At 61.8% G+C, this 115,343-nt stretch carries 103 protein-coding genes and 6 pseudogenes (1 of these 109 only partly in view); 45 read left to right on the top strand and 64 right to left on the bottom strand.

The annotated features are described in order from the left end of the window. Positions 1-144: 144 nt before the first annotated feature. The 22 genes and pseudogenes from ABIE00_RS25535 to ABIE00_RS25430 all read right to left on the bottom strand — a co-directional run bounded on the left by ABIE00_RS25535 (position 145) and on the right by ABIE00_RS25430 (position 24,503). Positions 145-426 (bottom strand): helix-turn-helix domain-containing protein, encoded by a 282-nt coding sequence (locus ABIE00_RS25535; RefSeq protein WP_354263728.1) that lies wholly within the window; start codon positions 424-426, stop codon positions 145-147. A gap of 2 nt (positions 427-428) precedes the next feature. Further along, on the bottom strand, positions 429-701 hold the full coding sequence (locus ABIE00_RS25530; protein WP_354263726.1) for a ParB family protein: 273 nt from the start codon (positions 699-701) through the stop codon (positions 429-431). Beyond that, complete coding sequence (locus tag ABIE00_RS25525) at positions 694-1,287, bottom strand: DNA-binding protein (RefSeq protein WP_354263761.1); 594 nt, start codon at positions 1,285-1,287, stop codon at positions 694-696. The genes ABIE00_RS25530 and ABIE00_RS25525 overlap by 8 nt, the downstream gene beginning before the upstream one ends. 167 nt (positions 1,288-1,454) lie before the next feature. Further along, positions 1,455-1,997 (bottom strand): single-stranded DNA-binding protein, encoded by a 543-nt coding sequence (ssb, locus tag ABIE00_RS25520; protein WP_354263724.1) that lies wholly within the window; start codon positions 1,995-1,997, stop codon positions 1,455-1,457. 54 nt (positions 1,998-2,051) lie between these two features. After that, positions 2,052-2,327, bottom strand: coding sequence for a glutaredoxin family protein (locus ABIE00_RS25515; protein WP_354263723.1), 276 nt, complete (start codon positions 2,325-2,327; stop codon positions 2,052-2,054). A 933-nt stretch (positions 2,328-3,260) separates the two neighbouring features. Beyond that, positions 3,261-3,668: pseudogene (locus tag ABIE00_RS25510) on the bottom strand (ParB/RepB/Spo0J family partition protein); the annotation flags it as partial. Between the two features lie 63 nt (positions 3,669-3,731). After that, entirely contained in the window at positions 3,732-4,829 is a 1,098-nt protein-coding gene (locus tag ABIE00_RS25505; RefSeq protein WP_354263722.1) for a threonine aldolase family protein, read from the bottom strand. A gap of 19 nt (positions 4,830-4,848) precedes the next feature. Then, entirely contained in the window at positions 4,849-5,424 is a 576-nt protein-coding gene (locus ABIE00_RS25500) for a helix-turn-helix domain-containing protein (RefSeq protein ID WP_354263721.1), read from the bottom strand. Beyond that, on the bottom strand, positions 5,424-6,146 hold the full coding sequence (locus tag ABIE00_RS25495) for an alanyl-tRNA editing protein (protein WP_354263720.1): 723 nt from the start codon (positions 6,144-6,146) through the stop codon (positions 5,424-5,426). Before ABIE00_RS25495 ends, ABIE00_RS25500 begins: the two co-directional genes overlap by 1 nt. A 97-nt stretch (positions 6,147-6,243) precedes the next feature. Then, entirely contained in the window at positions 6,244-8,484 is a 2,241-nt protein-coding gene (locus ABIE00_RS25490) for a tyrosine-type recombinase/integrase (RefSeq protein ID WP_354263719.1), read from the bottom strand. 157 nt (positions 8,485-8,641) lie between these two features. Further along, complete coding sequence (locus ABIE00_RS25485) at positions 8,642-9,277, bottom strand: tyrosine-type recombinase/integrase (RefSeq protein ID WP_354263718.1); 636 nt, start codon at positions 9,275-9,277, stop codon at positions 8,642-8,644. Positions 9,278-9,581: 304 nt separating this feature from the next. After that, a complete protein-coding gene (locus ABIE00_RS25480) occupies positions 9,582-10,829 on the bottom strand; it encodes a ParB/RepB/Spo0J family partition protein (protein WP_354263717.1) in 1,248 nt (415 codons plus the stop codon). A 1,111-nt stretch (positions 10,830-11,940) separates the two neighbouring features. Beyond that, positions 11,941-12,093 (bottom strand): hypothetical protein, encoded by a 153-nt coding sequence (locus ABIE00_RS25475; protein ID WP_174182301.1) that lies wholly within the window; start codon positions 12,091-12,093, stop codon positions 11,941-11,943. A gap of 183 nt (positions 12,094-12,276) precedes the next feature. Continuing rightward, the gene (locus tag ABIE00_RS25470; RefSeq protein WP_354263716.1) at positions 12,277-13,302 is read right to left on the bottom strand and encodes a DUF4192 domain-containing protein; all 1,026 of its coding nucleotides are present in this window, start codon (positions 13,300-13,302) and stop codon (positions 12,277-12,279) included. A gap of 569 nt (positions 13,303-13,871) precedes the next feature. Further along, complete coding sequence (gene dprA, locus ABIE00_RS25465) at positions 13,872-14,780, bottom strand: DNA-processing protein DprA (protein WP_354263715.1); 909 nt, start codon at positions 14,778-14,780, stop codon at positions 13,872-13,874. 374 nt (positions 14,781-15,154) lie between these two features. After that, positions 15,155-15,751 (bottom strand): recombinase family protein, encoded by a 597-nt coding sequence (locus tag ABIE00_RS25460; RefSeq protein WP_354263713.1) that lies wholly within the window; start codon positions 15,749-15,751, stop codon positions 15,155-15,157. A 386-nt stretch (positions 15,752-16,137) separates the two neighbouring features. Beyond that, the gene (gene pyk / locus ABIE00_RS25455) at positions 16,138-17,634 is read right to left on the bottom strand and encodes a pyruvate kinase (RefSeq protein WP_354263712.1); all 1,497 of its coding nucleotides are present in this window, start codon (positions 17,632-17,634) and stop codon (positions 16,138-16,140) included. A 164-nt stretch (positions 17,635-17,798) separates the two neighbouring features. Beyond that, complete coding sequence (locus tag ABIE00_RS25450) at positions 17,799-18,974, bottom strand: glycerate kinase (RefSeq protein ID WP_354263711.1); 1,176 nt, start codon at positions 18,972-18,974, stop codon at positions 17,799-17,801. A 1-nt stretch (position 18,975) separates the two neighbouring features. After that, positions 18,976-20,457, bottom strand: a complete 1,482-nt coding sequence (gene dctA, locus ABIE00_RS25445) for a C4-dicarboxylate transporter DctA (protein WP_354263710.1) — start codon at positions 20,455-20,457, stop codon at positions 18,976-18,978. A gap of 137 nt (positions 20,458-20,594) precedes the next feature. Further along, entirely contained in the window at positions 20,595-21,692 is a 1,098-nt protein-coding gene (locus ABIE00_RS25440) for a tartrate dehydrogenase (protein WP_354263709.1), read from the bottom strand. 133 nt (positions 21,693-21,825) lie between these two features. Beyond that, positions 21,826-22,740, bottom strand: coding sequence for a LysR family transcriptional regulator (locus ABIE00_RS25435; RefSeq protein WP_354263707.1), 915 nt, complete (start codon positions 22,738-22,740; stop codon positions 21,826-21,828). Positions 22,741-23,411: 671 nt separating this feature from the next. Continuing rightward, the gene (locus tag ABIE00_RS25430) at positions 23,412-24,503 is read right to left on the bottom strand and encodes an IS110 family RNA-guided transposase (RefSeq protein WP_354263706.1); all 1,092 of its coding nucleotides are present in this window, start codon (positions 24,501-24,503) and stop codon (positions 23,412-23,414) included. A gap of 873 nt (positions 24,504-25,376) precedes the next feature. On the opposite strand from ABIE00_RS25430, the gene ABIE00_RS25425 reads away from it, so the two are divergent. The 8 genes and pseudogenes from ABIE00_RS25425 (at position 25,377) to ABIE00_RS25390 (ending at position 30,359) form a co-directional block, all read left to right on the top strand. After that, positions 25,377-26,042, top strand: coding sequence for a helicase associated domain-containing protein (locus ABIE00_RS25425; RefSeq protein ID WP_354263704.1), 666 nt, complete (start codon positions 25,377-25,379; stop codon positions 26,040-26,042). Between the two features lie 235 nt (positions 26,043-26,277). Beyond that, the gene (locus ABIE00_RS25420; protein ID WP_354263703.1) at positions 26,278-26,709 is read left to right on the top strand and encodes a LexA family protein; all 432 of its coding nucleotides are present in this window, start codon (positions 26,278-26,280) and stop codon (positions 26,707-26,709) included. 41 nt (positions 26,710-26,750) lie between these two features. Beyond that, positions 26,751-27,987: pseudogene (locus ABIE00_RS25415) on the top strand (Y-family DNA polymerase). Positions 27,988-28,028: 41 nt separating this feature from the next. Then, entirely contained in the window at positions 28,029-28,394 is a 366-nt protein-coding gene (locus ABIE00_RS25410; RefSeq protein ID WP_354263702.1) for a hypothetical protein, read from the top strand. Positions 28,395-28,525: 131 nt separating this feature from the next. Further along, positions 28,526-28,771, top strand: a complete 246-nt coding sequence (locus ABIE00_RS25405) for a hypothetical protein (protein ID WP_354263701.1) — start codon at positions 28,526-28,528, stop codon at positions 28,769-28,771. Then, positions 28,731-29,000 (top strand): hypothetical protein, encoded by a 270-nt coding sequence (locus tag ABIE00_RS25400; protein WP_354263700.1) that lies wholly within the window; start codon positions 28,731-28,733, stop codon positions 28,998-29,000. Before ABIE00_RS25405 ends, ABIE00_RS25400 begins: the two co-directional genes overlap by 41 nt. A gap of 59 nt (positions 29,001-29,059) precedes the next feature. Further along, positions 29,060-29,344 (top strand): hypothetical protein, encoded by a 285-nt coding sequence (locus tag ABIE00_RS25395; RefSeq protein ID WP_354263699.1) that lies wholly within the window; start codon positions 29,060-29,062, stop codon positions 29,342-29,344. After that, entirely contained in the window at positions 29,331-30,359 is a 1,029-nt protein-coding gene (locus ABIE00_RS25390) for an ATP-dependent DNA ligase (protein WP_354263698.1), read from the top strand. The genes ABIE00_RS25395 and ABIE00_RS25390 overlap by 14 nt, the downstream gene beginning before the upstream one ends. Here the strand turns inward: ABIE00_RS25390 and ABIE00_RS25385 are convergent. From ABIE00_RS25385 to ABIE00_RS25375, 3 genes are read right to left on the bottom strand one after another with little or no spacing between them, the layout of a single operon-like run. Beyond that, positions 30,356-30,502, bottom strand: coding sequence for a hypothetical protein (locus ABIE00_RS25385; RefSeq protein WP_354263697.1), 147 nt, complete (start codon positions 30,500-30,502; stop codon positions 30,356-30,358). The two genes, ABIE00_RS25390 and ABIE00_RS25385, sit on opposite strands and share 4 nt — an antisense overlap. A 9-nt stretch (positions 30,503-30,511) precedes the next feature. Then, positions 30,512-31,228 carry an SOS response-associated peptidase gene (locus tag ABIE00_RS25380; protein ID WP_354263695.1) on the bottom strand — a complete coding sequence of 239 codons (717 nt, stop codon included), beginning with the start codon at positions 31,226-31,228 and terminating at the stop codon, positions 30,512-30,514. Between the two features lie 28 nt (positions 31,229-31,256). Further along, positions 31,257-31,400, bottom strand: coding sequence for a hypothetical protein (locus ABIE00_RS25375; protein WP_354263694.1), 144 nt, complete (start codon positions 31,398-31,400; stop codon positions 31,257-31,259). 80 nt (positions 31,401-31,480) lie between these two features. On the opposite strand from ABIE00_RS25375, the gene ABIE00_RS25370 reads away from it, so the two are divergent. From ABIE00_RS25370 to ABIE00_RS25350, 5 genes are all read left to right on the top strand, one after another. Further along, the gene (locus ABIE00_RS25370) at positions 31,481-31,639 is read left to right on the top strand and encodes a hypothetical protein (protein ID WP_354263692.1); all 159 of its coding nucleotides are present in this window, start codon (positions 31,481-31,483) and stop codon (positions 31,637-31,639) included. A gap of 5 nt (positions 31,640-31,644) precedes the next feature. Next, positions 31,645-32,526: a TIR domain-containing protein gene (locus tag ABIE00_RS25365; protein WP_354263691.1), complete on the top strand. Its 882-nt coding sequence runs from the start codon at positions 31,645-31,647 to the stop codon at positions 32,524-32,526. Between the two features lie 259 nt (positions 32,527-32,785). Next, positions 32,786-33,631: a hypothetical protein gene (locus tag ABIE00_RS25360; RefSeq protein WP_354263690.1), complete on the top strand. Its 846-nt coding sequence runs from the start codon at positions 32,786-32,788 to the stop codon at positions 33,629-33,631. A 119-nt stretch (positions 33,632-33,750) separates the two neighbouring features. Next, the gene (locus ABIE00_RS25355) at positions 33,751-35,415 is read left to right on the top strand and encodes an N-6 DNA methylase (protein ID WP_354263688.1); all 1,665 of its coding nucleotides are present in this window, start codon (positions 33,751-33,753) and stop codon (positions 35,413-35,415) included. Further along, a complete protein-coding gene (locus ABIE00_RS25350; RefSeq protein ID WP_354263687.1) occupies positions 35,405-36,442 on the top strand; it encodes a hypothetical protein in 1,038 nt (345 codons plus the stop codon). Before ABIE00_RS25355 ends, ABIE00_RS25350 begins: the two co-directional genes overlap by 11 nt. A gap of 69 nt (positions 36,443-36,511) precedes the next feature. Here the strand turns inward: ABIE00_RS25350 and ABIE00_RS25345 are convergent, their stop codons facing one another. The 3 genes from ABIE00_RS25345 to ABIE00_RS25335 form a co-directional block, all read right to left on the bottom strand. After that, complete coding sequence (locus ABIE00_RS25345) at positions 36,512-36,733, bottom strand: hypothetical protein (protein WP_354263686.1); 222 nt, start codon at positions 36,731-36,733, stop codon at positions 36,512-36,514. A gap of 279 nt (positions 36,734-37,012) precedes the next feature. Then, on the bottom strand, positions 37,013-38,026 hold the full coding sequence (locus ABIE00_RS25340) for a hypothetical protein (protein WP_354263685.1): 1,014 nt from the start codon (positions 38,024-38,026) through the stop codon (positions 37,013-37,015). 386 nt (positions 38,027-38,412) lie between these two features. After that, positions 38,413-39,003, bottom strand: coding sequence for a recombinase family protein (locus ABIE00_RS25335; protein ID WP_354263760.1), 591 nt, complete (start codon positions 39,001-39,003; stop codon positions 38,413-38,415). Between the two features lie 1,105 nt (positions 39,004-40,108). On the opposite strand from ABIE00_RS25335, the gene ABIE00_RS25330 reads away from it, so the two are divergent. Next, on the top strand, positions 40,109-41,050 hold the full coding sequence (locus ABIE00_RS25330; protein WP_354263684.1) for a ParA family protein: 942 nt from the start codon (positions 40,109-40,111) through the stop codon (positions 41,048-41,050). Positions 41,051-41,193: 143 nt separating this feature from the next. Further along, a complete protein-coding gene (locus ABIE00_RS25325; RefSeq protein WP_354263683.1) occupies positions 41,194-41,796 on the top strand; it encodes a hypothetical protein in 603 nt (200 codons plus the stop codon). A gap of 190 nt (positions 41,797-41,986) precedes the next feature. On the opposite strand, the pseudogene ABIE00_RS25320 reads toward ABIE00_RS25325, so the two are convergent. The 6 genes and pseudogenes from ABIE00_RS25320 to ABIE00_RS25295 form a co-directional block, all read right to left on the bottom strand. Then, positions 41,987-43,829: pseudogene (locus ABIE00_RS25320) on the bottom strand (MarR family transcriptional regulator). A 203-nt stretch (positions 43,830-44,032) separates the two neighbouring features. Continuing rightward, the gene (locus ABIE00_RS25315) at positions 44,033-44,269 is read right to left on the bottom strand and encodes a hypothetical protein (protein ID WP_087874225.1); all 237 of its coding nucleotides are present in this window, start codon (positions 44,267-44,269) and stop codon (positions 44,033-44,035) included. Between the two features lie 194 nt (positions 44,270-44,463). After that, positions 44,464-45,909 carry a MinD/ParA family ATP-binding protein gene (locus tag ABIE00_RS25310; protein WP_354263682.1) on the bottom strand — a complete coding sequence of 482 codons (1,446 nt, stop codon included), beginning with the start codon at positions 45,907-45,909 and terminating at the stop codon, positions 44,464-44,466. A 6-nt stretch (positions 45,910-45,915) separates the two neighbouring features. After that, positions 45,916-46,431, bottom strand: coding sequence for a hypothetical protein (locus ABIE00_RS25305; RefSeq protein ID WP_354263681.1), 516 nt, complete (start codon positions 46,429-46,431; stop codon positions 45,916-45,918). After that, the gene (locus ABIE00_RS25300; RefSeq protein ID WP_354263680.1) at positions 46,428-47,510 is read right to left on the bottom strand and encodes a CHAP domain-containing protein; all 1,083 of its coding nucleotides are present in this window, start codon (positions 47,508-47,510) and stop codon (positions 46,428-46,430) included. Before ABIE00_RS25300 ends, ABIE00_RS25305 begins: the two co-directional genes overlap by 4 nt. 33 nt (positions 47,511-47,543) lie before the next feature. Continuing rightward, the gene (locus ABIE00_RS25295) at positions 47,544-47,813 is read right to left on the bottom strand and encodes a helix-turn-helix domain-containing protein (RefSeq protein ID WP_087874229.1); all 270 of its coding nucleotides are present in this window, start codon (positions 47,811-47,813) and stop codon (positions 47,544-47,546) included. A 167-nt stretch (positions 47,814-47,980) separates the two neighbouring features. On the opposite strand from ABIE00_RS25295, the gene ABIE00_RS25290 reads away from it, so the two are divergent. The 12 genes from ABIE00_RS25290 to ABIE00_RS25235 all read left to right on the top strand — a co-directional run bounded on the left by ABIE00_RS25290 (position 47,981) and on the right by ABIE00_RS25235 (position 61,582). Then, positions 47,981-48,574: a DUF6668 family protein gene (locus ABIE00_RS25290; protein WP_354263678.1), complete on the top strand. Its 594-nt coding sequence runs from the start codon at positions 47,981-47,983 to the stop codon at positions 48,572-48,574. A 14-nt stretch (positions 48,575-48,588) separates the two neighbouring features. After that, positions 48,589-48,876, top strand: coding sequence for a hypothetical protein (locus ABIE00_RS25285; protein WP_009358107.1), 288 nt, complete (start codon positions 48,589-48,591; stop codon positions 48,874-48,876). An 11-nt stretch (positions 48,877-48,887) separates the two neighbouring features. Further along, positions 48,888-49,613: a DUF8175 domain-containg protein gene (locus ABIE00_RS25280; protein WP_354263677.1), complete on the top strand. Its 726-nt coding sequence runs from the start codon at positions 48,888-48,890 to the stop codon at positions 49,611-49,613. Continuing rightward, positions 49,613-50,986, top strand: coding sequence for a TrbL/VirB6 family protein (locus ABIE00_RS25275; protein ID WP_502914306.1), 1,374 nt, complete (start codon positions 49,613-49,615; stop codon positions 50,984-50,986). Before ABIE00_RS25280 ends, ABIE00_RS25275 begins: the two co-directional genes overlap by 1 nt. 1 nt (position 50,987) lies before the next feature. Further along, a complete protein-coding gene (locus ABIE00_RS25270) occupies positions 50,988-52,499 on the top strand; it encodes an SCO6880 family protein (protein WP_354263759.1) in 1,512 nt (503 codons plus the stop codon). After that, entirely contained in the window at positions 52,499-54,118 is a 1,620-nt protein-coding gene (locus ABIE00_RS25265; RefSeq protein ID WP_354263675.1) for a putative type IV secretion/conjugal transfer ATPase, read from the top strand. The genes ABIE00_RS25270 and ABIE00_RS25265 overlap by 1 nt, the downstream gene beginning before the upstream one ends. Next, positions 54,118-55,887, top strand: coding sequence for a type IV secretory system conjugative DNA transfer family protein (locus tag ABIE00_RS25260; RefSeq protein ID WP_354263674.1), 1,770 nt, complete (start codon positions 54,118-54,120; stop codon positions 55,885-55,887). Before ABIE00_RS25265 ends, ABIE00_RS25260 begins: the two co-directional genes overlap by 1 nt. Continuing rightward, on the top strand, positions 55,880-56,302 hold the full coding sequence (locus tag ABIE00_RS25255; protein ID WP_354263673.1) for a DUF4913 domain-containing protein: 423 nt from the start codon (positions 55,880-55,882) through the stop codon (positions 56,300-56,302). Before ABIE00_RS25260 ends, ABIE00_RS25255 begins: the two co-directional genes overlap by 8 nt. Positions 56,303-56,720: 418 nt before the next feature. Then, complete coding sequence (locus ABIE00_RS25250; protein ID WP_354263672.1) at positions 56,721-57,026, top strand: type 2 periplasmic-binding domain-containing protein; 306 nt, start codon at positions 56,721-56,723, stop codon at positions 57,024-57,026. Positions 57,027-57,257: 231 nt separating this feature from the next. After that, complete coding sequence (locus ABIE00_RS25245) at positions 57,258-59,054, top strand: ATP-binding protein (RefSeq protein WP_354263671.1); 1,797 nt, start codon at positions 57,258-57,260, stop codon at positions 59,052-59,054. Between the two features lie 19 nt (positions 59,055-59,073). Continuing rightward, entirely contained in the window at positions 59,074-59,403 is a 330-nt protein-coding gene (locus tag ABIE00_RS25240) for a hypothetical protein (protein WP_354263670.1), read from the top strand. 67 nt (positions 59,404-59,470) lie between these two features. Next, on the top strand, positions 59,471-61,582 hold the full coding sequence (locus tag ABIE00_RS25235; protein WP_354263669.1) for a hypothetical protein: 2,112 nt from the start codon (positions 59,471-59,473) through the stop codon (positions 61,580-61,582). Between the two features lie 343 nt (positions 61,583-61,925). Here the strand turns inward: ABIE00_RS25235 and ABIE00_RS25230 are convergent, their stop codons facing one another. After that, positions 61,926-62,087 carry a substrate-binding domain-containing protein gene (locus ABIE00_RS25230; protein ID WP_354263758.1) on the bottom strand — a complete coding sequence of 54 codons (162 nt, stop codon included), beginning with the start codon at positions 62,085-62,087 and terminating at the stop codon, positions 61,926-61,928. Between the two features lie 119 nt (positions 62,088-62,206). Between ABIE00_RS25230 and ABIE00_RS25225 the strand changes: the two genes are divergently transcribed. Beyond that, on the top strand, positions 62,207-62,533 hold the full coding sequence (locus ABIE00_RS25225) for a lyase family protein (RefSeq protein WP_354263668.1): 327 nt from the start codon (positions 62,207-62,209) through the stop codon (positions 62,531-62,533). Here the strand turns inward: ABIE00_RS25225 and ABIE00_RS25220 are convergent. From ABIE00_RS25220 to ABIE00_RS25175, 10 genes and pseudogenes are all read right to left on the bottom strand, one after another. Further along, on the bottom strand, positions 62,509-63,288 hold the full coding sequence (locus tag ABIE00_RS25220; protein WP_354263667.1) for a ThuA domain-containing protein: 780 nt from the start codon (positions 63,286-63,288) through the stop codon (positions 62,509-62,511). The two genes, ABIE00_RS25225 and ABIE00_RS25220, sit on opposite strands and share 25 nt — an antisense overlap. Further along, a complete protein-coding gene (locus tag ABIE00_RS25215; protein WP_354263666.1) occupies positions 63,288-64,409 on the bottom strand; it encodes a Gfo/Idh/MocA family protein in 1,122 nt (373 codons plus the stop codon). The genes ABIE00_RS25220 and ABIE00_RS25215 overlap by 1 nt, the downstream gene beginning before the upstream one ends. A gap of 505 nt (positions 64,410-64,914) precedes the next feature. After that, a complete protein-coding gene (gene ppgK, locus ABIE00_RS25210; protein WP_354263665.1) occupies positions 64,915-65,712 on the bottom strand; it encodes a polyphosphate--glucose phosphotransferase in 798 nt (265 codons plus the stop codon). Positions 65,713-65,851: 139 nt separating this feature from the next. Further along, a pseudogene (locus tag ABIE00_RS25205) lies at positions 65,852-67,571 on the bottom strand (glycoside hydrolase family 13 protein). A gap of 214 nt (positions 67,572-67,785) precedes the next feature. Next, positions 67,786-67,977: pseudogene (locus ABIE00_RS25200) on the bottom strand (pullulanase X25 domain-containing protein); the annotation flags it as partial. Between the two features lie 61 nt (positions 67,978-68,038). Next, on the bottom strand, positions 68,039-68,266 hold the full coding sequence (locus tag ABIE00_RS25195) for a hypothetical protein (RefSeq protein ID WP_354263664.1): 228 nt from the start codon (positions 68,264-68,266) through the stop codon (positions 68,039-68,041). A 103-nt stretch (positions 68,267-68,369) separates the two neighbouring features. Beyond that, positions 68,370-70,793 carry a glycoside hydrolase family 31 protein gene (locus ABIE00_RS25190; RefSeq protein ID WP_354263663.1) on the bottom strand — a complete coding sequence of 808 codons (2,424 nt, stop codon included), beginning with the start codon at positions 70,791-70,793 and terminating at the stop codon, positions 68,370-68,372. 84 nt (positions 70,794-70,877) lie between these two features. Next, the gene (locus tag ABIE00_RS25185; protein WP_354263662.1) at positions 70,878-71,807 is read right to left on the bottom strand and encodes a sugar ABC transporter permease; all 930 of its coding nucleotides are present in this window, start codon (positions 71,805-71,807) and stop codon (positions 70,878-70,880) included. Continuing rightward, complete coding sequence (locus ABIE00_RS25180) at positions 71,804-73,426, bottom strand: ABC transporter permease subunit (protein WP_354263661.1); 1,623 nt, start codon at positions 73,424-73,426, stop codon at positions 71,804-71,806. The genes ABIE00_RS25185 and ABIE00_RS25180 overlap by 4 nt, the downstream gene beginning before the upstream one ends. A gap of 71 nt (positions 73,427-73,497) precedes the next feature. After that, positions 73,498-74,805: a sugar ABC transporter substrate-binding protein gene (locus ABIE00_RS25175; protein ID WP_354263660.1), complete on the bottom strand. Its 1,308-nt coding sequence runs from the start codon at positions 74,803-74,805 to the stop codon at positions 73,498-73,500. Positions 74,806-75,054: 249 nt separating this feature from the next. Between ABIE00_RS25175 and ABIE00_RS25170 the strand changes: the two genes are divergently transcribed. The 4 genes from ABIE00_RS25170 (at position 75,055) to ABIE00_RS25155 (ending at position 81,087) form a co-directional block, all read left to right on the top strand. Beyond that, positions 75,055-76,077: a LacI family DNA-binding transcriptional regulator gene (locus ABIE00_RS25170; protein ID WP_354263659.1), complete on the top strand. Its 1,023-nt coding sequence runs from the start codon at positions 75,055-75,057 to the stop codon at positions 76,075-76,077. Between the two features lie 473 nt (positions 76,078-76,550). Further along, positions 76,551-78,179: an alpha-amylase gene (locus tag ABIE00_RS25165; protein WP_354263658.1), complete on the top strand. Its 1,629-nt coding sequence runs from the start codon at positions 76,551-76,553 to the stop codon at positions 78,177-78,179. A gap of 544 nt (positions 78,180-78,723) precedes the next feature. Next, on the top strand, positions 78,724-80,319 hold the full coding sequence (locus ABIE00_RS25160) for an ATP-dependent nuclease (RefSeq protein ID WP_354263657.1): 1,596 nt from the start codon (positions 78,724-78,726) through the stop codon (positions 80,317-80,319). 375 nt (positions 80,320-80,694) lie between these two features. After that, on the top strand, positions 80,695-81,087 hold the full coding sequence (locus ABIE00_RS25155) for a hypothetical protein (RefSeq protein WP_354263656.1): 393 nt from the start codon (positions 80,695-80,697) through the stop codon (positions 81,085-81,087). 278 nt (positions 81,088-81,365) lie between these two features. On the opposite strand, the gene ABIE00_RS25150 is transcribed toward ABIE00_RS25155, so the two are convergent. Both ABIE00_RS25150 and ABIE00_RS25145 read right to left on the bottom strand, forming a co-directional pair. After that, the gene (locus ABIE00_RS25150; protein ID WP_354263655.1) at positions 81,366-81,575 is read right to left on the bottom strand and encodes a hypothetical protein; all 210 of its coding nucleotides are present in this window, start codon (positions 81,573-81,575) and stop codon (positions 81,366-81,368) included. Between the two features lie 272 nt (positions 81,576-81,847). Continuing rightward, positions 81,848-83,512 (bottom strand): ThiF family adenylyltransferase, encoded by a 1,665-nt coding sequence (locus ABIE00_RS25145; protein WP_354263654.1) that lies wholly within the window; start codon positions 83,510-83,512, stop codon positions 81,848-81,850. 572 nt (positions 83,513-84,084) lie between these two features. On the opposite strand from ABIE00_RS25145, the gene ABIE00_RS25140 reads away from it, so the two are divergent. Continuing rightward, positions 84,085-84,390, top strand: a complete 306-nt coding sequence (locus tag ABIE00_RS25140; protein ID WP_354263652.1) for a hypothetical protein — start codon at positions 84,085-84,087, stop codon at positions 84,388-84,390. Positions 84,391-84,883: 493 nt separating this feature from the next. On the opposite strand, the gene ABIE00_RS25135 is transcribed toward ABIE00_RS25140, so the two are convergent. Beyond that, positions 84,884-86,209: an AAA family ATPase gene (locus ABIE00_RS25135; RefSeq protein ID WP_354263650.1), complete on the bottom strand. Its 1,326-nt coding sequence runs from the start codon at positions 86,207-86,209 to the stop codon at positions 84,884-84,886. A 556-nt stretch (positions 86,210-86,765) separates the two neighbouring features. Here ABIE00_RS25135 and ABIE00_RS25130 point away from each other — a divergent pair. Next, the gene (locus tag ABIE00_RS25130; protein WP_354263649.1) at positions 86,766-87,068 is read left to right on the top strand and encodes a hypothetical protein; all 303 of its coding nucleotides are present in this window, start codon (positions 86,766-86,768) and stop codon (positions 87,066-87,068) included. Between the two features lie 93 nt (positions 87,069-87,161). On the opposite strand, the gene ABIE00_RS25125 is transcribed toward ABIE00_RS25130, so the two are convergent. After that, positions 87,162-87,569, bottom strand: a complete 408-nt coding sequence (locus ABIE00_RS25125; RefSeq protein WP_354263648.1) for a hypothetical protein — start codon at positions 87,567-87,569, stop codon at positions 87,162-87,164. 156 nt (positions 87,570-87,725) lie between these two features. Between ABIE00_RS25125 and ABIE00_RS25120 the strand changes: the two genes are divergently transcribed. Beyond that, a complete protein-coding gene (locus ABIE00_RS25120; protein WP_354263645.1) occupies positions 87,726-88,019 on the top strand; it encodes a ribbon-helix-helix protein, CopG family in 294 nt (97 codons plus the stop codon). A 283-nt stretch (positions 88,020-88,302) separates the two neighbouring features. Continuing rightward, positions 88,303-89,733 (top strand): ROK family protein, encoded by a 1,431-nt coding sequence (locus ABIE00_RS25115; RefSeq protein ID WP_354263644.1) that lies wholly within the window; start codon positions 88,303-88,305, stop codon positions 89,731-89,733. 147 nt (positions 89,734-89,880) lie between these two features. Here ABIE00_RS25115 and ABIE00_RS25110 read toward each other — a convergent pair whose 3' ends face one another. The 7 genes from ABIE00_RS25110 to ABIE00_RS25080 all read right to left on the bottom strand — a co-directional run bounded on the left by ABIE00_RS25110 (position 89,881) and on the right by ABIE00_RS25080 (position 96,002). Beyond that, the gene (locus ABIE00_RS25110; RefSeq protein WP_354263643.1) at positions 89,881-90,654 is read right to left on the bottom strand and encodes a hypothetical protein; all 774 of its coding nucleotides are present in this window, start codon (positions 90,652-90,654) and stop codon (positions 89,881-89,883) included. 75 nt (positions 90,655-90,729) lie between these two features. After that, positions 90,730-90,990: a DUF4913 domain-containing protein gene (locus ABIE00_RS25105; protein WP_354263642.1), complete on the bottom strand. Its 261-nt coding sequence runs from the start codon at positions 90,988-90,990 to the stop codon at positions 90,730-90,732. 190 nt (positions 90,991-91,180) lie between these two features. Further along, entirely contained in the window at positions 91,181-91,459 is a 279-nt protein-coding gene (locus ABIE00_RS25100; RefSeq protein ID WP_354263641.1) for a hypothetical protein, read from the bottom strand. Positions 91,460-91,502: 43 nt separating this feature from the next. Beyond that, the gene (locus ABIE00_RS25095; protein WP_354263640.1) at positions 91,503-92,807 is read right to left on the bottom strand and encodes a site-specific integrase; all 1,305 of its coding nucleotides are present in this window, start codon (positions 92,805-92,807) and stop codon (positions 91,503-91,505) included. 181 nt (positions 92,808-92,988) lie between these two features. Further along, the gene (locus ABIE00_RS25090) at positions 92,989-93,321 is read right to left on the bottom strand and encodes a helix-turn-helix domain-containing protein (RefSeq protein ID WP_354263638.1); all 333 of its coding nucleotides are present in this window, start codon (positions 93,319-93,321) and stop codon (positions 92,989-92,991) included. A gap of 5 nt (positions 93,322-93,326) precedes the next feature. After that, positions 93,327-94,424: a tyrosine-type recombinase/integrase gene (locus ABIE00_RS25085; protein WP_354263636.1), complete on the bottom strand. Its 1,098-nt coding sequence runs from the start codon at positions 94,422-94,424 to the stop codon at positions 93,327-93,329. Positions 94,425-95,582: 1,158 nt separating this feature from the next. Continuing rightward, positions 95,583-96,002 (bottom strand): VOC family protein, encoded by a 420-nt coding sequence (locus ABIE00_RS25080; protein WP_354263635.1) that lies wholly within the window; start codon positions 96,000-96,002, stop codon positions 95,583-95,585. A 626-nt stretch (positions 96,003-96,628) separates the two neighbouring features. Here ABIE00_RS25080 and ABIE00_RS25075 point away from each other — a divergent pair. Next, entirely contained in the window at positions 96,629-96,883 is a 255-nt protein-coding gene (locus ABIE00_RS25075) for a YegP family protein (protein WP_354263634.1), read from the top strand. A gap of 164 nt (positions 96,884-97,047) precedes the next feature. Continuing rightward, the gene (locus ABIE00_RS25070) at positions 97,048-97,296 is read left to right on the top strand and encodes a hypothetical protein (protein WP_354263633.1); all 249 of its coding nucleotides are present in this window, start codon (positions 97,048-97,050) and stop codon (positions 97,294-97,296) included. Positions 97,297-97,803: 507 nt separating this feature from the next. On the opposite strand, the gene ABIE00_RS25065 is transcribed toward ABIE00_RS25070, so the two are convergent. Further along, positions 97,804-98,166: an SPW repeat protein gene (locus tag ABIE00_RS25065; RefSeq protein ID WP_354263632.1), complete on the bottom strand. Its 363-nt coding sequence runs from the start codon at positions 98,164-98,166 to the stop codon at positions 97,804-97,806. 499 nt (positions 98,167-98,665) lie between these two features. Between ABIE00_RS25065 and ABIE00_RS25060 the strand changes: the two are divergent. Then, positions 98,666-99,233, top strand: a pseudogene (locus tag ABIE00_RS25060) (recombinase family protein). A gap of 112 nt (positions 99,234-99,345) precedes the next feature. Here ABIE00_RS25060 and ABIE00_RS25055 read toward each other — a convergent pair. Then, on the bottom strand, positions 99,346-100,056 hold the full coding sequence (locus tag ABIE00_RS25055; protein WP_354263631.1) for a hypothetical protein: 711 nt from the start codon (positions 100,054-100,056) through the stop codon (positions 99,346-99,348). Between the two features lie 106 nt (positions 100,057-100,162). On the opposite strand from ABIE00_RS25055, the gene ABIE00_RS25050 reads away from it, so the two are divergent. Beyond that, on the top strand, positions 100,163-100,585 hold the full coding sequence (locus tag ABIE00_RS25050) for a hypothetical protein (RefSeq protein WP_354263630.1): 423 nt from the start codon (positions 100,163-100,165) through the stop codon (positions 100,583-100,585). A 338-nt stretch (positions 100,586-100,923) separates the two neighbouring features. Here ABIE00_RS25050 and ABIE00_RS25045 read toward each other — a convergent pair whose 3' ends face one another. The 5 genes from ABIE00_RS25045 to ABIE00_RS25025 form a co-directional block, all read right to left on the bottom strand. After that, positions 100,924-102,315 (bottom strand): class I adenylate-forming enzyme family protein, encoded by a 1,392-nt coding sequence (locus ABIE00_RS25045; protein ID WP_354263629.1) that lies wholly within the window; start codon positions 102,313-102,315, stop codon positions 100,924-100,926. 87 nt (positions 102,316-102,402) lie between these two features. Next, positions 102,403-102,531: a hypothetical protein gene (locus tag ABIE00_RS25040; protein ID WP_354263628.1), complete on the bottom strand. Its 129-nt coding sequence runs from the start codon at positions 102,529-102,531 to the stop codon at positions 102,403-102,405. After that, the gene (locus tag ABIE00_RS25035) at positions 102,532-103,746 is read right to left on the bottom strand and encodes an acyl-CoA dehydrogenase family protein (protein ID WP_354263626.1); all 1,215 of its coding nucleotides are present in this window, start codon (positions 103,744-103,746) and stop codon (positions 102,532-102,534) included. A gap of 304 nt (positions 103,747-104,050) precedes the next feature. Beyond that, positions 104,051-105,484 carry an ethanolamine permease gene (gene eat / locus ABIE00_RS25030; RefSeq protein WP_354263625.1) on the bottom strand — a complete coding sequence of 478 codons (1,434 nt, stop codon included), beginning with the start codon at positions 105,482-105,484 and terminating at the stop codon, positions 104,051-104,053. Between the two features lie 931 nt (positions 105,485-106,415). After that, positions 106,416-107,693 (bottom strand): purine-cytosine permease family protein, encoded by a 1,278-nt coding sequence (locus ABIE00_RS25025; protein WP_502914307.1) that lies wholly within the window; start codon positions 107,691-107,693, stop codon positions 106,416-106,418. Between the two features lie 873 nt (positions 107,694-108,566). On the opposite strand from ABIE00_RS25025, the gene ABIE00_RS25020 reads away from it, so the two are divergent. The 5 genes from ABIE00_RS25020 (at position 108,567) to ABIE00_RS25000 (ending at position 113,275) form a co-directional block, all read left to right on the top strand. Beyond that, the gene (locus tag ABIE00_RS25020; RefSeq protein WP_354263623.1) at positions 108,567-109,334 is read left to right on the top strand and encodes a LamB/YcsF family protein; all 768 of its coding nucleotides are present in this window, start codon (positions 108,567-108,569) and stop codon (positions 109,332-109,334) included. A 388-nt stretch (positions 109,335-109,722) separates the two neighbouring features. Then, positions 109,723-110,628, top strand: coding sequence for a 5-oxoprolinase subunit B family protein (locus ABIE00_RS25015; protein WP_354263622.1), 906 nt, complete (start codon positions 109,723-109,725; stop codon positions 110,626-110,628). After that, positions 110,621-111,598 carry a 5-oxoprolinase subunit C family protein gene (locus ABIE00_RS25010; protein WP_354263621.1) on the top strand — a complete coding sequence of 326 codons (978 nt, stop codon included), beginning with the start codon at positions 110,621-110,623 and terminating at the stop codon, positions 111,596-111,598. Before ABIE00_RS25015 ends, ABIE00_RS25010 begins: the two co-directional genes overlap by 8 nt. 53 nt (positions 111,599-111,651) lie before the next feature. Then, the gene (locus ABIE00_RS25005; protein ID WP_354263620.1) at positions 111,652-111,903 is read left to right on the top strand and encodes an acetyl-CoA carboxylase; all 252 of its coding nucleotides are present in this window, start codon (positions 111,652-111,654) and stop codon (positions 111,901-111,903) included. A gap of 4 nt (positions 111,904-111,907) precedes the next feature. After that, positions 111,908-113,275 carry an acetyl-CoA carboxylase biotin carboxylase subunit gene (locus ABIE00_RS25000; RefSeq protein ID WP_354263619.1) on the top strand — a complete coding sequence of 456 codons (1,368 nt, stop codon included), beginning with the start codon at positions 111,908-111,910 and terminating at the stop codon, positions 113,273-113,275. A 1,375-nt stretch (positions 113,276-114,650) separates the two neighbouring features. Here ABIE00_RS25000 and ABIE00_RS24995 read toward each other — a convergent pair. Next, on the bottom strand, positions 114,651-115,343 hold the 3' portion of the coding sequence (locus ABIE00_RS24995; RefSeq protein WP_354263618.1) for a putative manganese transporter. 516 nt of this gene lie beyond the right edge of the window; the window shows 693 of its 1,209 coding nt (coding positions 517-1,209); its start codon lies off the right edge, out of view — the gene reads right to left on this strand; the stop codon is at positions 114,651-114,653.

Genomic DNA, 115,343 nt, shown 5'->3' with positions numbered 1-115,343 from the left:
GGCAACCGGTCAGAAAAGCCCCCGGCACCTGCCGGTCCGCGCGGTGCAGACGCAACCAGATTCCGGGCAGCAAAGGCATGCCCTGGGGACCGCCCGCCCCGCCATCCAATGACGGCCGCTGGCGTTGCCGTGAGTGTTTCTCTTTTAGCCGTCCGCGGCATCCTCATCCGGGGTGATCTGACCCGAGTCGATCCGTGCTCTGGTCTGCTCGTAGGCGAGATCCAGGTACGCTGCGAGGTCGTCCTCGCTGACCCTCCACATGCGCTTTCCACCGAGCTGCACGGCACGCAACTCACCCGAGGCCACCAGTGCCCGCAGTGCGGGCATGCCAATGTTCAGGATCTCCTGGACCTGGACCAAAGTGAGCATCTTCGGGAAGCGGCTCGGCGACGGCGCCGCGGTGTTCGTCTCTGCCCGTCCGGCCATTCTCAGCTGTCCTCGTTCCGGTGCTGGAGTTCGTCCCTGGTGCGCTGCCCGCGGCGCAGCGCCCCGGCGGGAACCGGGTCGAGTTTTTTCCCGCCGTTGTATTTGCGCTGGATCCGTTTGACGTCCCTCATGGTGGCACGGACGATGAAGTCCGATGCGCTGGCCACGCCGCCTTCGTGTTCCTTCGCCACCAGATAGGCGGCCCGTACCTGCTCGGCTTCCTCTTCCGTGAAGTACGGCGTGAACGCGGCAATCCTCGCCGGCTTCCTAGGCACCGGACTGACCTTCCGTTCCGGTCTCCGGCGGCGCCTCCGGAGTGATGCGCTGCAGCAACGCGTCGTGTGCCTCCTGCAGGACCGCGGCGCGTGCCTCGGCCGCCGCCGCCCTGGTCGCCGCCGCGGCCGCCGTTCCGGTCGCTTCGCGCTCTGCCGCCCGCGCGCGTTTCAACTGCTCAGCCGCGGCGGCGGCCTCGCGTTCGAGGGCAGTGATCCTTGCCGTGAGCTCGGTGACCGCAGCGTCCTTCTCGGCGACCGCCTTGTCCAGGTCGGCAACGAGCTCGGCGACCTCCTGGTTCAGGTCCTTTTTCTCCTGCGCCCAGACCGCTTCAGCGGCCGCATGCCGCTCGTTGGCCAGCGCGGAGGCCTCGACCCAGCACGCCCCCGCCAAGCGGGCGGCCTGTTCCAGCAGGGCTGCCGGCGTCGCGGCGACCTGTCCCCCGGCAGCCTGTTTCTCCTCGGTCCATTCCTTCAGGTACCGGGTCGCGTCAGCGTTGCTCACCCCCGCGGCCGCGCGGACCGTGGACACCGTCGGGCGCCGCTCGGCGCTGATCTGCTCAGCGGCAGCAAAAACCCGGTCTTTCACACTCAAGCCCACGGCGGAAACCCTTCCAAAAACAAAAAAGTAGTAGGAGTAGTAGTAAAACTACTCCTACTACTACGCACTTCTCAAGCTTTTCCGCCGCGCCTTGCCACTGCCATGGGTTTTGGGAGCGTCGCGCCGACGCGTCTCCCGGCCGCCCAGAACGCCGGCTAATCGTTCTTGTACACGGGTGTCTCGGTGATGACCGGAGGGGCGATAACGCCGCCCGGGTTGGCCCGAAGGCCGAACCAGGCATCGTCGTCGGCGTACTGGCGTGGGCTGATCGTGAAGGTGTCGGCCGGGTGGGCGCCGTTCGGCCCCGCGTCCTTCAGGGCTGGTTCGGCCTTGGATGGCCGGGCAGCGGGTGTGGCGGCCGTGTAGCGCAGGGACAGGCCGATCTCTTCGACCTCGAGCTCCAGGACGGTGCGCTTCTCCCCTGCCTTCGTCTCATAGGTGCGGGGCTTCAGGACTCCGGAGGCCACCACCCTGGAGCCCTTGGCCAGGGACGCTGCGGCGTTCTCGGCCGCCTCACGCCAGATACTGGCCCGCAGGAACAGGGTGTCGCCGTCCTTCCACTCCTTGGAGGCCGGGTCGAAGGTCCTGGGCGTGGAGGCGATGGTGAAGTTCGCGACCGCCGCCCCGCCCGGGGAGTGACGGAGTTCCGGGTCGCTGGTGAGGTTGCCGATGACGGTGATGGTGGTTTCGCCTGACATTGGTTTCGTATCCTTCTCTGCTGGTTGCGTATTGGCGGTGCTATTAGGGGGTGTCTAGGCTTCGCGGACGCGGCCGGGGGCTGCTTCGATGGCGATGACCTGGTCGATCTTGCCGGGGTTGAGTCCGGACCAGTGGTTTTCGGTGCCGTCTTTGTCGTAGACGACGACGGGGACCTGGGAGTAGCCGAGTTCATCCGTGATGTACTCGAAAGCGGCCTGGTTCGTGGTGACGTCCACTTCATGGAAGGGCAGGCCGGCCTCAACGAATTTCTGCTTGGTCTTGGTGCATCCGAAGCATCCGGAGGGCTTGGTGTAGATGGTGACAGTCATTTTTCAGTCCTTGGTTTCGTATCACTTTGGTTAGGTTCGTCTGTTCTGTACTGCTGCTTCTATTCTAGCAATCATTCAACTGAATGACTAGCTGTTTTACCGCTATTTCTAGAGGTTTTTCGGTCCAGAGAACTGGAGTTTACGGGAGGTGGGTCCGTCAGCTGTCGGCGAATATGTCATTTTCAGAAGTCGTCTGCACTGAATGTCAGAAGTCCTCTGCACTAAGCCATGGGCCGGCGGAGTGCTAAGCAGAAGTGACCTCAGTGCAGAGGAGTAGCCAGCAGAAGCGAGGTTAGTGCAGAGGAGTAGAGAGCAGCCAGGATTCACAAGTCGTCTGCACTACCCCCGAAATCACGGGAAAGTCAGTGCAGTCAGCTCCTGAAAATGACATAGCGACCGCGTGAGGTGGGTCCGTCAGCAGTCGGCGAATAGCCACCCGGCACCTGGTCCTCGGAATAGAGCCGCAGTGGAAGTCACCACGTGTGCCACGGGAGGGTCGCTGCTGACGGAGCCGGCCGCTTCATGTGTCGTCCATGGCCTGTTTTTCGTTCACCTAGCCCCGGCCGATCCAAGGGCGGGGACACAGCATTCCCGGGGGCAGTGGCCGGGCTTAACCCGGAAGGGAGCCGACGCGTGGCCGGCTCCCTTCGGGTTCCTCTGCAAAAGAAATCTGTGACCAGTCTAGCCCGGACCGTCAGTGAAGTTCGGCGTTTGCGTGTGTGGCGGCGCGGCACCCGGGCGGGTCCCGGGCGTCGTGCGGGGACCGGCGGTCCGCCGCTGGTGATCGCTGCATTTGGTTCGCACCGGTGGCGGACCGCCACGATTTTGGGAGGTGACGTGCCCGTCCTGCCTTGGGTGCTGCCCTGGGTGCTCGTCCTGTGCTGGGGTGGCCGGGCGGTATGGGGTGCGCCGCCCGGCCCGCTTAGCTCCCCTCTACTCCGTGGTGGTGGTTTCTTTGCCGCTGTCGAGGATGATCTGTTCGACTTCGCTGGCGGTGTAGCCCCACGTGAGGAGCTGGGTCAGGTAGTCGCGGTGGATCTGGCTCGGGGACCGCCATGAGTCCTTGGCGATCGTCTTCTCGTATCCTGCGCAAACGAGGGCGATCAGGGCGGCCTCGGGCCGTGCCGTGGTCTTCCCGACGTGGTCCCGCAGGGGGTTCCAGCCCCACCGGTCGCTCTCTTCGACCTTCGCGCCGACCATGTCGGCGGCGACCTTGCCGTCGTAGCCGCTGGCCGTTTCCGGGTGGTGGGTGATGGCGTGCACGGTGAAGTACTGCCAGCCCTTGGGTGCCTGCTTCCTTGCCAGCAGGGTCTTCACGAAGTCGCGGCGGACTGTCGTGGCTTCTCTGCACTTTGCAAGCGGCCGCGCATGACGGGAGAGGGTGCTGCTGCGCACCAGGCCGTGCTACGCGCTTTGAGGTGCCCCATTTGTTCTGCCGTGCGATGCGAACATTTGTCGGCGTACGGCGTCGAGGAGGTGGTCGATGTCGTCGGGGGTGTGGGAGAACGAGGTGACGAACCGGAGGGTGCCGGGTTCCCAGCGGTCGTGGTAGAAGGTATAGCCCTCGGCCAGAAGGGCGTTGGTGACTGGTCGGGGCAGGCGGCAGAACAGGATGTTTGCCTGAGGGCTGCCCAGCAGCTCGGTGTCGGCTATTTCTCTGAGGCCGTCCTCGAGCCGGGTGGCCATCGCGTTGGCCTGGTGTGCGTTCCGCAGCCAGAGATCGTCGGTAAGGTAGGCATCGAGTTGGGCGGCGTGGAAGCGCATTTTGGAGGCGAGCTGGCCCGCACGCTTGGCACGAAAGGCGAGCTCGGTGGCCAGTTCGGGGTCGAAGGTAACGATGGCGTCGGCGGTCATGGCGCCGTTCTTGGTTGCGCCGAAGGACAGGATGTCGATGCCGGCCTTCCAGGTCATCTCGGCCGGGGTTGTTTCAAGATGAACGAGGGAGTTGGCGAAGCGTGCTCCGTCCATGTGAACGCGCAGCCCTGCGTCTTTGGCTATGCTGCCGAGCTGGCGGATCTCATCAAGGGAGTAGACGCTGCCGCTTTCGGTGGCTTGGCTGATGCTCAGCACGGAGGGCTGGACGCTGTGGACGTCACCGGCTTTGCGGCGTGCGGCGGCGTGCAGGGCGCCGGGGTCGATCTTGCTGTCGTTGCCGGGGACGGTGACGAGCTTGGCGCCGTTGGTGAAGAATTCCGGTGCGCCGCATTCGTCGTTGTTGATGTGGCTGTCGGGGTGGCATAGCACGCTCCCCCAGGACGGGGTGAGGGCTGCCAGGGCCAGGCAGTTCGCGGCTGTCCCGGTGGAGACCGGGAAGATGGCGACGTCCCGTTCGAAAATTTCGCTTAGTTTGTGGCGTGCGCTGTCGGTGAAGGGGTCATTGCCGTAGGGCGCGGCGTTCCCGGCAGCCGCCGCGGCGACTGCTTGCACGATTTCGGGTGATGCCCCTGCCATGTTGTCGCTCATGAAAGCGAGGCCGGAAGGGGTGACGGTGGTGGTGCTCATGGCAGTGGTTCCCTGGATGTCAGACGGTGATCGGGGAGGCGAGGACGACGGTGATGTCGGCCGGTCCGGTGTCGGTGCGGTAGAAGTGTGGGGCGTCGCCGGCGAAGGCGAGCATGTCTCCCGGACCCAGATCCCGTGGGGCTTGGACCGGGCCGGCGGTCACGTATCCGCTGGAGACCAGCAGGTGTTCGATGGTGCCGGTGGCGTGGGGCACCCCGGCCAGCTCAGTTCCGGGCGGCATGCGCAGGCGCCAGAGTTCAAGGCTGTTGCCGCTGCTGATGCGGCGCAGCAGCTCTCTGGAGACTTCGTCCGGCTCGGCAGCGGTGCTCGGGCGGTAGACGGGTCCCGTGTCGGCTTCGCTGGCCAGCAGGTCAGCGATCGGGATGCTCAGCGCAATCGCAATGGCGTCCAGTGTGTCGATGGTCGGGTTGCCTTTGCCTGCTTCCAGCTGGGACAGCGTCGCCTTTCCCAGTCCGCCCCGGCGTGCGAGCTCAGCTGCGCTCATGCCGCGCTGCTGGCGGCGGAGTCGGATCTTTGCGCCGACCGCGGCCGCGGTGCTGCTGACCGGCTGGCGGCCGGACGGGGTGATCGTCATCAAAGGCTCCTGTGGGCTGCAATGTAGGAGACGCGGATGCGGCCCTTCTTGACCTTGAGCGCCGGCAGAATCACATTGGTCAGATCGCCGAGGCTGCGCACGTGAGTTCCTCCGCAGGGTGCAGCGTGCAGTTCATGGAGGTGGACGATGCGCAGGCCCTCACCCTCATACCGGGTAGAGACGGGCAAATCCTCGGCGATGGCTCGGTCCACCGAAGCCTGCAGGGCGGCCGTCACCTCTTCCCGTCCCTGTGGATCCGCGAGCCGTGCCTCCGTTTCCGGCAGCTGGAACTCAATCCGGGCCTGGCCAGGAAAGTGGTTGTTGCTCACCATTTCCCAGCCCTGCATCCGGCCCACGGCTTCGACAAGGTGCCCGGCGGTGTGCAGCGCGGCATGCGCCAGCCGAGCCTGAAGGTCGATCCGGGCCTGAACCGGCTGTCCGGCAGCAAAGCCCGAAACGCTGGTCCCGCCTGCTCCCATTGCGACGATCAACCCTGACTCGCGATCCCTGACGGGGACAATCTCCATATCCTCCAGCCAGCCCCGGTCCGCGGGCTGGCCCCCGCCTTGCGGGTGGAACAGGCACTGTTCAACGGCCGCCCACGCGACCCCGTCCTGCTGGCCGACCGCAAGAACCCGCGTCTGGGTCTGCTCGAGGTAGGTGTCTTCGAGATAGGCACTGACTTGAGCTTCAACCACAGGAGCTTCGCTTTGATGAATCATACGTTCACTATATCAAACTATTCATTGCCGGTGAACCATACGTTCATTTTATCGAACGATGAGAGTTGACAGATCAATGGCTCGTCGCTGCGGGTCATCATGTGCGCATTGATGGCATCCCCAGGTTGGTCAGGCTGACCGAGACGTTTCTTTGCGCCTCGGCGCGTTTGTCGTTGAGGAATTGAAGCGTGAGGGCGATGCCCTCGAGCTCCCCAAGCCAGCCCTTCGTTTGGGCGAGCTCGCGGCGGGCTATGAGATCTGTGCTGATTTCGTCGAGCCGGGCGATCATGCCAGGGTCCACGTGGAGCATGGGGCAGCGGATGCAGGCGTGCTCGTGTTCGCATGGGGTGGCGTACGGTCGGGCGCAGTTGCCGAGCTCGACCTTGCGTTTGTCGAAGTGTTCTTCGAATTCGGCCCATTCGGTCTCCGTTGGGGCTTTGTATTCTCGTGCTGGGCGGGCGGCGCGGCGGTCGGCGAGGTGTTTTTGGTAGTGCCGGACGACGTCTTCGCGGAAGACGGTGACGTAGCCGTGAGTTGTTTGGATATCGAGGTGTCCCAGGAGTGCGGCGCCGATGGGGATGGGCAGGCCGCTATTGACCAGGTCTGTGGCCAGAAGGCGGCGGAAGTCGTGCGGTGTGAAGCGGCAACCGCCCAGCTCTGGATGATCGATGGCGACGGCGTCGCTGAGTTTGGCGAGCTCATCACGAAGCGAGCCGGCGTTGATCACTTCGGTGCGTTGTCCGATGGTGCGCTGGAAGAGGAACGGCAGCGGCTCGCTGGTCACTCTTTCCGATGGGTTGAAGCGAGTCGCCAGTGGAACGCTCGCCCTGTTCCTGGTCAGGCGCCGGATGATCGTGGCGATGACGTGGAACAGGTCGGGGCTCATAGGGATAACTCGTTCCCGATCATTTTTTGAGGGAGCGACGACCAGCAGAGCGACGATTTCGCCATTGGGTCTGATGTATTGCCGGATGCTCAGCTGGGACAGTTCCAGCAGTTCATCGCATCGAAGACCGGTATGCCTTAAGGTCTCCACGGCCGCCCACTGCCAAAACACGGCATCCTCTGTGAAGGTCACATTGATCTTGCGGTGGCTGGACAGATCCAGCACGCGGACGTTGGCTTGGCCGTGGCGCCGACGATGGCTGGCGTCGCCCTCGGTGTAGAGCCGTTGATACTGCTTCCCGCCGACGGTGATGACCTCGTCTTTGCGGGCGTCGGCGGCCACTTTCAGAAGTTCTTGGAAGTGGTCTTTCCGTTCTGTGGCAGCGGCGATGAATGCCGGCAGCACCGGCTGGAGGAGGCGGATTCTGGAATCCATGCGTTCTTTTACCCGGCGGGCCGCTTTGCCCAGCGTCCGGGTCTCTCTGCCAGCGATCGGGCAAGGCGCTACCCAACGGGCCCAGCGTTCTGGCTCTTCGGCCGCCCAGCCCTGCAGGTCAAGATAGAAGGCCCTGATGTTCGTCATGACGGCTTCGAGCTGAAGGCGTGGCTTCCCATCACGGCGGAGGGCAACCACGGCCCGCCAGCTTTCGTAGTGCTCTTGCGAGATAACGAAATTCGGCTGGCCGGGATTGATCTGTTGAAGGCCGCTCCAGAACTTCCCACAAATGTCTTCTGCCAGGTCCCGCAAGGTGGCGTAGTCGATGTCGTGGCTGCGCCGGGTCAGGTAGGCAACGAAGACGTCGCGGATGTCCGGGTGGGTGATGTTGTGTTTGTCGACCAGTTCAGCCGGCGTCTGAGCCGGTAGTCGCATCGCCGCGCGGAGAGTTGGCGGGACCTGGGTGGGAAAGTGCCCGGATTCGGACATCACGCGCCAGGCAAGGTAACCGACGTGCGTCTCATAACCGCCGCCCCATCCGCCCTCGCGCGTGGCTATGGCGTAGTGCAGCAACGCCTCAGCGCTCAGATCAGCGAACCGGATTCCCTGCGTCGTCAGTGCTGATGCCACATCCATCCGCGCGCAGCGTTTGAAGTGATTGGATGTGTCCTGTTGTTCCACGAGGGCCAGGAACCGGTCGAGATCAGGATCGTTTTGTGCTTGCTCAAAATGCTCGTGGTACCGGTAGAACGAGTTGATCTTGAAGGCTTCCAACGAAGGGCGAATGACACGTAGACAGCACAGCAGCATCAGCGAATGCCCGAGTTCACCGTCCAGACGGAAGTTTCCCGTGGTCAGCTCACGTATTTTGCGATGACCGTCATTGAACCCCGACGAGATCCATTTCTCCTGCCAGGTCCGTCCGGAATGCCTCACGAGATACAACAGCAGCCATTTCAGCCCGTGATGGCGCAGTGATTCACGCGGCTGCTTGCGGGGCCATATCGTGTCGGTCAACGCGATGAGACTCTCAGGGCTTGCCGTGTCCAGATCACCGCGAGGCCATGGCGGAGTTTCCGGTCTGGGCGCTGGAGCAGCGATGATGACGGTTTGGTTCCGGGTTCTGCCGGGAACAGCTGCGTTCACTGGCCGCTGTTGTGGTCGTTTAAGAGCCTTAGCCACCGAACACCACAGAAAAATCGTCGGGGTCATAGCCCGGGGTCAGCGTTGGTTGGGGCCGTGGAGATGCCATGTGCTCTTGTACTTTTTGGAAGACCTCATCGACCCGAGGCCGTAGATAGGGAGCCATCGAAGAGACTTGTCGGTGCCGGCTCACGGCCATGATTTCAGGCAAGGTCAGATTCGGGTCTGAGACCATGCGGTTGATGGTTGTGTGCCTGAAGTCATGCAGCGACCAGTCCGTGCCCAGCACGGCGTTCACCCGTTGCAGCATTCGGCGGGCAGCGTGATACGTCAGCGGCCGCGGTTTGCCATGGAGTGCACGCCAGATCAATTCATCTGGTCGGGGACTTCCGTGCTCGTGGAAGTACATAGTCAGATACTGCAGGGATTCCGGTGAGACAGGCACCGGTTCCAGGACACGGGATCCTTTCGATACGACCCATACGCGTTGCCCGGGCCAGTCGATCTGATCGCCGTGGACGCCGAGCAGCTCACTCGCGCGGGCCCCGGAGGACACATACATACTCACCAGGGCACGATCACGGTTGGTCCGCAAAGCCTTCATCAAATCATCGAATAGGTCATCAGGGATGGAACGGGGCAGCCATTCGGACTTCTTCTGCCGCAAAGGAGCCCGGTTTGCCCGTGGCGCTGTTTCGGGGCGGCCTCGATGAACTAGGCGTCGTCGCCCTGCAGCCTCAGGGACCGGGTTTATCAACGGTCCACGACCGAAGCGTGCGTGGTAGGAGTAAAACGACGAAATCACCGAGAGGGCGTGATTGATCGTTGCCGGTGCATAGCCCCCGGCCAAGGGACGCTTACCGGTGCGCGGATTCCTGCCCGGGTGACCGGTCCCCCGCCGCTGAGGATTCACCGCGGACCGCATCCACCCCACGAGAACCTCGACCTCCGCACGAGTCGCCTGCTCCCATTCACTGCCGAGCAGACCAAGAATGCGCCACCATCTGAGCAGGTCGTTGCCGTAAGAGCGGACGGTCAAAGGGCTCATATCGCTCAGAACGAGATCTCGGAGGAACAATGAGAAGTCTTCGATCTCTTGCCCCTTGTCGTCGCTGACGACGTAGGGCAAGAGGCCCTCCGTTCTTGGGACTACCGCGCCTATCGCCAGCAGCCCGATCTGTCCCTCGAGCAGTTTGAGCCGCACTTCGTCCACGAGAACCACCTCTCCGGAGAACCCTGATCCAGACTCTACGACGAAGTTCAGTTAACAGGACTGACTGCATCAGCTTGTTGTTCTCGATCAGGGTCTTCCGCTCCGCTTTCTGTTCCTCGGTCATCGGACCCTTGGCCGGAGAGGGGGTGGCGTAGCCGCTGTAGCGGAGGGTGTATCCGAGGTCTTTCCACCCGGCGATGACGGGGACGGTGGAGTGGTTGCCGTTGTAGGCGGTGGTGATGGCTACGGCGTTGGCGTCCTCCTCGGTGGCCGGTTCCCCGTCGGGCCGGTTCAGTGAGGACACCCTGACGTTCTCGCTGTCCCCGTCATATCCTGCCGTGTCGACGACGGTGGTTCCGGCCGCTTCCAGTTCTGCCCGCAGGGCGGCGAGGGCGGCGGCCCGGTCGCGGCGGTCGCGCAGCTGCTGGGTGACGTGGGCGAGCATGTCGGGTTCGTCCCGGATGACCGATTCGAGTTCTTCGGTCGCGTCCTGGTCGTTCTCGAATTCGGCGAGGATGAGGGCTTCGTCGATGGTGTAGCCCTTGCCAAGTGCGGCATTCCCGGTGTCGGTGGACTTGGCTTTCAGGGCGGATTCCACGGTGGTCCTGGCCCGGCCGGTTTTCTTCGCGATCGCGGCGGCGGAGACGCCGATCAGGGAGAGCTGGTGGTAGGCCTCGGCCTCGTCCGCTTCGGTCAGTTCGGCGCGCTGGATGTTCTCCACCACCTGGGTCACGATCCGCTCTGCCTCTTCCGGGGAACCGATGATCATCACCGGGATCAGCGGGCGTTCGGCTTCGACAGCGGCGCGGGTGCGGCGCTGGCCCATCAGAACGTGCACGGTGCCGTCGTCGCGACGGTGGGCGATGACCGGTTCCATCACGCCGTGTTCCCTGATGCTGTCCACGAAGTCGCCGGTCAAGGCGGCGTCCCTGCGGACGTTGACATCGACGGTGAGCGTTGCCGGGTCGAGCATTTCCAGTACGGGTGCTGTGGTGGTTGCGTTCATGGTTCGTGTGTCCTTTGCAGAGGATTGGTGGGTGGGGCGGTGCGTGGTGACCGGCCAGCTCCCCTGTCCCTCCCGACGCTTCTATGTCTGTCAAGCGGGTGGAATGGGTGCGGGCGTGGACCCTGTTGTCGCCTGGGGCGGCTTTGGTGACCGGCCAGCTTCCCTTCCCCCACCGTTGTTTTGGCTGCTGGCGAAGCTTGCGGAGCTGTGGCCGACGGAGGCCTGTCTACCCGCAGGGCAAGGGGTGGGAAATTCCCGGAGGAAATCAGCGACGAAGGAGCGCCGCAGGGACATTTCATTCCCCGCAGGCCCCGACGAAGGAGGGGCTAGACGGGCCGGAGCGGACACGTACAATCCGTCAGGACAGCAGCCAAAATGTCGAAGACAAGACAGGGTCAGGGGCGGCGGAGCCCTGCGGAGCCGGCACTGGCCCCACAGCCGGCCGCGCCAGCGGACGCCCGTTCTGATCTTTGGTCCCTTAGGCTGGGGCCATGAACAACACCAGAAGAGCAACGCTCATTTGGTCGCTGGGGGCAGTTGTTTTCTCTCTCATCGGCGTATACATCGCACTGAGTTCCAACGGGGCTTGGTACTCCGTCGTTTCGGCAGTCATCCTGCTTCTCGCGGGAGTCACTTTTGCGGCTCGTGCGGTTTTGTCCCTCCGCGCATCTGGTATGTAGCCCAACACGGGACACCGGCTTTAGCAGTAGACGCGAACTGATGACAGCTAAACAAGCCACCATTCACGGGCGGAGGCCGCCGACCGGGAGGTCCATGAAGATCGTGGCGGTGGTGTTCAGTGTTGCAGCGGGCACCTCAGTGGTGTTGGTGGCCGTGGACCTGATCATTGGTCGGCCTGCTGCCGGCGATATCTATATTGCGGTGCTTAACAGTGCTGTGGCCGCCGTTTGCTGGTGGATGGCTTCTGCAAGTCGGCGACGCGCCTAAGGAATCCGTCAGGACAGCAGCAAAACAGAAAAGCGCTTCTGCAGCCCGAGCGGAGCGAGGTCCTTTAGCGGTTAAAGGGGCTGAGGCCGGCCCCTTGGGGCCGGCCTCAGTTTTTCCCTCAGCAAAAGGAAAACCAGTGCTGCAGCGTCATTGCTGCATGAAGTTATAGGTCCAGCGGGGATTTCTCCCAGGAGATATCAACGATGGGGGCGCCTGGCTGCGGCATGGTCAACATCGAGAGCTCAAGAACGTCCTGGGCGTGGGTGGCATCGGCGGGTGCGGCGTCGTCGTCCGTGAGGATGTACTCGTGGCTCATGTGCTGCCCCCGGGCTGTTAGTGGATTTGTGTTCCTTTTCCACTGTAGCCCGGCGTCCGTCCGTTGCTGGGCTTCTGGGGCTGCGCCCGCGGCAGCGTGATCGGCGGCCGGAGGAGCGCACGCGGGGGAGGCCGCCCCCGCACCCCAGGGGGCCGGACCCTTCCCCGGCCCGGCCCCACCCGTTTAGCGGTGCCGCTTGTAGGCGGTTGCCTGGTTCTTTGCGACGGGGGCGATGGTTCCCCGGCTCACCAGCTGGTCCATGAGTTCCGCGAGCCGGTAGCCCGGCGTGTCAGTCAGGGCGAGCTTGAAGTGGTCTCCGGCTACTGATGATTGGCCTTTGAGGTACGCCAGCCAGCCGATCAGGGTCAGCAGGGGCGCCCGGTACCCTTCGGGTGCGGCGTCGATGAGGTCGCGGGCGGTTTCCTGCGCCCGGTCCACGCGGTCCCAGTCCGGGGCGATCCCCTCCCCCACGAGCAGATTCCCGCTTCCCTCGGCGTCTGGGGCCTCCGGGTCGATCACGTTGCAGAACAATGTGTCGCGCAGGTCCGGACGCTGGAAGCACGCCAGCAGCTCCACCGCGGTCTGCGGGTCCAACCAGCCGCCCCGGGTCAGGGTCTGGGCCCACAGTTCCCGGCCCGGAGTCAGCTCTGCGCCGAGCACTCCCGGGAGCGCGTGACGGATCTGCTCCTCCCTGTCTGCCGGGCCTGCGAACGGTGCGTAGCTGGTGCCGGGCGTCTTCTGGTAGCTGCTGCCACGGAACACCAGTTCCGCATTCAGTTGTCCGTCGGTGATGGATTCGAGCGGTTCGGGCGGGCAGCACCCGGCTTCGCTGTCACACAGCAGGTTTTGCCAGTGCGACGGTGTGACCAGCCAGGCGTCCTGCAGCGGGGTACCTGCGCTGTCCAGCGCCTCGATGACGGCCTCGACGTGGTCGTGGAAGGGGCGCTCCTTCCCGGGCTCGGGGGTGGTGGCCGTGTAGATTGCCAGCAGCACCGCCGTGGCCTGCGTGTCCAGTGCGAGGTACTCCGTCATGGAGGCGGCGAACCCGGCAGGTTCCGCGGACGCGGGGGCGTCGACGCGCAGTGTCGCGCCCAGCGTCTTGCCCCGCATGGTCAGGAACACGAAGGATTCACGCGGTACGAACCCGAGGGAGTGCGGGATGAAACCGAGGATGTCGGCGGGGCTGGAAATGCGGATTGCATCAGTCATGGTTTTGAGAGTCCTTTGCTGAGGATGATGGTGGGTGGGGCGGCTTTGGTGACCGGCCAGCTTCCCTTCCCCCACCGTTGTTTTGGCTGCTGGCGAAGCTTGCGGAGCTGTGGCCGACGGAGGCCTGTCTACCCGCAGGGCAAGGGGTGGGAAATTCCCGGAGGAAATCAGCGACGAAGGAGCGCCGCAGGGACATTTCCTGCACCGCAGGCCCCGACGAAGGAGGGGCTAGACGGGCCGGAGCGGACACGTACAATCCGTCAGGACAGCAGCCAAAATGTCGAAGACAAGACAGGGCCAGGGGCGGCGGAGCCCTGCGGAGCCGGCACTGGCCCCACAGCCGGCCGCGCCAGCGGACGCCCTTTCCTGTGAGCCCTGCGAACCCTTCCTCAGCACCCCGGATCTGCTAACCGGTGTCCCAGACTTCGCCGGCCGCGCGCCCCCGGGCCGCCGGCACTACGTGTGCGAAACGGCGGTCCGGCGGCGCCAACCCACGGCGCAACCCGGCCACGACGGCGGACCGCCCGCGGTGACCGCCCCCTTAAAGGGGACGGCCACCTTCAAAGGAACTAGCCTGCGAGGAGTTCGGCCAGTTCGGCCGCATCGGCCACCAGCACCGCCGCCCCTTCTCTCAGGAGCCGGTGGCATCCTGCCGAGTTGGCGCTGTGCACGCTCCCGGGGACTGCCGCGACATGCCGGGCGATAGTCTCCGCGTGATGGGCCGTGTTCAGCGCCCCTGAGCGCCAGCGGGCTTCCACGAGACAGGTCACCCCGGCGAGGGCGGCAATGATGCGGTTCCGCTGCAGGAACCTGTACCGGGTGGGGGCGGAACCGGGCGGCAGTTCTGAGAGCGTCAGGCCGTTGCCGCGGATCGCGGCCGCGAGGTCAGCGTTGCCGGACGGGTAGTCCCGGTCAAGGCCTCCGGCCAGCACCGCAAGCGTCGCAGGTCCGTCTCCCTGACCTCCGGCCAAAGCGGCCCGGTGCGCGTTCGCATCGATGCCGTAGGCAAGGCCCGAGACGATGCAGATTCCACGCTGCGCCAACCCGTATGCCATGTCCCCTGTCACGGAGGCGCCGTAGCTGGTGGAGTCCCGGGACCCGGTCAGGGCCACACACTTCGAAGGTGCTGGGATGCCGTTGTCGATGTTGCCCCTGTACCAGAGCCCGTATGGGGCGTCGGGCAGGTCGTCCAGGCCTTCCGGCCAGTGTTCATCCCCCGGGATAAGGAACCCTCCGCCCAGCCGTTCGATGGTGGCCAGGTCCTTCTCCGGGTCCAGGTCAGGCACGCGGGGCGCACAGCGCTTCAACGCACCTGACAGTTCTTCGGCCGAGATGTCCGGGAGGGTGTGGGCGGGTTGGGCGCCGGTGGCAAGCCGCAGTGCGGCGTACGCGCCGAGCCTGCCCACGAGGGCAAGACCGACACGGTCGCCGGGTTCGAAGAGGCGGGTCAGGGCGGCGCGTGCGATGCGATCGTTCATGGTTTCTCTTGTCCTTTGCTGAGGATCCGGTGAGCGGGCGGCCTTGGTGACCGGCCAGCGTCCCCTCTCCCCGGGCGTTTTTTGCCTGCTGGCGAAGCATCGCGTAGCTGTGCCCGACGGAGCCGGGGCAACCCGAAGGGCAAGCAGCGGATGGATTGTGGGAGGAAATAAGCGAAGCGCCGACACAAGGCATCGGCTGCGCAGCCGTCCGCAGGACGGTTGAGCCGGTGGAGCGGGCACGTACGATCCGCAGGACAGCAGCAAAAAACAGAAAAGCGCTTCTACAGCCCGAGCGAAGCGAGGTCCGTGCGGTAGATCTGGGCGCTGGCTAAGTGAAGCCGGAAACCCAAGTTAGGCCGCGCGTAGTTTCCGGGCTAAGTCATGGTGCTTTCGCCTGCAGCATGGGCTTGCTGGTGGCGGTAGAGCGTTGCGCGGCTCCAGCCAACGAGACGAGCAGCGTCCTCGGCGGTACGGCCCTTGGCGCGGGCGTCTTGGGCGATTGCGAGTTTGTCCGCGATGACGGCCGGGTCAGACAGCGGGCGGCCGAAGCGTGTGCCGTTCTGGCGTGCTGCCGCGATGCCGGCATTGACGCGCTCGACGATGAGCTCGCGTTCATACTCCGCAAGAGTTGCGAGCATGTTCAACATCAACCGGCCGGTGGAGGTTGCCGGGTCGATGCCATCGGAGATAGACCGGACCTGGACACCGCGGCCGCGCAGCAGGGCCACCGTGTTCAGCACGTCGATCAGCGACCGGCCCAGCCGGTCGACCCGCCACACGACAATGATGTCGCCTTCCTCGGCGTACTCGAGGAGTCTTTTCATGCCGGGCCGTTCGATCGCCGTCTTGCTGCCGGAGGTGACGTCGGCGAAGACGTCACGCTTTTGCACACCGGCGGCAACCAGTGCATCCAGCTGCAGCTGGGCGTCCTGGCTGGAAGTACTGACGCGGGTGTAACCCAGTAGCCTCACGAGGCAATTTTGACTCGAAAAGCCCCCGATGCACCCGCGGCGAGACGATTTACTGCGAGACGCCTTTATGAAACGTCGAGTGGCAGGCTGTTCCGCCCGTTCGCGCGGCCGCCTTTGTCTCTACTGAGGCCCGCGTCACTGTCTTGAAAAGCTGTTACTTTTCGAGACACTGTCTCTGGTCTTGGTGAGACGTCTTAGAAGTCAAGGGTTTTGAGACGATCTCTTATGTAGCTTTCACAAGCTCACCCAGAACCCGGGAAGATGCACGATCGGGATCCATTTCCGTTCATCCACCGCTTCCTCAGTCGGGAGTTATGGGGTAGCTCTCTGTTGCGCAGTGGCGGCGCACAAGAATTCCTCCCCGGCGATGTAAGACAGTTCTTCTTTCAGTTCAAACGAGGATTTGTGGTCTCCGACCAGGGGCCGAGCTTTTCGCGGTTGCTGCCACTCACTCCTCCGGGGGTGGAGTCGGCGAGGTCGCCAACCTTGTGCACCTTCAGCGAGTTGGTGGAGCCGGCCTTTCCGGGAGGCGAACCGGCGGCGATGACTACCAGGTCACCGTCCTGCACCAGGCCCATCTCCATGAGGCTGCGGTCAACCTGTGCGGTCATGGCATCGGTGTGGTCCACCATCTGGACCAGCACCGGCTGGATGCCCCACGTCAGTGCAAGCTGGTTCCACACGTGCTCCACCGGGGTGAAGGCGAAGACCGGCTTGATGGGACGCAGGCGGGACAGGCGCCGGGCTGAGTCACCGGACTGGGTGAAGGTACAAATGTACTTGGCGTCCAGCTGGTCGGCGATTTCGACGGCGGCACGGGTGATGGCGCCGCCGCGGGTCTTTGGCTTGGTTCCCAGCGGGGGGACGCGCTCCAGGCCATGGACCTCGGTGGACTCGATGATCCGGGCCATGACCTTCACAGTTTCGATCGGGTACTTGCCCACGCTGGTCTCGCCGGAGAGCATGACCGCGTCAGCACCGTCCAGGACGGCGTTGGCGCAGTCGGATGCCTCTGCACGGGTGGGGCGCGGGTTGTCGATCATGGATTCGAGGACCTGGGTGGCCACGATGACCGGCTTGGCCCAGCGGCGGGCCAGTTCAATGGCGCGCTTCTGGACGATCGGCACTTCCTCCAGTGGCAGCTCCACACCGAGGTCGCCACGGGCCACCATGATGGCGTCGAACGCGTCGATGATTTCGGGCAGCTGTTCAACGGCCTGCGGCTTTTCGATCTTGGCGATGACCGGCACGCGGCGGCCTTCCTCGTCCATGATCTCGTGCACGCGGGTGATGTCGGAGGCGTCGCGGACGAAGGAGAGGGCCACCAGGTCAACGCCGCGGCGCATGGCCCAGCGGAGGTCGTCCTCGTCTTTTTCGCTCAGCGCGGGAACGTTGACGGCCACGCCCGGAAGGTTGATGCCCTTGTTGTTGGACACCATTCCGCCGACGGTCACCTCGGCGACCACCTTGACGTCGTCGACCTCGATGGCGCGCAGTGCCACCTTGCCGTCGTCGATCAGCAGGGCGTCGCCCACCTTGACGTCCTCGGTGAGGCTCTTCAGCGTGGTGGAGCAAATGTCCTTGGTGCCGGGAACATCCTCGGTGGTGATGGTGAAGATGTCACCCACGGCCAGCGCGTGCGGGCCATCGACGAAGCGGCCCAGGCGGATCTTGGGACCCTGCAGGTCGGCCATGATCGCCACGGCCTTGCCCAACTCTTCTGCTGCTTTGCGGACGTTTTCGTAGGTGTTATCGTGCACGGTGTAGTGGCCGTGGCTCATGTTCATGCGGGCGACGTCAACGCCGGCTTCCAGCACCGCCAGGGTGTTTTCGTAGCTGGCAATTGCCGGGCCAAACGTAGCCACAATTTTTGCGCGTCTCATATACCTACCATTGGTTCTCTTGCGGATTTGATGTTGAGCCTGAATTTGGGTCTGTGGTGCTTCGAATGCCCTTGGGTAGTGGGTGTCGGGTCAGGCGCCGTGGGGCTTGCCACAAAAAAGCACCCGCCCGTGTGACCCTCGGGCGGGTGCCTTGGTTTCCCGCGCTAAGTGAAGCTGAGCTGCAGGAGGCTTGTTCCGATGTCTTTGCCGATTTTTTGCAGCAGCGCAGCGGAAAGTTGGGGGTCTTTGGATGAGTCCCGGTCGGTGTACTCGGCCAAGGTGAATACACGGGTCAGATCCATTTCTGACCACCGCTCCTTGGGAAGCAGGGAGCGTCCGGCAACGGCGATGATGGGGCGGTTGCCTGAGCGCCGGGCCACCGCAGCAGGGAGTTTCCCGGCGAGGGTTTGTTCGTCGATGCTGCCTTCCCCGGTGATCACTACATCGCAGTGGTCCTTGCGCCCGTTGAAGTCCAGCAGATCAAGGAAGTAGTCAGCCCCCGAGACCTGTTTCGCCCCCAGCAGCAGGCAGGCGTAGCCAAGCCCTCCGGCGCTCCCTGCGCCTTCGTGTGCTGCCAGCGCCTCTGCGTCGGCGAATCCTGCTTCTGCCATTTTGATCACGAAGTGGCCCAGGCTTTCATCCAGGAACGCCACTTGCTCTGGTGTGGCGCCTTTTTGGGGCCCGAAGACTGCGGGTGCCCCGTTGGGGCCGCGGAGGGGGTTGTGGACATCGCTGGCGACGATCAGTTCTGTATCGACAAGTTCGGGCAACGGGGTTCGGTGGATGGATTCTATTTGTCCCAGCGCTGTTCCGCTTCCATCGAGCTGGTGACCTTGCCCGTCGTAGAAGGTGAAGCCGAGGGCGGACAGCATGCCCATGCCGCCGTCGGTGCTGGCGCTGCCGCCCAAAGCCAGGACAATTCTGGCAGGGCGGAGGCTGAGCGCGAACAGAACCGCGTCTCCGAACCCACGGCTGGAGGATTTCAAGGCCTCCAACGTGCCGCCCGGCAACAAAGCGAGACCGCAGGTGTTGGCGACTTCGACAACGGCGGTGGTGCCGTCGAAGGCGATGCTGGTCTGAACGGGGTCGCCGGTCGGACCAGCGACGGTGTAGCTGCGGCGGGTGAAGCCCGCGGCGACGGCGGCTTCGACGCTGCCGTCGCCGCCGTCGGCCAGGGGTAGCAGTTCGCACTGGACCGCTCCCGTTGTGCCGGCTTCATCAGCCGCGGAGCGAAGCCCCGCTGCCAGGGCCTGTGCGACCTCATTGGCGGTGAGACTGCCTTTGAACTTGTCGGGGGCGATGAGGGTCCGCACGGTTTTCAGGGCGGTAGTGCTGGTCATGTCAGACTTTTTCCGAGTAGGCGGGACGGGGGTCAGCAGATGGTGCTACAACGTCGACAGCGTGTTTAGGGGCCGCACCCGCGGATTCCTGCTGCCTGGGAGAGTGGTGGCCGTATTCGACGAGGTCATCATCGATGTCTGTAACGTCACCGACATGCGCGGGGTCTTCGTTCGGCATCGGTTCGACGGTTTCGCCGGCAAAGACGCGGCGGACGCGGTCAGCGTCCAGGGTACGGTCCCACCAGGCGATGAACAGGGTGGCCACCGCGTTGCCGGTGAAGTTCACCAGGGCGCGGCATTCGGACATGAACTTGTCGATGCCGAAGATGAGCATGATGCCGGCGGCCGGGATCGTGCCGATGGTGGCCAGGGTGGCCGTCAGGGCGATGAAGCCGCCGCCGGCGACGCCTGCTGCGCCCTTGGAGGTCAAGAGCATGACGGCGAGCAGGCCCAGTTGCTGGCCGATAGTCAGGTGGGTATTGGTGGCCTGGGCGATGTAAAGGGCGGCCAGGGACAAGTAGATGGCCGCACCGTCCAAGTTGAAGCTGTAGCCGGTGGGAACCACCAGGCCGACCGTTTCCTTCTTGACGCCGGCATGCTCGAGCTTGCGCATCAGGCCGGGCAGGGCGGGTTCGGCCGTGGAGGTGCCCAGGATGAGCATGTATTCCTCTTTGAGGTGCCGGATCATGCTGAAGATGTTCAGCTTAAGGAACGCCATGACCGAGCCCAGGACCACCACCACGAACAGGATCGACGTGGCGTAGAACAGTGCGATCAGGCCACCCATGCTGGTCAGGGACGAGACGCCGTACTTGCCGACAGCGAATGCCATGGCGCCGAAAGCGCCAAGCGGTGCCGCTTTCATGATGAAGCTCAGGATCTTGAACATGACCCCGGTGAGGCGCTGCACACCGTCCAGGACCGGGGCGCCCACCTTACCCATGGCATTCAGGGCGATGCCAAAGACCACGGCGATGAAGATGATCTGCAGGATGTCACCCGCCACGAAAGGCTGCACGATGCTGGTGGGGATGATGTGGGTGATGAATTCCCACCATTCCTGGTGCTGGCCGGCGTCGATCAGCTTCGCGGCCGAGTCAGAGGTTTTAATGCTGCCCGGGTCGGCGTTCACGCCTTCGCCAAGGCGGAATACGTTAATGGCCACCAGCCCGAAGGCCAGGGCGCAGATGGTGCCGACCTGGAAGTAGGTCAGCGCCTTCAGCCCGGTCATGCCGACCTTCTTCAGGTCAGCGACACTGGCGATGCCACCCACGATCGTGAGGAAGACGATGGGGCCGATGAGCATCTTCATCGCGTTCACGAAGGTAGTGCCGATGGGTTCCATGGCGATACCGGTGGACGGGGCGAGCCAGCCGACCAGGATGCCGATGACGATCGCGGTCAATACCCAGAAGTACAACTGCTTGTACCAGCGGGGTTTGTTGGCCGGTTTAGCGTTACCGGCGGTGGTGATGTGGTCCATGATTCCTACCTCATTGTGGAATGTCGCTGGAGGATGTTCTGAAGAAAGATTGGTGCGGGGCGGGCGGCGGTACTGCTTCACCACCCGCCCCGTGCTTGGCACCGGCACCCAATGTCGGTGCCGGGGGTACTGCTTGCTTAGACTGCTGCCGGGGCGAGCGTCAGGGCCTTGATGATGGCTTCGGTGACGTCCTCGGTGTTGGCGTCGCCTCCGACGTCGCGGGTCAGGTGGCCGGCGCCGGTGGCTGCTTCGATGGCGGCTTCGACCCGGCGGGCTTCCTCGTGCAGGCCGAAGTGGTCCAGCATCAGGGCAGCGGAGGCGATGGCGCCGATCGGGTTGCTGATGCCCTTGCCGGCGATGTCCGGGGCAGAGCCATGGACCGGCTCGAACATGGACGGGAAGCGGCGCTCCGGGTTCAGGTTGGCGCTGGCGGCCAGACCCAGGCTTCCGGCCAGGGCGGAGCCGAGGTCGGAGAGGATGTCCGCGTTCAGGTTAGACGCCACCACCACGGAGAGGTCCTCGGGCTTGAGGATGAACTTGGCGCTCATTGCATCCACCAGGACGCTTTCGGTCTGGACGTCCGGGTAGTCCTTAGCCACGCGGTTGAAGACTTCATCCCAGAGGACCATGCCGTACTGCTGGGCGTTGGACTTGGTCACCGAGGACACCTTCTTGACCGTGCGAGTCCGGGCCAGGTCGAAGGCGAAGCGCATGATGCGTTCGCAGCCCTTTTCGGTGAACAGGGCGGTCTGCAGGGCCACCTCGTTGCCGGGGCCGCGGCCGCTGAGGTTGCGGCCACCCAGGCCTGCGTATTCACCTTCGCTGTTTTCGCGGACCACCACCCAGTCGAGCTCGGTGTTATCGGCCTTGCGCAGCGGGGACTGGACACCGGGGAGGAACTTCACGGGGCGGATGTTGGCCCACTGGTCAAAGTTCTGGGTGATGTTCAGGCGCAGGCCCCAGAGGCTGATGTGGTCCGGGACGTTTTCCCAGCCGACGGCTCCGAAGTAGATGGCGTCGAAGTCCTTGAGGGCATCCAGGCCCTTGGGGTCCATCATCTGCCCGGTCTGTGCGTAGTACTCAGAACCCCAAGGGAACTCGGTCCAGTCGAAGGCGAACTTGCCGCTGGAGTTTTCGGCCAGGGCGTCCAGGACGCGGCGGCCTGCTGCAACAACTTCCTTGCCCACGCCGTCTGCGGGGATCGAAGCAATGTTGAACTTCTGGGTGGTGCTCATGGTGATGTGTCTCCTCGTTGAGTATTGGGTGCTTGCCTGTTAGCAGGGTCACACCGTTCTTTCCTCTTCAAGTAGACGGGCGCCCACCGACCCGCGTCCAAGACTAAGATTCAATCCGCTAAATAGGATCGGCCTATGAATGCTGATGAGCCGGATCTTCTGGCCTTGTTACATGCAGCTCGGCAATTTTCAGGAAAGCCTTTGCGGCTGGGGTGAGGTCCTGTTTTCGGCTCAGGATCGCCACGTCGAGGTGGGACACCGGCTCGATGAGAAGGGTGCGAAGCCCGGACTTGTGCGCCAGCGGGGCCCAGGATGATGGCATGACGGCGTGCCCGACGCCGGCCAATACCAACGGCAGGATAGAGGTCCGGTGCGCCACCTCAACGACGATCTCCAGATCGACACCGCCGGCCAGAGCATCATCGACAAGCCAGCGCATCAAAGACCCGCGCTGACTCGCGATCAATCGGTGGCCTGCCAGATCTTCCCGCTGGATAGCAGTTCCAGGCCGAAAAGTATCGGCCTGCGGATTCACAATCAGGATCAGCGGCTGGCGCTCCAGCTCCAGCACCTGCACTCCGGGGACCCGGATGGGGTTTGGTGATCCAGCGAGCCCTACCTCGGTGCTGCCGCTGCGGACCGATTCGATGACTTCCTCCGGGGTAAACGCGGCTACCACGTTCAGTCGAACCGACGGGTGCGAACGCGTGAATCCGGCGATCATGGAGGTCAAGGGTTCAATCCCAGGGGACGGCATCGTAATGATGTCCAGCCGGCCGCTCCGGATACCTCGAAGTGCTTGAACCGCGGACTGAGCCGCGTCCAAATCCCGCATCACTAACCTGGCCGGACCCACAAGTTCCTGCCCCGCTTCGCTGAGAACAGCCCGCCGACCGATTCTATGGAACAGCGGAACCCCCAAATCCCTCTCCAAACTTGCAATCGTCTGCGAAAGAGACGGTTGCGCAATCAGCAGATGTTCCGCGGCCCGATTAAAGCCATCGTGATCCACAACGGCCAGAAAGTACTTTAGTTTCCGGGTATCCACTCAAACTCCTCAACCAGCGGGGCCCTGCAAGCGGCAAGGGAGCGGCCTGGCCCGTGCTGCAGGGAAAGCACTAATAGCCTAGGCCTATCAGCTTCATTGCAAGTAGGTCTTGGACGCGCGGCAGGAACAGCGGCTCTAATGGGAGCGACGAGGCCGTTCTGATCGCACTCGACGTCCCGGGTTCATGTCACCGGTCCGAGGCAGAACGGGTCGGCTACATCCTCCGCTTCACCTGATCCACTCACCATCACCAGCAAACTCCCGGAGGTGCAACCCCCATGGACCCTGCCCAACCCGAGACCACTTCCTACCCTGTGGACTGGCACTCGCCCCGCAAGGAGATTACGACTTGGCGTGACTTGGCTCCGGGCGACGCCGTCGTACTTCTAACTTCAGACCGGCGGAATGCCAGGATCTCAGGGAGGGTGGACGACCTATCCACCGACGGATCCTTCCTATGGCTAGTTCAAGACAATGGTGCCGGTCGGCGGCTCTTCCACCGCCCCGAAGGGTACACAACTCTGCTGGACTCTACCGCCTCCTGATACGGGTTTGACCCGTACGGTCACGCGAATGAAAGCAGATAGAAGAAGCGCCCCCTTCTGGTGCAGATCCATGAGTTTGGCAGGAGCGCCGTGTCATGTGTCTCGAAACCTCAGCGTCTCAGAACCCTAGGGATTTGAGATGGGCACTAAGGCCGGTTCCGCCGTGGCATAGAGGGTATTAAGTTGGCGGTAGAGGGTTCGGGCGATGTAACGCTTGAGGGATCTGCGGATTTCCCGGTAGCTACGACCTTCTTGGGTGCGTTTGGCGACGTAGTCCCGTGTTCCGGGGTCGTGGACCATCCGGGTCATGGTGATGGTGTGCAAGGCTCGGTTGAGGCGCCTGTCACCGCCCCGGTTGAGCCTGTGCCGGACGGTATTACCGCTTGAGGCAGGCAAGGGACTCACCCCTGCCAGTGAGGCGAAGGCAGCTTCGCTGCGAACCCTTCCTGGATGCGACCATGCTGTCAGGACAGTGGCGACTGTGACAGCCCCTGCGCCCACCATTTCCAACAGCGGTGCAGCGGGGCTTTGCTGGATCAGCTCTGTCATGCGCTTCTGGTTCGCAGCCAGTTGGGTGGTGACTTCGAGGACGCGGCGGGCCAACCTGACGGCTTCTTCGCGCGCGATTGATAGTTCGATCTGTTCCTGTCGTTCCCGCCACCTGGTGATCGTGGCGATCTGGGAGGGAATCAGCGGTTTACGAGCGTCGATTCCCAGATCATGTGCCCGGAGCAAGGCAAGTAGTGCGTTGGCATTCAATGTTCGGTCCCGGGTCAACTGGTCCCGGGCGGCGCTCAGGATCCTGAGCCCGGCACGGGTTCCTTCATCCCGGCGCGGGGCTCGGAGCTGAGACTCCTCCAGGCCAAGGACAGCGGTTCCAATGGCAGCCGCGTCCAGCGGATCGGATTTGCCGATCCCCCGGCGACCCCGGGCGTTCATCCGTGGAGCTTCGGCGACCTCGTAGCCAGCATGGCTTACTGCCCTGGCCAGGCGTGCACCATAAGTGCCGACACCCTCAATTGCCCATAGACACGTCATATCGCCATCCGTCCTCCGGCCTACCCAGGCAAGTGCGCGGGAAATCCCTGCCGGCGTGGTCGGGAACTGCTCGCTCGCGACTTGTCGCTTGGTGCTGGCCTCAATGACTGCGTAAGTGTGGGTGCGGGCGTGACAGTCCACGCCGATGACGAACGGGCGGGTCTGAGCAACGATAGTCAACGCTGCAACCCTCCTTCCTTTCGAACGGACAAGAACGGCCGCATGACGGCCGACATTGAACCTGAGAAGAGTCACCTCGAGGCAAAACTGTGATGAGCCACAACCTGCAAAGGCTGGGCAAGCTTCTAATCAAGCCACCGACGTGGGACAGGCAACACCGGCCGCTCCACCCAGCGCAGACAAGTCGGGGGAAACGCACCCACAAGGGGCAAGTTGTTTTTCGAGTCACGTACCAGGCAGAACGACCGGCATCAACACTGCCAGCTAGTCCCAGACCAACCACTGCAAGACTCACAGTTGTTTTTTGGCTGCTGGCGGAGCACCGCGGAGCTGTGCCCGTGGAGTCCCGTCTACCCGGCAGGGCAAGGGCCGGGGAATCTGCGAAGGAAATAAGCGACGCAGGAGCGCCGCAGCCGATTCCCCGGGCCGCGGGCCCCTTGAGGAACGAAAGGGGCTAGACGGGGTGGAGCGGGCACGTACAATCCGAAGGACAGCAGCCAAAAAACGTCGAAGACGTAGACAACGGGTTCAGGGGGTGACGGAGCTCTGCGACGGCGCACCCTGGACCCCGACAGTCGGCCGCGCCAGCGGACGCCCTCATGGGTGCGAGCCCTGCGAGCATGTCCTTGCTCCCAGCCGACGGCCAATGGACCCCCAAGGCGGTCCGTGCTTTCCCCAAGGTTGGCGAGACAGAGTTGTCTCATCCCCACCGGGCCGCAGTCACGGGCAAAGCCTGCCGGCCCTGACGCCGGGGGCCGGGCTGTCCCCCATGCACCCCGGCCCCGGCGGAAAGGGCAGCCCCAGGCGCGTGCACGCCATGCAGGATGGACTTCGCGGCAGGTCGTTGAGCGGTGCGGGTGGCAGGATAGTGCCGTGACGACCAGGCGGCGTACTGCGGCTCCAAACGCGGAGTGGGTGCTGATGTACCGGGGCGGGCTGACCCGCTCCCGGATCGCCGCGCTCACCCGGGCCCCGGCCGCGACGATCGGTTACCACCTGTCCGTGGCACTTCGAACGGACCCGGGGCTGCAGGCTGAGCACGAGAAAGCCGCCGGCCCACCGCCAGTGCAGGTGAGCGGGCAGGGGCTGGCGCGCATGCACCAGCTCGTGGCCCTGGTCCAGGAAACCAGCCGGTATCCCTCGCGCACCGCCGCCGACGCGGACGAGCGGACGTTGGCGTCCTGGTTGGAGCGGCGCCGCCGCGACGCCGCAGCCGGGACACTCGCACCCGCCTACCGTGACGGGCTCGCCGCCCTCCCGGACTGGCAACGGCCGCCGCGGTCCGTGGCCGATGAGACCAGGTGGCAGGACCGGCTCGCCGCCCTGCTGCGGTACCGGGCGGCCGGGCACGACTGGCCCCGGCACAAGGCCGTTCTGAGTGGGGAAGAACACGACCTCGGCGTCTGGCTACACGCCCAGCGCCAAAAGGCACGCCGCGGCGAACTCGAACCCGCCAAGGCAGGCGCGCTGGATGAGATGCTGCCGGGCTGGCGCTCCGGCCGGCAACGCGGCCGCAAACCCCGCACCGGCACCGTGTAACCCCGCCCCCCGGACAGCGGAGGCAGACCACCAGACCGGGTGAACGGATTGTGCCCACTGGGGGCAGGTGGAGCCCTACGCACAGCTCAAAGCTGTCCCCATTGGCGTGCAACCCGTAGCGTCCAAGCGCCGGGGCAAGGGCCTCGTGTGCCCGATGCACCTGGGGGATTCTTTACTGTCCGACCCCGGGTCTACACTAGAAACCTATCGAACATATATTCGAAAAAGGTGTGTTGTGGGCGTCATTGTTGGTCCCCGTGTGCTAGATGCGGGCGTGTCGTTGTTGTCGGTGCTGGTCTCCCCGGTGCCGGTCGCGGCGGGGTACCCGTCGCCGGCGCAGGACTACTTCGACGGCCGGATCGACCTGAACGAGCACCTGATCAAGGACATCACCAGCACCTACGTGGTGCGGGTGACCGGAGACTCGATGGAAGGCGCCGGCATCAGCGACGGGGACGAGCTCATCGTGAATCGGGCCCTGGAACCCACCGACGGGTCGGTCGTGGTCGCGGTCCTGGACGGGGAGCTGACCATCAAGCGGCTGCGCATCACCGCCACCGGCGTGGTGCTGCAGGCGGAGAACCCCAAGTACCCGGACATCCGCGTCCCCGCCCTGTCCGAGCTGAGCGTGTGGGGCGTCGCAACAAGGTGCCTGCACCATGTCTGAGGAAGCCATGCCTGGCGGGCGCTTTTGTCCTGGGGAATCCGATGTCTAGGCCGGCGGTGATGCGGCGGATGCCGCAGATCGCGCATGTGGACGTGAACTGCTTCTACGCCTCGGCCGAGCGTGCCTTCGACCCGTCCCTGGAAGGCCGGCCGGTGGTGGTGCTGTCCAACAACGACGGCTGCGCCGTCACCCGCTCCCCTGAAGCGAAGGCCCTGGGCATCCCGATGGGCGAGCCTTGGTTCAAACTCGCCCCGCGGGCGAAGGAATGGGGACTGGTCGCGCTCTCGTCCAACTACGAGCTCTACGGGGACATCAGCGCCCGGGTGATGGAGCTGCTGGGCCGGTACTCGGCCTGGCTCGAGGTCTACAGCATCGATGAGGCCTTCCTCGGCGTCAAAGGCTCCCCCGAAGAGCTCCTCGCCTTGGGACGGACGATGAAAGCGGCAGTCCGGCTGCACGTCGGGGTAACACAACCCCGCCTTCGACGGGGTCTGCCACTGGGAGTCCGTCCCGGAACCAGTACGGAAGGCACTGTTGGGGCGGTTGTCCGTGGAGGAAATCTGGGGCGTCGCCGGCCGGCTGACCAAACGCCTGAACGCCATCGGCATCCACACGATCGCCGACCTCACCGCCGCGGACCCGGTCGCGATCCGGGACAAGTTCTCCGTGGTCATGATGCGCACCGTCCTGGAACTGCAGAGCACCCCCTGCATCCCGATGGAGGAAGAACGCATCAGCCGGGACCAGCTGATCTTCTCCCGCTCCTTCGCCACCCCTGTCACCACGCGGGCCGGGCTCCGGCAGGTCCTCTCCGTCTACGGCCAACAGGCCTCAGCCCGGCTGGGCAAGCACGGGCTGCAGGCCAAGGTCCTCACCGCGTTCGCCGGCACCTCCCACTACAACCAGTACGAGAAGTCCTACCCGTCGGTGTGCGTGGCACTGCCGATGCCGACCGCGGACCCGGTCCTGCTCACCCGCGCCGCGCACGCGCTGCTGCCCACCATCCAGGAAGGCCTCAAATACGCCCGCGCCGGGATCATGGTCACCGACCTGCGCCCCACCGGCAACCAATCCCCCCTCGAGCCCTTCGAGAACCCGCACGAGGAACGCCACATCGGCACCCTCCTGGAGGACGTCACCCGCCGGTACGGGCGCGGCGCCATCGGCCTGGGCCACGCCGGCATCAAAACCGGCCTGGACTGGACCATGAAACGCGACATGCTCTCCCCCCGTTACACCACCCACTGGGACGAACTCCCCCTCGTCAAAGCCGCCTAACAAACACCCCCACGACCAGCACCAACACGGAAGACCAACGAATGACCATCACCCACGAACCCCGCACCATCAACCCTGCGGGGCCCACGCTCAAGACCGCGCCCGCAACAGCAACGGCGAAGCCCGGCGTGCCGGTACAGGTGCGGTTCAACGCCGCCGGAACTCCCCTGGCCGTCCGCCACGACGGACAGATCTGGGCGGTCGCAGCCGAACCGGTGCACTGGTTCGAACGCTGCGACTGGTGGCACACCGGCACACGGGCGGCCATCGGCTCCGGGGACCTGGTCAGCGTCGAACACTGGCGCGTCCAGGTCCGCGATAGCGCCTCCGCGCCGTTGCGGACCTTCGAGCTGCGCCGCGACCCGTTGTCGGAGCAGTGGCTCCTGGTTTCCATCACCGACGGGTAAGGGGGCAATCGTGAGTAAGTTCTCCGGGCCGGTGCCGGACCAGATGTGGGCGGCGCTGCGCCGTGAGTTCGGACTGCCCTCCCTGCAGCACGTGCACGCCCGGCTCAGCGCGCTGCCCGGACGCGGAACCGGTGCTGCGCAGCCTGGTCCGGGTGTTCATCGACGACGGGACCTTCTGCCCCGGCTTCCAGTTCACCGCCGGCGGCCAGCTCGATCCCCGGGTGACAGCGCTGTTCCGGGCGGCGCTGGAGGCGAAAGTGCCGCACAACTACTTCGCCCTGTGGATGATGACCCCCGCCCGGGAGCTGTCCTGGACCCGCCCGGTGGACCGCCTGGATGAAACCAGCCGCCTCGTCCGGGTCCTGCAGGCCCCGTGAAAAGTCAGCCCATGCCCCGGAACCGGTCGATGATGCCATCGGCGATGAATGGCTCGAACACGTCGCGCCCCTGGGTGTGGTGGCCGCGGCACGCAACTACACCCAGGCCGAAAGGCGGCTGGACAAAACCCTCGCGGCCGCCAAAGCCGCCGGGGCGACCTGGGCGGACATCTGTCGTGCCGCAGGGATCACCTGCCAGGCCGCGCACGAACGCTGGGCAGACAAATAGGCAGCACCCGGGCGGACGACCGGGCCCGCACGGCCGGTGCCTGGCGTAGCCTTTGGGCCATGGGACTGATGTACGACGATCCGCGGCTGGCCGCGCTGACCCTGCTGCGCATGGCCGCCGTGGAAGCCGAGGGCCCCTCTGGGATGACCGGCCGCATGCACGCGGTCATGGACGACCTCGTGCAGCGCAACGGGGCCGGGTATTTGGCGGAGCTGGCCATCGCCCTGGCCCGGACCGGGTTCATCGCCGTCGATGAACTGGCCAGAAGGACCGGGAACAGCACCGCCGAACTGCTGGACGCCGTCGAGGTCGATACGCTCGAAGGCCTCGATGGGGACTGCTGAGCACTCTGCCGGGACCGGCCTGCCGGCGGGGCTTGCCCCGCCGGTGAAGGTCGCCCTCGCCCGGGCCGTCACGAAGATGCCCCGCGCCCGGGCCGGGAACCTGCTGTTTGAGGCCAAGTGGGACGGCTACCGCTGTATCGTCGTCCGGGACAATGACCGGGCCACGCTCTGGTCACGGCAGGGCAAAGACCTAAGCAGATACCTGCCCGAGCTGATTCAGGTCTTGGAGGCTGCTGTCCCTCCCGGGTGCGTGATTGATGGGGAGGCCGTGATCTGGGCCAACGGCCGGCTCAACTTCACCGCCCTGCAACAGCGCCTCAGCGCCGGCCCGAAAACCCTCCCCGGACTGGTCCGGCAGACCCCGGCCAACTACGTCGCGTTCGATGTCCTCGCCGTAGCCGGACACGACTCCCGCGACCTGCCGCTGCACCAGCGAAGGGCCCTCCTGGAAGAGCTCGCCACCGGCTGGGAGCCGCCACTGTCCCTCTCCCCCACCACAACTGACCCCGAAGTGGCCGCCCGCTGGTTCGAAGAACTGCCCCACACCGGAGTCGAAGGGCTCATCATCAAAAACACCAACGAGCCGTACACGCCGGGCGTCCGGTCCTGGTTGAAGCTGAAACACCGGGAATCCATAGACGTCATCTGCGGGGCAGTAATCGGGCCGATCACCCAACCCTCTGAGGTAGTGGCGGGTCTGGTCCTGGAGGGTGAATTGCGGATCGTGGGCCGGTCCACCCCTCTGAAGACCGCGGACGCCCGGGATCTGGCCCGGTGGCTGAAACCGCCCAAGGGTCAGCACCCCTGGCCCACCACTGTGAAGGGCACGACTCTGGACAGGTTCAACCGGGACAAGGAACCCGTCACGCTCACCCTGGTGGAGCCGGTGGTCGTGGAAGTCTCCGCCGATACCGCCTGGTCGGGCCGGTCCTTCCGGCATCCCCTCCGCCTGCTCCGGGCCAGACCGGAGCTGTCCCCTGCCGAGGTGATCCTGCCCGAACTTCATACGGGTTAGCGGTCGGTGCGGATGGTGATGAGCTTTTGTCCTTCTCCCAGACGCGCGTAGAGGTTGTCCCGCGCCTCGTCGTAGGTGTCGCCTTCGACGTCGATGTATCCGTAGCTGCCGTCGGGGTTGGTGATGGTGCCGGTGAGTTTCACGGCATGAGTCTATTTGGCTAAAGGCTCAGCGGGCTCGATGAGCTCGGGCCCGTCGTTCCGCACACTGTTCACGCGTGGGCTGACGATCCGAGGTGTGAGGGTTGGTTCCGGCAGGGAGTCCAACAGGTGCTGGACTTCGTCCTTGTCGGTCAGGTCCGGGTCCAGCCATTCCGCGAACCGATCCCGCGGGATGATGACCGGGGAACGGTCATGGACGTGCCCCAGCGCGTCCTGCGTCGTGGTGGTGAGCACTGTGCAGCTGAGCAGCCACCTTTCCGGGTCATCCTCTGGCAGGGACGGATCAGCCCACCACTCGTACAAGCCGGCGAACCCCAGCAACGGCTCTTTTTCGGAGTACAGGTAGTTCGGGATCTTCTTACCATGCTCAGTCTTCTGCCACTCGTAATAACCCTCAGCCGGCACGATTGCACGCCGCTTAACCGCAGCTTTCCGGAAAGACGGCTTCTCCAGGATTGACTCACTGCGGGCGTTGATTAGCTTGGAGCCGATCTTGATGTCCTTGGCCCAGGACGGGACCAGACCCCACCGGGCGATAAGCAGATGCCGGTCAATCGTGCCCTCATCCAAACGCTCAGCCACGATGGGCACACTCTGGGTGGGCGCCACATTCCAACTCGGCGGCGGCGGGCTTCCCTCAACCTCTTTAGCCTCAAAGTGGTTCAGTAGGTCACCGGTGGCTTTGGACATCACGTATCTGCCGCACATGAGGCCATTCTGCCTGACGCGGCTCCAACTAATGGCTGTCGGTGGGGATGACGATGACGTTTTGTCCTTCTTCCAGAAGCGCGAACAGGTTCTCGCGAGCCTCCTCGTAGGTATCGCTTTCGGCCTCGATGTGGCTGGAGCGGCCGTCCGGATTGGAATGGGACCGGCCCATTCAGCCGTATGCCTCAACAGGAACCTCTGGGCACATGTTCGCTTCGCGATTGACGCAGAGGTGTCGCGTAATCTGCCTATATGGCCCAGACAAAAAACCAATACGATGACCTGCACGCCACCGTTGTGGATGCGCTCAGATACCAACTCCAAGGCAATGACTTGGACCATGCTGCCCATGAGGTGTTGGACAGGCTGCGCGACCGCGGCCTGGATATCCCGCCCAGGGAAATGGCGTAGGACGAGTGGCTGCACTGGCGAACTTGTTTATAGGTTCATCTAGTGAAGGGAAGGACGTCGCCGAACGGTTGCATGCTGGGCTGGACCGCCACGGGCTGACTGAATCCACAGTATGGACTCACGGGGTGTTCCGTCCGAGCCAACACCCCCTGGCCGCCCTTGTTGGCAGCGCACAGGCCTCAGACTTCGCGGTTATGGTCCTTAGCCCCGACGACGACGTAGAGAGCCGGGAATCCAAGACTCAAGCACCCCGGGACAACGTGATTTTCGAGCTGGGCTTGTTCATGGGAGCGTTGGGACCGGAACGAACCTATATGGTTCTGCCGAAGGGTGTGGACCTCAAGCTTCCTACAGACTTAGCCGGCATCACATACCTTCCTTATCCGATCCGACAGGATGGGAACATGGCAGCGGCGCTGAATGGAGTCGTGCTGGACATTATTGACGAGGTCAGGAGACTTGGACCCCGGATAGCTCGGGACGGCCCAACATCCCAAACCGAGTCTGAAACGATTCGTGACGTGGAAGCCCTGGCGAAAAAAGCACTCTCCGAGGTCGCAAGAGAACCGCAAACACGACGAGAGACTGCTCAGAATGCAGTCCCGGGTCTCCTCGCAGCAAGCCATGCAGAGCAGACACTCAAGGCTCTGGAAGAAGAGATCAACTGGCTCTGCAGCAACGCAACGAGCCAAGGATGGTCCGTGGTCAAGAACAACCCGACGACGCTTCGCCTGAGATCGCCTAAGGGTAAGGAATTCACGCTTCCCCGCAGACGCCCAGCTGGCACCCGTGCTGAGCTGAGAACGTTCGTTGCCGAACTACGAGCCAACGGGCTGCGAGTCAACCGCGCACTCCAGGACGCCGTCGAGAACTCCCCCTTCGGCTAGGAAGGTGAGGCTCCCCCCGCGCTTTCTGCCAACTCAATGACACAGTCCCCGCGAGGGGAACAGCGCTCAAACCCGGCCACATACCGGGAGCACCCTACGGGCCGCTGCACCTTGACTTCGTCCCTGAGCTGTTTGGGAAGGCATCGCGCCAAAGCACCACCCGGGTGCCCCCGTACAACTTGTAACTCAGCCCTAGAAGGATACGTGATCCATTGAGAATCCTCGCAAACACAAACCACGGCGGCAGCACCCTTCCTTGGTGGAACAAATGACTCTCATACGTGAGCTCGACATGTCGAGGGCCCGTATCAAACGCGCCCACGACAACATCAAGGAATTTGCTGAAGTAGTTGATGAATACATTGGAAGACGTCCTGCCGACCTCGCAGCGGACCTAAAGGACCTAAACGAGCTAGGGCAAGGCAGCCTACGCGCAGTCCGTCGCGAACCTATCCCCATCGAGCTACCGATTCTTCTCGGGGAGGCGCTTCAAAATCTCCGCGCCGGCCTGGACAACTGTTTATACGCTGTTGCGATCATCGATTCAGGTATGAATCCACCCCCAGGCGGAACGAAGCTTCAGTGGCCAATAGCCCTCACGCCCAATGAATGGAGGGACAACAAGAAGCGTCGAGAGCACTTGTCGCCGCACCTAATCGCGGCACTTCACCGGATCCAGCCATTCCAAGCAGAATGGCCCGAGTGGAACTGTCTGCGTATCCTGCACGACCTCGCGCGACTGGACCGCCACCGTTCCCCGCATGAACTGTGCATGTGGCTGGAGGAGGTAAAAGGCACCTACGACAAGGAAGCGATTCACAATTTGGCGGTGAAGGAAGGGCCGGTGGGCGAAGACGGCGTTGTCGTGACCTTCACCAAAGTCAGCCCAGAAGAGTTGAGCCCGCAGATGCTCAGCTTGAACATCGTATTAGGGATCGACGTTCAAGGACTCGAACTGTCTCCTCACCCCAGCACAGGGCAACCTTCTCGACCGTGGGGGCCTCTCGACAACCGCCTGAAAGCCATGTGCAAGGCCGCGGAAGAATACGCCGAAGGCTTGGTAGACATGGCTCAGAACCCTGAGGCATGGCTAGGCGACGAGTAAACAAAAGCCGTCCGTTTTGGACTGTCCCACTTCCTTAGAAGCGGGAAGCTTTCGGTGGGACACTGCCATCCGGCCAACCATGAACCGGGATGTCGGTCGGATGCACCAGAATGGAGGGCATGTCTTCCCTCTTGTCTGCCGACTTGGACACCGCCGAGGTCCGTAAAGCGCGTGGGGCTTTCTTCACCCCTGAAGCGATCACTCGTTTCATTTCTGATTGGGCAATCCGCAGCTCGGATGACTTGGTCTTGGAGCCCTCGACCGGCGACGCAGCATTCCTGGTCAGCGCAGTGGAACGCCTTCGTAGCCTTGGTGGAGAGGCGGCCGAGCCTCCCCGAGTGGACGGCGTGGAAATTCACGCTGGCAGCGCCCACACGGCTCGCTCACGGATCGAGGAAGCGGGCGGAATACCGCGCATAACTATCAGCGACTTCTTCCGGGTAGAGCCACAGCCTCTCTATTCCGCTGTCATCGGAAACCCACCGTACATTCGCTATCAAGACTTCACAGGGGAATCCCGCACCCGCTCCCGCGAAGCCGCCTTGAAAGTTGGAGTTTCACTGACCGCACTGGCATCGAGTTGGGCCGCTTTCACTGTCCACTCTGCCTTGTTCCTGAAGCCAGGCGGCAGGATGGGGCTCGTACTGCCTGCCGAGCTTCTGAGCGTTAACTATGCTGCGGCTGTCAGGCAGTTTCTCTTCGACAAATTCCGGAGCATTGAACTGGTCCTCTTCACAGAGCAAGTTTTTCCTGATGCCGAAGCTGACGTCGTATTGCTTCTGGCTGACGGATTCGATGACGGGCCAACTGACCACGCCGTAATCCACCAGGCCAAAGATGCCTCCGCCCTCGCCACAATGGATCTCCCCCTTCGATGGACACCGCCGGACCCTGCGGGGAAATGGACCGGATTGCTCGTCAACGCTGACGCCATCGAACCATTGCGGAGCCTGAAAGAGGCCGGTCAATTCACCGATCTTGAGGTCTGGGGCGACACTACCCTGGGCATGGTCACCGGAAACAACAAATTCTTTGCCCTTTCCCCAGCCCGTGTGGCCGAACTCGGGCTCACCCGCAGGGACCTCATTAAACTGTCGCCCCCAGGAAGTGCCCACCTACGAGGCCTCGAGCTCTCCAACACACAGATGGCCAGTCTTGGCCATGAGGGCCGGTCCACCTGGCTCTTCCGCCCCAGTGAATCGCTGTCTCCTGCTGCCCAGGCGTACGTTGAAACTGGCCACAGGGCCGGGGTGGACCAAGCGTACAAATGCCGGGTTCGGAAGCCCTGGTACCGCGTACCGCTTCTACCTGCTGCTGACTTACTACTGACGTGCATGAATGCCGACACTCCGCGGCTGACCACGAACAGTGCCGGCGCGCACCACCTGAATTCCGTTCACGGTGTTTACCTCCGAGAGGAGAACAAGGCGTTGGGGCGGGAGCTGTTGCCGCTTGCGAGCCTAAATTCAATCACCCTCCTCAATGCGGAAATGGTCGGGCGGTCCTACGGCGGAGGCATCCTGAAACTCGAACCACGAGAAGCGGACGTGTGGGCGATGCCATCACCCCACCTGATCCGTGAGCGTGAAACCCAACTCCGTGCCATCAAAACCAAAGTGGGCAGGCTGCTGCAGCAAGGCAAGCTCACCGATGCCGTGTACCTCGTGGATAAGGCCCTCGTCCTGGATTCGGGCGTCATCACAGAAGATGCGATAAAGACGGTCCGAGACGCGCAGAAGAACATGACCGCCCGCAGGGTAACAAGGGGACGAAGTGGCCGCTGAACCATCAACAAAGGCCAAAGCATGGGCAATCTTTGACCGCATCGTGTCCGACGCGGCACCAGAGGGTGTACACACCAACCCCTGGACTAAAGACGACAGCGGTGCCCTGAAGTACGAGCCCGATTACGAGACTCTGACCCGCTTGCTTGGGGTCCCCCTCTATCTCAAGGCCGAGACCACAACAGGGGTCCCGGCCCTTGCGCTGGACGTCTGGGTTTCCTACGAGCTGCGTCGGGCCGGGTTCGATGCTGATGCAGTGTGGCCCCGACCCACGGCGCCCCGCATCTTGCCCGGGCCAATAGTGAGCCTGCTCGAGAAGGTCACTGCTAAGGAGCGTGAGACCCTGTGGAAGCGACTCCGCGCCGCCACTCCCCCGGCCGGCGCCGCAGCATCCAGCGCCAACATATTAGGGAAGAACTACGTCAAGCAGGTAGATGTCGTGATGGCGAACTGGGCGGCCGGACCTGAACTCCTCGTAAGCACCAAGCGGATGGATTCAAGTTTCGGAAAGAATGCAGCCAACAGGGTTGAAGAGTCCTATGGCGATGCTAAGAACCTGCGCTTGCGCCATCCTTTGGCTGCCCTGGGATTCATGTACGGTCTCCGCTCCACCATCTTCGAAGAAGCACCAGACAAAGCTGAATGGCTAATCGACCTGCTTCAAAAACTTGGCAGGGAAGACGACGCCTACCACGCTGTCTCACTCATCATCATCGAGTACGGGGATCATCTTGCCGGCACCAACGATACGGATGATCCCGGAGATGGCGAGGACCCCCTTGCAGATGCGGGCCTTACTCCGCCTGCTGAGGAACCGGAGGCTGTGGCTGACCTCGTTGAAGAATCCGAAGTTGATGCGGCGTTAGCGAATCTGCCGGCCGTCATCATTCAGAGAGCGCGGGTTCCAGAAGATCTGCAACCCGGGTACTTCATTGGAGAAATGGCAAGGCGCGTTATTGACGCCACGCCCGTCACCCACCATCGCGAAGCCCGATTCCGTAGGGCTAACCCGACTTCCCCGGCGTAGCCACGCAAGCATTCGAGCTCGTCCATAGAGATTGCGGTCTCCGCATACGAGGGCGGGGGAACTTGGAACTTACAACAGGCCGTCGGACTTAGAGGAAGTCCTTTTATCAATAGCCTCCAACACGCCCATCAATATCCGCTCAGGCGTGTTCCTGAGTCCGCGAATGAAGCCGCTCAAAAGCTTGGGGATGCTTCGCAGAGTACCCAACACAAGAGCCGTGAGAACTGCGATACCGAGTGGGGAATTTCCCCACTCGGCGAGGAAGCCAACAACTGCTGAATCAATGGTCATGATCCGAAGAGTAGTTGCCGGGTCTGACATTTCGCCCCTACTGCGACATTCCCAACACTGGAATACGGCATTCGCTTTGAGTACAGTGCGACCCTTGTGTGTCTCGAAACCTTGGGATACGAGACGTCTCATCGCGAACAAACACCCACGTCGGAAGGATCCTGGTTCCGTCAACGCCCCGGCGTTGCGGCTTTGCTGTGAACTGGGAGGGTCGGGGGATTCCCCTTATACGAGATGGAAGAAAGGCCCAGCAGTATCTTGCTGCTCGGACCTCACACTTTACTGTGGCTTCCCCATGCTGCGAGACAGGATGTCGAAAATTTTATCGTGGACTGAGGAGGAGTCCTCCGATGAAGCATCACCACGCAGGACAGGGGGCTCCCCGAAGACACGCGCGGCAAACTGGGCACGCAGAGCCTCCTTTGCGTCGTTCGAGTCGAGCGGGGCCATGAAGGCGTCGAAGGTCTTCAACTGGACGGAAAGCGTCTTAGCCCAGTTGGCCAACGTTCGGTGCTGGTGGGATTGCCGAGCCAGGTAGGCAGCCAAGGCGAAGACCGCGGCCGTGACTATGATCCTCTGTGCGAGATGGACGTAGTCCCCAGCTTCCAAGGCGAGTGCCTCGACCCCAAAAGCCGGTAGCAAAAGGAAGACTGCGGCGAGGCCACCGCCGATCGCAAGAAGGCGGATGGTCCACACGCGATATCTGGTTGCCGACTCCCACTCATCTTTAGTGAAAGCCTCGAAGTATGAGGCCAAGGTGCTTTCGCCGGCAGTGCCGGCTGCCTCAGAAGCTGACGTGGCAGCTTCTGAGGCCTTGGAAGCCGACTTCTCGGTGCTGGCCACTAGCTCTTCTGCCTGCTGTCGCAGAACTCGCGTGGCCCTCATTTCGGCCATGAAGTCATAGCGGGCCAACAGCTGCTCTAAGGTGGCGGAGACCGGGACCTTAGCCTGTTTCCGCAAGCGACGCGCTACTTCAGCGAATAGGTCAAAGAGCTGCGCGGCAACTCCCATCACGTCCTGAGATTCACTATCAGTCAGGCCGCGGCGGAGCAGGTTTACATAGCTTTCGACGCCAAACAGCACTGCTGGGGAGATGTTTTGGACGGTTCCCTTCGATGAAAACTCCGGGGGCTTCTCGTCCGCGTATAGCTCTTGAACGTGGGTGTCTGACAGCAGCCGCGCCCAGGTGTCCAGAGTGAACTCCAAGAAGTCGAAGTCCACTTCGCTGCGTCGTCCGAGGTGGCGTAAATCTGAAATTTCACTCGCCAGCGCGGCGACCTTCGCTGCAAGCATTCGGATTTCCTGCAGTGCGGGGTCATTCCCAGCCATCGAGCTCCAGTCCTGTCGGTCGGTCTTCTTACGTCACGACAGCCTATCCCGGTAGATCCGCGGTATCGGTTAGCTCAGGATGTGGCAGCCATGCAGGGCAACCTCAACGACGTCTATGTCTGATGAAAGGGAATAAGGGTGGCAAACACCTTTGTAGGCATCGGTGTCTCATCTATGGATCCATTATCAGGACGGGACAGCCAGCTGCCAGCGTCGTTAGCGACCAACCATTCAGCGGGCTACCTTTGTCTCAACAATGTGTCCCACGTGTTCCTTTCTCAACAAAAGAGAAACGCTCCTTTGATGAGGTCGCTACGGTAACCCGATCACCGGCTAGCCTGCAGGGCCCGCTAGTCGAGTTCGGATGCGACGTCTGGAACGTCGTTCCTGCTAAGAGCCCGAGTCAGTGATGAAACGCTCACGCTAAGCCGGTCCGCCGTTTCTTTCAAAGTTTTTCCTTCGTTACGCAGCTGCCGGGCAGTTTCCAGTTTCCCTGGCGTCATCGATCGCGGACGGCCGCCGAGCCGGCCTCGCGCTTTCGCTGCGGCCAGCCCGGCCTTTGTTCTTTCCGATAGCCGTGATCGTTCGTATTCCGCGATGGAAGCGAACATGTCAAAGATGAGCTTGCCGTGGGCGCTGGTCGTATCCAGCCAAGGCTCAGCCAAGGAACGGAAGCCTATCCCCCGTTGACCCAGCACTGTGACGATGTCCGCGAGGTCGGAGGTACTACGGCCTAGCCGGGTCAGGTCCGCGACCAATAGCACGTTGCCCGGCTGCAGGTAATCCAAGCAGTCCTTCCACCGCGCCCTTGCCTGGGTAGCACCGGAGGCGTACTCCTGAAAGACGCGGACCGCCCCGGCCGCTACCAACGCGTCCACCTGCGAATCGAGCGATTGACCACGAGTACTGACCCTCGCATAGCCGACTACGTTCCTGGACACGTCAAAAACCATCCTCTCCGCCGTTTGACCGTCTTTCTTTTCGGCAACCAGTTCTGACCAACGATAGGAGCACTTTTTCGACTTCTCCCGGAGGCCCGCCGAGGGTAGGTCAGAAACGGTCGTTATTGACCAGCACGGCTCAATGTCGGGCAGCTGCACGTCAGGGCCGTCAGTCCACTACTCCCCTATTGCGTCCCAGCGCGCACCCCTTTCCCGACAGGGTCGGTCTTCCGCGGCGGTAGCCCCATGAACTCACGGGATGGCTACCGATGTGCTGCCGTGGGATAGCCAAGGCTCTACGGCCCCGTCCTGTTGCTCACGTCGACCAGCCCGAGAGCAACAGGCGTCTCGTTTAGCGCCGTTGAGAAGTGCTACTCCGCCCGTTCCCATATTCTCCCTCCACAAGCGGACTCGCCGGCTACTTCACACGCGCTGGCCAATAGATGCAGGAGCACTTGGGATTCGTCCTGATGGGCGACCGCCGGATGAACCATCCATGAAGCGATGTGGCGTAATCGCGGGTAGCTGTCCGCTTGGCCAGCGGGGAACGTTCTGGCGCGCCCCTCGCTAGCATGAGAGGTCGGGACGACGGCGCAACTGCACTCTTTGTTGCTCGACAACATTTCCACAGTGGGGGTTCATGCCATAAGGCTTGCCATATCTCCTATAGGAAGGACAGGGGGAAAACGAGCGAGAAAAGTGGCCATAGAACTCACGGGAGAAGCGGCAGCAGGTCTCATTTGTGTGCACGCCAGATACCTCATAAGAACACCCACCCGACGACTAATGAGCAGGGCAACAAGACGCTCTATGGCAGACCCCGCTTCCAATCCGGTTGAAGCTCCCGCTACTCATCAGACGGGAGACCGTGCATCCTTTCAGGTAGGAACCCAAATTGAAGTATCAGTCCGACCGCCAGCGTGAATCCACATGAGGGAGCAGATACGATGGCCAACCTTCATAACAACGTGGGGCTCCATGAAGGGAATCATTTAACGCCCTGCATTACTTCGCATGCGTGTCACTACGAGCATTTCGGGAGGACTGCACATAGCGTTGACAGCAGGACAACATGCAACCCACCAAGTAGGAGAGTCGCCGGCCGATGGCACGATCACTGCAAACCCCTGCACCCCCGAAATCCCGGGCAACACGGGCCATTGACCGTGTCATCTCCCTGGCCAACGGCAAAGGCGGAGTCGGCAAGACGACCACCGCAGCCAATGTTGGCGGGTACGTCGCGCTGGCTGGCTCCCGTGTGCTGCTGATCGACCTTGACCCGCAGGGCGACCTGGCCCGCGACCTTGGATACGACCGGCAGACAGGGAGGGAATTCTTCCAGGCCCTGATCGCCGGCACGCCCCCGATGATCCTGCGCGACGTCCGGGAAAACCTTGACGTCATCCCAGGCGGCCAGGACCTCGAAGACATCCAAGGCCTAATGGTGTCCCGCTCAAGCCGCTCCGACGCCGGCGACTTCGGCGACATGCTCTACGCCGTCCTGGCCCCGCTGGCAGACGATTACGACTTGATCCTGATCGACACCCCTCCGGGGGAGCGGATCCTCGTAGAAGGCGCCTTCGCGATCTCCAGTGCAGTCGTCATTCCTACCCGTTCCGATGATGCGAGCATCGACGGTGTCGAACGCATTGCACGTCGCTTCATGGCTGTACGTGACCGGAACCCGTCCCTGCAGTTGGCAGGTATCGTCCTGTTCGGTGTCGGCCCGCGCTCCATGCGCCTCGAACGCAGCGTCCGAGACACCTTGGAAGAAATGCTCGGCACCGTCGCCCCAGTCTTCGCAACCCGGATCAGGAACCTGGAGAGCGCAAGCGCGGACGCCCGCCGCAAAGGCCTGCTCTTCCACGAACTTGAAGGTGCCGTTACCGACGCTCAGAAGAACCGCCTAAAGGCGCTTCGGGCGGGGGAGAAGCCCGCGGACGGCTTCTTCTCGCGCAACGCCGGGGGACTCGCTGAAGAGTACGAGCAGCTGACCGGCGAGATCCTCGCCCGACTGAACGAGATCGAAAGCGGGAACGAAGCATGAGCGGCCGACAGAGCCTTGCGGGGGCATTCGCACCTGTAGCGCCTGCCCGCGGTGCAGCACTGCAAGGGTTGCTGGCTCCAAAGCGGGGGAGGGGCACGCCTGCACCGGAACCCAAAACCGGAGAGTCCGTGGAGGCGCCGGCCGTGGAACTTGTCCAGGTGCCTCCAACAGCAGCACCCGAGCCCGCTGACACGCAGGTACCTACCGAGCAGCCGCAGGCGGACAAGCGGCCGGCTGAGCAGGCACCTGTTGAGGAGGCGCACCTTGAGGCAGCAGGAGAGCGAGCGGAACCCACGCCTACATCAGTCAAGGCCCTAAAGGCCACCACGCGGCAGCAACCTGCTCCCAAGAAAGCTACTAACGCGACCAAAGCCTCCGAGCTGGTTCCCGGGGCGCTGCGAAACGTCGGGGTGTACCTGCCGCCGGCGCTCCTGGCACAGGTCAAGGATGCCGTCTACCAGGAACGGACCACGTACGCAGACCTGTTAATTGACGCCTTCGAAGCCGTTGACGACGAGCAGATCACCAAGGAGTTCACTCCCGAGACCACGCTGACGAGCTCCGGCATGCCCCGCCGCGCACCGCGTAAACGGGGAGAGGCCGGCATCCAGATCCAGCTGCGTCTCGATGGGCTGCAGGTTGCCTGGCTGGATGAAAAGGTCACCGAGTTCGACGCACCGTCACGCAGCGCGCTCGTCTCGGTCGTCTTCAAACTTCATCTCCAAGCGGGACAGCCTGCGGGGTAGTGATGATGGACCTCCTGAGACAAGCATGGCTTGCCTTCCTGTAGTGCTTATGGCATGAGTTATGGCACCAAATGGAGAGCGCAAAGTTACACCAAGGAAGTGGATGCGGCGGCCGGCCGCATCCACCCGTCAAGGGGCGCAGACCGGGGGAATGAGCACACGACTCGCAGGCACCCTTTGGCACTGACCCTCATCCAGTTCTGTTGAAGGCCATGGCAGACAGTGACCATTCATCGGGTGGCTCCTCGAACATCTCCCAAGGATAGTCTTCGTCGGGGGAGAGCAGCTCTGGCACGGTGTTGACGTTTTTGGCAAGCCATTCCCGCCAGATAATCCGGTCGTTGCGGTAGCGCTGTAACTGCAGGGCAACCGCTTCGAAGACCCCGAATTGTTCGGCGAGCTGTCTCAGTGATGTCCCGGCTACGATTGACCAGGCCCGGCTGGGACTGCGTACGACCAAGTTCCAGGCGGCGAGGACTTCCAGAGCTTCGTGAACCGCAGAACGAGACAGCCGCGTGATCCGCACAATCTCAGCTGTCGGCATCGCGGGGGAGTGCTCTAGCGCCTCGTAGACGAACGCGGCCGGCAGCCCCAGCTCACGGAAAACCGGGCGGAGCGAGTGGATTTTCCCCTTCTGCCAGCTAGCATCCTCGGCCGCTGTCTTCAACTCTTCGGGCACGGTGAGCATGTATAGATCGCCCTTCGTCCCCCTGGCCCTCTTCAACCAAGGTAACCAAGGGATCCTTCTCCGCACGCAGCTCCCTCAGATGCAGCGCAACGGTCGTGTGGTCAAGACCAGTGGCCACGGCAATGGACCGGACGCCGAATTCAACAAAACGAGATGCCGACATGTGCGCTGCTTCCCCCAGAGCCCTCAGCACCATTCTCCGGGCCATGCCAAACCTGGGGAGCTGGTAGTTCACCTCCTTGATCCTTAGAGCACTTCGCCAGGTCCGGATAAACCGATGCTCCGCATCGGGGTTTGAAATTGGGTTTGAACCCTTTATCCATACCGCCTGTGTATTTGGCTGGCTTGTGGGGGATCTGCGGACATTGTCATTCCGGTCGGTTTGGACCGTCTTTTTGTTCAGGTAGCTGAGTGCGCTCATCCAGTCGCGGCGCAGTGAGGTGAATCGGTGGCGGGCTGCATAGCGGGCATAGAAGGAGGCCAACCCGGGCCAGGTTCCCTGCAGCATTCGGCGTTCCACATCCACGAGCTCGAGACCGGCGGCCGCGGCACTGAGGATGACCGCCTGGCGCGCCTCGGAGTCAGAGGCATATCTGTTGGTGTCGTACAGGCCGGTCTGGGCGAGCACCTGCATGGGGCGGGACATCCGCCCCCCAGGCTGGTCGATGACGGGCGCTTCGGCGGTGGCCAGGCTGAAGGACTCTTCCTGGCGGAGGGCGCGGACAGCCTTTATCTCGGCGGCCAGATCTTTGGTCATGGCGGCCCATACCGAGGTGTTGTTAGGACGTCGGGCAATGTCGTAGGCCATGGACAGACTCATGGCCAGTTCCTGGTGGCCGCCACGCTTGTGCGGTGACCCGGGGGTTCGCATGCACCCGTGAAGAAGGTTCTGGTGCGGGGTCTTATCCAGGGTCCGGTACCGGGTCCCCAGCGCCTCGACAAGATCACGCGCCTCGGAGAAGGTGACCCGCTGCGCCAGCGGGACGTAAACATGGCGGCCACCGTTCGGTGAGAAGTCCTCAATCCACCGGGCTCCAACCAAATGCAACCATGCCTGAACGGCGCGGACGTCGGCATGGACCTGGTCGGTGCCTGCTACCGAGGAGTCGAAGTCGAGGAAGATCGCCGCGCAGGTGCCGTCCTTCCCGAAAATTCGTACTGCAGCAGGCAATGAAGGAAGGGATTCGGTGAGGTTCCGTTCGTGTTTCTGCGGGTAGGTCTTCCCTGCGTCACGAGACAATCGGACACGAGGCTGGCCAGCGAGCAGCGGAGCTAGCGCAGCCCAAACGGTTGCTGGGTCGTCTGGCTGCCATGACACGCCCAAATTTGGGCGCGCTGGAAGCACGGAGACGTGCTGATGTACGATGTGGGTAATCCTTTCGGGGATTGAGGTACGAAAAGGGGCCGATCCTGCCAGATCGGTTTTATAGCAACACAAGGGATGGCCTTTTCAGGCTCTCCACGACTTACAATCTGATCCGCCGGCAAGCAATCCAGAGGGTAAGTCTCAAGCTTCGAAGGCCCGCCTTGTGCGGGCCTTCTTTTTTGTTAAGAGGCGATGCGGATCGGCAGCTCCTGCTGGTAGTCATCCTGGTCGAGCGCAGCAAGGTCCTCTTTAAGCTTTGGCTCTACAACGGACAGAACGTATTCGGTGACGGTCAGGCCCCTGTGGGCTGCCACTTTGGCGATACCGTCAGCAGTGTGTTCCGGTGTGCGGAAACCAATGAACTTACGCAGGCCTTTGCTGGGGCGCCCGCCGCCTCGATTTACTGCTACTGCCGTCATGTGCTTGTCCTTTGAATTTTGCATCCGCCGCAGCGAACACAGCTTCATCGTTGTATGGCCAGCCGCTAGCACTGACTTCGATGCCGTTGCGACTGCTCCGAAACTACCACCGTGTAATTGCCCTCCGGGGGATTTGTTTTCAGAAAACGGCCGCGTGTCGCATTTGTGACGGAGAGCTCGGCGGTTGTTCATGGTCAGAAGCCCCGAGCTACGGCTGCAGCGGCGGAGAGCCAAGCGCGCTGGGTGGCGGGTTGGAGGGCGTCGTAGCGGATGGGGCCGTTGACCAGGGCGGGGTCGTAGGGGATCCGGACGACGGCTCGTACATGGGGGGTGAAGCCGTCTGCGATCCTTTGGGCTTCGTCTTTGGCGCGTTTGAGTGCGTCGCCGCTCATGCTGCGCTTGGCGTCGGTGGATTCGGAGACGATGACGACGGCGTTGCGGGCCAGTTCGGCGTCGTGGCCGCCACGGGATTCGAGGGTTTGGAGGGTCAGTCGGGCGGCTTCGGCGCGGTCTTCGATTGCTGTCACTGGGACGACGAGCTGGTTGGTGTGGTGGATCATGCGGCGCCAGTTAGCCGCGCGCGCGGTGTTGCCTGAGTCCATCACGATGAGCCGGTAGTAGCGGGTGAGTACCTGGTGGGCGATGTCCACTTCTTCTGCGGTCACTTCGTGGTCGCCTTCGTCGTTCTCGTCTGAGCGCAGGACGTCGAACTTGTCTGAGGTCTGGTGGTGGACGAACTGGGCGATCTCGGCTGCCTGGGCGCTGGGGGAGAGCAGCGCCTGGGAGGAGTCGATGAGATCCAGGACGCTGTTGTTGTGGCCGCCCTGTTCGGTGCGCCAGCCGAGCGTGCCCTGTGATTCGTTGTTGTCCCAGGCGACGGTCGCTGCGCCGCTGTAGCGGGCCAGGATGGCGCTGAGCATGACGACGGTGGGGGTCTTGTTCGCTCCGCCCTTGCGGTTGACGACCGCGACGGTGCGGGGGCCGGGCCAGTGTTGGCTGACGGTGCGGATGTCTTCGCGTTCGGCCAGTTCTTCGGCGGAGGGGTCCATGCGGAAACCCAGGCGGCTGAGAGCGCCGCGCCAGCCGCGTGTGGCGGGCTGGAGCATGGGCGTGCTGATGAGGAACGAGGTGTCTTTGAGGCTGCGCTGGGTGGCAGGCTCCGCAACGGCTGGTGTAGAGGCCGGTGCGGGCCCCTGGGCGGGCGCATCCGTGATAGCTGCTCCGAAGGTCACCGGCGCAGCGTCGGCTGGATGTGCCGGCGTTTCCTCAGCCGGAGGGGCAGCGGGAGCCGGAGCGGGCGCGGTCGTGACCTTGGCCGGCTCGGGTGAAGGGGCGGCCTTAACGGGCAAGGTGTCCTGCTCCCGACGGGAGGTGGGCTTGATTGGAGTGGCTTCGCTGACGACGCCCTCGGGGGAGACGATGATGAGGCCCTGCCCGTCCGGATCGGTGGTGCTGACGCGGACGGGTCGGCCGAGCTGAGCAGCGGTTTCGGTGATGAGGCGCAACGCATCGCTAAGGACGGCGGCTTCGTCGGCGGCCTCGATCGCGTGGGAGGTCCCGTTGATGGTGACTTCGCCGGTTCCGTTGGTGCGGAGAACGGCGTTGATCTTGGGGAAGTCGAGTGCTTGGGTTTCCATCATCAGTCCTTACTTTGTGCCGTTCGGGGGTGTGAAACGGTTGACCTGCCAGGGCTTGTCGGCTGCGCTGCGGAGTAGCTGCACGTCGTAGTCGCCGGCATCGGTGGGGAACACGACATGGCAACCGAAGCCGTTGTTCTCATCGATCTTGAGCTGGCCGATTCCGGTGACCTTGGTGACCGGGATGTTGGCCGGGTCAACGTATTGGTAATCGGCGGTGGCTTGGGCGGTCAGGACCTGCCCGACCTCCTGGATCCATACCTTGTCCGTAACCGTGGGGCGGGCGTAGAGCGTCATGGCCTTGGTGGCGGTTTCCAGCGCGGCTGTTTTGCTTGCCTCGTCCCAGGCAATGCCCAGGGTGGCGGGCGCTGTGCCGCCGGGTGCTTGGGGCTTGCCGCCTGCGCTGAGGGTGGCCGGCGCGGTAGTGGAAGTGCTGGGGGACGGTTCCGCCGGCGTTGTACTAGATACCGGCGCGCAGGCCGTACAGACGAGCAGGGCCGCGAGGGCTGTCAGGGCGGGTTTCATGGTTCCTCCGGTGAGTCGCTGCCGGGCAGGTAGAGAAAGGCGCTGGGAGTGCCGTTCTGTACTGTGCGGGTGTAGTAGGTGTGGTCGTTGGGGGCGGGGTTGCCGTTGTAGCCCTCTTCGAGGAAGCTGCCGTCACCGTTGACGGCTTTGACGATGGCGACGTGGCCGTAGGTGGCGTCCGCGCCTCCGGTTCCCGGTGAGTACCAGACGACCGCGCCGACACGTGGTGTTGTGCCGGTGGGCCAGCCTTTGGCGTCCCAGCCGTCCTTCCAGGTCAGGGCAGAGCCGAGCAGGGCGCCGTCGGGCCGGAAGGTGCCGTTCAGGATCTTGTAGGGGGCTGTGGTGCTGCCCAGCTGCTGGTTGACTCGCCAGAGGGCGAAGTCGACGCATTCCCGGTTGAACATGCCCAGAGGGGATGGCTCGTAGATCTTGGCCGTGCCCCACGGCAGGTCATCGTCTTTGCCGGATTGCCCGGGGATGCCGCAGGACCTTTCCCCGCCGGCGGCGGTGACCTTCACGTCGCCCAGGGCGGCGACGACCTCGACGGCGGCCGCCCAGTAGGGCCGGTAGTGGAATGGGTCTGCGTTGCGCTGGACCCTGTGTGCGGCCGTGGTGGGTTCGAGCTGTTCCCATCCGTTGATCTTCTTCAGGGCCTTGAAGAAGTTGCTGGCGGAGGCCGTGGGGTTCATCCGGGCCTGATAGGTGCCCCACGTGCCGTTGTCGCGCTGCTGGAACAGTCCCCGGGAGTCAGGTCCCGGTCCGTCGCCGTGGTCCAGGACACGCAGCCCGGACTCGCCCATGGCCGTCATGACACCGATCGTTTGCCCCCGGGCAGACAGGCCAAGGGCTTTGCCTGCGTTGATGATCAGGGCGGCGTTCGTCAGTTGTTCGCCCGCGTAGCCGGCGACAGCGACCCGGGGCATTTGGCTTGCGTCGGCGCTGACGCTGGAACCGGTCGGTGAGCAGACGTCGGCCGCGGCCTGGGAGCCCCCGCCGAACAGGATGATGGACAGCACCAATCCGACGGGTGCAAGGACGGCGCCGGCGACCAGCACGGGCCCGCTCGTTGGTGATGGCATGTGTCCCCCTCACATCTGTTCGGCTGCTTCGCCCTAGGGCTGGTCCTCGTTCACTTCCGGTGTCTGGCCCTTCCTGAGTGTGTTCCGGTTCTCCCAGACCCAGTCCTTGACTTGGTCTCTGGCGATCAACCATGTCTTCTCGACTTGGTAAGCAGGAATCACTCCGGTTTGGAGCCAGCGGTAGACGGTGTTTCGGGACAACCCGAAGATCTCTTCGAGGTCCTGAGGCGTCAGACGCTCCGGGTACTTGGCGAAGAGTGCTTCCAGGTACTTGGGGTCCACGCTCAGTCCGTCCCACCGCATAGAGCCATCGTAGACCACAAATTGGTACTGTGATGTACTGGAGGTGATTGAAAGGTACTAAGGCTGTTGTTGGAGGTCACTTATGGCCTTTCGTGTCGGATGGTACCGATACGATCTTTGCGGACATTAGTAGGGGATGTGAAATGCCGGTCTCAAAGAATCGCTGGGTGACGCTCGGCGCAGAAACTATCGACGAACCTGTTCCAGCCGTCCCGGAAGAGCCGGCCTTCATCCCTACGGGGGCGACGAGGCCGCAGCTCAGTGTTCCGCAGCCGGACCAAGCGGACCGGCTTCCCCGAAGGAACGTTGCGGGGAGGGAACCGGGTTTCTGGTGGCTTGGCGTGCACGGCGGTGCGGGCGAAACGTCGCTTGCACGCCTGGACAAGAACACCAGGGCAGCCGATCATCACTGGCCTTTGACGGCAACCGGGTCCGTCGTCGTCCTGGTTGCGCGTTCCAATATCCCCGGCCTGCGCGCGGCCCGGTTGGCTGCAACTGAATGGGCCTCACGGTCGCTTCCCGGGATCCAGGTCGCTGGCCTGGTGGTCATGGCCGACGCTCCCGGACGGCTCCCCAAAGAAATCCGCGACTTCTCCCGCGTCGTCGGCGGGGGAGTGCCCCACGTGTGGCACTTTCCTTGGGTGGACGGATGGCGTTACGGCCACGACATCGCCCCCGAAGAACTTTCCAAAGAAGCCCGCACCGTCCTTGAGCAGGTACACCTCGCAGTAACTGTCACCGCCGCACTCCCGGCCAAGTAGAAAGAAGAAACCCTATGTTGTTCTCCAAGGCCATGGAATGGTCAAGCTTTGCCATCACCGAGATACCGAACCCGGGCACCGGTGAAGCACCTCCCGGCTCTGAAGGTTTGCTGACGATCCTCAAATGGGTCGCCTGGATCGTCTTCGGCCTGGCCGTGGCCGGCATCCTGATCACCGCCGGAACGATGATGATCAACAACCGACGCGGCGAAGGCGGCGAGCACGCAGGCCGCCTGGCATGGGTCCTGGGCGGCTGCATCCTCGCAGCCTCCGCAGGCGGTGTCGTAGGCGCCCTGGTCTAAGGAGCCGAGCCATGACTGAACCGACAGTGAACGAAGACCAGAATCCGCTGACCAAACCTAAGTTCATCATCTCGGCCGTTGTCGTGGCGATCATCGTCGCGCTCGGAATCAGCCTGGCCCTGCTCCCCAAAGGGGGAGGAAACCCGGCAGCCGAGCCGAGCAACTCCGGATCTGCCACCGCCACTACGCAGCCCAGCACGGCAGCGGCCGCAAGCGTCTGCGGCCTGCCCTCCGGCGACCAGGCCAAGCCAGCCACCGCTCCGACCGACACCAAATGGGAGCTGGTCGGAAAGGTCGCCGCGCCAACATCGCCTACCCAGTTCGGCCCCGGCAAGACCGAACCCAACGGCCTCCGCTCCTGCTTCGCACACTCACCAACCGGGGCGCTGTACGCAGCGGCAAACGTCGCCGTGCTGTCCGCTACGGGGAAGGCTCGACTCGTCTACGAGCAACTAGCAGTCCCTAGCCCCGAACGAGATGCACTGCTGAATCAGCCTGAGCCGCAAGAGACATCAGCTGTGACAGCGCAGATCGCAGGGTTCCAGATCCGCTCATATGACGCCGATCGCGCCGTGATCGTGATTGCAGCAAAGGGCAGCAACGGTGCGCTGGTTTCCGTTCCGGTTCCGCTCCAGTGGCACGGCGGGGACTGGAAGGTTGTTGTCCCGGCAACCGGCAGCACTGGCGGTGGACAGATAAGTGACTTGTCCGGGTACATTCCCTGGTCTGGTGTCTGATGGCCTGCGAAGGATGGGACGCCTTCAGCATCGGCTGTCACGCAGGGGCGGCAATCGAGGACGCCGCGAATGATGCGATCAAGAACCTGGCCAAAGCGATTGCGGATGCGGTCGGACAGACTGTGAAGACGCTCGGGACGTTCTGGGTGAATGTGGGGACCCCCGCCCTAACCGCTGCGCAGGGAGGCTCTACCGCGAGTGATCCGGTGTTGTTCCTGCAGAACAGTCTCTATTTTTGGACAGCGTCTCTGGCTGTGCTGTCTGTCCTTGTGGGTGCGGCAAAGATGGTGATCGAGCGAAGGGGTGCACCCCTGCGTGATCTGGTGCGTTCGCTCGCGACCCTGGTCGTCGTGTCGGGTGCCGGCGTAGCAGCAGTGGGCCTTCTGACGGTCGCGGCCGACAAATTCTCTGCCTGGATCATCACGAACTCCACTGATGGGACCTCGTTTAACGAGAACATCACCTCCCTGCTGAAACTTTCAGCCACCAGCCCAATCGGTTCGATCATGATCATCCTCCTGGGGCTGATCGCGATCCTTGCCTCCGTGATGCAGATCGTCCTCATGATTATCCGCGGTGGCCTGCTCGTCATCCTGACAGGGATCTTTCCCACGGCTGCAGCCTTCACCAACACAGAGGCCGGCAAGGGCTGGTTCCAGAAGTGCACTGCCTGGTTGATTGCGTTCATTCTCTACAAACCGGCCGCAGCGATTGTCTATGCAACCGCCTTCCAGCTGAGCGGAACCAAAATTTTCGGTGACGGCGGAGATGGAAAAGACTTCGGCTCAGCACTGATGACGACAATCACCGGTTTGGCCCTGATGGTCATTGCCTTGTTCGCCATGCCAGCACTGATGCGCTTCGTGACTCCGATGGTTGGCGCCGTCGCCGGCGGCGGTGGAGGACTGGCTGCGGGAACGGTCGGCGCACTGGCTTCCGGTGCGATCAGCATGGGCAGCGCCGGCCGCGGCGGTGGCAGTGGCGGTTCGGTTGCTTCCGCACCGGCCAGCAGCTCAAACGAATCAGGGGGCTCCGAGGATCCATCAGGGTCCGGGGACTCTGGAACGGCCGGTTCGTCGGGGACACCGGGCGAGACGGGGGGAGAAGGCACTTCCTCAGACACCCCGTCTGGAGCCGGCACAGAGGCTGCCGCAACAGAAACCGCCGGCAGCGGTGCTACGGCAGCCGGGGGCAGCGGTGCTACTACGGCCGGAGGTACCGGTGCCGCCTCCGGTGCGGCCACGGCGGGCGGGGCAGCCGCGGCTGGCCCTGCTGCACTTGGCGTGGCCGCGGCGCAGAAGGGCATTGAGGCCGGCCAGGCTGCCGCCGGTGCCGTGAAGACCATGACCGAAGAATCAACGGGGGGTGCCTGAAATGGCAGCGATCGAGAACACCTACAGGGAACCGACCTACGGCAACTGGCGACGTCCGCGGAAGGCCGGCATCGGCACTCTTGGTGGGCTGGCCTCAGCAGGATTGTTTGTTGGCCTCATCATCACGGTGATTTGTTTCTTCGTCGGCGGCTGGTTCGCCGGACTGGTTGCCCTGCTCGTCCTTGGGTTGGCGCTGGCCGTCGTCTCGGTGACCGACAAGCACAACAAGTCTGTAGGGGAGCGGGTCTTCGGCCGTTTGGCATTCCGCTTGGCGCGGCGCAAGAAGGCCAACATCTACCGTTCCGGCCCGTTGGGACTGACGCCCTGGGGCGAGTTCCAGCTGCCGGGGATCGCCGCCGGTTCCAAACTTTACGAGTTCACGGACTCCTATGGGCGCCCGTTCGCGTTGATCCACCTTCCCTCCACCGCGCACTACACCGTTGTTTTCGGGACGCAGCCTGACGGGGCGTCGCTGGTCGATCCCGAACAGATTGATGCCTGGGTGGCTAACTGGGGCGGATGGCTGGCTTCGCTGTCGAATGAACCTGCCGTCGTGGCTGCCTCCGTCACGGTCGAAACTGCCCCCGATTCCGGGGCGCGGTTGCGCCGGGAAGTTGAGTCGAACATCCACGACGACGCCCCTGACATTGCCAAGGCCATGCTCCGGGAGGCTCTGAGAACCTACCCGCAGGGATCGGCCACCATCCGGGCGTGGGTCGCTCTGACGTTCAGCGCCGCTGCCCGGGCCGGCGGCAAGCGACGCACCGCCGACGAGATCGCAAAGGATCTCGCATCACGGCTTCCCAGCCTCACCGAGCGTCTGGAATCCACCGGCGCCGGTGCGTGCGCACCGTTGAACGCCCAGGAACTGTGTGAGGTCGTTCGGGTCGCGTACGACCCTGCAGCGGCACGGCTCATCGACGAAGCCCACTACCAAGGCACCCCCGTTGACCTGAACTGGAGCGACGTCGGACCGTCCGCCCACCAAGCGGACTGGGACGGCTACCGCCACGATTCCGGCCACTCAGTGTCCTGGTCAATGACGGGCGCACCCCGCGGCCACATCCTGGCATCAGCACTGGCCCGCCTGGTAGCACCGCATGGGGAGATTGCCCGCAAACGCGTCACCTTGCTGTACCGGCCGATCGAGGCCGGCCGCGCGGCCGCCATCGTGGAGTCGGACCAGACAAACGCCCTGACCCGGGCCTCCTCGACTAACCGGCCCACAGCCCGCGCTCTGGTTGATGCGCGCGCAGCGCAGGCCACCGCAGCGGAGGAAGCCAAAGGTGCCGGGCTGGTCAACTTCGGCATGGTGGTCACCGCCACGGTGCTGTCGTCCCGTGACCTCGATGATGCCGTGGCCGTCGTGGAAGGCAACCTCGGCCCGTCGGCACGTCTGCTGTTGCGGCGCGCCTACGGCTCACAGGATTCTGCCTTTGCCGCGTCCCTGCCACTGGGACTGGTCCTGCCCAAGCACCTGAAGGTTCCCGAAGAGATCCGCGAGGCCATGTGATGTTCGAAAGCCGTACCAAGCACCAGCGCACACCGGCCCCAGCCACGAAGCTCGCCGCCGCGGTCGCCCGCCGTCCGGGCCTTCGGGGCTGGCGCGGCCGCGGACAGGGCGAAGCAGTCTATGTCACGGCAGCCGACGAATGGCGCGGAACCTCGGTCCAGGTCTGCGGTCTCTGGCCGTTCGTGGGCGGGTCCGGCACCCCGATCCTGGGAGTACCGATCGGAGTTCACACCGACACCGGGGCGCCCTTCGGGGCCGATCCGATCAGCTGGTTCATGCACGGCATGATCAACAACCCCTCCATGTTTGTCCTCGGACTGCCGCACTACGGCAAGTCCACGTTGGTCCGGCACATCGTCCTGGGCCTGGCGGGCCGGGGTATCAACCCGTTGATCCTTGGTGACCTGAAGCCGGACTACGTTGACCTGATCGAAGCCCTCGGCGGGCAGGTCATCAGTCTGGGTCCTGGACGCGGCCACTTGAACGTCCTGGACCCCGGTGAAGCCACGGGAGCCGCCGTCAGACTGCTCGCCTCGGCCGAGGAACACCGGGCCAAGGCTAACCGGATCCTGAACGATCCAGATGGCGACCAGGCTGCGGCCGCGCCGCTGCTGGCTGCCGCGGTGAAGGCGGCGAAGCTGGCCGAACAGCTGATGGCCGACTCGCACAACCGGCGCCTGAACATGATTACGGCGCTGATCACCATCGTGCGGAACGCCAAGCCCAGCGCCCACGAGGAGTCCCTGATTGACCGGGCCCTGCACATCCTGGACGAGCGTCTGGACCGCGTGCCCCTGATCGGGGATCTGATCGAGGTCATCAAAGACGCCCCCGACGAGTTGCGGGCGATCGCCTTGGACCGTGGCGATATGAGCCGCTACCTCGACGCGACCGACCAGCTGCGCCAGTCGCTGTACTCCCTCGACGGCTCGGGCCGGTTCTCCGACATGTTCTCCCAGCCCACAGACCAGCCGATGGACCTGACCAAACCCGTGGTCTTCGACCTCTCAGGGATCTCCGACACACAGCGGGACATCCAAGCTGCCTGCCTGCTGGCCTGCTGGTCAACCGGGTTCGCCACCGTCCAGGTGGCCCACACCCTGGCCGACGCCGGCCTGGAGCCTCGCCGTAACTACTTCGTCGTCATGGACGAATTGTGGCGGGCCCTTCGCTCCGGTGAAGGCATGGTCGACCGGGTTGACTCGCTCACCCGTCTGAACCGTACCGAAGGTGTCGGGCAGGCCATGATCACGCACACCATGAGCGACCTCGAAGCCCTGCCCACGGAATCCGAACGGATGAAAGCCCGCGGATTCGTTGAACGCTCCGGCATGGTCGTCTGCGGCGCGCTCCCAGGGGCAGAAATGGAAAAACTCAACAAAGCCGTCACCCTCTCCCGGGCCGAACAGGCCCGCCTCATCTCCTGGGCTGACCCCGGGTCATGGACTGACGTCGGCGGATCCCGCAAACGAGTCCGCCCGGGCCTGGGCAAGTTCCTCTTCAAAGTCGGCGGCCGCCCGGGCATCCCGGTCGCGCTCAAGCTAACCAGCGTCGAAGAAAAACTGCACGACACGAACAAGCGCTGGACGATCAACAGGAACGGCGAAGGGGAGAACTGATGGGTGCACCAAGCAGCGGCAAGCGGTCCCGGATGGACGGCGAAACCATCCTGCTCTGGGTCTTCATCACCATCGTGGTGCTCGGTGTCGGCTCGGTGGCCGGCGCCGTGCACCTAGGGTCAATGCTGTCCGCTGACGGCCAGAGACTGCCCGCGAACCCGTTTGAACTGGTCTTCGGTCTGCTCTCGCAGAAGGTCATGTGGCCCGCGGCCGCCACCTGGGTACTGATCGGCTTCGGCGTCCTCATCATCGTCGCGGCAGTCTTGTTGGTCCGTGCGGTGCTGCGGAAACGGTCCAAGCGTTCGCGTGTGGACGCCGCCGCCCAGCACATGGCCAAAGGCCGTGACCTGCGCGCCCTGAGCCTGCGCGGGGCCACGGCCACCGCCGAACGTCTCGGAGTGAAGGGCTCACCCGGCGTCCCGGTCGGCAAGACGGTCCTCGGCGGGCAGATGATCTACGGCTCCTGGGAAGACATGCACATCGACATCTGGGGCCCCAGGACGGGCAAGACGACGTCCCGGGCGATCCCGGCGATCCTCGCCGCCCCGGGGGCTGCGCTGGTGACCTCAAACAAGCGGGACATCGTTGACGGAACACGCGACGTCCGTGAAACCGAGGGCCCGGTCTGGGTTTTCGACCCGCAGTCCGTCGCACTCGAGGAACCCGTCTGGTGGTGGAACCCCCTGTCCTACGTCACGGACGAAGTGAAGGCCGCTCGCCTGGCCGATCACTTCGCAGCCGGCTCCCGCGGCCCGGACGCTAAAACGGACGCCTACTTCGATCCCGCCGGCCAGGATCTCCTCGCCGGGCTCCTGCTCGCCGCAGCCCTCGACGACCGGCCAATCACGCAGGTGCACACCTGGCTGACCCGTCCCGCTGATGATGAAGCAGTGGACATCCTCAAAGCCCACGGCTTCGCCCAGACCTCCAACGCCGTCGGCGGCGTCATCAACGCACCCGAGAAGCAGCGCGGCGGCGTGTACGGCACGGCGTTGCAGATGGCGTCCTGCCTCACCAACCGCCAAGTGGCCCGCTGGGTGACCCCGCAGGGGGAGAAGGACGAGCGGCCCCAGTTCGATCCGGCAGAGTTCGTCCGGTCCAAGGGCACGCTGTACAGCCTTTCAAAGGAAGGCAAAGGCACTGCCGGCCCGCTGGTGACGGCGCTGACCGTTGCCACGGTCGAGGCCGCCGAAGAGCTCGCCGTCCACTCGCCCGGGGGCCGGCTGGCCACGCCCATGGTCGGTGTCCTGGACGAAGCAGCCAACGTCTGCCGCTGGCGAGAACTGCCGAACCTCTACAGCCACTACGGCTCCCGCGGCATCGTCCTGATGACCATCCTCCAGTCCTGGTCCCAAGGCGTTGAAGTGTGGGGCCGCGACGGGATGCGCAAACTCTGGAGCGCCTCCAACATCAAGGTCTACGGCGGCGGCGTGGCCGAAGCCGAATTCCTCAACGAACTCGCCCAGCTCGTCGGCGAATACCGCTACTCCAACATGACCAGAAGCCGCTCCAAACAAGGCACCTCCTACAGCCACGACGATGACCGCAAGGAACGCACCCTGGACGTCTCGGACCTGGCCGCGTTCCCTCGCGGCCGTGCCATCATGTTCGCCTCCGGCGCCCCCGCTGCACTGCTGGAGACAGTGCCGTGGATGAGCGGTTCGCAGGCTGACGCGGTGCGGGCCTCCCTCGCCGCACACGACCCTGCGAACAAGCCGGCGGCCGCGGCCGGCAGCCGGTGGATTGCCGCGGGTGCCTCTCATGAGTGAGGGGCTGGGGGAGTGGGACGATGAGCTGGAGGGCACTACTGCCCCCGCCGAGCCGGCCGAGGAGGACTCGGACGCCCCGGAGCTGTTCTACCCGAGCGTCGCCGCATTCGTAAGCAACAAACTGGCCAGCAGCTACCGCCGGCAACTCAACGTGCAGGGCGGTGTGACCTGGTGCCCGCAATGGTGGAAGCACGCCGAAGCCATCAGCCGTCTCGAAGCGCTCTGGCGGGCCTGGGAATTCCTGCGCCTGGATGGCACCACCGGAATGAGCGTGTGGTGGCGCGACCACGCAGACCACCACATGTCAGTTCTGCTCTCAACAGACGGGCCATTCAAAGGCTGCAGCCCCGACGACGGTCATCGCTCCAAACTCGCCCCACTACCCTGCGAGGAACCGCCCACGGGGCTGTTCTAAACCGGCCTGTTGCTGGCTATCGCTCAAGGTGACCACACGGGTTGTCCATAGTTGGGGTCAATCCGGGTTATCCACGCTGGAAATCGGGAGCCATCGGGAAAGCTCCCTCAGCAGCAGTAGCGGTGGATAACCCATCAGGATTGTCCCCGGCTGTGGGCAACGGACATCAATTGCGCCTTTGCGGTGCGGCGCTGACCCACGCGGTAAACTACGGAAAAGGCAGCTTCGTCGCTGCGATTATGGGGGTGGAGTGGTAGCGACAGCGGATGTTTCGGGCCTTGGGGAGCGGCCCTCTGCCACGCGCACTCAGCACGCTATCCGGCTGCTAGTTCTGCTGGCTGAGTGCGGAGATCCAATTAACGGGGAGGGACCCCCGGGCGCGGTGACTGTAATACGCAGCGAATTACGTCTCCAGGCTATGGACTTCTGGATGCGAAATCCGGATTACCTTGCGGACGAACTCGTTGGGATGGTTGAGAATGGCAAGATTGACGACAGCTTCTTGGCTGCTGCCCAAGCGTTGCTCGACGACCCGGAACCAGACCTTCACTGGTACCCCATGCCTCGTTGGTTCTTCGGAGCATACGAACAGCTCGACGACGCCTTTACGCTGCTGGAGACATACGGCCTTGCTTCTCTGACGCGAGTAGGCGAACCAGGTAAGAAGGCGAAACCAGTTCTACTTGACGCAAGCTGGTGCGAATGCCGCTGCGGAACTGGCTAGCGATCCTGTATTGGGATGGTACGGAAAGCAAGTGAGGCTTGTAGCTTTGGTTGCTGGTACGGACGTGGGCAAGCGCCTCAAGGAGCGGCAGTATGAGCAGGCCACATACGCTGGCACTGAGCTGGGTCTGACCATTGCCCCTATCGCATCAAGAGTGCGAGAACGCTTACACGGCCTGCAGGCGAAAACGACGAACTTGGAGAGCAAGAGTGGAACAGGACAAAGTGGGCTATGAGCGTTCTTGCTGACGAGGTCGTGAAGCTGCTTGCGAAGCGGCAGAAAGCGCGACGGCACATCCTTACTTCCCATCAGGTCGACGAGATTCTCGTCGACCTTGGAGTACCTACATCGTCCACCAAGGCCGTCCCCGTTCCGCTGCGTTTAACCCGACTCCAGTTCAGTGGAACGAAGCATCTCCCTCCTGCCCACCCAGATGCCGCAACCCACGGCGTCCAGGAAGAAGACACCCTTCCATTCGTCGAGGAGCCCGTAAACGACGTTCTTGCTAGTGACGACCGCGCAGTACCAACGGTGCATGTGCCATTTCAATTCGAGTGGAAGCCTCAGGCCGGGGTCAATGGAATCGGCTCGGGAAGGAACCTCCGGGGCAAGTCCACGGTCCTCAATGTCCTGATGTGGACGTTGACAGGCCGGTGCGCGCGGTTCCAGCCCGATATCCAGCGATGGATTGAGCACGTTGAGGCTGACTGGACGGTTGGCGCCGAAAGACTTCGAGTCTCCTTTGATGCCGTCAACGGCGTCGCAACCGGCAAGATCGAAAAGCTGGGCGTCGTGGGTGGAGCTGACAAACCTGCGCTTCTCGGGACTTTCAATGGGGACGACTTCGAAAGCGTCATTGGTCATTTGATGATGAACAGGTTGCGCTTAGAAAGCATCCCGGTCTGGACGGACGTGAAGGCCCGTGTGCACGCTTGGCCATCCTACTCAAGTGCCTTCGTCGTACGCGCCAGTCAACTGGACCCAATAGTTGGAAATGAACAGACCATTGCCGTGCGAATGATGCAGATGTTCGTGGGAACTGACTGGGCGCCGGCCCTGGCCGCAGCGTCGACGGCACGTCGGGGAATGGATGCGGAACGATCAGCCGCCTCCGACAAAGCAAAGGCGGCAGCCGACGCCTTTGAGGGAAATCGGCTAAAAATTTTGGAGAAGGTAAAGGACTTAAAGTCCAAAAAGGGTTCACTACCGCCCGAGACGCCGGACGTCGAAGCGACGATTCAAGCCGCGAAACTTGCCTCCGAGCTATCCCGCCAGGTTCATGAGATCGAGACGCAACTGATCGCCCAGTCATCGCTCGTTGAGACGGCGCGTCAGCAGCTGCGAGCGGCTAAGGCCCGTGCCCATACTCACCATGAAAATGTCTTGGCAACCAAGTTTTTCCACCGTATGCGACCGACGAAGTGCCCTCGCTGCGCGGGGGAAGTAACCGCCGAACGCCGTGCTGCGGAACCTGATAAGCATGAGTGCTCCGTGTGCTCCAGCGATCTAAACCTGGATGCATTTCAATCCAACGTTATCGTTGCCTCGTCGGTCCCGTCCGAGGTCACTTCGACCCTCATCGCCGGACTGGCAGCACCGCAGTCGGTAGGTGACGACTCAGACGAAGAAGATTCACCAGACGAAATTGAAGCGACCGGGGCAGCCTTGGAAGCCGCGGAGACAACAGCCGCTGCGTTGGTAGCCCAAATCGATAAGCTCCGCGGTCAGCGCGACGATGCAGCAGCGAAAGCGGAAGCAGGAGCGGCGCTACTCACAGAGCTTGATGAACACAGAAACCTAGAACTCGACCTCGCCCGCGCCGAGGGGGCTCTTGACGCTTTGACCGCTTCCAGCGATCCGAAAAGCTCCGATCCAATCGACCCCGTGCAGGCTGCCGTGGCAGACGCCACGGAGACAATTCTCAAGCAATGGCTGAAGGAGGGCCAAGACCCACTCCTCAAGAACATATCCGCCGACATCGAGAGCGTTGGTCGCGAGTTTTGGCGCAGAAAACATCAAGAACATTAAGCTCGACGGCGCAGCGAATATGCGCCTAACGAAAGGTGGAGAGGACACAACCTTCAGCGGCATCACCGAAGGTGAAAAGCTACGCGTAAAAATCGCTACAGCCATTGCGCTAATTAGGCATGGGTTTGTAGAGAACATAGGCAGGCACCCCGGGCTGCTGATATTGGACTCGCCAGCCGCAGAAGAGATGCCGGATTCGGACTTGGCAACGATGGTAGAAGCCCTCATCGCTGTAACCGAGGAAGCCGAGATGCAGATATTCGTTGCAACCCGAAACACTTCCCCCTTGGTTGATCTTCTTCCCCCGGCAAGTCGAATCGTTGCCGAGGGCGATAACTACGTGTGGTAGCAGCGCTAGTGTGTGTCAGCTTTGAGAAGCCTCATACACAAGCTCTCGTCACGGCAGGGGGCGCAACATGACTGGCGAGCGATCAGATACCCTCGCAGACGACCTCAAGGCTTTACTGGTCGGGGCGCGCGGAAAGACTCCTGCCCCCGATTCTCTTAAAACTATCGGCAGCTGGGAACGAATCGCCGCCGAGGGAACCACACTAGCGGACAATCCTTGGCTAGTCCTGCTTATTAAATTGGTCGTCAGAGATGTAGCAGTACCCGATAACCAAAGCGATGCTAAAGTCGCGGCCCTTCGCTCCATCATTGATGCCGTATCAGCAACCAGAAGCCCGGCCATTTTTGCCGACAGCTTGGGCATTCTCCTTACCAGCCCCACCGCCCTGAGCATGATTGGCGCGGCTCTTACGAGGTCACTCGAAGGCATAGTTGATGCGTTACACGAACTGACGGATAAGACTCCCCAAGCCACGCTTCGAGCCGCGGACGCTCTGGACGCTTTGACCAGACTGACTGTGTCAGGAGTTGCGCGTCCTTTTGGCCTGCTTGCCCGCCTAGACAGGTTTAATGCGCCCGTGCCCAAACCCCTTGCAACGGCAATTATTCGTGCCATAAGTACTGCCGTCGATTACTGGCCACACGCTGAAGAACTGGTTGAAGTCGTCCACTGTGTCGCAGGGATGAAGCCATCCAGTGGGACGCCGTGGCCGGGTGCGGACCCGAATGACGTAGCTTCGGATGCCGCCTGGATACTAGCTGGCATCGAACTGGTTCGGGCTCTTCGTTCTCCAAGCCTTACAACGATGGCGGACTGTCTTCACGAATCTGCCCGTTACTTGAACCTTGCGGCCGATTCCTACGATCGGGAGGACGCTGACATCCTGCTCCAGGTCGTAAACATTCTGCGAGGGTTCATTCGGGAGTCAGGCGCAGAGCCAAACGTGGATTCCTTATCGATGACCCAGTTGGAAGCGCAATCCCTAGACGATCTCGCGCAGCGCATCCGGCAGCTAAACCTCGCTTCAGCTGGATTGAACCACTGGTATAGCGATTCGAAACGATCGGCGCTTCTAGCCTGGCAGCGACTTGCCGATGACCTTGGCAGGATGCGCGTGGAGTTCGCACGTAGCAGCTTTTACAAGGCGGAAGTTGTAGTCGACAACTTGCTGCAGATTTATACAGGTTCACGCTCCATTGCCGTAGCCCGTCTAAGTACCGACTCGGAGGCTCTACTCGATTTCATACAGCCGGTAATTGAGTCCGGTTTTGCCCGTACTGCTGGTCTGATGAGCAATCTTGAGGATCATGTCCATGCCCTCCAGGAGCGGGCAGATGCGCTGGATGAGCCGCCGGAACGCCTTTCCGAGCAGCTGAGGGTCGCGCATAACGTCCTCAACGCTGCGCGAGTTCATGCTCTAAGGGGGGCTGAACCGGAAAAAGAAGACGGCGGTGCGGTCAGAGTCCCGTTACCGCCACCCCTTAACCAGTTGCTCCCGCCAGGACCAGAGACGGAAGAACTCAGAAGAGTGAGCGGGGAGGCCCTGGCCGTACTTGCTAAAGCAATAGACGATGCAAACACCGGAAGGCACAGCCTCAATCTTGTCGAAGCGCAAGTTTGGTCGAAAATCAGGGCAGCCCTCGGCTCCAGTCAGGACTACCAAGGCAGAGCCGCCTCGGCCGTCGACGTATTGCTGCGACTGATGATTAGGTTCGTGACCACTCGGACAAACGCTCAGTCTGATCTGTACTCATACCTTTTTGATCCTGCGGCCAATGAAGATGCCATCCACAGGGATTTGTACAACTACTTGGCCAGCAGTGAACTTGGGTCGATCACCGAGTTCGAAGTGCAGCATGTAGGTGGTGGTCGTGTGGACCTGCGTCTGAAGTTTGACGGCTTTGCGATCCATGTAGAGATGAAAACGGACTCCACTAAGGTGCCCTTGGCCGACAAGACTGCTTATCTCAAGCAAGCGGCGGCATACCAGGGAACAGACATCAGGGTTGGATTCCTCGTCGCCCTGCGACACAAGGCCTTTGATAGCTCCGGTCCAGTCCCCCATCTAAGTGCACTCATCGATCACACAACTTTTGATATCGAGGGGGACCCGGTCCCACGACACATCATCACGGTTCAAGTGCCCGGCAGCCGGACCAAACCATCGCGAATGAAATAGGGGACTAATCGGTTCCTCTACGCTTCATGATCGCGCCCACCGCCACTGATGCAGGGATGTATGGAGCCTTTCATACGCACCGGGGCGGGTCTAGAACTTCTCAGGACGGCTGAGGCGGTGGGCGAAAATAGTGTCAGGTTGAGCCCTAAGACTCTTCCCTCGGGTCGTCAAGCAATAAGAATACGAGCCCTATCCTGACGCATTTGACACCTCATCCTGACGTCAGGCTGGGGTGTAATTCAATCGGACGGTGCACGTGTACATCGACGCTAAGCGGGGCCGATTTTGCGACGCTGAATGGCGCGGTAGCCGGGGCCGGAGCGCCAAGCAGCAGCAGGCTGTTTTAGTGGCAGCCGCAGGATTGTCTGATGGCCAGTTCCGGTATTTGTTTTGTCGATCGAAGCGGTGAGCCGGGTTCATGGATCCGCTCGAGCAGCATACGTGCCGCGCGGCGTCCCAAGGCTTCGCCTTTGGTGTCGACGCTGGTTAGTGGGGTGGCTCCCAGAGGGCTGCTCCGCCGATGTTGTCAGGCGATGCTGTCGCTGTGGCAAATGATGCCATCGGGGAGCGGGCCGGCTTCAATGAGGCGTTGACCGAGATCCAGCCCGCTGACGCAACACCGCGATGATGGACGACGCCCTGAGCCGGGCCATCATTCTCACAGGGGACCTGCTGGCACGGCTGACGCTAATCCTCAGCGATCTGGAGATTGACGAGGATCGCATGCGGACCAACCTGGAAATCACTCACGGGCTCGTTTCCTCGGAAGCCGTCATGCTTTCACTCGGTCACGCCATCGGCCGGCAGCACGCGCATGACGTCGTCTACGAATCTGCTCAAGAAGCGATCAGGACACATCGGCAGTTCGGAGAAGTCCTAGTAGGTGCGAACCCGACAGTCACCGCGCACCTAACAGGCGCTGCAGATCACCTGATGTCGGCGGTCTCGTAGTCGTTGTTCTGTCGTTGCCTCGGGGTGGCGTGTTGTTCAGAAGTTGGAAGCATCAGCGGCGCGGGGTTCCCGAATTGATGTGCCACCTCGTGGTTGCGGGTAGCCCAGCGCGCGGCATTGGCAATGACGCGCTGGATGCCCTTGTGGTGATAGGTGGGGTACGTTTCATGGCCCGGGCGGAAGTAGAAGATCTTTCCGGCGCCGCGCTGGTAGCAGGCCCCGCTGCGGAATACCTCCCCGCCTGTAAACCAGCTGACGAAGACCAAGGCGTCCGGGGTGGGTATGTCGAAGAATTCGCCGTACATTTCTTCCTGGTCCAGGATGAGGCTCTCTTCCACGCCTTCAGTGATCGGGTGTCCGGGTGCGACGTTCCAGAGGACCTCGCTGTCCGTGCTTTCCCTCCATTTGAGATTGCAGCTGGTGCCCATCAGGCGTCGAAAAATTTTCGATCCGTGCCCGGAGTGCAGCACAATCAGTCCCATGCCGTCGAGGACGCGCTGCTGGATACGATCCACCACAATGTCGTCGACCTCATCGTGTGCACCGTGACCCCACCAGACGAGTACATCGGTGAACTTCAGAACTTCGGGGCTAAGTCCGTGCTCCGGTTCGTCGAGGGTTGCGGTCGCAGCATCGATTCCCTGCCCACGCAGCGCGGCGGCAATCGTGGTGTGAATGCCGTCCGGATAAATCGCGGCTACTTCGGGGTTGTCTTTTTCGTGGCGAAATTCGTTCCAGACTGTGACTTTTGGCATCAGATTTTTCCTTGGGTTGCTGCTGTAGAGTCCGTGGCACGAAGGAGCGAACGGATGTCCTGTGGCATGTTTGTTTTGGATGATTCGATTGCGCCGAGAGTCATTGCGAGAGTGGGGAGGTTTGCCTGCCCACTCGTCACGGGAGGACGCCCTTCGCGGATAGCCGATCGAAACTCCGAAAGCGATCCGACGCGGTCGAACGTGTCCATCCTCGGAAGGGTGAGGACCTCGACAGGCCCGTTCAAGGGGCGCACGATGACTGCATCCGAGGCCGTACCGGTGTCCGCCCGTCCTGTCCATTCGATCGTGCCTCCGGAACATTCGATCAGCCACTCCCCAGCCCAGAGAGTCTCCTGTTCGGTACTCACCCAGCTTCCCTGATAGTTGACGACGGCTCCGCCGTCGAAGACCAGGGTGGCCATGGCAGCAGCGGGGTCCATGAACTTGCTCCACGGGGGATTCCAGGCGTGGCAGTCGATGTGCACAGGCTCCTGGCTGGTGATGTACCGCATGAGGTCAAAGTGGTGAATGGACATGTCCATGAGGAGCGGGTCGGCCAGTCCGTAGTGGCGGTTAGTGCCGATCGGAGCGCTGTTGGCGTACTTCCGGAACTTCACGGTCACTGAGCCGATGTCACCAAGTGCCTTTTCCCGGACGAGCCGGGAAACTGTCTGCGCCGCGGGGTAGAAGCGGTAATTCTGGCTGACCATCAGTAGCCGGTCGGAGGCTGCAACCGTCTCCACCATCTGCTCTGCGTCGCTGAGTGTGGCCGCGATGGGCTTCTCGACCAGCACGTGCTTGCCTGCGGACAGGGCTTCGATGGCTACCGCCGCATGGCCGGGCAATGCCGTCGTTACCAGAACGGCTTCTGCATCGGTAGCTGCGATGGCTTCTGTAAGTGAGGCAAAGCAAAGGGAAGGATCGGTTTCGACGTCGGCGCTCAGCAGCTTGAGCATCTCGGGTACCACGTCGACATAGCCCACTGTGCTCAGGAGGGTTGGGTGCTTCTTGAGTTCGGCTGCCCAGGAACGCCCCCATCCTCCGAGTCCTACCTGAAGGATTCGCAGAGGAAGCGATGGTGGATGGCTCAGGGACGTGGGCAGCGGAGAGGTTACGGTCATTGGGGTTTCCTTTCGTTGTTCCGGTCGCTATGCACCAGCGGTGTTTTCCTGCGATGAGGTTTTTCTGGCCTATGACGTAGACGGCGATGACGCCACCGGCAAGACAAGGAGTCGTTGAAGGCGAGACAGCCTTCAGGGGTTGCAAATAGTTTCTTGTCGTTGGGTTGGGGGTGTAGTTCAGGCTGATGGGAAGGTCAGAGAACACGCTGGCAGCAGTCGGGGGTGCTGGAGGCGTTGCGGTGGAGTTCCGGCGCGTCCTTCGGACTGGGTCTACACAAGGTCTGGTCAACCCGTCTCAATGGCTTCCTGTCCCACGGGGAACTGGTACAGCTGACCGAAGTCTTTGAGGACATTGAGATCGGAAGGCTAAGGTTCGGTGAAGACCTCAGGAAATCGCTTGGAATCACTGGCCCAAGCCGCGCTCATTGTTTAAAGGCATCCGATGAGGATCAATGGAATCCTGCGACAAAAGAGTGGCTCCGACAGACAAGCCGAAATTATTGGGCTAGCTGGTCGTTGCTTGCAAGGCAGCGCCCACGACGCCCGCAGAGTTTTCCAAGCTGGCCGGGATAACCGGGGCACGGAGTGACAGGCGTGGCAGGTATTCGTTGCTGCATGCCGAAATTCCCCCACCGATGATGATCAGGTCAGGTGAGAAAAGGAACTCCACATGTGACAGATACTGTTGCAGCCGGTCGGCGTACTCCACCCAGCTAAGGCCTTCATTTTCGCGGGCGATGGCCGATGCCCGGGATTCTGCCTTGTAGCCGTCAATCTCCAAATGGCCCAGCTCGAAATTGGGTACAAGCTTTCCATCAACTATGAGTGCTGATCCGATGCCCGTTCCCAAGGTAAGGACCAGGACAACGCCGTGTTTGTCCTTCCCCACGCCGTAATGGGTTTCTGCCATACCAGCTGCGTCAGCGTCATTCACGACGCAAACGGGCCGACCGAGCCGTTCCCGCAAGTAAGCCTGAACATCCAGTCCGATCCAGCTGTCGTCCATGTTTGCTGCCGACCTGGCCACTCCATGCTGGACTATCGAGGGGATAGCGACCCCGACAGCAGGGTCGGTCTGCCCAGGGCTTTCGGATCCCAGCTCATCTATGAGCTGGGACAAGGTGTCTGCGACTGCATCGGGTCTGCCGGAGGTAGGTGTCCGGAGTTGACGGACGCCGCTGACCGGGGTGCCGTTACTCATGCTGATGATTGCACCCTTGATCCACGTCCCGCCGACATCGATTCCTATCCGAAAACCTAGTCCGGACGGCACGTCGGTGATAGCGGTTGAGGGTCGTGTCATCACGTTTCCTTTGCATAGTTATGGGGGCATGGCCGGAGGCGTTGTTCGGGTATTTCTTCGTGCTGCTCGGTTCGGCGGCATGGCAAGGAGGTGCCTCCCGGCGCCTAGGCGCCGGGAGGCTGTCCAGTGCCCGGTACGGCTACGGCTGGAGCCAGGCAGTGGTCGCACCGGGCAGGGAGTCCGCTTCGAGTGGCGAACTGGAGACCAGAACCTCGCCGGCGGGCAGCTCGACGGTTTCTGTGCCGAAGTTCGTGACCGAGGTCCAGCCGTTGGGGCGTCGGAAGGCCACGACGTCGGTCCGGCCGGTCTCCAGCCATTCCAGGGTTTCGGCGGTTTGCAGCTGTGACCGCAGGGCCAGCGCCCGGCGGTAGAGGGACAGGGTCGAGTCCTCCTGCCCTTCCTGGGCTTCCACTGAGTAGCCGGCAAACCATTCCGGCTGCGGCAGGTGGGCGCCGGCTGCACCGAAACCGAACGAGTCGCCCGACGCTGTCCAAGGCAAGGGGACACGGCAGCCGTCGCGGCCGATTTCCACGCCTTTGTTGCGGAAAAAGGCCGGGTCCTGGCGCTCTGCGTCGGGGATTTCGCTGCCGACTTCCTGCAGGCCCAGTTCCTCACCCTGGTACAGGTATGCGGAACCCGGGAGGGCGAACATCAGCAATGATGCGGCGCGGGCGCGTCGCAGGCCGAGTTCGACGTCGACATCCTCCTGCTTGCCGCCGGCGAGCAGCCACTGCTTTCCGGCCTGGCCTGCCATGATCTCGCCCTCGGCGGAAGGCCCGGACACGGGGAGCCCGTAGCGGGTGGCGTGCCGGACGACGTCGTGGTTGGAGAACACCCACGTGGAGGAAGCGCCGGAGGCCTGAGCCTCGGCGAGGTTCTTGGTGATGATTTTCCGGAACTGGGCGCCGTCGAAGTCTGCCTGCAGCAGGTCGAAGTTGAAAGCCTGGCCCAGCCCCTCAGGGCTGGCATAACGGGCCCGGCGGTCCGCGTGCACCCACGCCTCGGCAACGGCAGTGCGCGGCGGATTGTATTCGTTGAAGACCTTCCGCCACTCGGCGTAGATCCCGTGGACTTCATCGCGGTCCCAGTACGGATGTGAACCGGCAAGGTAAAGCGCCTCGCCCTGGGCTTCGAGGTCTGCCTTGCTGGGCAGGGACTCCTCGAGATTCTTAGTCAAGGCATGGGCGACGTCGATGCGGAAACCGTCCACGCCACGGTCGGACCAGAAGCGCAAGGTCTTCAGGAAGTCTTCACGGACCTCGGGGTGGTCCCAGTTAAAGTCCGGCTGTTCCTTCGCGAAGATGTGCATGTACCACTGCCCTGGGCTTCCGTCCGGTTCTGTAATGCGCTCCCACGCCGGGCCCCCGAACACGGAGTCCCAGTCCGACGGCGGCAGCTCACCGTTGTCGCCCAGTCCGTCGCGGAAGATGTAGCGGTCGCGGGCCGGGGACCCCTTAGGCGATGCGAGGGCTTCCTGAAACCACTCATGGCGGTTCGAGGAGTGGTTGGGCACGATGTCCACAATCAGCTTGATACCGGCGTCCTGAAGGGCCGAAGCCATGGCGCCGAAGTCCTCCAGCGTACCGAGCCGCGGATCAACGTTACGGTAGTCGTCCACGTCATAGCCGCCGTCGGCGAGAGCTGAAGGGTAGAAAGGGCTCAGCCATACCGCGTCGATTCCCAGATCCTTCAGATACGGGACCTTGGCGGTGATGCCGTTGATGTCACCGATGCCGTCACCGTTGGAATCAGAGAAACTGCGGGGGTAGATCTGGTAGACCGAGGCCTGGCGCCACCAGTTTGGGGTCGGCCATGCGCTCGGATTTTGAGGAGTTTGCCGGAGAGGCGATGGTGGACAACGGTATGATCCTTTTTCTTATTAATGCGCGTTGTTGCTGGTGATTTGGTCTGGTTATTTCACGGCCGCGCGTATTACTCGGGAAAGGTGGCACACACCGTGGGGCCGCTTCCAAACCATCCCACGCCATCTTCGGCCGGGTTGGAGGGGCCCACGTTGCATTTTTGAAGGAGCGGACCTAGCTCACCGTTGGTTACTGTGGCTAGGTCCGTCGGCTACTGGGTTCCGGATACCGCACTGAGCAGGTGCGTGGCATTGTCGTATCGGAATGTAACGGAACCGCCTGGGTGCTCCAGCACGATGTTTGAGCCATTTCGTACCCCGTCTGCTCCGTAATTTTCATCCCAATTGCCGTTGAGTGCGGCCTTATATTCGTACCGCCCGGCTGGCAGGTCCATGGTGAGGCGCGTCTCCCGGGTATCTTTGGGACCGACCGGATGGAAGGGCCGGAACAGTGTCTGCAGTCAGTCAAGCGGTTTGGCGTCGGGAATCGAGTTGATACGTGTAGCCAAAAGGGACTGCATTGCTGAGGCCGACGACGAAGTGTCCGTTTCCGAGCCGGGTCACCAAGATGCCGTGCGTCCGTTGCCGCCTGGCGCTCTCGATCATCCGGTCCACCGCCGCAGTGATGCAGCGGTCCATGGAAGCCCCGTCGCGGACCTTGATATCGATGGGTTCCACATCTTGCATGTTCATGACTTGCTCAACTCGCTGGGTCGGATAAGTAGGGCGGTATAGCCCTGCGCTTCTTCATACAGGGTTCGAAGTTCGACGCCGTAAGCAGCGTACTTACTCGTAGTTAGGCCAGGAAGATTTCGGTCAGTGCTCCCATCAGGTCAGGTTCAAGGTTCATGGACTGAAGGTGGCTGATCAACAGGGCAGGGTCCGGACACTCCTGGATCTTCTTGAAAATGCTGTCTTTGAGGTGGAAGTCGATCTGGGCGTCGGTGAGAAGTTCAAGCGCGCGGACGGGGGCTTCATTCATTGCCAGATTCATGCCGCTCTCAAAGGTGAGTTGGAGTCCGTTTTCGGTAGCGACGTTCTCTACGCGGATGGTGGTGGTGTTGGTGGCGTGGTTGGTCGTGAGTGTGTACTCCAGAGGCCGTCCTGAGCTGGTGACGGCGACATTTCGCGGGGCAGCGAAGCCGGTGAACGACAGGTCATAGTTCCGCCGTGCCGGGAGCGCTGAAGTGTGGCCAACCGCAGGGTAGACGGTAAAAGTCCCGGCTTCCCAGTCCAGCTCCATGCCGGTGCGGGCCGGTTCCGGGGCTGACATTGGTTCTGTTTCGTCGTCTTCGATCAAGTCGAATGACCCTGAGGCGCCTGCGAAGATCCGAAGTTCTAGGCTCGTGGGGTTGGCTGTTCCGTTGCTGGCTTCGCTTCGCTCGGTGAGGGGGATGATGGCACCGGCCAGTGCCAGTGCGGGAATGTGCTCCGGGCGGCGGTAGAGGTAGATGGAGCGGTCGCCGCGGTAGATCATGCCGGTGAAGAAGTCGATCCAGGTCCCTTCGGGCAGCCACGCCTTGGTTTTGCCAAGGTTAAGGGGCGTTTTCTGGGGAGAGGTGATCGGGCAGACCATCAGCTGCGTGCCGAACAGGTACTGGTTAGGCACCTCATAGGCTGCTTGGTTGTCCGGGTGTTCGTAGTACATCGGCTGGACCAGCGGCAGACCGTCGTACGAGGCGCGGTGATTCATGGTGTGCAGATACGGTATGAGCTGGTGTCGGAGTCGGAGGTAGTCCTTCATGATTTCTCCCGCGCCCGTACGGAAGCGCCAGGGCTCTTTGCCGGTGAATGGGCTTGCGGAGCTGTGCAGCCGCATGAGGGGGGAGAACACCCCGAACTGGGTCCATCGGACTGCGAGGTCGTCGTCCTTGTATCCGCCCATGTGGCCGCCGATGTCATGGCTCCACCATCCGTACCCGATGTTGGAGGCGGTGGCGGTGAAGTAGGGCTGGAAATTCAGGGATTCCCAGGTCACGATCGTGTCGCCGGAGAATCCGACGGGGTAGCGGTGGCTGCCGGGCCCGGCGTACCGGGAGAAGGTGAGAGGACGTTTGCCGTCGCGTGCGCTGTCCAGGAAGTGCAGGTGGTTAAGCACCCAGAGCGGGTCGAGGCCAGGCACTTTGGAGTGGCTTCCGGATTGCCAGTCCAGCCACCAGAAGTCCACGCCGCGCTCCTCGAGCGGGTGGTGGAGTTCCTCGAAGTAGGCTTTGAGGAAGGCAGGGTCGGTGACGTCGAAAACTATTGGGTGTTCTTCCGCCGGGTCCAGGCCGAGGGTGCGGGCCACGGCGGCGTAGGTGTCTTCGTGGGCTCGGACTCCGTCGGCAGGGTGGACGTTCAGGGTCAGCCGCAGGCCGTTTTCGTGCAGCCAGTGCGTAAATTCGTCCGGGTCCGGGAACAGGTCCGTGTTCCAGGTGTAGCCGGTCCAGCCACTTCCGTGCTTCGGGTCGATGTCCACGTGGTGCCAGTCCATGTCCAGGACGGCGACAGAGAAGGGGATTTCCTCGGTTTTGAAACGGCCGATGAGTTCTTTGTATTCGGCGGCTGTGTACCTGTAGTAGCGGCTCCACCAGTTCCCGAGGGCGAACCTGGGGATCATCGGGGTGTTGCCGGTCAGGCGGTAGAAGTCCTGCAAGCAGTCGCGGTAGTGGCGACCGTAGCCGAAGAAGTACAGGTCCTGGCCCTGGCCGGGTCTTGGTGAGAACCAGCCGTCGTCTTCGAGAAGCAGGGTGGCGCTGTCATCGATTACGGCGTAGCCGTTGCGGGACATTAGCCCCGGTTCCAGGGGCACGGCGCCATCGGCGTTGTCCAGGGTCCTGGCGGTTCCGCCGAGGTTCTCGCCGGCTTCGGAGTACCGCCAGAGGCTGTGATAGGCGCTGAGGTTGCCCCTGACCTGGATGGTGAGGCCGTTAGGGGAAAAGGGCTTCTTGTCATAGGTCAGGTGCAGGTGTTCTGTGATGATTTGCAGGTGGCTGGCTTCGTCAATGACGCGGAATTCGGGCTGGTCGAACCGGCGGTTTAGCGCCATTTGGGAGGCGCGGTCTTCGAAGGTGCCGTCCTCGCTGTATTCCATCCGGATCATTCGGGAGGTCAGGATGGTAAACCGGTACCGGTCAGCGCGGATGACGGACGTTTCAGCGGCGGCCGGATCGGTTGTAAGCCGCAGATGCGGTGCTAGGCGTTCGGTTTCGAGGCGGTTTTTTTCAGATGTGAGAGTCATAGTAAGCCTTGTCAGCGATCAAGTTCCCGTCTGAGGCCCACCGATGGGGTGGCGCCGGCGGGACAGTGGTGGGTAAGGGGCGGTTCAGCCCTTTACGGAGCCGGAGGTTGCGCCGGCGACGAGGTAGCGCTGCAGGCCCAGGTACATGGCCAGGACCGGCAGGGACGCCAGCAGCGCCCCGGCGGAGAAGACGCCGAAGTTGGTGTTGCGCTGGCCATCGATCAGGCCGAAGAGTCCGACCGCGAGAGTCTTGGACTCGTTGGCGGTAAGGAACACCGAGGAGAGGAGAACTTCTCCGTAGGTCCCGACGAAGGTCAAGAGCGCGACGGTGGCGAGGATGGGTTTGACCAGGGGCAAGACGATCAGGAAGAACGTCTGGGCATGGGAGGCCCCGTCGATCCTGGCCGCTTCATCAAGTTCGCGCGGGACCGTGTCGTAGTAGCCCTTCAGGAGCCACACGTTGCCGCCAAGGACGCCGCCGAGGTAGGCCAGGATCAGTCCCCAGGAGGAGTTCAGGCCCAGTGCCGGGAAGATGTCCCCGATCTGCACGAACATCAAGTACAGGGCAATGAGTGCAAGCAGGGAAGGGAACATCTGCAAAAGGAGCAGTCCCAGCAGGAACTGGTGTCTGCCGCGGAAGCGCAGGCGGGAGAATGCGAAGGCTGCGGCGCCGGAAATCAGAACCGTGGCCACGGTGGCACTGACGGCGACGACCACGGAGTTGATAAACCAGTTGCCAAATTCGAGGCCGGGGGTGGCGAAGAGCTTGGTGAAGTTTTCTATGGAGGCTGCGGTGGGGATGACGGAGGTGCTCTGGAGGGTGCCAATCGGGTTCAGGGCTGCGGAGATGATGAACAGGATCGGGAAGACTGCGAAGACAAGCGCCAGCAGCGCAACGAGGTAGCGCCATCCGTCGCGCTGCCACCAGGATCCGTGGATCCCGGATCCGGTCCGGCGTCTGGGCGTTTCGGGTCCGGCTGCGGGCGTGGGCAGGGAGGTATTCAGGGTGGTCATTGGCTGTTTTCCTCCAGTGCCTGAGTACGGCGGAAGGTGGAGATGGACATGAGGGCGACGATGATGAAGATGAAGATCGAGATCGCCGCGGCGAAGCCGAACTGTGCTCCGCCTCCGCCGAAGGCGAGCCGGTAGGTGTAGCTGATCAGCAGATCGGTGGCCCCCGCCTGTGGATTGTCCGGTGCGAACGGACCGCCCTTGGTGAGCAGGTAGATCAGGGTGAAGTTGTTGAAGTTGAACGCAAAGGAGGCCACGAGCAGGGGTGCGACAGCGGTGAGCAGCATGGGCAGGGTGACCGCGCGGAAGGCCTGCCAGGGTGAGGCGCCGTCGATTGTGGCTGCTTCGGTGAGGCTGGCCGGGATGGACTGCAGCGCTCCGGTGCAGACGATGAACATGTAGGGAAAGCCCAGCCAGAGGTTGGTCAGCAGCAGTGCTGCTTTGGCCCAGAACGGGTCGCCCAGCCAGTCGATATGCAGGCCGGTCATGTTGTTGATCAGGCCGAAGTCCGTGTTGTACATGCTGGCCCAGACGAGGGCGGTGATGAAGCCAGGCAGGGCATAGGGCAGCAGCAGCAGGGACCTGGTCAGCCGCTGCCCGATGAGTTTCCTGTTCAGGACCACGGCCAGCAGCAATCCGAGTGCGAACGTCGAAGCCACGGACAGTCCTGCGAAGGCGATGTTCCATGTGAGGATGCCGAGGAAGCTGTTGCGCAGTGTTGTGTCGGAGATAATCCTGGTGAAGTTATCGAAGCCGACAAACTGCTGCCAGCCCGGGTTGAGCGAAGGGCCTTGGCCGTCCGCGGGAACCCAGCTGGCATCGCGGGCAATGTAGGTCTTGCCGTTTGAGGCGTCAGTGATGGTGTCAGTGGCCTGATCGTAGGTGTACTGCATTTTGCCCAGGAGCGCCTGCGAGAGTCCGACCTTTTTCACGGCCTCGCCGTCACCGGCCGGCACTTGGAAGGCGTCAAATTCTGCTGACCTGGCGTTGACCTGGACACCGCTGAGGATGTCATAGCCCTCCGCTGCGGTGACCTTTCCGCCTGTCAAGGTGACCTCCGAGGCGGGGAGCGGTTCCAGGCCGTCGCTGTCGCCTTTCTGGACCGTGCCGGCGGGGTCGGAGAGAAGGTAGACGAAGTCTGCGATGGCCGGGTCGCTTCCTGACGGTACCGCAACGGAGAGGGTGTAGCGGGGGCTCCCGGGCTGTTCCAGAATCTGGCCGTCCACCGTGATGGAGCGGATGGACTCTTCCTTGGATACGGTGTGCCCGTCCGAGCTGTTGGTGAAGGCGGTGTAAAAGGTGTACGCGACCGGATAGATCTGGAACATCAGCATCAGCAGAATCCCCGGCACCAGGTACTTCAGCGGTATCGCACGGCCGGTGGCGTAGACGGCGACGACGACCAGGGTTGCTGCGGCGATGACGGCTGCGGCGATCCATTGTTCCTGGCCGATGGTGATGGAGATGCCCTGTATAGCCACAGCGAGCACCACGGCAAGGAGGAAGTACCGCACGAACAGGCCGAAGCCGCCCGTTCCGGAGGTGGGACGCAGGCTACGCCGGCGCTGCCCGTCCGAGGGTCCGGCGGGGGTCACGTCCGGCCGTTCTTTGAGTGAAGTCATGGAGTGTCCTTTCAAGGACGCCGGGGGCTGTCCGGCCCCCTTAGGGGCCGGACCACCACGGTTGTCTCAGGTCAGCCGGCTGCCTTGATCTGCTGACGGATGGTGTCGGCGGCTGCCTTCAATGTCGACGCAGGATCGGCACCGCCGATGATCGCTGCTTCCGCTTTGCTGAACGGATCCCAGGCGACGGCCATGGCCGGGAATGTGGGACTGGGCTGGCCCTGGGCGGCGGAATCGCCGAAGCCCTTCAGGACCGGGTCGCTCGCGGCGAGGTCATTGAAAGCTGCCAGCAAGGCAGGTGCGCGCCCATCTGTCTTGGACAGGGACTTCGCCACGTCGGGGTTGTTGACCATGAAATTCGTTACAAACTCTTCGGCGAAGGTTTTGTTCTTGGCCTTGGATGAGACATAGAACGTCTGCGTCCCCACGAAGGGCTGCGAGGGTTTTCCGCCGATTCCCGGGACTGGCGAAACTGCATATTTCACGCCGGACTTCTTGAGGTCCTCGAGGGCCCAGCCACCGGAAACCAGGAACGGGGCCTTGCCGTCAGCGAAGAGCGCGATCGAGTTGTCTCCGCTGATGGACGTTTTCAGGACCCCTGCCTTGGCGAACTCCTGGATCTTGGTCATGGCCGCGATGGATTCCGGTTTGTCCAGCCCCAGGTCGTCCTGGTTGTAGCTGCCGTCAGCGTTCTGGCCGAACAGATACCCGCCTGCAGAGGTGAACAGCGGCTGGAGGTGGTAGGAGTCACCGTTTTGGCCCACGGGAAGCGAGAGGGCCTCGGTGACTTTGCCCTGATTCTTCAGCTCCAGACCAGTCGTGACGAGATCCTCGAACGTGGCTGGGAGCTCCGGAACGAGCTGGGTGTTACGGATCAGCGCAACATTGTCCACCGCTTGGGGTACGCCGTAAATCTGCCCGTTATAAGTTACGGATTCGACAGTGACATCAACGAACTTTGACTTCGTTTCGGGGCTGAGGTTCAACGGTTCGATAGCGGCATTTTGGATCAGATTTCCAAGGCCATCCGCGGCGGTGAGTATAACGTCAGGGCCTTTGCCAGAGTTGGTAGCCGTTATGTACTGGGCGCGCAGCTCACCGACGATGCCCTGCACCTCAACGGATATACCGTTGTCGGCACCGAACTTCTCGGCAAAAGGCTTCAGACTGGTGGCCGCGCCCTGTGTGGCCCAGATGACCAGATCTGCATTGCCACGCTCAGGGGCCGCAGTGGATGATGACGCATCAGGTGCAGCGACAGCCGATGTGGCCGCCTCCGACGGGGACGTGCTGGTCCCTCCGCCGCTGCAGCCGGTGGCGAGAAGTCCAAGGGCAGCCAAGAGGGCAAACCCTGGGGCAACTATTTTTGGGGAACGCATGAAGACTCCTTCATCTTCCGAAATTGGTCGCCGAGGCCAAAGCCGACGGCGCTGTCAACGATTTCCCTCGGCCAGCTCACGTGCGTCAAATCACGTTTAGCGTTATACCAATCGGCGCACGAAGCGGAGGAAGGTTTAGCGTTATACTGGAAATGTAGCAAAGCGCTACAGCGACTGTCAATGGGGGAGAGGGCCTGACCGTACGATGGAGACTGTCATATGTACCGCGGTGGTGAGGGGGTGAAGGCCATGGCCACGCTCAAAGACATCGCCAAGGAAGCCGGCGTGACGGTCATGACCGTCTCCAATGTGATCAATGGCAGGCACGATAAGGTTTCCCGGGCAACCATCGAGAGAGTCTCCCAAATTGCCAGGCGGCTGGACTACGTCCCCAGTGCCACAGCACGCAGCCTTGTCGCCAGGTCCTCTCAGCTCGTTGGCGTGCTGTTGCCTGCCCCCGATGATGAAGGCATCGTCCTCAGCACCCACAACGTGGTCGTCATCGGCATCATCGAGCGCTTGCTGCGCGACAACGGGTATCACTTGCTGCTGCGCGGGGTTCCCGACGTTGAGGAGGCCTCAGGGACGCTGCGATCCTGGAACCTGGACGGTGCAATCTACATAGGCTTTCTGGACAGCCAGATCCAAAAGATGCGGGCCACGTTCGACACGCCGCTGGTCGTGCTTGAGAGCTACGCTGCCAATGCAGACTTCATGAACGTCCGCCTCAATGACCGAAAAGGTGGCTACCTGGCGACCCGGCACCTTATCGAGAAGGGCCACAAACGTATCGCATTCGTGGGCCCGGATACGACCGAACGCGGCGTAGTCAAAGAGCGCTATGAGGGCTACAGGCAAGCCCTTGAAGAAGCCGGGATAACACCTGATCCTGCGGTCGCGCTGACCTCTGACGTCAGCCACGCAAGAGGCATTGAAGCCGGGCGGCTGCTCTGCGCAGAATACGGCGATGTCACGGCCGTATTTGCAACGGCTGACCAGCTTGCGGTCGGAATCATGGAAGGCGCCCGCACGGCAGGACGCACCGTGCCGGACGACCTATCCATCGTCGGCTTCGACAACCTCGAAATCGCAACCATCGCCAACCCTAAGCTGACAACGATCACCCAGGACCTGGACCGAAAGGCCCATACGGCCGTCGAACTCCTCCTACAAAGCCTGAAAGCGAAAGACCAGCAGCCACAGGAGACAGTTCTTGAAGTGGAGCTTATCGAACGCGAATCGGTGAAGGACCTAAACGGTAGCGAACTCTGATCGAGCTCTCCGCAACCCAAGTCTCGACAGCTGCCGAGATCGAGGTCTAAGGCCCATGGCTGGTGAGCGGCTTGCAGCGCGATGATCTGTCGTTCCCGGCGGGCAGGGGTCCGGCGTGCTGACCATGGCAGCCAGCCGGGGCAGGTCATCCACGCCGCCCTCGCGCAGCTCACGGTAGCGGCCCAGTAGCTCCATCACCCGGATGTTCTGTTGTCGCTCTTTGTCGTCAGTTGCCGCTAGCGAGGATGCTCCACCATGCCGCCACGCGGAGGCTTTCCTCAGTCAACGCGGCCCGTTGACAGTCAATTCAACGCTTGCTAGGTTCATGTGAATGCTGAACGAACAGCATTTAGTGGCTTATTAAGTATAACGATAAACGTGATCTGCAACGCCAACCCTGTGATGTGGCTGATCGTTGACAGCGCCGTGGCCTCAGTGCCCGACGGAAACTTTCGAAGATGAAGGACTCTGCTATGCGTCCCCCCAAAATTCTTGCCCCCGGCTTCGCCTTCTTTGCCTCCCTCAGCCTTCTCGCCACCGGCGTAGGGACCAGCGCGTCCCCGTCCGAGGCAGCCACATCGACAGTGGCTTCGCCAGATGCGTCATCCAGTGCCCACATCCAGCCAATGATCAGAGGATTGGACAAGAACTCGCCAGAGGCTGGCCCCGGGAGAGTCGCACAAGGTGATGTGATCGCTAATTTATGGGAATGGAACTGGGAATCGATCGCCAAGGAATGCGTGAATGTCCTGGGTCCGAAGGGCTACGGCGGAGTGCAGGTGGCGCCTCCGCAGAACTCGGTGAGCCTGGACAACGTGCCCAATAAACCTCAGCATCCCTGGTGGGAGGTCTACCAGCCGGTCGATTACACCTTAGATAGCCGGATGGGCACCGAAGCTGAATTCAAGTCCATGGTGACCGCCTGCCGTGGCGCCGGAATTAAGGTTTACGCAGATGTGGTGATCAACCACATGGCCCGCGATGGCAGCGAATCGTACGGCGGTGCCACTTTCACCCGGTACAACTATCCTGGGCTCTACGAGCGCGCGGACTTCCACAGCCACCCGGAGGACTGCCCAGTGCCGTTACCGGCGGATCCAAATGATGAGAACACTATCTGGAACTTCAACGACTACCGGCAGGTCACCAACTGCGAGCTGCTAAGGCTTCCCGACCTTCGCACCGAAACTAATGAAGTGCAGGACACGCTGGCAGGGTATCTGAACAAGCTCATTAACTACGGGGTGTCCGGGTTCCGCGTCGATGCTGCCAAACACGTGCCTCAAACGGACCTGGCTTCGATCAAAAGCAGGCTGGATAGAACCGTGGACGGGGACACACCGTACTTTGCCCTGGAGGTCATCCCGGGCGGTCCCGGGAAACTAACCCCTCATGCATATCAGGAGGTCGGAGATCTGCTTGGTTTCGACTTCGCGTACCAAGTCAAGAACGCATTCAAGAGCTACAACCCCGGCAGCCCGGGAAATATCACCAATCTCGAGGTTTTTGGTGAGGACGCAGGTCTGCTGCCCAGCGAAAAAACAACAGTTTTTGTCCAAAACCATGACACCGAGCGCGGCAACGACACACTCAGTTACCGCGATGGCAGCACGAATACTCTAGCAACCCAGTTCATGCTGGCCTACGGATACGGAACCCCCCAAGTCTACGCAGGCTATGCCTTTGAGGGCCTTAAAGTGGATTCTCCCCCGTCGGACGATCAGGGCTTCGTCACCAATACCGACTGCAGCAAGGCGTGGGCCTGCACCCACCGCAACACCGGGGTCGCGAATATGGTCCGGTGGCACAACAATGCGGGGGACGCCAAGCTGGAGAACTGGTACGACGACGAGGTCAACCTTATTGCGTTCAGTCGAGGCAACAAGGGATGGATCGCCATCAACAACCATGCAACCGACCAAACGCAGACCTTCCAGACGGGGATGCGTGCTGGTACGTACTGCAATATCATCCATGGTGACTTCAACAATGGCACGTGCACCGGACCTACCGTTCAGGTGAACAAGCAGGGAGAAGCCACAGTGACTATTAAGAGCAAGGATTCAGTAGCTTTCGATAGCAATAACCTGATCCGGCGCTAAATCATCACTGGAGACGGGTGTTCTTGGTGCCAGTTCCGGCCCGCAGCGCAAACGCTGAGTTCGAGGCTACGCAACTTGGTCACAGTCGTGAACCGGCACAATGAGGCCTGACCGAGGCCCTGGGCCCGGCATTGTGCCAGCCCAGGGCCTCACGCGTGCTTAGATGTGCATCAGGGAGTCTTCAAGCTGTACTGCTGGCACAGGCGACGCCGGCACCGCTACTGCCAAATGTCAGTCCGGATGGATACGCCGGTGATCGACGGGCTCCCGTGCAAGGAGAGCAGCGTTAGACCCGATCCACGGCGAACTTGAGCTCCGGCCTCCGAAAACATTCATTTGCTGCAAGGCAGGCTAACCTTCGAAAACTCGGAATTAGACTTAGAACTGGAGTTCTCGCAGCTACTTCTACTCCCGTGGTTTTTACGCCGATAACCGTGATTTCGTCAACCTAGGGGAGTGGTCTGAGTCCTCGCCGAATGCCCTCGCGTGTAGAGCGCTTTGGGAAAACCATTCATTGTCGGAGCCATCTAATAGGCTTGCCGACGTGAGCGTATACACCCGGATTGGCAGCCTGACCTCGAAGTCCGATGAGCAAATAACAATTTCCCAGGTTGGTGTGACGTGCATCGTCGGCAGTAACAACGCCGGCAAGTCGCAGATGTTGAGAGACCTCTTGGCCTTGCTTCGGCAGGAGGATGCTCACACCGTCGTCTTGAGGGAGATCAAGCTCGAGCGGAACAAGCCCACCCGCGACGACGTTGTCGAGTGGCTGAGCAGGAACGCAGTGCAGCATCCGCCCGAGATCGGCTACCCAGTCCAGTACTCGCCATTTGCTGAAGATATAGCGGAGCCTGGTCACACGGTAGTCGACGCCGACAACCTGATGAATTTCCAGCTGGACAATTCACTGGGACAGGTCGACGCATTCTTCGTACGCCACCTGACCGCCGGTAGCTTGACCAAGGTCGGAAGTACCGGTCTGTCGCATCCCGGCCTGAGTCTCAGGCCTTCCGCGCTTCATCAGTTGTACGTAAACAGCGAGCTCGAAGAGGAGCTCTCACAACTGGCTCACAAGGTTTTCGGCATGCATCTGACATTGGATCGCATCAACTTCGAGGTAACTCTTCGGGTGGGGGATGTTGACGTTGAAATTCCGCCGCTCAACCGCCCGACCAAGGAATACGCCGATGCGGTCATGGCCCTGCCAACTTTGGCGGAGCAAGGCGATGGCGTCAAGAGTTTCATTGGCCTGGCCCTGGCCGTGGTGATGGGCGGCTCACAGATACTGCTGGTGGACGAGCCGGAGGCATTCCTGCACCCGGGGCAGGCCCGGGCCCTGGGCCGCTGGCTCAGCGAGCAGGCCAAAGAGCGGGGCCTGCAAGTCATCGTCGCCACTCACGATCGCGACTTCATATTAGGCCTGCTGAATGGGGATGCAGAGTCACCCGTCCATATCATCCGGGTCGTGCGGGGAGACGAAGACGCCAGCGAGCTTTATGAGCTATCTCCAGGCGACATCAAAGCCACATGGGATAATCCTGTGCTTCGCTACTCGAACATCCTCCAGGGGCTCTTTCACAGCCGGGTTGTGGTCTGCGAAGCAGACGCAGATTGCCGATTTTTCGGCGCCGTTCTCGACCAGCTGGCAGAGGATACGGGCCAGAGGAAGGAAGCGGACGACGTCCTTTTCGTTCCGGCTGGAGGGAAGAACGGCGTGCCGGCCCTCGCCGGAGCTCTGGGTGGGTTGGGCGTTCAAACCCACGCTTTGCTGGACTTTGACGTCTTACGTGAGAAAAAAGACATTAAGGCCATCGTCGAATCTATGAGCCACAATTGGGCTGAACTTGATGACGACTACCGCTCATTCTTCAACCCAATGCGCAATGAGAAGAAGGTCGATCTCTCCAAGAAAATCGGACTGACAGCCGTTCCTGCCGGGCCGCCTACAGTAGCTTGCGACCGCCTAATCAATAATCTTCACGCCATCGGCATCCACATCATCCCTGTCGGTGAGATGGAAGGATTCGACCGCACGTTCGACAGGAAAGGTTCCGAATGGGTCACTCATGCCCTGATGACAGATGTGCACAAAACTTCCCAATCTGCCAAGGACTACGTCAGTAAGGTCCTAGTGAACTGATCAGCTTGCTTTCGAGCATCACCATGGGTTACACGCGACGGACCGATAGGCGGGCAGTCTCATACCGGCCCTCTATAGAAGAATATGGGCTTGTATAAAGAACCCTACATATCCCTACATAACTTTTTATAGAGTTGGTCGCCCCGATAGCCCGAGGTCGACACGTTCCATCAGCGCAAGGCGGCGAGGCGCAACCCGTGGGCTGAGAAGGGCCGCGAGCCGTGGGGCACGTCCATGCTAGGGGCGGATTGATTCATCTGATGAGATACGCAGAGTTCTACTTCAAATAAGGCCGCTTATCGGCGTTCGGTACCTTGTGATTCGGGGTGTGATTGAGCCGTTGAAACAAACTGTTTTCAATGGCAGCATGAAGTTATGACAGCAGTTGCAGGAGCCCGGGGTGGCCTGAAGGCGCACCAGGATTCGATACGGCTGCCCGAGCCGGAGCTGGTCCGGGAGCTGCGGGACATCCTCGGCGCGAAGCTCGTTGCCTACATCGGCTCGGTCAAGGAAACCCGGGCCGTGCCCCAGTGGGCGGACGGCGAACGGAAACCGTCGGCCGAGGTCATGACCCGGCTGCGCCACGCCTACCACGTGGCCGCGTTGCTGGCCGAGCAGGACTCCCGGTCTGTTGTCCAGGCCTGGTTCCAGGGCATGAACCCCCAGCTGGACGATGTCCCGCCGGCCCGCCTGCTGCGCGAAGGCAAGCTCGAGGCCGCGGCACAGGCTGTCCTCGCTGCCGCCAGGGCGTTCGCGGCGGCAGGCTGACGGGTGGGTTCCAAGCAACAACTGGCCACAGCTACTGCCGACACGCGGGTCTGGCGGATTGGTTTCCGCCCCGAGCCGTGGGCGTGGAGCGGGCGTCACGGAAAGGGCGAACAAGCTGAAGGGAACCGTTGAAGGAAGGCTAATCGCAAAGTTGAGCTGGCTGCCCTTTATCGGGGCGTCGGCAGATGCAGGGACGCTCCCTCGGACGAGGTGTCCGAGGTGGTGGCACCCTCTGTTAGTTGCCACCACCTCAGACACATCAGTTTTGGGCACCTAGCTTAAGGTCGCCAGGTGTCTTCATCCGATCCGGAGATGGAAGGGTGTTTGCGCCGGAGATCGCTGATCTGGTTCTGGGCGTTTTGTATCTGCTTGACCATGTTTTGTTTTTCATAATCTTCGCGGTATCGCTTGTATTTCTCGATGTGGGTTCTGATATGGGCTCTGTGCCCTTCGATTTTCTTCTTCGCTGATGCGGTGTTGTCGGACATGATGGCTGCCTGTCTACTCGTGATTATGCGGGAATGGTCGGGAGGGAAGGTCAATTACTTGCGTGGCAATGGGGGCAGGTAACTGTGACGCTGTTCCAGGACGCTTTGGACCAAAATGCTTTGTTACAGGCCCGGCATTTGTGTGGTTCGGTGTACGTCGAGGTCCGGCTGGCGGCGGCAGTGACGGCCATTTTCGATTGCTCCTTTTAAAGTGTGTGTCAGTCCGATGGATAGTTGCACTCAGCAGAGCGAGCGGTGGTGTGGCTGCCGCATCACACCGGTTCTCCGCCATGTGTGGCGGACACAGGCGTCCTGGGCGCTGCCCGGCGGTGGTCCCCAAAGATGCGGGGAGTTGGGACCGTTGAGATAAATTGACCGATGCTGGTTGAAAGATCTCCGGTGCCACCGCAATCCGGGCACTCCGGATATCCATTAGTGGGGTTGTCGGGTTCTTGCGGGCGCCACAGGGTACGGTCGACCTCGAGCCCAACCCGTGATCCGTCGTCCACGCCCTGGGCGGAAAATGCGTTTAGGCCTAGGGTTTCGTGGATGTCAGGATCGAGGCTGGCAAGCACAAGGTTGCTATGCGCTACGCTGCCTAGCAGCCTGGCGTACCTTTTCGTGGCTGGATGCTCTGGGTTAGCGGTTCGAGAAACATGATGAAGGAGTCCGAAGGCGATGGGTAGCTTGAGTCCGTTCAGGCGTGCGGTTGCCATTATCGGAGCGCCAGCCGATCCGACAGTATTGCGGTAGCCGTTCTCCAGGTACGCAACGTATCGAGACCTTTGGACGCAGCGGATGCATGCGCGCGTTACCCCCGGGGCTGCGAAGGTGAGCTCAATGCCGCGGCCTTCGAAGTAGACCGTCCCTCCGATGACCGGAATACCCAGATGCAGGCCGAGCCGGTGCACGCGTGCCTGCGCCTCGAAATTATCTGTAAATGCACCCAAAATAGTCGCTGAAGGCGAGACGTGAGCAGAGCCCGGCAGCCATCCCACAGTAAGACGCCTAACGGCGCTGTCGGAGAGCGCTTCGAGTTTTGCCTGAACGGTCCAAACACGGGCGTGGGGATTGATATCTACGAGTCGCCTAGCGATGACATCGACCTTTGGGGAGCCTATATCAGAACGATAAGCCTGTTGTGTGGCCACATTCGCGGCTTCGACGACGTCCGGGTCCACAAGCACAAACTCCGCCAAGCCGGCTCTGGCCATGTCTTCGAGGAATGAAGCGCTTCCACCACAGCCAATGGCAACGACCCTTGCCCTTGTCATAACGTTCATGTCGTAGGCGTCTCGGACGCGGTCGAACTCCGCCGGCAGATCCCGTGAAGGCGAATGCCCGGGCAGAACGATGACATCTATGTCGTCAAGTTTCACCCCTGAACCGTCGCGGACGGCAGCGTAGCCTCGAAGTGAAAATTCCCCGGTGTCCGGTTTTGTTTGGGCGATGGGAAGCAGGAGCCGATCCAGTTCGGGTATGCCAGCCAGGATACGGGTTGCGTAGTCCAGATCGGGACGGGACGGGCGGACTGCACCCCTAGGATGGCTGTGGATGAACCCCAACAGGTTGATACCGGCCGGGTTCCACTCCATACGCATCAGGGTGTTAATTGCTTTGTAGTCGGGGTAATAGGTCACGGCCGTGCGGGCGGAAGTTTCATCGAGATGGAAATGTTCAACACCTCCGGAGCCGCGGGTGCCGCCAAGTGGGCCGCCAGTCTCAGCGGGCAAACTTCCAACCGTTTTCTCGATTTTCATTAGGACTTCAGCCGTGAAGACGACCGGCGCGGAGGCGTTGAGGACTGTCGGCGTGATCTGGGCGATGCGGTCGGTGCCGTGGGAGGCAGCCGGGGTGTTACCTGGTTCTGGCCCTTGCGAGCCAGGCCGGCGAAGCCGGTCCTTCAGAAGCCGGTCCCTCAGTGGAAATTTCTTCATCGGTTGTGCCTCCAATTTGATAGAAAGCCACGCAGTCCGCCCGGCCGAGAGTTGTGCCCCGTAGGCTGCGCGGGTGATGATTGCCGAGGCGGCGTGTTCCGTGCCGGGAGTCGAGGTTGTTGGGCAGCAATTTCGCCGACGTGTCCCCGGAATTCCCAGTTTGCCGACGATGACACGTCGGGCACTTCGCGTTCCGGCCCTGGTGGAGGAAACACCCCGGTGCGGATGTATTCGTAGGTTGCATCCGCCCAGGCGCGCGCAACGCCCTTCGCTTGGTCCAGCGACCGGGGAGCAGGTGCCCAACAGATGTAACGCCCTCGAGCATCGGATAAGCGATGTGATTGATGAGCGCCGTCGGCTCTTCCGTTGTAGTCAGGTTGTTGCCGGATATAGATGCGCCATTCCCCGCCAGCGACCTGAACGAAGTCAAAACAGAAGGTAGCTCGACGATCCAGCGTGGTGTAGTACGTATTTTTGATCTCAAAAGTCATTACTTCGGTCCTCCTGGAATCGACCCGCGATCGTAGCCGCGTATGGCCCGGACAGGGTGCCCTGCCCGGGCCACATTGCGGATGCCCTTCCGGCTGCACCTGCAGCTAGTGGAAGCCTCCGGCGGGGATTTCGTCCCCTCCGTGGAAGCCTCCGGCGGGGATTTCGTCCCCTCCGTGGAAGCCTCCGGCGGGGATTTCGTCCCCTCCGTGGAAGCCTCCGGCGGGGATTTCGTCCCCTCCGTGGAAGCCTCCGGCGGGGATTTCGTCCCCTCCGTGGAAGCCTCCGGCGGGGATTTCGTCCCCTCCGTGGAAGCCTCCGGCGGGGATTTCGTCCCCTCCTCGTACCTTGGCGTTGCGCATAATTACCACCTCCCTGAAGCGCTCTAGGCAACCACCCGAGCACGACTCCATTAGCCGTGTACTCACGAGCGGCGCAGTTCATGGGCGGCCTGGAGTGGGTCCGGAAAATGACCGGACTCGCGGTACCTGCAGGTACCAACGACCCAGAGGGCCACTGCGGCCGCCATTTGGTCCGCATCCCGCGGCTCTGGTGTCCAGCACACGTATTCGCGGCCCAGGGTGTCGGTAAGTCTGTGAGTTGCTCCGAGCCCAGTTGCTTGTCTCAAATATCCGGGCTGCTCGAGAATGTACGCGCGGCACACTCGATCAGCAAAGCGAACCAGCGCGAACTCGAACCTGTGCCCGCGCCACAGGACAGTGGTCCGGTGCAACAGGGATAGAACCGGAAGCCTGCTGGTGCTTTGGAACGCGAAATTTGTTCCAGGAAGAAAGCTCGTGCGGCCGGTGGTTATGCCGCGCCTTGGAACGGCGAAGTAGAGGACTATTGCGAGAATGAAGCCGACAAGGAGCAGGAGTCCAGTCAGCATGGCGACTCACCTGTTTCGGGGGTGTCGCCGACGTCCGTTTCGTCTCCGTTTCGCCCGGGACTCACATGCGCCTGCCCATCGAAAGCGATGCGCGCGCTCTTAGACGGCAGCGCAGCAAATTCTGTTCCCAAGTCGGCTTCCGCGAGATATTCGAGGGTCCGGACCCCCAACTGGTTTCCGTCCAGCCGCTGCAGGAGGTTGCTCAGATAGGCAGGGTCGATCCATTCCAGGTGGACACCGTAGTCTGCCGCCACGGTCACTACGGAACGGGCAGCTATCTCCGCTAGAGCATCCGAATTGAGTTCGGTGAACGCGACGACGTCACCGAAGCGGCCGACGAGTTCTGGGGCTACTCCGTGTCGAAGCAGATGGGTCCTGCCCGTTTGGTCATTGTGTGTCCGGTCGTCAAGCTCAGCGGCACCCAGGTTCGAAGTGAACAGCAGTACGGCTGTGCTTGCGTTGGTCCCTCCGTAGCGTTCGGAGTCTAAGCGTCCTTTATCTAGTAAGTTCATGATCGTGACGAGCACTGCTGGGTGGGCCTTTTCGATCTCGTCGAAAAGAACCACGGCCTTCCCGTTTCGAGCCAATTCACTCGCCAGGGACCTGTCGCCGTATCCGATGTAACCGGGAGGGGCGCCCACCAAGCGTGAAACGGAGTGCTTTTCTGTGAACTCGCCCATGTCCAACCGGATATAGGACCAAGTGTCAGAGCCTATGGTGTCAAGGGCTTCGGCGATTGCTTCTGCCGCTGAGGTCTTGCCTACACCCGTGGGGCCGATCAGCATGGCTGAATACGGTTTCCTAGGGAATTCTTTGGTGGCGTGAAGGGCGATGCGTGTTGCCAGGATCGTCAGTGCGGCGTGCTGCCCCACCACAGAGGCTAGCAGCAAAGATTTTAGGGCGGTTTCTGTCACTGCGTTCAACGCTGGGGCCTGTACCGAAACATCAGCGAGATTCGTTACCGTGTTTACAGCCAACATGGGCGGCCGCTGATTGACGGGGGGAACAGGTTCCAGTGGCAGATTGTCTTCGCCGGGGATTACCCCCGCAATCCACTCAATGAGCGCGCTTAGATTCTGGAAGCGACGAGTGCCCTCGTCGAGCCACTGCGCGATTTCGGGATCGTCTCCTGTGTACGTCAAGCCGCGGTCCACATGGAGCAGTACGCCGGTAGTGGTGGTTTCGATGCCAATGCGAGCCGTAGGGGGAATCGTGCCGAGTGGCATCAGATGATCCGGATACGTGACGCATACGTGCCGGCTGCGATATTCCAGAACGGATAAAGCACCTGGAGGCAGGTCAGTGGGGGAGCGACTCATGGGGCACCTCATTTCTGGGTTCGTTGCCAACACTGTGGGCTGTTTTGGGTCCGCCCCTGAGGGTGTTGGTTCCTGATTGTCCGGGGTTGTGCTCGTGGGATTGTCGCTTTGTCCGCGTTGGCGGCTCTGGGCGTTGAAATAAAGGTATACCTGTTGCGCTGCTGAGTCAATACCTATTTATTCGTTCTGAGGCACCATCAGATTCAACGCAGTCGTAACCCGTGGTTGGCCCGCAGGGCGGGACGTTGCCCATCGCGGGGATGGCCAGTGGGACGCTCTGGTCCTCGCGGGAGACGTCCGCCCGCCTCCGTCAGCAGCTCCCCGTCTCCAATCATCACGAGACAACTCGCTTCCGCAGCTTAAGGTATAGACTCAGCACATTTGCGCGTATACCTTTACGTTAGCACCGCAGGCAACAGACATGAGGAGCATGACACTGAAGACCGAAAGGCGAGCACTTGTAGTAACTGCCCCTGCAGGTTCTTTAGCCCTGGGGTCGCTGACTGCGATGGCTCTGCCGACGACGGCCGCTCCTCCTACAAAAGATTGCGGTCCAGTGGTCCAGGTGGTCTGCACCAAGACGTGGGACAGGGCAACCACCAGCGACTTTTACGAGACTTTCAACTCGTGGTGGTTCCCGGCGGTCCGGAAGTACGCGAACCCCGCTCGGGCGCTTGTCGAGGGCGTCCTGGGCGCAGATCTTTCCAAATCGAAGAAGGATCGGGCGATGGAGCGTCTGATTGAGACCGTGAACAACGCCCACGACCGCCAAGGTTGTCCCCAGGCCAAGTGGCGGAAGGGCGAGCGTAACGCTCCCGTCGAATGGACCTACACCACCGGAAATGCATGCCGCTTCTAGCGCAGCACATTTGAGCCTCCGGGCGAGTGCTGGAGCGGCATCGCTCCAGCACTTCCCCCGGAGGCATTTGTGCATCAATTGAGGTTTATTGGTTCAGTTTCTGCGCTGAAAGTCCCGACGGGCTTCCAGAAAATGGATGAACAAGGGATTGTCCATTTTCAGGAGTTGCCGAAGTGCATGCTCATCTGCGAGCGTTGCAGGATTGGGAGCCTGGGAGCCGACGTAGCGCTTCACGTCTAGCAGGAAGTCTGCCCTTGCTGAGTGCGGGCGATCATTGAACCGGGCGAGGAACGCCAGCTCGCTTTCAAACTGTTCATAGGTGCACTGAAACGCCGCTAGGGAGAGCCGAAGCGCATCTCCTACGCGTCGGCTTGCGGTATCGCTGAAGTGCTGGCCGACCGGCATCGGCCATATTGTCACGACCATATCCTCGATGACGAGGATCACGGGTATGGGTAGGGGTTGAGTGGGAGGGTCGAAGCTGCGAACAACACTCATCATTGGTTCCGTCCTTCCAGCTCAAGAGCTCCTGCAGAAGCTATTGTTTTTTATTAGAAGCTATACATGCGACTGAACTTCTGTGTAGCGCTGATAAGAGTATACTTTTATCAGCGTGCGCGGGGACCACTGCGCCGACTTTATGAAGGAGGAACCGTTATGGGTAGGAAGACTTTGCACGAGGCGGGCATGACCCCCGTTACCAGCCGAGTCCCGGCCGAGGTGGCCGAAACTTTCAAGCTCATGGCGGAGGCGAGCGGAAAGAGTGTCTCCTTACAGCTGCGGCAATTAATCGAGGACTGGGTCGCGACACAAGATGCTGATGCAATGATCGAGTCCCGTCGGGCCGATCTCGAAGCGTCCAACCAGCGGCTTCGAGAGCTCGCTCTCCAGGGCAGAACTCTCAAGGATGACCAGGTAGTTAAGCAAAGCGATCTCGCGAACGGTAAGTAGCGCTTTTCGCGCGGCCCGGACCCGCGACGACTGTCCGAATTTGGGGTAACTGTTACTGAAGCGTGTTGGTTCTTACCGGCTGGGTTCATAACCACTCCTATCCTTACGGCCAGGAAGTTCTTGGCTGATGAGAAGAGCGAGAGTGAATTCCTCGCTGGTACCGGAAGGGGAGTACTCCTTCCGGCGGCACAGTATTATTTTACGTTCTGCACTCTTGGGTTGCTAGAGAGCAGACTCAGATACTTCGTTGAAAATAATCGTGATGCCTCGTTACCCTTTTCCCATGACTGCATTTCCCCCCCATCAGGCCTTCGATGAAATCCTTGAGGATCTAGTCCGTGCATCGGGGGTCAGTCGCAGCGTTCTGGCGAGCGTGCTGGTCAGGGCAATGGTGGTGGCTCCAGATGACGCGGTGCGTGCAGATATAGCAAGAGGAACAATGCTTGGCCGGCCACGTGCGCTGAATCCCAGCGCTGTCAGCAGAGCCGTGGCCTCCTTGGTTGATTTGGGGCTACTCTCCGAGGGGCCGCTACAGTCCGACAAGGATAAGCGTGCGGGACGTCCGGTGAAACCCATACGCCTGGGCAGCCGACGATGGGGACTTCTGGGAATCAAAATCGTGCACGCGAACTCCCGGCCCACGGCTCTTAGCGGCGTAATCATGACGTTGCGGACAGATGTTCTCGTAGAAAAACATGTCAAGCTTCCCAAGAGTGCGACATTTAGAAACGTGGCAGAACATGTTCAAAAACTTGTACAAAAACTTGAACAACAACTCGCCCAAGACATGGGGGAGGAGGCACCGAGGCGCATGTTGGCGGCCGGCGTTGAGGTGGCGTCGCATGTCAAAGAGGGCGTCCTGATAGGGGCTACTCACATGGGCCTTCCGATCGACACGGACTACGACCTGCTGGGCGCTCTCCGAGAACGACTTCACCTTCCGGTCGTAGTTGACAATGACGTCAATGTCCTCGCGGTTCGTGAGCTTTACCGAAGCGTTTATAAGGAACGGGACATTGCGATTATCGCGGTCTTTACTGATGGTGTCGGAGGTGCACTGATCGTTGACGGACGGGTGTATCGGGGTGGCGGAGGTATGGCTGCCGAACCTGGGCACCAAAAAGTACACATACGATTCGGTGAGGATGCCCACGCGGCCGGTGCTGCCACACCTGGAAGCCCTTCCGGATTTGCCGCGCCATGTCATTGCGGAAAGGCAGAGCATGTGGACTGTTATTCAGTACCCGCGAGGATTCTCGCCGAAATACCGAATGCTAAGTCCTTCGCTGAGGCGGCTGAATCGCCGGGCCGCCTGGCGACAGGCGAATTAACCCGCGCAGGCTGGGCCTTTAGCGTCGGAGGCGAAGCGCTGGGGCAGGCAGTGGCGTCCCTCGTCAACATCGTGAACCCATCGAGAGTGGTCTTGGTCCTCCCTGCCTCACTTTCGCCCCACGACGCAGCACCTGGCTCCGCTGCTCGAGAGTACCTCCATGCAGCAGAAAATGCTGTGACTGAATACAGCTTCTCAATGGGCGCGAACGATGCAAGGGCGGGACTGTCGGCGCTTACCGTTGAAGTATTAGACGAAGAAGACGTCAGAAAAGTCGGCGCCCGTTCAGCGGCTATCCGTGCATTTGATGCGTTTATCGCTCATGCTCGAGGATTGGATGAATGCAAGGATGACACCACGGGGTTTGTCCGCGACATAGCCTGACCACCGAAGGGTGGAGTTCCAGCATCGCATGGGTGGCCTACATGACCTGCTCCGATGCGCCCGTCCAACCTTGTCCCAGGAGTCGCCTGCCGCCTTGGCGCTTGCGACGGCGTCATCGGGCTGGGCTTCGAGGTCCTTCTGGCGCTTCTACACGGGTTTTCTAGGTTCCAGAGCGTCGACGAGTTCGCGCGCGGCCTTGCTTTCGCGTTGGAATTCCTCAACGATAACCCACTTCGCTACGTCAAACGCACCGGAAAATGCGGCTCCGACGACGGTGGTTATAAAGCTCAGGATGGCCAAAATCCTTTGCGCGACGTCAGTCAAGAACTTGAGCTCTGGTAAGTCAGGCAGCAGGAGCTCAGGCAACTTTGCATATACCGCAACGCCTAGCAAAACACCTCCACCCACGAAAATGACGAATGATCGTATCTGCTCCCTGGTGTACTCAAAGGGTGCAGCTGGCTTGGAGTTTCTCGCCACGAGGTTGCCGAGCAGGAAGGCGGCACTAGCCGCGATGGATGCCAGGGAAGCACCTGGCATGATCTTCTCGGCATCAGCCTGCGGGAGGACTGCGTACCATATTGCGGCCGCGAGAATCAGTAGGATCTCCAACAGTAGAACCCGGTTCAGTCTGCGCACAGTCGTGTACTCAGTCTCTGATCGCTTGCATGCGGTATTGTCACGCCAAAGCTTGATCTGGGTACGTTTCCTGTCCCTTTTGGAGAGGTGGGTTAGCTCCCCAAGGATCTTGGTCCGGGCGGAATTCGAATATCTAAACGGCCTAACGAGGAACTCAACCTTTCTGGGGGCTGAGGTAACTGGATCTGTGCTGAACTTGTAGGTGCCTCGATGCTTTTCAGGGTGCGTCGAGATAAGGGCGACGTCGACATGTACGACGTGCTTGCTTCGGAACGGCCACATGATTCCCCCCGGTGTTAGACAGCCTTGGTGCCCGTTTTTCTGGTCACCAAGGCTTGAGTCTATGCGAATTATTCTCTACTGTTTCAGCTCTCTTACGTCAGGGAACCAGCCTTCCAGGGCTTTCTTTGGTTCCAGGTGTTCTGGTTCCCGGTGGGACTTCATGTCCCACCTGTGAAACGAGCCGCGAGGGTCCAGCAGAATGCTCATGTGTTGGTCGGCGTGGTCTTTCCACCAGACACTCATTCCTGTTGCCCCGTCCATGCGGAGGTGTTCCCAGACGCGCCACAGTGCTTCTATCCGGCAGACTGCTTCGGGGCGGGATCCCGCGGAACTCATGGGTGGCAAGTTGGTAGCATTCCCCGCGCATGGCAAAGATCGACCTCCATAGAGCTGCCAGGGCGGTCCGCCGGGCGGTCTCCGGTCCGCGCTGGGCCGGGGCAATACACAATCTTTCTTGAGCGGCCGCGGAGGGTCGCTCTACCCCTCTCGGCGCGCCTACTGGTAACGGTGCATATTCACTTTGGAACTATTCAGTGTCGGTCGACGGAAACCGCTCCGGATGCTTAGGGTCTCTTCCTCGTTCTCGCCAGTACTCGTCCCTCTGCCATAGCGAGAATCTGGTTATTTGGACGCCCATCACGACGACGGCGATGCCGAGGAGAATGGTCCGAGTCCAGAGCCATGGCTCCGAATCGACACCAAAGAGGCTTAGGACGGTGGAGATCAGCATGATGACCATCACTGGAAGGAACCAGCGGAGGATGCGTTGAAGCCTCCGCTGTATCTCTTCCTTTGTTGCCACCATTGCCTCCATTGGCCGGGCTGTCATCGGAGATTATCCGGGACGCCTAGATTCTTGGATAGCGAGACCAGGGCTCGGCGGCCGCGGCAGCGTGCTTCTGTGCCACCTGGTAGCTGTAGCCGAGCATTTCGGCCACGAGCGGCGCTGGCACCTCGTTGACGAGGGCGCGGAGGGATGCGTTGCGTGCGCCTAGGAGGTTGATGCCGGTTTCCCGGAGCCGTTCCATGAGGGTGTTGGGGTGGATGTGCTGCCCTGCGCGGTAGCCGGGGAACAGCCATTCGCTGCCCGAGCTGCTGCCGGTGCGCATGTTGGGGCGTGAGGCCAGGTGTTCTGTGAGCAGTGAGGCGAAAGGTTCCGGTACGGGCGCTGGATCTCCGTCGCCGAGTGACAGTCGCAGGCCATCGGGCGTGAGGATCACATCTGTGCTTTTCATCGCGGCGATCTTCACGACTGGCTGGGCGTAAAGCAGCAGGAAGGTGGCAGCGACGCGGTAGGGCAGGGTATCTATATTGTCGGTCAGGCAGGCTTTGAGCATTGCGAGCCGCGGTGCCTGGCCTAGAACTGGCACGGTCTTGGCTTGTCGGAATCCGATGGTGATGTTGGTGCAGGTCCGGTTCTTTACCGCCCAGACGAAGAAGGTTCTGATGGAGTGCCTGGTGGTGGGGCCGTCTGCCAGCCATGCGTCGACGTCGGCCTGAACGCAGGACGCGGCGATCTGTCCGTGGGTGAGTTTGAGCCAGGTGAGGAATTTGATGGTTTCGGTGATTTCTTGCTTCGCGCTGTGGACGGGGCCCTGGGTGGGCTTCCCGTCTGTGGAGAGGCTCCTGATGCGTCGCAGGTGGTGCCAGCGGGCGAAGGACTCAATGGGACGCCGAACCTCGGGGTCATCGATGTCGTCGAGCTTGCCGGGTAGCCACCGCTCAAAGAGGGCGAGGTAGTGGTCCCGGGCGGGGAGTAGCTTGTGGTGGGTGAGCAGGCTGCGCAGGTGTTCGACCCGCAGGCTGTTGGGTTCCTGGTCGAGTGCTTCGTGGCTGAGGGGGATGTCTCCGGTGGCGAGTCGTTCGAGCAGTTCGCGGACGCCGGTTCTTCTGAGCCAGGTGAGGATGCTTTCGGGGCGCTGGGCTCCGCAGAGCGCGGCGAGCAGTTTCGCTGCCGTCGTTGCCGTGCCCTGGGATTCGTCGACGTGCAACAGCGCCGTGAGGTCGTTCCGGAGTGCGCAGCGGGCGCAGGTGTTCTGGCGGTAGTGCTCAGTTTCCGTGCCGCAGCCGGAGCAGTGGTAGTCCTGGGTGATGCCGGCGCAGTCGACGCAGACTGGATGGTCGCCGTGGGTAGCTGACCTGCCCGGGAGCATGCGCTCTGTTCTGCAGCCGGGGCAGGTTCCCTGGGTGCGCATGGCGACCGTGAAGCAGGTTCCGCAGATCCTGCCTTCTGGCCAGCTGGCACGGTGTTTGCCGGCTGCCCGGGAGCACCTGTCGCAAGTAAAGGCCCCGGCCGTGCGGGGCCGGCCGCGGACGCCAGACCGCGGGGTGATCTCAGTCGTCATCGCGGATCACGCGGGCGCGTCTGGGTCTGATGGTCTTGTTCAGGTCCACGACGTTGGCGTCGGAGGCGACCTTGCGGACCCTGGCGTCTGTTGCCGTGACGGTGACCAGGTCCTCGGGTCCGCAGGAGAAGATGTCGCAGAGCGCGGCGATCATCATGAGTGAGACGCGTTCCGGGCGTTGGGTGACGAGGCGGTAGACCTGGGAGGCGGAGAGTTCGATGCCGCGTTCTTTCAGCGAGGGGCTGAGGTCGGTGCTGTTGTGCATTCCCCGGGCTGCCATGAGTTCTGCAAGCCGCCACCGGTAGTCGATCTCTCGTTTCATGAGGTTCAGTCTCCCATTCCGGCCAGGGCGTCTCGGATGGTGGAGTCCAGGGCGCGGCGCAGTGTTTTGACGCGGTAGTCGCTGGAGACGGAGGTGTAGAGGGCTGTGGTGGAGGCATGCTCGTGTCCGGCCTGGTGCTGGACGAACAAGGGGTCCATGCCTGATTCGATCAGGTGGGTGATGTAGGAGCGGCGCAGGGAGTGGATGTCCAAACCGGGGGAGAGGCCCAGGTCTTCGCAGTAGCGGTTGAAGCGGCGGTTCAGTGCGGCCTCGGAGACGAGCGTGCCGCGTTCGGAGGGAAACAGGTCCAGACTGTCGGTCATGTGCGGGTGGCCTTGTTCCAGCCAGTCGGCGATGATTTCCGCGGACCAGTCGAACACGGTCAGGACGCTGCGGCGTTTGGGCGGTGAACCCTTCATGGCTTTCCCGTACCGGACCTGGAGCACTCCGTGCTTGCCGAATTCCCGGGCGTGCGGGTTCCTGGAGAAGTCCACTGTCTGCAGGTGCCTGACCTCGTTACGACGCAGGCCCCAGCAGTAGGCCACCTTGAAAAGGACCGCGTCCCGGTAGGCCGGCAGCCAGCCCTTGCGCCCCAGGGTCGCAATCCGGTCCACCTCGTCATCGGCACGGTCAAAGAATGCCTGCAGCTCCTGCCGGGTAAAGGGGCGCCGTTTCGGAGCCGATTCGTTGGCCTGGGCGTGGACTGCCGTGTTCCAGTCGAAACAGACCTGGGCGGGGTGCGTTCCGAAGTACTGTTCGCAGACCCGGTCCCAGCCATAGTCAGGCGAGGCCACATAGGCGCAGAACGCCCGGAGCGCTGCCTGATAGGTACGGATGGTGGACTGCGCGGCGTGCTTGACGCTGCGCAGATCCCCAAAGAACTCATCCACGTGCGCCGGAGTCCACTGCCACGGGTACTCGTTCGTGGATTCCTGGAAGCGCGTCACCAGCCGTTCGCGGGAGTCGATGGTGCCAAACGCCAGATTCCTGCTCAACTGCTGGTTGCGCCAGCCATCGAGCATTTGGGCGAACACATGGTCCTCAGGGTGAAGGAACCGTACCGCCCGGAAATCGAGCACCCGTCCCGCTGAATCGACCGCCACAGACCCTCCAAACACATTGCATCAGATGCATGAATCATGCAATTAATGCAGAATGCCTGCAAATCTGCAGGTCAGCCCCCCGCGCCTGCCGCCTCCAGCCAGGTTCGTGCGACCCGAATCGACTGCTTGGAGAGGCCTCCAGTCCGGCGCAATGGTTAACGTTCTCGCAGATCAGGGGCGGTTTGTCGTCGTCGAAGCCGGGTGACGCCCGCTGACGCAATGGAGGAGGGGCGATCTTGCATCGGATGCAATAATCACTGTTCAGCTTGACATAACGATAATTATCGGCGTTTAAAAATGGCCGGGGGCGAGGCCGAAAAGGGCCTTCTCCTACCTTCCGCTGAGGGATCTGCCAGCCGGCGGCGGGGCTGCCTGCGGGTCGCCGTCGGTGGTGTAGGCCGTTTCGAATTCGTAGACTTTCTAACGGCCTGAAGCGGTGGTCCATCCCGACGGAGCGAAATGGCCGGTGCCGCTTATCGTCCCATCACTTGGAGCACATCGAACACGGTCCGGAGCAGAGCGAGGGCGAGGCTGCATGCCGCTATCCAGAGCCCTGCGATCTGGACCCGTGTAGCCTTGCCGCTGCCTTTTTCAGTCACCCGAGACCACCTGCTCCTTCGAATTGGGTGACCATCATAGTCCTGGGGCACAGACACTTTTGGGGGCCCGGCCACAGCCACAAGGCCGCCATGCACAGGATATCCACCGCCTGCCGGGGGCCGGATCAGGGACCTGTGAAGAAGTGCGTGCGCGTTATCCACCGGAATTTGGCGGCGTGTCCGAGCCCCCGGGAGCGTCGTCGACTACCGTTGCCATCACGGAGGAAGCTGCAGAGGTCATCACGCCTGCTCGCAGATCTGCGCAGGCAGGCTCTGGAGTCCAGCCAGCCGTGGCACGCTCCCTGTGAATCTTGTGAATCTTGTGAATCTTGTGAATCTTGTGAATCTTGTGAATCTTGTGAATCTTGTGAATTAGTGAATCTCACTTTACAGGGTGCTGCGTTACCGGGAACGAGGTCGACAGACCGGTTTTGGCCCCTGCCTCCCGTTCCGGCAGCGGTATCCGCAGCGAAAACTGTGCTACCGAGCAGTCCATGTGCAGCGTGTCGATGTCGTGCCAGGGACTAACCGCAGAAGGATCACCGCGTTCTGTCGAAGGTCAGGATCCTGGCGGCGGTTGGGCGGGCGGCCAGAACTTCCGTTTTGGATCTTCCGGGCTCATGATGCCGACGCTGTTACCGTCCGGATCGTCGACGATCGCGTAGCGGGCGCCCCAGAAGGCGTCGTAGGGCGGCTGATGGCCTCCGTACCCGGCAGCGGTCAGCCCCGTGTAGATCTCGTCAACGGCCTCTCTGGTCGGCACCGAGAACCCGAGCACCGTGCTGCCCCCGGTCGCACCATTCCATCCCGAGTCCCACTGGCGCACAAACTCCACACTGTCCCATTCGATGACCATGCCGTTGGGCAGCCGGGCGGAGGCATGGAAAGCACCTGGTGCAGCCTCGATCTTCAGACCGAAGCGACGGTAGAAGGCAACGGCGGCGTCCATGTTCCGTACCACCAGATTTATTTGGTTCAAGACTGGTTCGTGAGACATGAGCCCACCCACCTCTCTGGGTCTGTTGCCATCCGTGCTTTAGACAACTCTTCCATCTCACCGCAGGCACCCGCGCCGGACATGCGCAGATCCTCCTAAGCCGCCGGGACCGCCCGCTGGGGAGCCACCCCTGGTTTCCAGCCGTAGAATGCACTCCCCCGTCCCCACCAGGGCTGACGCGTCGGACCGAGGGCGGACCAGGGCCCCAGGTGGCACGGGCGGGCACCAACCGGCGGCCCACCGCCAGTCAGTTTCAAGCGCCCGATTCTCGGAACGGGCCGTCAGGTCTCAGGTTGCTAGGACCAGGACTTTCCGGTCGCCGCTGCACGGTGGCAGGTCCTCAGGGTCCTGGACATCGCAGCCGCGAAACCTGAACACCTGAGCGCCGGGTACTCAAATGATTCTTCGAACACCGCTCCCCGGACATATTTCATGGGCCACCTCACGCGTCAACACGAAGCCTGTTCCAGCGCCCAAGTCAACGGATAACATGGGGTTCTTTAGACGGTATGCAGACTCCGTCCTTGTTGTCCCAACGGGCTGCTGCTGAAGGCTCACGGCGTGGATCCGTTGATCTACACTCCCAACGGCGGGAGAAACGGAGCAACATGTCCGGCCACTTCGAAGTCTTCGCCTCCCCTAATGGGGGCTACCGTTTCCGGCTACTGGATTCCTCAGGTAATCATCTGGCAACGTCCCGGCCCTACCCGACGAAGCAGGCAGCGGCGGCAGGAATATTCACCGTCCGGGAGATCGCCGGAACCGGCCTGATCAAGGACTCCAGGGCCAGCCAAGGTAACGTCGCCCGACCCGAAACCGGGCCGGTGAATGCCACAGGAGCCGCATCGCCGTCCCCCTGGTAACGGCTCTCCGCGTGTCCATGCCGGCAGCAGTGGGTTCAAAGAGGATGCATGGCCGCGCACCTAAACTGAGGCCCGGCAAAGGCGCCGGGCCACGCCACCCCTTAGCAGCCCGGGGAAATCGCAGCAGTACCCGGAGCAGATCCGGCCGTTCAAAGGGATAACCAGTGGACCCGTCCACCATCATGGTCTACGTCCTCGCATATTTAGCGACGATGGGCATCGTTTTCCTCATGTTGTTGCCCGGCATCATCAGCCTGGTCCTGCTCGTCCTCGTAGACGGGGCCATCCAGCTGATGATTCTGATCCTCAGACTCGCCGCTTTAGGTCTGTTCAGAAGCGCGAAGGCGCTCACCGGACGCCTGATCGAAAAGTTCCGCCGCCCGGGGAACACCGGCAGGCTGGCACACCACTGACCCCTGTCATTTGATCGGCCCCGGTAACCCCCGCACTCAAAAGCTGGAGGACGGCCCTGACTTCAGACGCGTGGCTGCGTTCTCTGCGGCCCGCCGGTGCAGGCCGAGGGAATTCATCCTCGGTCAAATCCGGACCACCGGTGCTTGCTGTGGCGAGGCCTTCCACGGCGACTCCCCGTGCGCCGCCCGCCCTGGCCAACCGCCTCACAAGGGCGGCGCGTGACCCACAAAAGGGCTGAAATAGACGCTCCCACCGGGAACGCTCGGTCGAGTTGGTCCAGCTTGCGGTTCGCCTGGCAAGAGTCGGGGCAACAAGCGCAGGCCGCCGAATTCTGCGAGAACGGCTCCACAGCGGCGGCCCATTCTCGTCTGGCATGCACCGGCACTATCACGGGGGGGTGCAATGCCCGCGGCATGACGTCATCCTTGGCCCTCTGACGGCGTATTCGTCGTGGCTACCGGCGGTGCGGTGACCGCGCCGCCGGCGCTATTCTCGTTCCCAGCAGGTTAATGCGAAGGGCTAACCCGGTGATGCCGGTGTTCCTCGGTGCTGGGCTTAATCGCCATCGCGGTGACCACGAGTGCAACCAGACCGGTGATCCATGATGTCCAGGCAACGCCCGTCTGCGTAGCGTACGAACCCAGCCAAGGAGACAGGAACAACAAGGCACCCAGGGCTGCCTGTACCCACTCCATGACGGGTGTTCCCGGCATAGACAGATTAATGACACCGCTGATGATCAACAGAATGCCGAAGACGACCACCAGCGCAGTCGAGGAACCGACCGCCGTGGTCCACATGACGGATAGAGCAGCATAGAGCCCGGCAACAACGGCGACCCAATCCTGCCATCGCGTCCACTTCTTCATCGAAATTCACCTCCCTTCCGGACCATCCCCCGGCCCGAAATGCAACCCGGAGACCTTGTTCCTTCGACGGTCCTGACCCCGGCGGCCGCCGTCTGCACCGCGGAGTGAGATCTCCACGGCCGTCCGGCGCGCACCAGGCAGAGACCGCTATTCCAATTAACAAAAGCCATCTACCGCTTCTTCCCAGTCCCAGCCCGCCTCTTCCCCCGGCGATGATGCCGTTCATCGCAGCCACAGCTTGGTTACTTCCCCCTGCAGGGGCAGCGTAGCCCTGGCCTGGGCATCGGATTTCCAGCACCGTAATGGCCTGGGCGCACGTACCTGCATCGCCGGCATCCAACTAAAGCCCGCCCTGTTGAATGGATTGTGGCACCTCGTACCGGGCAGCCCTTGTCTGGATAGCTCAGACCCCAACCTGACGCTGAGCGGGAAAGCCTTGACGTTCTTCTGGAAAGGCTCTAGAACTCAAGCTGACAGGTCGACGGGGTTGGAGGCATCGGTGGCTGGACAACGCATCGGGTACGTGCGCGTAAGCACCCTCGACCAGAACGAGAAACGCCAACTTGAAGGCCAGGTCCTGGACCGGGTGTTCACCGACAAAGCCTCCGGCAGGGACACGACCAGACCGGAGCTCACCGAGCTGCTGCGGTTCGCCCGTGAAGGAGACACCGTCGTGGTCCACAGCATGGACCGGCTCGCCCGCAACCTCGATGACCTGCGTTCATTGGTCCAGGGCCTCACCCGTAAAGGCGTGCGGGTGGAGTTCGTCAAAGAGAGTTTGGTCTTCACCGGGGAGGACTCCCCCCATGGCCAATCTGATGCTCTCGGTCATGGGTGCCTTCGCCGAGTTCGAACGCTCCCTGATCAGGGAGCGGCAGCGGGAAGGCATCGCCCTGGCCAAGCAGCGCGGAGCATACAAAGGGCGGAAGAAGACCCTCACGCCGGAACGGGCGGCCGAGCTGGTGCAGCGTGCGGCCACCGGAATCCCCAAAGCCGTCCTCGCCAGCGACTACGGCATCAGCAGGGAAACGGTGTACCAGTACCTGCGCCAAGCCAAGCTGTCCTGATCCCCCTCCCCCGCTGGCCAGCCGCTTCGCCGAAGTTGAACCTGCCAGCTTTAGGGAATCACGGTTATCGTCGTTAAAATGCAGTAGGTAGTAGGGCCCCAGGCTTCGGTGATTAATGCACGAAGGCGGGAACGTACGAGTCGTTGAACGGCTCGAACCAGTCCTTGAGTTCCATCGGGGCAAGACCGAGCTGCATGTTCAGTTCAACATCGCCTTCGAACCCGTCCATCGCGTTCTGGTAGAGCATTTCGCTGTCCGTGTCTTCGAGCATGCGTTCTTCGAGCCGCCCGCGCCAGCCGTCGGCCAGGTCAAGCCGGTACAGGTCTTGGATGACTTCCACTTGGTCCAGCAGGCATCGGACCGCCAGCTCCTGGGCCACGCAGGACGGATGGGTCCAGCCGCGGACCAGGGCGCCGGCCATGTCTGTGGCAATAACCAGAAACTTCTGGGCGAACCGGACATCGTATTTCTCGGCGTGCCTGGGCGGCAGACCCGACAGCACGAAGCTGCCGGCAATGTCCTGCCGGGTGACCTCATCAAGTCCACGCAGCTCGGCGATGTCCTCGAAGAGCTGGTCGATCAGGACGGCCGACGCCTCCCAGAGTGCACCGGCCAGAAGCTTTGCCTGGAACAGGCTTTTGTCCCGCTGCTCCGGGGTGACCGACTCCATCCACTCCAGGTCCCAGCTCTCCAGGTCATTTCGTTCGTCATCGCTGAGGTCCTCAGGCCGCGGCTTGTACCCCAACTGCTCAAGGCTGATGCCAGTCAGTTCCTCACCGACGTGGATCAGGTACTCGACGTAGTTCTCGTGCTCTGGAGTCATGCGCCTGATGGTACAGGTCGACGCAACGGCTCCTGCAAACCCAGGGACAGGCGTATGTCTGTGCACTTCTCTTGACCGGTCAGTGACGTCAAGCTAGCTTGACTGCATGGATGAGGATGCGGGCTCGGTCGAGCAAGCGCTTAGCAGCGGCGATGTCTACGAGTTGCTCCGAGTGTGGGAAGACTTCAACCGCGGTGAGACGTGGCGCGAAGTCTCTGCGACCGGCAGCGACCAGGCGCGGGTGGCCGCCGCACAATTCCTTGCGGAGGTAAGGGAAGTCGCAGCGATCGAGGCGCTACGTGCGAACGCGAAGGCCGTCGAGCTGCTCACGGGCAGGCGCTGGTACGTCATCAAGTCCGCGCGCGAGGCCGGCGCAACGTGGACCCAGATCGGCGAAGCACTAGGCATCACGAAACAAGCCGCCCATGACTTCTACCGCCGCAAGATCGAAGAGCAGGAGAAGTACCTGCCCGACCTTCACGACGCGGTATCCGCCCGTGCGGTCTTGGAAGAAAGTAAGGAAGACTAGCCAGGGTCACGTACTCACCCGAAATCTTCATTATCGACTCTTCAAAATGGACGGGTATGAAAATGTCCTTGGAAAGCAGCCAGCAGGCCGCGGACCGGATCCGCTCTGAGACAGCGCCAGCAGCACATGCAGATCCTGAGCGTAGAGGAGTTTTGAAGTGCTGACCAGAGGACTCAAGGACTGACTCCCCCGGCTCAGCCGAGAGGATCAATAAGGATACTGAAATCGGGACTCCCGTATCAGCAATGCGGCACAGTATTCTGCGTGCTGGACCCGGCAGGAAAGTGCTCGCCCCAGCTTGGCAGAGGGTGCTTTCGGCCCTCGGTGTGACCGCGTCTCTAGCGCAAGCGGTGGAGACGGGAATCGTCGGTGTCGATCCACTCCAGAAGCATTCGTCGATTGAGTTTCCCTCTGTCGGTCAGGGGCAGCTCAGCGAGGGAGTAATAGTGGAGGGGCCTCTTGTCCTTGGCTAGGAGTGCTTCCAGGCCGGCGCTGAGGGTGGCTGCGGTGAGCCCTCCACAGGAGGGAATGATTCCGGCAATGACACGCTGTCCGCGCAGGTCATCGGGCATACCGACGGCCACAGCAGCTTCAACGCCGGGGATGGACGACAGTGCGAGTTCGACCTCGTGCGGGTAGACGTTCCGGCCCGCCGTGTTGATCATGTCCGAGCTCCGCCCGAGAATGTGGAGATCCCCATCGAGAAGGTATCCCTGATCGCCGACCGTGTACCGGCCGTTCAGGCGCCGGAGGGCTTTTCCGTCGTCGCCCCAAAGGTATCCCTGGCAGATCATGGGGCTTTTGACGCTGATGTTCCCCGCGGATCCGTCCGGCAGGGGTGACCCGTGGTCATCAATGATTTGCACCTCCACGCCGGGAAAGGGCCGGCCAATGGCGGTGCCCGCGACGTCCAGTGGTTCCCCTGCGCCCAGCCCCCGGCCGGATACGAAGCTGAGTTCTGCGGCGCCGTAATATTCGAAGATGGTGGCGTTGGGTGCCCAGCGCCTGGCGGCTTCGAGGGTGCGGGTGTCGAGCTTGGACCCGGCACAGATGATGGTTCTGATGGCGGAGGCGTCTACGGATGCCATGAGTCCCCGTTCGCTGAGGAGCCGGAGCATCGTGGGGACGAGGACCAACCTGGTGATGCCGTCATGGGCGATGACGGCGTGGGCATCTCCGACGTCGAAGGTGCGAAGGGTGTGGAATTCCGTGCCGGCGTAGAGGCATTCGGAAAGCGTGTAAAGGTTCAGGCTCGCCGAGAGCGGGCCGGGGGCCAACGTCTTGTCGTCCGGGCGGAGGCCGAAAAATTCGATCGAGGCCTCAAAGGAGGCCTGCCACGACCGGCGGGAGCGCGTGAAGGCTTTTGGCGTTGACGTCGTGCCGGCGGTGAAGCCGATGAGGAAGGCGTCGTCAGGGTCGCCGTCTTCCAGCGCCCTTCCTGCGGCACCGGACGGGGATGGCAGCATGCGGGTCACCTCGACCTGGGCCTGCGGCGTCCAGGCTGGATCGAGGACGGCGATCTGCCGTCCCTTGGCTATCCCGGCGCAATAGAGCGCCGCGAATTCGGGTGAGTTGGGTTCGGACAGGATGCACGTTTTCGGGGTGGAAGGGACGAGTTCTTCTGCTGCTCCGCGAAGTTCCGCCCAGGTGAAGCCGCGGCCGCCGACGGCGACCGCCGTGCCGTCGGGGCGGAGGTCGGCCCATTTCTGGAGTCTGTTCAGGAAAGGCACTGGTTGGGTCCTGCTTCCGGCTGGGACGGCGCAGACCAGCCGCATCTCTGCTGGCCGGTCTGCACATATTCTGGAAAGGTAAACGGCCTACGCGTTAGCAGCGACCTCTGCTTCGGCGCTCTCGCGGCGCTTCATCAGCGTGGTGCGACGGAGTATGCAGAGCACGTCGGCGTGCTGGTTGTAGCTGTTCATAGTGATGTGGGAATCCGTTAGCACTTATCCTGTGGTTTCTCGCCCAAAGATCTGTCGAGCGATGACCCACTGCTGGATTTCGTTCGCGCCCTCGTAGATCTCGCCGATTTTCGAATCCCGATAGATTGCCTCTACGGGGCCCTCGCTATCGTCTGCGCCAAGCTGAGATGCGAAGCCAAGCCCACCGAATGCTTGTACCGCATCTCGAGCTATATCGCAGGCGAGCTCTGTGCCGATGAGTTTTGCCATCGCTGCCTCGGGCTCTGGAAATGAGATACCTGAGTCCAAGCGAAATGCCGCTTTCAGATACAGCGTGCGGGCATTTTCGAGGGCGACGGCGTGTCGCGCCCACTTGAACTGCCAGTGCTGTTTAGAGGCGAGCGGGCTCCCGAAGGCTTCCCTAGTAGCGAGATGGGCTGCCGTCTTGTCGAAGGCCGCTTGTGCCATTCCTGTACCTGCGGCGCCGATGCCGATTCGGCCATAGGTAAGTGTCTGGAGTGCGATTTTGAGTCCGCCACCAGGTTCTCCAAGTACAAGCTCTTCGGACAGTTGAACTGAGTCGAGGATGACGTCAGCGGTGATTTGTGCGCGGTTCCCCATCTTCCTATCGGGCGTGCCGATGGATACGCCTGGTGCATCTGTAGGCACGATGAAGAGTGTGAGGCGGTCTCCGGTTGTGGCAAGGACTGTAATCACACCTGCCGCGACCGAGTTGGTGATCCACCGTTTTCGGCCGTTGAGCACCCAGCCTTTGCCGGTTTTGATCGCTGTGGTGGCGACGGCAGTAGCAGATAGATCGCTGGACGCGCCTGGTTCGCTAGTTGCAAAGGCACCCACGATTTCGCCATTCACGATTCGGCTGAGCCATTTGTTTCCCTGAGCATCTGTGCCTTGGTTCAAGGCGTTGCCGGCGAGAATGCAGTGGACGTCGAAGATTGCAGCGACACTGTTGGAGTAATAGGCGAGTTCCTCGACGGCGATGGCCGTGGCTGCGGCAGGGTTGTCCAGCCCCTCCCCTCCTACGTCTTTCGGGAAGGGGATGCGGTAGAGGCCCGCCTCGGCGAGAGCTGCAAATACTTCTCGCGGAAATCCATCCGTGCGTTCGTCTTGAGTGGCCAATCTGCTGGCAACTGGTGCGACGATCGACTCCGCCATCTCACGAACGCGAGTACGGACTTTGATGAGTTCGGGCGTGGCAATTGTGTCGTGGTAAAGACGGTCACCGATTCGTTCGAGCATGCTGATGTTCCCTACTTGTGTTCGGTTTTTGCTCGCAGGTTAGCGAAGACGTAGTTTTAGTGCTCGGGTTATGCTGACGGCGCGTAATGGTTCCTATGAACTTGCAGGCCACGTTCGCCGAGTCCTAATCATGAGGCGCCACGAGGAAGCCCCCGATCCGGGGTCCGATCCGAACCCCGGTTGGAGCCAATCCTTGAGAATTTGTGCAACGGCCCCATGCAGCATTTCGCTGGGATAGGCAGGTAGCGCCGAACGGATCCGGCGGCACCTGCCCGTTATGGGACCCGTGTGGAAAGCAGCATGACTAACGCAGCTCCGCCTCGCGTTCAGCAATCCTTTCGAATTCCTCTTCAGGGGCGCCATCCAGCACGTGGTGACGCCCGTATAGGAGGAAGTATAGGAGTCCGGCAACGAAGATGCCGGCCGTGATAGCGGCGGCTTCGAGATCGACAAAGAAGGTTGCCGCCACCGCTGAGGCAGCAAGGACCAGCCCGAGGCCGGTAGTCAATACGCCGCCAAACGTTCGGTAGGGACGTTCCAAGTCGGGTTCACGCTTGCGAAGCGCAATGTGCGACAAGTTGAGCAAGACGTAGGAGACAGCGGCGCCAAAGACGGTGATGTTGATGAGCCTGTTGCCGTCATCCACCACTGCTGCGAGGATGAAGCCGGCTGCGCCTGGAACGATGAGAGCCCAGGTAGGAGTTTTGCGTGCATTGGTCCTGCTAAGCCATCTGGGAAGGTAGCCTGCGCGGGAAAGCGCGAATATCTGCCGCGAGTAGGCATAAATAACGGAAAAGAAGCTGGCTACCAACCCTGCCAGGCCGGCATAGTTTACGAAGACCGCAAAACTTTCGTTGCCAACGGCGCGGAGGGCATCGGGCAAGGGACTGGCTGAGGAGCTCATCAGTGCGCTCCCGGCTCCGCCGGGCGCGAGGACGAGAACAGAAAGCCCTGTGACGGCGAGAACGGCCACGGCCACGATGATGGCACGCGGAATGTCACGTTGCGGGTTTTCCGCCTCCTCAGCTGCCAACGGTACACCTTCGACGGCAATGAAAAACCAGATCGCGAAGACGAAGGTAGCCATTAGCCCGCCGTAACCGTTGGGCAGGAAAATGCTAGCTCCCGCGGCGTCACTTGCCGGAATATCGAAGAGGTTGTCGAGGTTGAAATGCGGCACCATGCCAGCCACGAAGGCGGTCAAAGCAATGACGGCCATGCCGGTGATGACAGCCAAGGCCTTCAGTGCCTCGCCAACGCCGATGAGGTGGATGCCGATGAAGACCATGAAGCAGGCGAGGTATACGGGCCAGCCGGCTGTGATGCCGAGGATCCCCAGACTTTCCACGTATCCGCCGATGAAGATGACGATGGCGGCGGGGGCGATCGTGTATTCGATCAGGATGGCTAGCCCGGTTGCGAAGCCGCCCAACCGGCCAAGCGCACGGCGGGCAAAGCCGTACCCCGCACCTGCGACAGGCATGGCCGAGGACATTTCGGCCATGCCGAAGACCAGGCAGGAGTACATGATGCCCATCAGGACGAAAGCGATCAGGAGGCCGCCCCAGCCGCCGGCTGCGAGGCCGAGATTCCAGCCGGAGAAGTCCCCCGAAATGACGTAGGAAATGCCGAGCCCAGCGAGCAGCAGCCAACCGGCTGCCCCTCGCCGAAGGGTACGCTGTTGAAAATACGCGGCTTCGACGACGCGCTGCTGCGTGCCTGGCGATATTTTGGTCATGGGTACTCCAAAAATGGGGGTGTCAGGGGAAGAAAACAGAATGGGACGCCTACCGAAGCTAAGCGGAAGGCGCAAGGGAACGTTCGACTACGACCAATGTGCCCGAGATGGCGCCGTGGGCTGCAGAAGGGCACTGATTGGTTGCCAACCACCTCAGCAAGTCGGAAGGCTCGATTCGTAAGATCATTTCCGGATCTCTCTTTGAAGGTTTGTAATTTCCTTATTTGGTCTATCGAGGGGCCTCCAGTGCGAGGAAAGCGGAGTCCAGGTTGCCTTCCTCCAGACCGGTACTTTCGGCATGGGCTGGCGGCGGAAGCCGACGGGTGATCTCATCCCGCGCCTGGGAAGCCCACGCCAGGTCGAGAACGGCAACCTGTACTCTGCGGGTGTCGCCAAGAGATTGCGGATGGGAATACCGGGGAGCAGCTCTTCCGCGGCCGCCCGCAGTTCGGCCCCCGCCGACAGCGACAGCAGTGTCATCGGGACGCAGTTCCGTCCATTACTGGATTCTGCTCAGGAAGGGCATGGAGATGTCCTGCTCAGATGGGACGGTGCGGATCGAAACCGCGTTGGCTGCCGGCTACTCCCCCTGCCGGCCCGCATACTTTTGTGGAAAGGAAGAACGCCTACGCGTTTGAAGGGACCTCTGCCGGGGCGGTTACCCGGCGATTCATCAGCGCGGTGCTGTGCACCAGGCAGACCACCTCGGCGTGCTGCTTATAGCCGCAGCCTGGTGCTGCAATACTCAGGGATCGGTTGCGGGAACGTTGATCATACGAAACAGACGGTGGCTCACGCTCCCCCGCCTCGCCCGGGTGTCCCGGACGAGGTGGGGGAGCGAAACGACCTCAGCGCCTTGCCCTGTATGCGGCACACCCGTCAGCCGTGGACGCCGCGACGCTGGAGGAGCCAAAGGCATAGGGAATCCTCATTATGGTTTTGCGAGTTCGGAAGACGGTAAATCGATGGCGTACCAAGCGGGTTTAGAAACGGCCTGCAGCGTGGCGTAAAGGACAGAAGTGAGGACAACCGTCACGACAGGAGCCCATAAGTCAAGGCCGGCCAGAGTCAGCGCAACGCCGACGCCGGCTCCCACCAGCCAGGCGGTCAATCCAGCAGGGTTAATGGCAGGTACCTCGTCAGAACGATAGAAGACCCGGTCACCGAACATCGATCGGTACCGACGCGACAAAATATGGACCATCGCTACGGCCACCCAGGCAGTGACGAAAACGCCCTGATAGGTGAGCGCCTTCTGCAGGTAGCTGAACACGTCCGTGGCAGACATCATCACAAGCACGCATGCGCCCACGATTAGCGCCCACAGCACCTTGCCGAGACGCAAACCGAGCCGATCGAAGAAGGCGTGCATGTTTACCGTCGCCAAGTGAAAATTGGCACTGTTGATTCGGGTCTGGGTCGCCCAAATGAATAGCAGCCCCCAACCGCCGCCAAGTACAATGAGAAGCTGCTCGACGACGCCCGTTTCTGACACGTTTGCGACCTGTCCCGCGGCTACAAGAAAAATTCCCACCAAGCCGTTGATCAAAAACGCCATAAGGTAGAAGGGAAATCCAAAGTTGATGTGCGTGTGGTAGGCGACGTCACGCTTTTTGCCGAATCTGGCGAAGTCGAAGGTAAACATCATCAAGATCCACGCGCCCATGTATCCGATGTAGGCATGCAGCCATCCCCACGCGGGGGCCCCGCCCGCCGGTACAAAGTTCAGCCATTCCGAGGAATAGCCGTACCTTGCGACGGTGGCGACGACGGCGGCCACCAATCCGATGGCGAAGATTGGCAGCAGCACCCCGTTGAGCTTGTCTAGGAAGTTTTGCACGCTGCCAATCGCCAGGGGAACCGAATAGAGAACAACCAAGAAGGCGGCGACGCTGTAGCTGAGCCCGTTGAGGACGCTACTGGCAGCGACAGCGATGACGGAGCCCTCGAAGATTGCGTAGAACATCGCAGTGAGGAAGAAGACTGCGGTGGCCAACAGTGCACCGAAACGACCGAAGAGAACTCGCGAGAACAGGGCTACGCTAAGTCCGGTCTTGAGTGAGTAGCGGGCCAAGACGGAGTTTATGATGCCGTAGCTGATCACCGTCAGGACCAAGGCAATGATCGTGTTGATCGTACCGTAGGTTACCGCCATCGTCGCACCCAAGAACAAGTAGATCATGCCGCTCGCCACCCCCCACCAAGACATCGTGAGGGACAACTTCGAGGTCCTGGCCTCATCTGGTATTGCGTGTGTAGCGGCGTCGACACCTTCGTCAGAGGCCTGCTCGGGTATTCTCACAAGGTTGCCCTTCCTATAAGGTCCCTGAGCCGAATCCGGGCTGGGATGGTCACGGCGACAGCGATGTCGGTAAGGGCCAGCCGATGGCTAGGGATGTGAGCCGCTTTACGCGGCTTGGATAATTTGAATCTGCGGCAAGCAGGGGAACTCGGATTGGCTACGCTTTGCGTAGGTAATCTTCGGGAAAGAGCAGCACCCAAAAGTCCGCCCATATAGCCGCCACCACTGTCCCATTCAGCACTTAGGGTTGTCAATGGTTTGGTAATGGGCGAACCTTCAGGCGCCCAATCCAAGACGATCGCATCCCGTCGTCGTTGTCGCGCCGACTTGTCCCCAGTTTGATATATGCATTTGCGCCCCTTATCAACCTGCCGGCCTTCCAGCCAGCGGGGACCGAATAGGAAGTAGGCGAGGCGTTGCTTCCTCTGGTTGGATGCCGTAGAACTGCCCAGGATCGGGGAGGCTGGATGAAATGGATGCGGTGCTGGATCAAGGAGCTGACCACCGCGCCCCGCGGTTGAAGGTGTGAACAGGAAGGCTCACTGACAGCCTTGGGGTGACATCACCTGCAAAGCGCTTTGGTCGGCGGTCGCTCGCGCCGGCCAAACGAGTGGTGGCACCGTGGCATACCGCGGACATGAAGCGTTGACAAATCCAGAAGTCAAGTGCCAAGATCGGCTGGCGACCAAATCGCGCAAATGGGCGAAATGGGCGAACGCACTGCATGCTGTCAAAATAACCGTCGCGCACAGCGCGCCACACGGTCAAAGGAGCAAGCTCATGAAAACAATTGACTTAAATGCTGATGCCGGCGAGAGCTACGGCCGCTGGACGTTAGGTGACGACGAGGCACTCTTTCCTTTAATTTCGTCGGTCAACACGGCCTGCGGTTGGCACGGCGGCGATCCGGCTATCATGCGGAAGTCTGTACGGCTCGCCAAGGAACACGGCATTGCCCTCGGCGCACACCCGGGATTCCCCGACCTAATGGGCTTCGGACGTCGGATGATGGACGTAAGCCATGAAGAGGTCATCGACATGATGACCTACCAGGTGGGTGCCCTACTCGCCTTTGCCGAGCAAGAGGGTGTCCGTCTTAACCACATCAAGCCTCACTCGAAGCTCTACGTCACTATTGCCCGCGATGACGACCTCATGTGCAAAGTCGCCGATGCCATGCTGGCACTGCAACCGGACCTCGTCTTCTTCATGCTGGCTGGGCGAGCGGCGGATAACCTTCGAAAGCACGGCTACAACACGTGCGCTGAAGTCGTCGCTGATATGGAATACACCGATGAGGGCGATGTCATCATCGAGTCCCGTCCTCCTGCCAAAGACCCTGAATATGTCGCGCGTCGGGCAGTTGACATGGTCTCAGGCATAGTTGAGACGATAGGTGGCCGCCGGCTCGAGCTTGACGCCGATACTATCTGCATCCATGGCGACCGCCCGAATGTCCTGGACATCGCAAAATCCATCCGGAGCGCCTTTGATCGCGAGGGCATCAGCCTAAACGCTCCGAGCGCGACAAGCAGCGTCCGCTTCTAGCCGGATCAGGATTCCTCTGGTCATCGATTCGGGCCCGCATCATTGGTCGTGGACCCCTGATCAGGCAGGCTGAACTCATCGCCGGTCTGGCCGCCGCTGAAATCATCGTTAGAAGCTCGGGGCGACCTTGCGGAACTGGTGGCAGCAGGTGCCGTTCAACCGAGGTTCGCAACCAAACAATATTGGATAGACATTCTGGCAGCTCGGTCACTCCAAAAGCGCCGGGTGGCGATAATTCTACAGCAGGAGGAATCATGCATTCCGAAGATCAACGGGCGGCCCTGCCTCAAACAACCAAACTAGCGCGTTCCTCGCCTTATGACGGAGAAACAGTTGTGAAGGTGCAGGCGATGTTTGGTCGGGTTTTCACTGGGCAGGGAGGCAAGGAGTGGCACTGAAGCGCACGAACACAGGTTTTAACACTCGGTACACGCCAGCTGGGGACGAGTTTCTCTTCGTCGAGTTCGACGAGGCAATGAGCTTGGAAGCGAACCTTGAAATCCAGGAGATCGCAGTGCGCGTCTTAGGCGAGGACACAGAGGGAATCATTGACATCTGCCCGGCGAACGTTTCCTATCTCGTGCGTTACGACCCCGATGTCGTGACGTTCGATGCACTCGTCCAACGGCTAAAGAAAGTGGAACGGTCGGTCAAGGCCGAGGGTTTGGAGCCCTTTAAGACACGTGTCATCGACGTCCCGGTCCTCTTCAATGACCCTTGGACTTATGAGGTCTTGATGAAGTTCAGAGACCGGGTACAGGACCCATCGAAGACTGACATCGAGTATCTCGCCGACGTCAACGGGTTTGGAACAGTTGAGGATCTGATCGAAGCCGTGACCAGCGCACCGTCGATGGCCACGATGACGGGCTTCGTACCCGGTATTCTCTGGTCTTTCCAGTTGGTGGCATTCGAGCGCCAGATCCAGGCGCCGAAGTACCTGCGTCCCCGTACGGAGACCCCGGAACGAGCCTTCGCGGTGGGAGGTGCGTACCCGGTCGTCTATCCCTCGCCCAGCGCCGGAGGCTACCCAATGTTGGGACGGGCTGCGGCCCCCATCTATGATCCGGCGCAGCGGCTGAAGGATTTTGCTGACGACCCGGCATTTGTCCGCACCGGGGATGTCTTGAATTTCCGTTCCATCGATCGGGCCGAGTACGACCGCATTCAGGACGAGGTCGCGGCGGGAACGTTCTCCTACTTACAACGGCCTATCACCTTTGAGCCCGGCGTCTTCTTCGAGTCGCCCGAACCCTATTGTCATCACTTGAGGGAGGTTTTGTACCGTGATTGAGGTTATCGAGCCAGGGTTCGCCACCACCGTACAAGATGAGGGACGCCCTGGCCACTACAGGCAGGGAATGGCTCCCTCGGGTGCCATGGATTTGGCCTCCTACCGCCTCGGCAATGCGCTGGTGGGAAACGATCCCGGAGCGGCCTCTCTGGAACTTACCTTCACTGGTCCGCGGCTCCGCTTCACCCAAGCGGCGACAGTCGCTGTCACGGGTGGTGACATGCCGACCTTCGTGAATGGCCGCGAGGCGAAGGCATGGATGGAGATCGACGTGTCCGCCGGTGACGAGCTCTCGTTCGGTTTCCTGCGTAGCGGTGTTCGCGCATATATCGCCGTCAGTGGTGGCATCGATGTGCCGGCAGTGCTGGGCAGCCGTTCCACCCATGCTCTGGTTGGAATCGGCGGGTTCGAGGGACGCAAGCTGACTGCCGGTGACATTCTCCCGACTGGCACCGTTCGTAATCAGGCTAGTTCACTCCGCAAGCTGCTTCCGGAACACATTCCTGCTTTCTCGGGGAAAGTTGAACTCCGTTACGTGCCCGGCCTGTTTAGCTATCGACTGAGCACACGCGGTATCGACCAGTTCAATGGGCGCACATGGACCGTCACACCGAACGCCGACCGTACGGGAATCCGCATGACCTCCACCGAGGGGCCGCTCGAGTTCGTTGACGGCGAGCGGCCCTTCGGTGCGGGAAGTGATCCTTCGAACGTTGTCGATGCCGGTTACCCGGTAGGTGCTATCCAGATCCCGAGCGGCACGGAGCCTATCGTGCTGTCGCGCGATGCTGTCACCGCCGGAGGCTACTTCACTGTCGGTGCGGTGATCTCAGCGGACCTGGACCGACTTGGACAGTGCCCCACTAACGGCACGGTGCGGTTCGTCCCTGTCTCAATAGAGCAGGCAGCCGCCGCACGCCAGGCCTCGGCTAAATACCTCTCTGCCGCCATCGCAGCTCTTAGCCACTGACCACCTAACCGGTTACGCCGAGAGCGTTGCCGTCTCACTTGAAAAGAGGAATTGTGAACGACGTTCATCAAATTAAAACTGGCATCCCAGGAACCTTCTACCGCAAGCCATCGCCCAGCGAGCCGAACTTCATCGAAGAGGGAGCATCCGTCGCCGTCGGCGCGACTATCGGCCTGGTCGAGATCATGAAAAGTTTTCATCCCGTCACTGCCGACAGGAACGGTGTGCTCGATCGGTTTCTCGTAGAGCACGAGAGCCAAGTGGCCCCGGGGCAAGACATCGCCGAAATCCGGCTGGTGAACTGAAGGGGTGGTTGCATTGAAGCGCCTACTGATTGCCAACCGCGGCGAAATCGCCGCCCGGATCATCCGAGCCGCGCGCGAGATGGGCATCGAAAGCGTTCTCGCCGTGAGCGACGTGGATGCAGATAGCTATCCAGCGCAGCTCGCTGATGAGCTCGCGCTGGTGGGACCAGCACCCGCAACTCAGAGCTACCTCAATCCCGAAGCCCTTATTCGCGCGGCCAAAGAGCGGGGCGTAGATGCCGTCCACCCGGGCTATGGGTTCCTGTCCGAAAGAGCGAGTTTCGCGCAGGCGGTACTCGAAGCAGGACTGACATGGGTCGGGCCATCACCCGAGGCTATTGAGCTAATGGGCAATAAAGCAGCGGCGCGAGCTGCGGCGCGTGCCGCAGGCGTGCCGATCATGATCGGCAGCGACGGTGGGCTAGGCCCGAGTGATGACGTTTGTGCCGCCGCCGAGCGTATCGGCTTTCCCCTGCTCATCAAGGCCTCTGCAGGTGGCGGCGGCCGAGGCATTCGCGTGGTACGCGAACCCGAGGCGCTCCTTGGGGAATTCAAGACAGCCGGAGCGGAAGCTCTTGCGGCATTCGGGGATGCCACCGTTTACCTTGAGCGCTTCATCGACCATGCCCGCCACATCGAGGTACAGATTCTTGGTGACGGCACTGACGTCATCCATCTGTTCGACCGGGACTGCTCAGTGCAACGCCGTCAGCAAAAGCTGATAGAGGAGGCCCCTGCGCCGAACCTCCCCGACCATCTGCGTAAATTGATGCTCGATGCAGCAGTGCAGCTGGGTCGATCCTGCGGTTACATGGGAGCCGGTACGGTTGAATTCCTCTACGATGAAGCTCGCGATCAGGTGTCTTTTATTGAGATGAATACGCGTCTTCAGGTCGAACACCCCGTGACGGAGATGGTGACCGGTGTCGACCTCGTCCGCGAGCAGTTGCGCATCGCCAGTGGTGAATTGCTAGGGTATGCCCAGGATGACATCGTCCTCTCGGGTCATGCCATCGAAGTCCGGCTCTGTGCCGAGGACCCGGCTGCAGGGTTTATGCCGAGTCCGGGCACCGTGGAAAGGTTGGTTTGGCCGGGAGGCCCAGGAGTGCGGGTCGACAGTGGAGTCGTAGCAGGCTCTACGGTCCAGCCCTACTACGACTCAATGATCGCCAAGCTCGTGGTGTGGGACTCGAACCGAGAGGATGCAGTCCAACGTGCTCTGAGGGCACTTGACGAGGTGCAGATCGACGGAATTCGCACGACAGTGCCATTCTTGCGGAAGGTACTCGCGGACGCCGCCTTCACACGCGTCGAGCATCACACCAAAATGCTCGAGCACCGGCCCGATCTATTTGAACTTGCAGCCCGGTAAAATCTAAAAGCTAGCCCAGCTCCGCACAGAGCCCGGTATGGTTCCGCGGTCTCCGCGGCCAGCAGTTCCAGCGACTGGCAGTTACTGGTCAAGCTCCAGCGCGAGGCCGGCTGGCACCGGGATCATGCCCGGGCGGTGCTGCGGCGCGCCCACGAGCCGCCCACGGCCAGACGAGTGAGGCACGGACAGGCGCCGACATACGGGCGCGGATCTGCAGCCCCCCTTGTGTTCTGCTGGGCGGTTCTGGGGGCTCCTGCCGGAACGCTGCTGGCAGCCGGTGACGCCCGAACTCATCCCGATGCTGCGTTAAGAGAAGGCCCTGGACATCACGGACGCCCAAGGAGCGCTGCTGCGGCAGATGAGCGCGGCGACGATCGACACCTGGCCCGGGAACGGGCCAAGCTGATGCCTCGCGGACGCTCCCACACCCAACAAAACCGGGTCCCTGCTCAAGTCCCAGATTCCGATCCGCACGTTGGCGCAATGGGATGACGCCGTACCCGGCTTTGTGGACATCGACTTCGTCAGTCACGAACGGTCAAACAATTCTGGGCAGTTTTGCTTCACGGTCACGGACATAAGTTGCGTCATTGGAAAGCCGCGGTTGGGGCGGCGGTTCCAGTCCTCGTTGACCGGCGGTTTGATGGGTGGAAGGGTGCTCGGTGGTGGATAGGGTTTCGAGCCGGCCGGTGAAGGATAGGATCGCCGGGACAGGGCCCGCCTCGATTTTAGGTATTCGGCGTTCATACGGAATGCTGTTTGGTCAGAACGAGGGCCGGCTGCGGTGCGCCGGTGCGGGCGGCTGACGCATCATGGGTCTTTGTCACCTGGGCCCTCGTCGCGGGGTCTTGGAGACGAGATTTTGCTGTGGAAGCAGGTAGATGGTGAGGATACGGTCCAGCTCCCAGAATTAGGTTCAGCAGCTCCAGCTCGGCGGCGGTGTCGTAGCGCAGGTAGCCGACCAGCTCGCGAACCCTAACCAGTTTTTCTGCTCGACGTGGTTTCCGTCGTTCTCGGGCCCCTAGCGATCAGGAACATCGCGGGGTGGCGGAGGGCAGGCCCCATGCCTTTGACGTAGCGGGTGACATTGTCGATGCTGATCCGAATGAGGTGGTCGCGCATTTCCTGCGCCTAGCCCTCTCCGTCGGGAAGCTGCACCACGAACGGTAGTCGGGTGCGGGGTCCATGGCTTAGGCGCCGAGGCTGAGGACGGACTAGCCGGGGGACGAACCTTGGACCCAGGGCTGAGGCGCTGGATGGCGGGCGAATACTGGCCGTCGCGTGCCGGTTCCCCGTAGCGACCGGTCTATAGGAACTGCCGTGCGGGGCCAACGTGGTGTGTAGGACGGTCATGATGACAGCTCAATAAACCGCGTCATGACGCGATTACATAAGCCACAAGGCCGATCACCAATGCGGTGATCGTGGTGAAAATCGTGGCTACCAGAGCTGATTTCCGGTGTATCGCAAAGAGCGGAATCAAGCCGGCTCCATCATGGCTCAGGAGGTACGTGATCAAAACGGGCAACGATATGGCGCCGGTGGTGAAAAGGCCGGCGACCACCACCTCCAGTCCACATGACGGGAGGAGTCCGATCAATGCGGCGAGAACGACGCCGCCGACTCCATTGAGCCCTACCGCACCAATTTCCAACCCCGCTACCTCCGTGACGATTGCCCAGGCCCCGTAGGTCATCGCGACCCAGAGAATGATCCTCGAGGCCTCAACGGATATATGACGGAGATTCCGGACGACGGAGATTCCGTTGGCCGTTAGGCAATGGCACTGCCGCTTGCCGAGTATGGCGATCACGATCGCTGAGAGCGTTCCCGCGACACCTGTAATCGTGTACGGATTTAGTGGTCCAAAAGTTTCTTCAAAGCCTTCCTCTGATACAACGTTCATCTCGACTGGGATCTTCATCACGAGCCCGAGGACAACTGCACACCAAAACACCGCGCTGACAACGCCCAATCGTGAAAGACGACGATTGCCCATGTATGAGATGTGCGGCGAGGAATCGAGGCCTGCCGATCCCGAGGGAGAAGATGGCGGGGACAGCACTTC

Origin of the sequence: Arthrobacter sp. OAP107 (assembly GCF_040546765.1) — a bacterium.
Lineage (GTDB): Bacteria > Actinomycetota > Actinomycetes > Actinomycetales > Micrococcaceae > Arthrobacter.
Note: the sequence above shows the minus strand (reverse complement) of the source record. Positions and strands in the feature narration are given on the sequence as shown.

What these genes read in the sequence shown, in the direction of transcription:
- ABIE00_RS25535 (WP_354263728.1), bottom strand. Translation starts at nt 426, where the DNA reads ATGGCCGGACGGGCAGAGACGAACACCGCGGCGCCGTCGCCGAGCCGC.
- ssb (WP_354263724.1), bottom strand. Translation starts at nt 1,997, where the DNA reads ATGTCAGGCGAAACCACCATCACCGTCATCGGCAACCTCACCAGCGAC.
- ABIE00_RS25515 (WP_354263723.1), bottom strand. Translation starts at nt 2,327, where the DNA reads ATGACTGTCACCATCTACACCAAGCCCTCCGGATGCTTCGGATGCACC.
- ABIE00_RS25505 (WP_354263722.1), bottom strand. Translation starts at nt 4,829, where the DNA reads ATGAGCACCACCACCGTCACCCCTTCCGGCCTCGCTTTCATGAGCGAC.
- ABIE00_RS25500 (WP_354263721.1), bottom strand. Translation starts at nt 5,424, where the DNA reads ATGACGATCACCCCGTCCGGCCGCCAGCCGGTCAGCAGCACCGCGGCC.
- ABIE00_RS25495 (WP_354263720.1), bottom strand. Translation starts at nt 6,146, where the DNA reads ATGATTCATCAAAGCGAAGCTCCTGTGGTTGAAGCTCAAGTCAGTGCC.
- ABIE00_RS25480 (WP_354263717.1), bottom strand. Translation starts at nt 10,829, where the DNA reads ATGAACGCAACCACCACAGCACCCGTACTGGAAATGCTCGACCCGGCA.
- ABIE00_RS25475 (WP_174182301.1), bottom strand. Translation starts at nt 12,093, where the DNA reads ATGAGCCACGAGTACATCCTCACGGACGACGACGCCGCACCCGCCGAT.
- ABIE00_RS25470 (WP_354263716.1), bottom strand. Translation starts at nt 13,302, where the DNA reads ATGACTGATGCAATCCGCATTTCCAGCCCCGCCGACATCCTCGGTTTC.
- dprA (WP_354263715.1), bottom strand. Translation starts at nt 14,780, where the DNA reads ATGAACGATCGCATCGCACGCGCCGCCCTGACCCGCCTCTTCGAACCC.
- pyk (WP_354263712.1), bottom strand. Translation starts at nt 17,634, where the DNA reads ATGAGACGCGCAAAAATTGTGGCTACGTTTGGCCCGGCAATTGCCAGC.
- ABIE00_RS25450 (WP_354263711.1), bottom strand. Translation starts at nt 18,974, where the DNA reads ATGACCAGCACTACCGCCCTGAAAACCGTGCGGACCCTCATCGCCCCC.
- dctA (WP_354263710.1), bottom strand. Translation starts at nt 20,457, where the DNA reads ATGGACCACATCACCACCGCCGGTAACGCTAAACCGGCCAACAAACCC.
- ABIE00_RS25440 (WP_354263709.1), bottom strand. Translation starts at nt 21,692, where the DNA reads ATGAGCACCACCCAGAAGTTCAACATTGCTTCGATCCCCGCAGACGGC.
- ABIE00_RS25410 (WP_354263702.1), top strand. Translation starts at nt 28,029, where the DNA reads ATGACCATCACCCACGAACCCCGCACCATCAACCCTGCGGGGCCCACG.
- ABIE00_RS25400 (WP_354263700.1), top strand. Translation starts at nt 28,731, where the DNA reads ATGAAACCAGCCGCCTCGTCCGGGTCCTGCAGGCCCCGTGAAAAGTCA.
- ABIE00_RS25395 (WP_354263699.1), top strand. Translation starts at nt 29,060, where the DNA reads ATGGGACTGATGTACGACGATCCGCGGCTGGCCGCGCTGACCCTGCTG.
- ABIE00_RS25390 (WP_354263698.1), top strand. Translation starts at nt 29,331, where the DNA reads ATGGGGACTGCTGAGCACTCTGCCGGGACCGGCCTGCCGGCGGGGCTT.
- ABIE00_RS25380 (WP_354263695.1), bottom strand. Translation starts at nt 31,228, where the DNA reads ATGTGCGGCAGATACGTGATGTCCAAAGCCACCGGTGACCTACTGAAC.
- ABIE00_RS25375 (WP_354263694.1), bottom strand. Translation starts at nt 31,400, where the DNA reads ATGGGCCGGTCCCATTCCAATCCGGACGGCCGCTCCAGCCACATCGAG.
- ABIE00_RS25370 (WP_354263692.1), top strand. Translation starts at nt 31,481, where the DNA reads ATGGCCCAGACAAAAAACCAATACGATGACCTGCACGCCACCGTTGTG.
- ABIE00_RS25355 (WP_354263688.1), top strand. Translation starts at nt 33,751, where the DNA reads ATGTCTTCCCTCTTGTCTGCCGACTTGGACACCGCCGAGGTCCGTAAA.
- ABIE00_RS25345 (WP_354263686.1), bottom strand. Translation starts at nt 36,733, where the DNA reads ATGACCATTGATTCAGCAGTTGTTGGCTTCCTCGCCGAGTGGGGAAAT.
- ABIE00_RS25340 (WP_354263685.1), bottom strand. Translation starts at nt 38,026, where the DNA reads ATGCTTGCAGCGAAGGTCGCCGCGCTGGCGAGTGAAATTTCAGATTTA.
- ABIE00_RS25330 (WP_354263684.1), top strand. Translation starts at nt 40,109, where the DNA reads ATGGCACGATCACTGCAAACCCCTGCACCCCCGAAATCCCGGGCAACA.
- ABIE00_RS25315 (WP_087874225.1), bottom strand. Translation starts at nt 44,269, where the DNA reads ATGACGGCAGTAGCAGTAAATCGAGGCGGCGGGCGCCCCAGCAAAGGC.
- ABIE00_RS25310 (WP_354263682.1), bottom strand. Translation starts at nt 45,909, where the DNA reads ATGATGGAAACCCAAGCACTCGACTTCCCCAAGATCAACGCCGTTCTC.
- ABIE00_RS25305 (WP_354263681.1), bottom strand. Translation starts at nt 46,431, where the DNA reads ATGAAACCCGCCCTGACAGCCCTCGCGGCCCTGCTCGTCTGTACGGCC.
- ABIE00_RS25300 (WP_354263680.1), bottom strand. Translation starts at nt 47,510, where the DNA reads ATGCCATCACCAACGAGCGGGCCCGTGCTGGTCGCCGGCGCCGTCCTT.
- ABIE00_RS25295 (WP_087874229.1), bottom strand. Translation starts at nt 47,813, where the DNA reads ATGCGGTGGGACGGACTGAGCGTGGACCCCAAGTACCTGGAAGCACTC.
- ABIE00_RS25285 (WP_009358107.1), top strand. Translation starts at nt 48,589, where the DNA reads ATGTTGTTCTCCAAGGCCATGGAATGGTCAAGCTTTGCCATCACCGAG.
- ABIE00_RS25280 (WP_354263677.1), top strand. Translation starts at nt 48,888, where the DNA reads ATGACTGAACCGACAGTGAACGAAGACCAGAATCCGCTGACCAAACCT.
- ABIE00_RS25275 (WP_502914306.1), top strand. Translation starts at nt 49,613, where the DNA reads ATGGCCTGCGAAGGATGGGACGCCTTCAGCATCGGCTGTCACGCAGGG.
- ABIE00_RS25270 (WP_354263759.1), top strand. Translation starts at nt 50,988, where the DNA reads ATGGCAGCGATCGAGAACACCTACAGGGAACCGACCTACGGCAACTGG.
- ABIE00_RS25265 (WP_354263675.1), top strand. Translation starts at nt 52,499, where the DNA reads ATGTTCGAAAGCCGTACCAAGCACCAGCGCACACCGGCCCCAGCCACG.
- ABIE00_RS25260 (WP_354263674.1), top strand. Translation starts at nt 54,118, where the DNA reads ATGGGTGCACCAAGCAGCGGCAAGCGGTCCCGGATGGACGGCGAAACC.
- ABIE00_RS25255 (WP_354263673.1), top strand. Translation starts at nt 55,880, where the DNA reads ATGAGTGAGGGGCTGGGGGAGTGGGACGATGAGCTGGAGGGCACTACT.
- ABIE00_RS25250 (WP_354263672.1), top strand. Translation starts at nt 56,721, where the DNA reads ATGGACTTCTGGATGCGAAATCCGGATTACCTTGCGGACGAACTCGTT.
- ABIE00_RS25245 (WP_354263671.1), top strand. Translation starts at nt 57,258, where the DNA reads ATGAGCGTTCTTGCTGACGAGGTCGTGAAGCTGCTTGCGAAGCGGCAG.
- ABIE00_RS25240 (WP_354263670.1), top strand. Translation starts at nt 59,074, where the DNA reads ATGCGCCTAACGAAAGGTGGAGAGGACACAACCTTCAGCGGCATCACC.
- ABIE00_RS25235 (WP_354263669.1), top strand. Translation starts at nt 59,471, where the DNA reads ATGACTGGCGAGCGATCAGATACCCTCGCAGACGACCTCAAGGCTTTA.
- ABIE00_RS25225 (WP_354263668.1), top strand. Translation starts at nt 62,207, where the DNA reads ATGATGGACGACGCCCTGAGCCGGGCCATCATTCTCACAGGGGACCTG.
- ABIE00_RS25220 (WP_354263667.1), bottom strand. Translation starts at nt 63,288, where the DNA reads ATGCCAAAAGTCACAGTCTGGAACGAATTTCGCCACGAAAAAGACAAC.
- ABIE00_RS25215 (WP_354263666.1), bottom strand. Translation starts at nt 64,409, where the DNA reads ATGACCGTAACCTCTCCGCTGCCCACGTCCCTGAGCCATCCACCATCG.
- ppgK (WP_354263665.1), bottom strand. Translation starts at nt 65,712, where the DNA reads ATGACACGACCCTCAACCGCTATCACCGACGTGCCGTCCGGACTAGGT.
- ABIE00_RS25195 (WP_354263664.1), bottom strand. Translation starts at nt 68,266, where the DNA reads ATGAACATGCAAGATGTGGAACCCATCGATATCAAGGTCCGCGACGGG.
- ABIE00_RS25190 (WP_354263663.1), bottom strand. Translation starts at nt 70,793, where the DNA reads ATGACTCTCACATCTGAAAAAAACCGCCTCGAAACCGAACGCCTAGCA.
- ABIE00_RS25185 (WP_354263662.1), bottom strand. Translation starts at nt 71,807, where the DNA reads ATGACCACCCTGAATACCTCCCTGCCCACGCCCGCAGCCGGACCCGAA.
- ABIE00_RS25180 (WP_354263661.1), bottom strand. Translation starts at nt 73,426, where the DNA reads ATGACTTCACTCAAAGAACGGCCGGACGTGACCCCCGCCGGACCCTCG.
- ABIE00_RS25175 (WP_354263660.1), bottom strand. Translation starts at nt 74,805, where the DNA reads ATGCGTTCCCCAAAAATAGTTGCCCCAGGGTTTGCCCTCTTGGCTGCC.
- ABIE00_RS25170 (WP_354263659.1), top strand. Translation starts at nt 75,055, where the DNA reads ATGGCCACGCTCAAAGACATCGCCAAGGAAGCCGGCGTGACGGTCATG.
- ABIE00_RS25165 (WP_354263658.1), top strand. Translation starts at nt 76,551, where the DNA reads ATGCGTCCCCCCAAAATTCTTGCCCCCGGCTTCGCCTTCTTTGCCTCC.
- ABIE00_RS25155 (WP_354263656.1), top strand. Translation starts at nt 80,695, where the DNA reads ATGACAGCAGTTGCAGGAGCCCGGGGTGGCCTGAAGGCGCACCAGGAT.
- ABIE00_RS25150 (WP_354263655.1), bottom strand. Translation starts at nt 81,575, where the DNA reads ATGTCCGACAACACCGCATCAGCGAAGAAGAAAATCGAAGGGCACAGA.
- ABIE00_RS25145 (WP_354263654.1), bottom strand. Translation starts at nt 83,512, where the DNA reads ATGAAGAAATTTCCACTGAGGGACCGGCTTCTGAAGGACCGGCTTCGC.
- ABIE00_RS25140 (WP_354263652.1), top strand. Translation starts at nt 84,085, where the DNA reads ATGCCCTTCCGGCTGCACCTGCAGCTAGTGGAAGCCTCCGGCGGGGAT.
- ABIE00_RS25135 (WP_354263650.1), bottom strand. Translation starts at nt 86,209, where the DNA reads ATGAGTCGCTCCCCCACTGACCTGCCTCCAGGTGCTTTATCCGTTCTG.
- ABIE00_RS25125 (WP_354263648.1), bottom strand. Translation starts at nt 87,569, where the DNA reads ATGATGAGTGTTGTTCGCAGCTTCGACCCTCCCACTCAACCCCTACCC.
- ABIE00_RS25120 (WP_354263645.1), top strand. Translation starts at nt 87,726, where the DNA reads ATGGGTAGGAAGACTTTGCACGAGGCGGGCATGACCCCCGTTACCAGC.
- ABIE00_RS25115 (WP_354263644.1), top strand. Translation starts at nt 88,303, where the DNA reads ATGACTGCATTTCCCCCCCATCAGGCCTTCGATGAAATCCTTGAGGAT.
- ABIE00_RS25110 (WP_354263643.1), bottom strand. Translation starts at nt 90,654, where the DNA reads ATGTGGCCGTTCCGAAGCAAGCACGTCGTACATGTCGACGTCGCCCTT.
- ABIE00_RS25105 (WP_354263642.1), bottom strand. Translation starts at nt 90,990, where the DNA reads ATGAGTTCCGCGGGATCCCGCCCCGAAGCAGTCTGCCGGATAGAAGCA.
- ABIE00_RS25100 (WP_354263641.1), bottom strand. Translation starts at nt 91,459, where the DNA reads ATGGTGGCAACAAAGGAAGAGATACAGCGGAGGCTTCAACGCATCCTC.
- ABIE00_RS25095 (WP_354263640.1), bottom strand. Translation starts at nt 92,807, where the DNA reads ATGCTCCCGGGCAGGTCAGCTACCCACGGCGACCATCCAGTCTGCGTC.
- ABIE00_RS25090 (WP_354263638.1), bottom strand. Translation starts at nt 93,321, where the DNA reads ATGAAACGAGAGATCGACTACCGGTGGCGGCTTGCAGAACTCATGGCA.
- ABIE00_RS25075 (WP_354263634.1), top strand. Translation starts at nt 96,629, where the DNA reads ATGTCCGGCCACTTCGAAGTCTTCGCCTCCCCTAATGGGGGCTACCGT.
- ABIE00_RS25065 (WP_354263632.1), bottom strand. Translation starts at nt 98,166, where the DNA reads ATGAAGAAGTGGACGCGATGGCAGGATTGGGTCGCCGTTGTTGCCGGG.
- ABIE00_RS25055 (WP_354263631.1), bottom strand. Translation starts at nt 100,056, where the DNA reads ATGACTCCAGAGCACGAGAACTACGTCGAGTACCTGATCCACGTCGGT.
- ABIE00_RS25050 (WP_354263630.1), top strand. Translation starts at nt 100,163, where the DNA reads ATGGATGAGGATGCGGGCTCGGTCGAGCAAGCGCTTAGCAGCGGCGAT.
- ABIE00_RS25035 (WP_354263626.1), bottom strand. Translation starts at nt 103,746, where the DNA reads ATGCTCGAACGAATCGGTGACCGTCTTTACCACGACACAATTGCCACG.
- eat (WP_354263625.1), bottom strand. Translation starts at nt 105,484, where the DNA reads ATGACCAAAATATCGCCAGGCACGCAGCAGCGCGTCGTCGAAGCCGCG.
- ABIE00_RS25025 (WP_502914307.1), bottom strand. Translation starts at nt 107,693, where the DNA reads ATGTCTTGGTGGGGGGTGGCGAGCGGCATGATCTACTTGTTCTTGGGT.
- ABIE00_RS25020 (WP_354263623.1), top strand. Translation starts at nt 108,567, where the DNA reads ATGAAAACAATTGACTTAAATGCTGATGCCGGCGAGAGCTACGGCCGC.